This is a genomic window from Ruegeria sp. BC2 (genome assembly GCF_056539245.1).
Map to the genome: position 1 here is coordinate 1 of NZ_JBQFUQ010000003.1, position 114,335 is coordinate 114,335.

General features: G+C 63.1%; 105 protein-coding genes and 2 pseudogenes (1 of these 107 running past the window's edge). 66 read left to right on the plus strand and 41 right to left on the minus strand.

Annotated features, from left to right (window positions below; translation table 11 throughout):
• The 6 genes from ACR0CU_RS13295 to ACR0CU_RS13320 form a co-directional block, all read left to right on the plus strand.
• A partial coding sequence (locus tag ACR0CU_RS13295) for an ABC transporter permease (protein WP_480643210.1) occupies positions 1–680 on the plus strand: 680 nt, incomplete at its 5' end.
• A 12-nt stretch (positions 681–692) separates the two neighbouring features.
• On the plus strand, positions 693–1,622 hold the full coding sequence (locus ACR0CU_RS13300; RefSeq protein WP_170341315.1) for an ABC transporter permease subunit: 930 nt from the start codon (positions 693–695) through the stop codon (positions 1,620–1,622).
• Position 1,623: 1 nt separating this feature from the next.
• A complete protein-coding gene (locus ACR0CU_RS13305; RefSeq protein WP_170448242.1) occupies positions 1,624–3,429 on the plus strand; it encodes an ABC transporter ATP-binding protein in 1,806 nt (601 codons plus the stop codon).
• Positions 3,430–3,647: 218 nt separating this feature from the next.
• On the plus strand, positions 3,648–4,541 hold the full coding sequence (gene galU, locus ACR0CU_RS13310) for a UTP--glucose-1-phosphate uridylyltransferase GalU (RefSeq protein ID WP_093963131.1): 894 nt from the start codon (positions 3,648–3,650) through the stop codon (positions 4,539–4,541).
• 72 nt (positions 4,542–4,613) lie between these two features.
• Positions 4,614–6,050, plus strand: coding sequence for a mannose-1-phosphate guanylyltransferase/mannose-6-phosphate isomerase (locus ACR0CU_RS13315; RefSeq protein ID WP_170448244.1), 1,437 nt, complete (start codon positions 4,614–4,616; stop codon positions 6,048–6,050).
• Between the two features lie 255 nt (positions 6,051–6,305).
• Positions 6,306–7,382: a DUF2793 domain-containing protein gene (locus ACR0CU_RS13320; RefSeq protein WP_170448246.1), complete on the plus strand. Its 1,077-nt coding sequence runs from the start codon at positions 6,306–6,308 to the stop codon at positions 7,380–7,382.
• A gap of 33 nt (positions 7,383–7,415) precedes the next feature.
• On the opposite strand, the gene fcl is transcribed toward ACR0CU_RS13320, so the two are convergent.
• Positions 7,416–8,393, minus strand: coding sequence for a GDP-L-fucose synthase (gene fcl / locus ACR0CU_RS13325; protein ID WP_170448248.1), 978 nt, complete (start codon positions 8,391–8,393; stop codon positions 7,416–7,418).
• Between the two features lie 10 nt (positions 8,394–8,403).
• A complete protein-coding gene (gene gmd, locus ACR0CU_RS13330; protein WP_170421430.1) occupies positions 8,404–9,528 on the minus strand; it encodes a GDP-mannose 4,6-dehydratase in 1,125 nt (374 codons plus the stop codon).
• A gap of 161 nt (positions 9,529–9,689) precedes the next feature.
• Here gmd and ACR0CU_RS13335 point away from each other — a divergent pair, with 161 nt between their 5' ends.
• The gene (locus ACR0CU_RS13335) at positions 9,690–10,994 is read left to right on the plus strand and encodes a UDP-glucose dehydrogenase family protein (RefSeq protein WP_170367380.1); all 1,305 of its coding nucleotides are present in this window, start codon (positions 9,690–9,692) and stop codon (positions 10,992–10,994) included.
• 37 nt (positions 10,995–11,031) lie between these two features.
• Here ACR0CU_RS13335 and ACR0CU_RS13340 read toward each other — a convergent pair whose 3' ends face one another.
• Positions 11,032–11,910, minus strand: a complete 879-nt coding sequence (locus ACR0CU_RS13340) for a phytanoyl-CoA dioxygenase family protein (RefSeq protein WP_170367381.1) — start codon at positions 11,908–11,910, stop codon at positions 11,032–11,034.
• Between the two features lie 106 nt (positions 11,911–12,016).
• Between ACR0CU_RS13340 and ACR0CU_RS13345 the strand changes: the two genes are divergently transcribed.
• Complete coding sequence (locus ACR0CU_RS13345) at positions 12,017–12,907, plus strand: LysR substrate-binding domain-containing protein (RefSeq protein ID WP_170448250.1); 891 nt, start codon at positions 12,017–12,019, stop codon at positions 12,905–12,907.
• On the opposite strand, the gene ACR0CU_RS13350 is transcribed toward ACR0CU_RS13345, so the two are convergent.
• The 4 genes from ACR0CU_RS13350 to ACR0CU_RS13365 form a co-directional block, all read right to left on the minus strand.
• Positions 12,880–13,959 carry a helix-turn-helix domain-containing protein gene (locus ACR0CU_RS13350; protein ID WP_170448252.1) on the minus strand — a complete coding sequence of 360 codons (1,080 nt, stop codon included), beginning with the start codon at positions 13,957–13,959 and terminating at the stop codon, positions 12,880–12,882. The genes ACR0CU_RS13345 and ACR0CU_RS13350 overlap by 28 nt on opposite strands.
• Before the next feature lie 56 nt (positions 13,960–14,015).
• Complete coding sequence (locus ACR0CU_RS13355; protein ID WP_170372758.1) at positions 14,016–14,747, minus strand: hypothetical protein; 732 nt, start codon at positions 14,745–14,747, stop codon at positions 14,016–14,018.
• Positions 14,744–15,313: an RNA polymerase sigma factor gene (locus ACR0CU_RS13360; RefSeq protein WP_170457619.1), complete on the minus strand. Its 570-nt coding sequence runs from the start codon at positions 15,311–15,313 to the stop codon at positions 14,744–14,746. Before ACR0CU_RS13360 ends, ACR0CU_RS13355 begins: the two co-directional genes overlap by 4 nt.
• A gap of 66 nt (positions 15,314–15,379) precedes the next feature.
• A complete protein-coding gene (locus ACR0CU_RS13365) occupies positions 15,380–16,069 on the minus strand; it encodes a GntR family transcriptional regulator (RefSeq protein WP_480643214.1) in 690 nt (229 codons plus the stop codon).
• 132 nt (positions 16,070–16,201) lie between these two features.
• Between ACR0CU_RS13365 and ACR0CU_RS13370 the strand changes: the two genes are divergently transcribed.
• The gene (locus ACR0CU_RS13370) at positions 16,202–17,218 is read left to right on the plus strand and encodes an Ldh family oxidoreductase (RefSeq protein WP_480643216.1); all 1,017 of its coding nucleotides are present in this window, start codon (positions 16,202–16,204) and stop codon (positions 17,216–17,218) included.
• On the opposite strand, the gene ACR0CU_RS13375 is transcribed toward ACR0CU_RS13370, so the two are convergent.
• The 6 genes from ACR0CU_RS13375 to ACR0CU_RS13400 all read right to left on the minus strand — a co-directional run bounded on the left by ACR0CU_RS13375 (position 17,215) and on the right by ACR0CU_RS13400 (position 23,388).
• The gene (locus tag ACR0CU_RS13375) at positions 17,215–18,240 is read right to left on the minus strand and encodes a trans-3-hydroxy-L-proline dehydratase (RefSeq protein WP_170448257.1); all 1,026 of its coding nucleotides are present in this window, start codon (positions 18,238–18,240) and stop codon (positions 17,215–17,217) included. The genes ACR0CU_RS13370 and ACR0CU_RS13375 overlap by 4 nt on opposite strands.
• Positions 18,241–18,247: 7 nt before the next feature.
• Positions 18,248–19,486, minus strand: a complete 1,239-nt coding sequence (locus tag ACR0CU_RS13380) for an NAD(P)/FAD-dependent oxidoreductase (protein WP_170448259.1) — start codon at positions 19,484–19,486, stop codon at positions 18,248–18,250.
• Complete coding sequence (locus ACR0CU_RS13385) at positions 19,483–20,418, minus strand: 4-hydroxyproline epimerase (RefSeq protein WP_170371986.1); 936 nt, start codon at positions 20,416–20,418, stop codon at positions 19,483–19,485. The genes ACR0CU_RS13380 and ACR0CU_RS13385 overlap by 4 nt, the downstream gene beginning before the upstream one ends.
• A complete protein-coding gene (locus ACR0CU_RS13390) occupies positions 20,409–21,368 on the minus strand; it encodes a dihydrodipicolinate synthase family protein (RefSeq protein WP_170448261.1) in 960 nt (319 codons plus the stop codon). Before ACR0CU_RS13390 ends, ACR0CU_RS13385 begins: the two co-directional genes overlap by 10 nt.
• A 170-nt stretch (positions 21,369–21,538) precedes the next feature.
• The gene (locus ACR0CU_RS13395) at positions 21,539–22,597 is read right to left on the minus strand and encodes an ABC transporter ATP-binding protein (protein WP_170448263.1); all 1,059 of its coding nucleotides are present in this window, start codon (positions 22,595–22,597) and stop codon (positions 21,539–21,541) included.
• Positions 22,594–23,388 (minus strand): IclR family transcriptional regulator, encoded by a 795-nt coding sequence (locus ACR0CU_RS13400; protein ID WP_170369408.1) that lies wholly within the window; start codon positions 23,386–23,388, stop codon positions 22,594–22,596. The genes ACR0CU_RS13395 and ACR0CU_RS13400 overlap by 4 nt, the downstream gene beginning before the upstream one ends.
• A gap of 142 nt (positions 23,389–23,530) precedes the next feature.
• Between ACR0CU_RS13400 and ACR0CU_RS13405 the strand changes: the two genes are divergently transcribed.
• From ACR0CU_RS13405 to ACR0CU_RS13450, 10 genes are all read left to right on the plus strand, one after another.
• Positions 23,531–24,790 carry an ABC transporter substrate-binding protein gene (locus tag ACR0CU_RS13405; protein ID WP_093963148.1) on the plus strand — a complete coding sequence of 420 codons (1,260 nt, stop codon included), beginning with the start codon at positions 23,531–23,533 and terminating at the stop codon, positions 24,788–24,790.
• A gap of 91 nt (positions 24,791–24,881) precedes the next feature.
• Positions 24,882–25,805 carry a carbohydrate ABC transporter permease gene (locus ACR0CU_RS13410; RefSeq protein WP_093963149.1) on the plus strand — a complete coding sequence of 308 codons (924 nt, stop codon included), beginning with the start codon at positions 24,882–24,884 and terminating at the stop codon, positions 25,803–25,805.
• 1 nt (position 25,806) lies between these two features.
• Positions 25,807–26,655: a carbohydrate ABC transporter permease gene (locus ACR0CU_RS13415; protein ID WP_093963150.1), complete on the plus strand. Its 849-nt coding sequence runs from the start codon at positions 25,807–25,809 to the stop codon at positions 26,653–26,655.
• Positions 26,656–26,677: 22 nt separating this feature from the next.
• Positions 26,678–28,018: an alpha-glucosidase/alpha-galactosidase gene (gene melA, locus ACR0CU_RS13420; protein ID WP_170448265.1), complete on the plus strand. Its 1,341-nt coding sequence runs from the start codon at positions 26,678–26,680 to the stop codon at positions 28,016–28,018.
• 55 nt (positions 28,019–28,073) lie between these two features.
• Complete coding sequence (locus ACR0CU_RS13425; RefSeq protein WP_170448267.1) at positions 28,074–29,780, plus strand: IlvD/Edd family dehydratase; 1,707 nt, start codon at positions 28,074–28,076, stop codon at positions 29,778–29,780.
• Complete coding sequence (locus ACR0CU_RS13430) at positions 29,780–30,547, plus strand: SDR family NAD(P)-dependent oxidoreductase (RefSeq protein WP_170448269.1); 768 nt, start codon at positions 29,780–29,782, stop codon at positions 30,545–30,547. Before ACR0CU_RS13425 ends, ACR0CU_RS13430 begins: the two co-directional genes overlap by 1 nt.
• A 4-nt stretch (positions 30,548–30,551) precedes the next feature.
• Entirely contained in the window at positions 30,552–31,445 is an 894-nt protein-coding gene (locus tag ACR0CU_RS13435; RefSeq protein WP_170448271.1) for a 2-dehydro-3-deoxygalactonokinase, read from the plus strand.
• Positions 31,442–32,047 carry a 2-dehydro-3-deoxy-6-phosphogalactonate aldolase gene (locus ACR0CU_RS13440; protein ID WP_170448273.1) on the plus strand — a complete coding sequence of 202 codons (606 nt, stop codon included), beginning with the start codon at positions 31,442–31,444 and terminating at the stop codon, positions 32,045–32,047. The genes ACR0CU_RS13435 and ACR0CU_RS13440 overlap by 4 nt, the downstream gene beginning before the upstream one ends.
• A complete protein-coding gene (locus tag ACR0CU_RS13445) occupies positions 32,044–32,904 on the plus strand; it encodes an SMP-30/gluconolactonase/LRE family protein (RefSeq protein WP_480643221.1) in 861 nt (286 codons plus the stop codon). Before ACR0CU_RS13440 ends, ACR0CU_RS13445 begins: the two co-directional genes overlap by 4 nt.
• Positions 32,901–34,820 carry a beta-galactosidase gene (locus tag ACR0CU_RS13450; protein ID WP_170448278.1) on the plus strand — a complete coding sequence of 640 codons (1,920 nt, stop codon included), beginning with the start codon at positions 32,901–32,903 and terminating at the stop codon, positions 34,818–34,820. The genes ACR0CU_RS13445 and ACR0CU_RS13450 overlap by 4 nt, the downstream gene beginning before the upstream one ends.
• Positions 34,821–34,862: 42 nt before the next feature.
• On the opposite strand, the gene ACR0CU_RS13455 is transcribed toward ACR0CU_RS13450, so the two are convergent.
• The 9 genes from ACR0CU_RS13455 to ACR0CU_RS13495 all read right to left on the minus strand — a co-directional run bounded on the left by ACR0CU_RS13455 (position 34,863) and on the right by ACR0CU_RS13495 (position 46,012).
• Positions 34,863–36,119 (minus strand): ABC transporter permease, encoded by a 1,257-nt coding sequence (locus tag ACR0CU_RS13455; protein WP_170448280.1) that lies wholly within the window; start codon positions 36,117–36,119, stop codon positions 34,863–34,865.
• Positions 36,116–37,036 carry an ABC transporter permease gene (locus tag ACR0CU_RS13460; protein ID WP_170391631.1) on the minus strand — a complete coding sequence of 307 codons (921 nt, stop codon included), beginning with the start codon at positions 37,034–37,036 and terminating at the stop codon, positions 36,116–36,118. Before ACR0CU_RS13460 ends, ACR0CU_RS13455 begins: the two co-directional genes overlap by 4 nt.
• Before the next feature lie 12 nt (positions 37,037–37,048).
• Positions 37,049–38,161, minus strand: a complete 1,113-nt coding sequence (locus tag ACR0CU_RS13465; protein WP_170341232.1) for an ABC transporter ATP-binding protein — start codon at positions 38,159–38,161, stop codon at positions 37,049–37,051.
• A gap of 124 nt (positions 38,162–38,285) precedes the next feature.
• Positions 38,286–39,410 carry an extracellular solute-binding protein gene (locus tag ACR0CU_RS13470; protein WP_170341229.1) on the minus strand — a complete coding sequence of 375 codons (1,125 nt, stop codon included), beginning with the start codon at positions 39,408–39,410 and terminating at the stop codon, positions 38,286–38,288.
• A gap of 351 nt (positions 39,411–39,761) precedes the next feature.
• Positions 39,762–40,844, minus strand: a complete 1,083-nt coding sequence (locus ACR0CU_RS13475; RefSeq protein WP_170448282.1) for an ABC transporter ATP-binding protein — start codon at positions 40,842–40,844, stop codon at positions 39,762–39,764.
• Positions 40,845–40,847: 3 nt separating this feature from the next.
• Positions 40,848–42,503: an alpha-glucosidase gene (locus ACR0CU_RS13480; RefSeq protein WP_170448284.1), complete on the minus strand. Its 1,656-nt coding sequence runs from the start codon at positions 42,501–42,503 to the stop codon at positions 40,848–40,850.
• A 9-nt stretch (positions 42,504–42,512) separates the two neighbouring features.
• Positions 42,513–43,661 (minus strand): carbohydrate ABC transporter permease, encoded by a 1,149-nt coding sequence (locus ACR0CU_RS13485; RefSeq protein WP_170525809.1) that lies wholly within the window; start codon positions 43,659–43,661, stop codon positions 42,513–42,515.
• A gap of 11 nt (positions 43,662–43,672) precedes the next feature.
• Entirely contained in the window at positions 43,673–44,680 is a 1,008-nt protein-coding gene (locus tag ACR0CU_RS13490; RefSeq protein WP_170359279.1) for a carbohydrate ABC transporter permease, read from the minus strand.
• A 63-nt stretch (positions 44,681–44,743) separates the two neighbouring features.
• Positions 44,744–46,012: an ABC transporter substrate-binding protein gene (locus ACR0CU_RS13495; protein ID WP_170366000.1), complete on the minus strand. Its 1,269-nt coding sequence runs from the start codon at positions 46,010–46,012 to the stop codon at positions 44,744–44,746.
• A gap of 231 nt (positions 46,013–46,243) precedes the next feature.
• Between ACR0CU_RS13495 and ACR0CU_RS13500 the strand changes: the two genes are divergently transcribed.
• The 5 genes and pseudogenes from ACR0CU_RS13500 (at position 46,244) to ACR0CU_RS13520 (ending at position 51,255) form a co-directional block, all read left to right on the plus strand.
• Positions 46,244–47,275, plus strand: coding sequence for a LacI family DNA-binding transcriptional regulator (locus ACR0CU_RS13500; RefSeq protein WP_170448289.1), 1,032 nt, complete (start codon positions 46,244–46,246; stop codon positions 47,273–47,275).
• A gap of 2 nt (positions 47,276–47,277) precedes the next feature.
• Positions 47,278–48,576, plus strand: a pseudogene (locus ACR0CU_RS13505) (GH1 family beta-glucosidase); the annotation flags it as partial.
• 48 nt (positions 48,577–48,624) lie between these two features.
• Entirely contained in the window at positions 48,625–49,605 is a 981-nt protein-coding gene (locus tag ACR0CU_RS13510) for a glucokinase (RefSeq protein WP_254437619.1), read from the plus strand.
• Positions 49,606–49,644: 39 nt separating this feature from the next.
• Positions 49,645–50,571, plus strand: coding sequence for a carbohydrate kinase family protein (locus tag ACR0CU_RS13515; RefSeq protein WP_170367402.1), 927 nt, complete (start codon positions 49,645–49,647; stop codon positions 50,569–50,571).
• A gap of 18 nt (positions 50,572–50,589) precedes the next feature.
• Positions 50,590–51,255 carry a D-lyxose/D-mannose family sugar isomerase gene (locus ACR0CU_RS13520; protein WP_170359737.1) on the plus strand — a complete coding sequence of 222 codons (666 nt, stop codon included), beginning with the start codon at positions 50,590–50,592 and terminating at the stop codon, positions 51,253–51,255.
• Here the strand turns inward: ACR0CU_RS13520 and ACR0CU_RS13525 are convergent.
• Together ACR0CU_RS13525 and ACR0CU_RS13530 are read right to left on the minus strand one after the other, a co-directional pair.
• Entirely contained in the window at positions 51,249–52,214 is a 966-nt protein-coding gene (locus tag ACR0CU_RS13525; RefSeq protein ID WP_170448293.1) for a cation efflux transmembrane domain-containing protein, read from the minus strand. The genes ACR0CU_RS13520 and ACR0CU_RS13525 overlap by 7 nt on opposite strands.
• Before the next feature lie 41 nt (positions 52,215–52,255).
• Positions 52,256–53,881: a GMC family oxidoreductase gene (locus ACR0CU_RS13530; protein WP_480643226.1), complete on the minus strand. Its 1,626-nt coding sequence runs from the start codon at positions 53,879–53,881 to the stop codon at positions 52,256–52,258.
• 161 nt (positions 53,882–54,042) lie between these two features.
• Between ACR0CU_RS13530 and ACR0CU_RS13535 the strand changes: the two genes are divergently transcribed.
• Positions 54,043–55,593, plus strand: coding sequence for a trimethylamine methyltransferase family protein (locus ACR0CU_RS13535; RefSeq protein WP_480643228.1), 1,551 nt, complete (start codon positions 54,043–54,045; stop codon positions 55,591–55,593).
• A gap of 42 nt (positions 55,594–55,635) precedes the next feature.
• Here ACR0CU_RS13535 and ACR0CU_RS13540 read toward each other — a convergent pair whose 3' ends face one another.
• From ACR0CU_RS13540 to ACR0CU_RS13570, 7 genes are all read right to left on the minus strand, one after another.
• A complete protein-coding gene (locus ACR0CU_RS13540; protein WP_170447854.1) occupies positions 55,636–56,976 on the minus strand; it encodes an NAD(P)/FAD-dependent oxidoreductase in 1,341 nt (446 codons plus the stop codon).
• Positions 56,973–58,469, minus strand: coding sequence for an aldehyde dehydrogenase (locus ACR0CU_RS13545; protein ID WP_170447856.1), 1,497 nt, complete (start codon positions 58,467–58,469; stop codon positions 56,973–56,975). The genes ACR0CU_RS13540 and ACR0CU_RS13545 overlap by 4 nt, the downstream gene beginning before the upstream one ends.
• A 3-nt stretch (positions 58,470–58,472) precedes the next feature.
• The gene (locus tag ACR0CU_RS13550; RefSeq protein WP_170447858.1) at positions 58,473–59,390 is read right to left on the minus strand and encodes a dihydrodipicolinate synthase family protein; all 918 of its coding nucleotides are present in this window, start codon (positions 59,388–59,390) and stop codon (positions 58,473–58,475) included.
• Between the two features lie 151 nt (positions 59,391–59,541).
• The gene (nagA, locus tag ACR0CU_RS13555; RefSeq protein WP_170447860.1) at positions 59,542–60,693 is read right to left on the minus strand and encodes an N-acetylglucosamine-6-phosphate deacetylase; all 1,152 of its coding nucleotides are present in this window, start codon (positions 60,691–60,693) and stop codon (positions 59,542–59,544) included.
• Positions 60,690–61,721: an SIS domain-containing protein gene (locus ACR0CU_RS13560; protein ID WP_170447862.1), complete on the minus strand. Its 1,032-nt coding sequence runs from the start codon at positions 61,719–61,721 to the stop codon at positions 60,690–60,692. The genes nagA and ACR0CU_RS13560 overlap by 4 nt, the downstream gene beginning before the upstream one ends.
• 8 nt (positions 61,722–61,729) lie before the next feature.
• Positions 61,730–62,497, minus strand: a complete 768-nt coding sequence (locus tag ACR0CU_RS13565) for a GntR family transcriptional regulator (protein WP_170341182.1) — start codon at positions 62,495–62,497, stop codon at positions 61,730–61,732.
• On the minus strand, positions 62,494–63,381 hold the full coding sequence (locus tag ACR0CU_RS13570) for a glucosamine kinase nucleotide-binding domain-containing protein (protein WP_170447864.1): 888 nt from the start codon (positions 63,379–63,381) through the stop codon (positions 62,494–62,496). The genes ACR0CU_RS13565 and ACR0CU_RS13570 overlap by 4 nt, the downstream gene beginning before the upstream one ends.
• A 157-nt stretch (positions 63,382–63,538) precedes the next feature.
• Here ACR0CU_RS13570 and ACR0CU_RS13575 point away from each other — a divergent pair, with 157 nt between their 5' ends.
• From ACR0CU_RS13575 to ACR0CU_RS13600, 6 genes are all read left to right on the plus strand, one after another.
• Positions 63,539–64,432: an N-acetylmuramic acid 6-phosphate etherase gene (locus tag ACR0CU_RS13575; RefSeq protein ID WP_254437598.1), complete on the plus strand. Its 894-nt coding sequence runs from the start codon at positions 63,539–63,541 to the stop codon at positions 64,430–64,432.
• Positions 64,433–64,463: 31 nt separating this feature from the next.
• Positions 64,464–65,714 (plus strand): ABC transporter substrate-binding protein, encoded by a 1,251-nt coding sequence (locus tag ACR0CU_RS13580; RefSeq protein WP_170447866.1) that lies wholly within the window; start codon positions 64,464–64,466, stop codon positions 65,712–65,714.
• A 68-nt stretch (positions 65,715–65,782) separates the two neighbouring features.
• Positions 65,783–66,697, plus strand: a complete 915-nt coding sequence (locus ACR0CU_RS13585; protein WP_093963180.1) for a carbohydrate ABC transporter permease — start codon at positions 65,783–65,785, stop codon at positions 66,695–66,697.
• Positions 66,698–66,711: 14 nt separating this feature from the next.
• Positions 66,712–67,551, plus strand: coding sequence for a carbohydrate ABC transporter permease (locus tag ACR0CU_RS13590; protein WP_170341176.1), 840 nt, complete (start codon positions 66,712–66,714; stop codon positions 67,549–67,551).
• Positions 67,548–68,576, plus strand: coding sequence for a Gfo/Idh/MocA family protein (locus ACR0CU_RS13595; protein WP_170447868.1), 1,029 nt, complete (start codon positions 67,548–67,550; stop codon positions 68,574–68,576). The genes ACR0CU_RS13590 and ACR0CU_RS13595 overlap by 4 nt, the downstream gene beginning before the upstream one ends.
• Before the next feature lies 1 nt (position 68,577).
• Entirely contained in the window at positions 68,578–69,573 is a 996-nt protein-coding gene (locus tag ACR0CU_RS13600) for an ABC transporter ATP-binding protein (RefSeq protein ID WP_170447869.1), read from the plus strand.
• 10 nt (positions 69,574–69,583) lie between these two features.
• On the opposite strand, the gene ACR0CU_RS13605 is transcribed toward ACR0CU_RS13600, so the two are convergent.
• A complete protein-coding gene (locus ACR0CU_RS13605; RefSeq protein ID WP_093963736.1) occupies positions 69,584–70,285 on the minus strand; it encodes a Crp/Fnr family transcriptional regulator in 702 nt (233 codons plus the stop codon).
• A 179-nt stretch (positions 70,286–70,464) separates the two neighbouring features.
• On the opposite strand from ACR0CU_RS13605, the gene hemA reads away from it, so the two are divergent.
• Positions 70,465–71,688, plus strand: a complete 1,224-nt coding sequence (hemA, locus tag ACR0CU_RS13610; protein WP_170447871.1) for a 5-aminolevulinate synthase — start codon at positions 70,465–70,467, stop codon at positions 71,686–71,688.
• Positions 71,689–71,747: 59 nt separating this feature from the next.
• Here hemA and ACR0CU_RS13615 read toward each other — a convergent pair whose 3' ends face one another.
• Genes ACR0CU_RS13615 through ACR0CU_RS13640 form a run of 6 tightly spaced genes read right to left on the minus strand, consistent with a single transcriptional unit; the run spans position 71,748 to position 77,151 of the window.
• Entirely contained in the window at positions 71,748–72,023 is a 276-nt protein-coding gene (locus tag ACR0CU_RS13615) for a cytochrome C oxidase subunit IV family protein (protein WP_170366034.1), read from the minus strand.
• A gap of 4 nt (positions 72,024–72,027) precedes the next feature.
• On the minus strand, positions 72,028–72,576 hold the full coding sequence (locus ACR0CU_RS13620) for a cytochrome c oxidase subunit 3 (RefSeq protein ID WP_480643233.1): 549 nt from the start codon (positions 72,574–72,576) through the stop codon (positions 72,028–72,030).
• Positions 72,573–74,495 (minus strand): nitric oxide reductase activation protein NorD, encoded by a 1,923-nt coding sequence (locus ACR0CU_RS13625; protein WP_170447875.1) that lies wholly within the window; start codon positions 74,493–74,495, stop codon positions 72,573–72,575. Before ACR0CU_RS13625 ends, ACR0CU_RS13620 begins: the two co-directional genes overlap by 4 nt.
• Positions 74,496–74,503: 8 nt before the next feature.
• Positions 74,504–75,313 carry a CbbQ/NirQ/NorQ/GpvN family protein gene (locus tag ACR0CU_RS13630; RefSeq protein ID WP_254437599.1) on the minus strand — a complete coding sequence of 270 codons (810 nt, stop codon included), beginning with the start codon at positions 75,311–75,313 and terminating at the stop codon, positions 74,504–74,506.
• Between the two features lie 5 nt (positions 75,314–75,318).
• Positions 75,319–76,686, minus strand: coding sequence for a cbb3-type cytochrome c oxidase subunit I (locus tag ACR0CU_RS13635; protein ID WP_170341159.1), 1,368 nt, complete (start codon positions 76,684–76,686; stop codon positions 75,319–75,321).
• A 15-nt stretch (positions 76,687–76,701) separates the two neighbouring features.
• Positions 76,702–77,151, minus strand: a complete 450-nt coding sequence (locus ACR0CU_RS13640; RefSeq protein ID WP_005977183.1) for a c-type cytochrome — start codon at positions 77,149–77,151, stop codon at positions 76,702–76,704.
• A 244-nt stretch (positions 77,152–77,395) separates the two neighbouring features.
• Here ACR0CU_RS13640 and ACR0CU_RS13645 point away from each other — a divergent pair, with 244 nt between their 5' ends.
• On the plus strand, positions 77,396–78,502 hold the full coding sequence (locus ACR0CU_RS13645; protein ID WP_480643236.1) for a Hint domain-containing protein: 1,107 nt from the start codon (positions 77,396–77,398) through the stop codon (positions 78,500–78,502).
• A gap of 5 nt (positions 78,503–78,507) precedes the next feature.
• On the opposite strand, the gene ACR0CU_RS13650 is transcribed toward ACR0CU_RS13645, so the two are convergent.
• Complete coding sequence (locus ACR0CU_RS13650) at positions 78,508–79,701, minus strand: NnrS family protein (protein ID WP_480643238.1); 1,194 nt, start codon at positions 79,699–79,701, stop codon at positions 78,508–78,510.
• 233 nt (positions 79,702–79,934) lie between these two features.
• Between ACR0CU_RS13650 and ACR0CU_RS13655 the strand changes: the two genes are divergently transcribed.
• The 27 genes from ACR0CU_RS13655 (at position 79,935) to ACR0CU_RS13785 (ending at position 108,044) form a co-directional block, all read left to right on the plus strand.
• Positions 79,935–81,611 (plus strand): cytochrome D1 domain-containing protein, encoded by a 1,677-nt coding sequence (locus ACR0CU_RS13655; RefSeq protein ID WP_480643240.1) that lies wholly within the window; start codon positions 79,935–79,937, stop codon positions 81,609–81,611.
• A 149-nt stretch (positions 81,612–81,760) separates the two neighbouring features.
• Positions 81,761–83,548, plus strand: coding sequence for a NapC/NirT family cytochrome c (locus ACR0CU_RS13660; protein ID WP_480643242.1), 1,788 nt, complete (start codon positions 81,761–81,763; stop codon positions 83,546–83,548).
• A gap of 54 nt (positions 83,549–83,602) precedes the next feature.
• Complete coding sequence (locus ACR0CU_RS13665; RefSeq protein WP_480643244.1) at positions 83,603–84,010, plus strand: cupredoxin domain-containing protein; 408 nt, start codon at positions 83,603–83,605, stop codon at positions 84,008–84,010.
• A 213-nt stretch (positions 84,011–84,223) separates the two neighbouring features.
• Positions 84,224–84,985 (plus strand): uroporphyrinogen-III C-methyltransferase, encoded by a 762-nt coding sequence (cobA, locus tag ACR0CU_RS13670; RefSeq protein ID WP_170372713.1) that lies wholly within the window; start codon positions 84,224–84,226, stop codon positions 84,983–84,985.
• Entirely contained in the window at positions 84,978–85,328 is a 351-nt protein-coding gene (locus ACR0CU_RS13675) for a c-type cytochrome (protein WP_480643246.1), read from the plus strand. Before cobA ends, ACR0CU_RS13675 begins: the two co-directional genes overlap by 8 nt.
• Complete coding sequence (locus ACR0CU_RS13680) at positions 85,325–86,473, plus strand: cytochrome D1 domain-containing protein (protein WP_480643248.1); 1,149 nt, start codon at positions 85,325–85,327, stop codon at positions 86,471–86,473. The genes ACR0CU_RS13675 and ACR0CU_RS13680 overlap by 4 nt, the downstream gene beginning before the upstream one ends.
• Before the next feature lie 3 nt (positions 86,474–86,476).
• Positions 86,477–87,466, plus strand: coding sequence for a siroheme decarboxylase subunit beta (ahbB, locus tag ACR0CU_RS13685; protein ID WP_170447890.1), 990 nt, complete (start codon positions 86,477–86,479; stop codon positions 87,464–87,466).
• Entirely contained in the window at positions 87,463–87,915 is a 453-nt protein-coding gene (locus tag ACR0CU_RS13690) for an Lrp/AsnC family transcriptional regulator (RefSeq protein ID WP_170447892.1), read from the plus strand. The genes ahbB (ACR0CU_RS13685) and ACR0CU_RS13690 overlap by 4 nt, the downstream gene beginning before the upstream one ends.
• Positions 87,912–88,394: a siroheme decarboxylase subunit beta gene (gene ahbB, locus ACR0CU_RS13695; protein ID WP_170447894.1), complete on the plus strand. Its 483-nt coding sequence runs from the start codon at positions 87,912–87,914 to the stop codon at positions 88,392–88,394. The genes ACR0CU_RS13690 and ahbB (ACR0CU_RS13695) overlap by 4 nt, the downstream gene beginning before the upstream one ends.
• 5 nt (positions 88,395–88,399) lie before the next feature.
• Positions 88,400–89,614 (plus strand): heme d1 biosynthesis radical SAM protein NirJ, encoded by a 1,215-nt coding sequence (gene nirJ / locus ACR0CU_RS13700; RefSeq protein WP_170447895.1) that lies wholly within the window; start codon positions 88,400–88,402, stop codon positions 89,612–89,614.
• The gene (locus tag ACR0CU_RS13705; protein WP_170439459.1) at positions 89,589–91,142 is read left to right on the plus strand and encodes a nitrite reductase; all 1,554 of its coding nucleotides are present in this window, start codon (positions 89,589–89,591) and stop codon (positions 91,140–91,142) included. The genes nirJ and ACR0CU_RS13705 overlap by 26 nt, the downstream gene beginning before the upstream one ends.
• The gene (locus ACR0CU_RS13710) at positions 91,099–91,362 is read left to right on the plus strand and encodes a hypothetical protein (RefSeq protein WP_170421601.1); all 264 of its coding nucleotides are present in this window, start codon (positions 91,099–91,101) and stop codon (positions 91,360–91,362) included. The genes ACR0CU_RS13705 and ACR0CU_RS13710 overlap by 44 nt, the downstream gene beginning before the upstream one ends.
• 97 nt (positions 91,363–91,459) lie before the next feature.
• Positions 91,460–91,924 carry a DUF2946 family protein gene (locus tag ACR0CU_RS13715; RefSeq protein WP_254437600.1) on the plus strand — a complete coding sequence of 155 codons (465 nt, stop codon included), beginning with the start codon at positions 91,460–91,462 and terminating at the stop codon, positions 91,922–91,924.
• On the plus strand, positions 91,915–94,095 hold the full coding sequence (locus tag ACR0CU_RS13720; protein ID WP_170447897.1) for a 4Fe-4S binding protein: 2,181 nt from the start codon (positions 91,915–91,917) through the stop codon (positions 94,093–94,095). The genes ACR0CU_RS13715 and ACR0CU_RS13720 overlap by 10 nt, the downstream gene beginning before the upstream one ends.
• A 14-nt stretch (positions 94,096–94,109) precedes the next feature.
• Positions 94,110–96,023 carry a TAT-dependent nitrous-oxide reductase gene (gene nosZ / locus ACR0CU_RS13725; protein ID WP_170447899.1) on the plus strand — a complete coding sequence of 638 codons (1,914 nt, stop codon included), beginning with the start codon at positions 94,110–94,112 and terminating at the stop codon, positions 96,021–96,023.
• A gap of 3 nt (positions 96,024–96,026) precedes the next feature.
• Positions 96,027–97,283: a nitrous oxide reductase family maturation protein NosD gene (locus ACR0CU_RS13730; RefSeq protein ID WP_170447901.1), complete on the plus strand. Its 1,257-nt coding sequence runs from the start codon at positions 96,027–96,029 to the stop codon at positions 97,281–97,283.
• On the plus strand, positions 97,273–98,166 hold the full coding sequence (locus ACR0CU_RS13735; RefSeq protein ID WP_170447903.1) for an ABC transporter ATP-binding protein: 894 nt from the start codon (positions 97,273–97,275) through the stop codon (positions 98,164–98,166). The genes ACR0CU_RS13730 and ACR0CU_RS13735 overlap by 11 nt, the downstream gene beginning before the upstream one ends.
• Positions 98,163–98,984, plus strand: a complete 822-nt coding sequence (locus ACR0CU_RS13740) for an ABC transporter permease (protein ID WP_170341124.1) — start codon at positions 98,163–98,165, stop codon at positions 98,982–98,984. Before ACR0CU_RS13735 ends, ACR0CU_RS13740 begins: the two co-directional genes overlap by 4 nt.
• Entirely contained in the window at positions 98,981–99,499 is a 519-nt protein-coding gene (locus tag ACR0CU_RS13745; RefSeq protein ID WP_170447905.1) for a nitrous oxide reductase accessory protein NosL, read from the plus strand. Before ACR0CU_RS13740 ends, ACR0CU_RS13745 begins: the two co-directional genes overlap by 4 nt.
• Positions 99,496–100,395, plus strand: coding sequence for an FAD:protein FMN transferase (locus ACR0CU_RS13750; RefSeq protein WP_170447907.1), 900 nt, complete (start codon positions 99,496–99,498; stop codon positions 100,393–100,395). The genes ACR0CU_RS13745 and ACR0CU_RS13750 overlap by 4 nt, the downstream gene beginning before the upstream one ends.
• A 112-nt stretch (positions 100,396–100,507) precedes the next feature.
• Positions 100,508–101,539, plus strand: coding sequence for a LacI family DNA-binding transcriptional regulator (locus ACR0CU_RS13755; RefSeq protein ID WP_170447909.1), 1,032 nt, complete (start codon positions 100,508–100,510; stop codon positions 101,537–101,539).
• 98 nt (positions 101,540–101,637) lie between these two features.
• A complete protein-coding gene (locus ACR0CU_RS13760) occupies positions 101,638–102,939 on the plus strand; it encodes an ABC transporter substrate-binding protein (protein WP_170391593.1) in 1,302 nt (433 codons plus the stop codon).
• Between the two features lie 107 nt (positions 102,940–103,046).
• Entirely contained in the window at positions 103,047–103,913 is an 867-nt protein-coding gene (locus ACR0CU_RS13765; RefSeq protein WP_149775359.1) for a carbohydrate ABC transporter permease, read from the plus strand.
• A gap of 13 nt (positions 103,914–103,926) precedes the next feature.
• Positions 103,927–104,757 carry a carbohydrate ABC transporter permease gene (locus ACR0CU_RS13770; RefSeq protein WP_170341115.1) on the plus strand — a complete coding sequence of 277 codons (831 nt, stop codon included), beginning with the start codon at positions 103,927–103,929 and terminating at the stop codon, positions 104,755–104,757.
• Between the two features lie 10 nt (positions 104,758–104,767).
• A complete protein-coding gene (locus tag ACR0CU_RS13775) occupies positions 104,768–105,772 on the plus strand; it encodes an ABC transporter ATP-binding protein (protein ID WP_170367440.1) in 1,005 nt (334 codons plus the stop codon).
• The gene (locus ACR0CU_RS13780) at positions 105,769–106,542 is read left to right on the plus strand and encodes an L-iditol 2-dehydrogenase (RefSeq protein ID WP_170367441.1); all 774 of its coding nucleotides are present in this window, start codon (positions 105,769–105,771) and stop codon (positions 106,540–106,542) included. The genes ACR0CU_RS13775 and ACR0CU_RS13780 overlap by 4 nt, the downstream gene beginning before the upstream one ends.
• Entirely contained in the window at positions 106,542–108,044 is a 1,503-nt protein-coding gene (locus ACR0CU_RS13785; protein WP_480643255.1) for a mannitol dehydrogenase family protein, read from the plus strand. The genes ACR0CU_RS13780 and ACR0CU_RS13785 overlap by 1 nt, the downstream gene beginning before the upstream one ends.
• A 12-nt stretch (positions 108,045–108,056) precedes the next feature.
• Here ACR0CU_RS13785 and ACR0CU_RS13790 read toward each other — a convergent pair whose 3' ends face one another.
• Positions 108,057–108,758, minus strand: coding sequence for a GntR family transcriptional regulator (locus ACR0CU_RS13790; protein WP_480643257.1), 702 nt, complete (start codon positions 108,756–108,758; stop codon positions 108,057–108,059).
• Positions 108,759–108,860: 102 nt separating this feature from the next.
• On the opposite strand from ACR0CU_RS13790, the gene ACR0CU_RS13795 reads away from it, so the two are divergent.
• The 6 genes and pseudogenes from ACR0CU_RS13795 to ACR0CU_RS13820 form a co-directional block, all read left to right on the plus strand.
• Positions 108,861–109,463, plus strand: coding sequence for an amino acid synthesis family protein (locus ACR0CU_RS13795; RefSeq protein ID WP_480643259.1), 603 nt, complete (start codon positions 108,861–108,863; stop codon positions 109,461–109,463).
• On the plus strand, positions 109,435–110,250 hold the full coding sequence (locus tag ACR0CU_RS13800) for an alpha/beta fold hydrolase (protein ID WP_170447913.1): 816 nt from the start codon (positions 109,435–109,437) through the stop codon (positions 110,248–110,250). Before ACR0CU_RS13795 ends, ACR0CU_RS13800 begins: the two co-directional genes overlap by 29 nt.
• Entirely contained in the window at positions 110,247–111,161 is a 915-nt protein-coding gene (locus ACR0CU_RS13805; RefSeq protein WP_170447916.1) for a flavin reductase family protein, read from the plus strand. Before ACR0CU_RS13800 ends, ACR0CU_RS13805 begins: the two co-directional genes overlap by 4 nt.
• Before the next feature lies 1 nt (position 111,162).
• Positions 111,163–112,200, plus strand: a complete 1,038-nt coding sequence (locus ACR0CU_RS13810; protein WP_170447918.1) for an LLM class flavin-dependent oxidoreductase — start codon at positions 111,163–111,165, stop codon at positions 112,198–112,200.
• Between the two features lie 11 nt (positions 112,201–112,211).
• Positions 112,212–113,675, plus strand: a complete 1,464-nt coding sequence (locus ACR0CU_RS13815) for an aldehyde dehydrogenase (RefSeq protein ID WP_480643262.1) — start codon at positions 112,212–112,214, stop codon at positions 113,673–113,675.
• A gap of 168 nt (positions 113,676–113,843) precedes the next feature.
• Positions 113,844–114,184: pseudogene (locus ACR0CU_RS13820) on the plus strand (preQ(1) synthase); the annotation flags it as partial.
• An 86-nt stretch (positions 114,185–114,270) separates the two neighbouring features.
• Here ACR0CU_RS13820 and ACR0CU_RS13825 read toward each other — a convergent pair.
• Positions 114,271–114,335, minus strand: the final stretch of a protein-coding gene (locus ACR0CU_RS13825) for a hypothetical protein (RefSeq protein ID WP_170341765.1). It continues 856 nt past the right edge of the window; 65 of the gene's 921 nt are visible here — the last part of the coding sequence; the start codon falls outside the window, past its right edge — the gene reads right to left on this strand; the stop codon is at positions 114,271–114,273.

The following is a 114,335-nucleotide window of genomic DNA, read 5'->3' on the forward strand; positions in this document are numbered from 1 at the left end:
TCAAGGACCGCGACGTGAACGACATCATCGCGCAGGGCTTTCCGATTTCGCTGACCTACGGGATGCTGTCCTTCCTCGTGGCCACGCTGGTGGGCGTCAGTTTGGGCATCGCCGCCGCGATCCGCCACAACAGCTGGATCGATTATTTCGCCGTGGGTCTGGGCATCGCCGCCCAGGCGCTGCCGAACTTCATAATGGGTCCGATCCTGATCCTGACCTTCACCCTGTGGCTGGGCTGGCTGCCGGGCGGCGGCTGGAACGGGGGCCAGTGGCAATACCTGATCATGCCCGTCATCGCGCTTGCGACCTCGTACATGGGCTCGATCGCGCGGATCACGCGTTCGTCGATGCTCGAAGTACTGAATTCGAACTTCATCCGCACCGCGCGGGCCAAGGGCCTGCCCACCCGCACCGTGATTTGGCGCCATGCGCTGAAACCCACGCTGCTGCCGGTGGTGTCCTATCTGGGGCCGGTTTTCGTCTATGTGCTGACCGGGTCGGTGTTTGTTGACATCTACTTCTCGACCGGTGGGCTGGGGCAGGCCTATGTGGGTTCGGCCTTGTCACGCGACTATGCTGTGCTGCTGGGGGTCACGATCCTCTATGGCGTTCTGACCGTTCTGGTGAACCTGCTGACCGACCTGGCTTATGCCTGGTTCGATCCGAAAATCCGTTACTGAGGGGGCTGGCAAATGCTTGGAAAATCTCAGAAAGCCGCCCATCTGGCCGAAGACATCACCGATTACACGGTCATTCAGGGACGTTCGCTTTGGCAGGACGCGCGGATGCGTTTTGTCCGCAACAAAGCCGCCATGGCCAGCGTGTTCATCCTGGGCCTGATCGTTTTGTTCACGATCATCGGGCCCTACTTTGCCGTCTGGAGCAACGAAGAAATCGACTGGAACGTCATGGGCGACGTGGCCGGCATGGGGATGCCGTCCATCGAGACAGGGCATTATTTCGGCGTCGACGATTTGGGGCGCGACCTGTACAGCCGGGTCATCCAGGCCACCACCACCTCGTTGCTGGTGGGTCTGATCGGGGCGGCCACCGCGCTGATCGTGGGCACGTGCTATGGCATCGCCGCCGGTTACATCGGCGGACGCGTCGACGGCGTGATGATGCGCTTCGTCGACATCCTGCTGGCTATTCCGGCCACGCTGGTCATCATCCTGCTGCTGGTCGTAGCGGGGCGGTCGTTCTTCATGCTGTTCATCGCGCTGGGTGCGGTGGGCTGGCTGACCATGGCGCGGATCGTGCGCGGCCAGACCCTGACCCTGAAAAACCGCGAGTTCATCGAGGCCGCCCGCGCCGCCGGTGTCAGCGAGTTCACCATCATGTACCGCCACATCCTGCCCAACCTGCTGGGCGTGGTGATCGTCTATGCCTCGCTGCTGGTGCCCGAGATGATCCTGACGGAAAGCTTCATCTCGTTCCTGGGGCTGGGGATCTCCGAGCCCTATACCTCGTTGGGTCGTCTGATCGCCGAGGGCGCCGGAACCATGGGTTACGGCACGTTGTGGCAACTGATGTACCCCCTGGCATTTTACGTCACAATCATCATAACGATGTTCTTCATCGGCGATGGCCTGCGTGACGCACTGGATCCGAAGGACCGCTGACATGAGCCTGCTTTCCGTAAAGAACCTGAGCGTTCAGTTCGACACGCCCGACGGGGTGGTCGAGGCCGTCAAGAACATCAGCTTTGACATCGCGCCGGGTGAATGCCTGGGCATCGTCGGCGAAAGCGGGTCGGGCAAAAGCCAGACCTTCATGGCCGCGATGGGGCTGCTGCCGCCGGCGGGCCGGGCCACCGGGTCGGTGCTGCTGAACGGGCAGGAAATTCTGAACCTGCCCGTGGACAAGCTGAACCAGATCCGGGGCGATGACGTGGGCATGATTTTTCAGGACCCGCTGACCGCCCTGACCCCGCATTTGCGGGTCGGCCAGCAGATGCGCGAAGTCTTGCAGGTGCACGAAGGCCTGCAGGGTTCGGCCGCGCGGCAACGGTGTCTGGAATGGCTGGACCGCGTGCGCATCCCCGAGGCCGCGCGCCGTCTGGACCAGTTCCCGCACGAGCTGTCGGGCGGGATGCGCCAGCGGGTGATGATCGCCATGTCGATGCTGTGCAATCCCAAGCTGCTGATCGCCGACGAACCGACCACCGCGCTGGACGTGACCGTTCAGGCCGACATCCTGGACCTGATGGTACGTCTGCAAAAGGACGAGGGCACGGCCATCGCCCTGATCACGCATGACATGGGCGTCGTGGCCCGCATGTGCGACCGGGTGCAGGTCATGCGCCTGGGTGAGTTCGTCGAGGCCGGTGACACGCGCGAGATCTTTCACGCGCCCAAGCACGACTATACCCGCACGCTGATCGAGGCCATGCCCCGCATCGACGCAGGCGACGCGCCCAAGGCGGTGGAGACCGACGCGGCGCCGCTGCTGAAGGTCGATGACGTCAAGGTGCATTTCCCGATCCACGTTCCGGGCGGCATCTTTGGCCGCAAGGTGCCGTTGAAGGCGGTGAACGGCGTCAGCTTTGACATCCGCAAGGGTGAAACCCTGGGCGTGGTCGGTGAATCTGGCTGCGGCAAGTCCACTCTCGCCCGTGCCGTGCTGCAGTTGATCGAGCCGAGCGACGGGAATGTCAGCTGGCTGGGTCATCCGATCGTCGGGTTGAAACGGGCCGAGCTGAACAAGTACCGCAAGGATCTGCAGATCGTGTTCCAGGACCCGCTGGCCAGCCTGGACCCGCGAATGACGATCTCCGCCTCGATCGCGGAACCGCTGAAAACCTATCGCCCCGACCTGACCGAGCGCGAGCGCAAGCAGATGGTCGCCGAGATGATGGAACGGGTCGGCCTGAACGCCAACATGATCAACCGCTACCCGCACGAGCTGTCGGGCGGACAGAACCAGCGGGTGGGCATCGCCCGGGCGATGATCAACAAGCCCAAGCTGATCATCTGCGACGAGGCGGTCTCGGCGCTGGACGTGTCGATTCAGGCGCAGATCGTGCAGCTGCTGAAGGAACTGCAGCAGGAATTCGGCCTGTCGATGATCTTCATCAGCCACGACCTGTCGGTGGTGCGCGCGGTGTCGAACCGGATCATGGTTCTGTATCTGGGTCGCATCGTCGAGCTGGGCGATGGCGAGGTGATCTGCGCGAACCCGGTTCACCCGTACACGCAGTCGCTGATCTCGGCGGTACCGATCCCGGACCCGGATGTCGAGCGCAGCCGCCAAAGGCTGAAACTGCCGGGAGAGTTGCCCTCGCCCATGGACCCCAAGGCGGCGCTGCGGTTCCTGCCCAGCCGTCTGGCGGCGGGTCAGACCGACTATGTTCCCGCGCTCAGCGAGATTGCGCCCGGGCACTTCGTGGCCGAGCATGATCCGCTGGAAGCGATCATGGCAAACGCTTGATCCTGTCCCCGAAGCCGGACAACCGGCTTCGGGGCGCTTGCCCGTTAGGGCAGTGTTATTGGGACTGGGTGTTTTGACTTTGCCATAATCAAATGGCACCCTTCGGTCGTTTTCGGCCTGTTTCTTCGGGCATCATTGATTGATCCGGTTTCGCAGCCTAAGAGGAAGCCCCGGATGCACCACGTCCGCCGGCTAAGTTTTTGAATTTGAGAGGTCACATGTCACGCAAGGTCACCAAGGCGATTTTCCCTGTCGCAGGATTGGGCACCCGGTTTCTTCCGGCAACGAAATCCGTTCCGAAGGAAATCATGACGCTGGTTGACCGGCCTCTCGTTCAATATGCCATCGACGAAGCCCGCGCTGCGGGTATTACCGAGTTCATCTTCGTCACATCACGCGGGAAATCGGCGCTCGAAGACTATTTCGACCATAATCTCGTGCTGGAGCAGGAGCTGAAGGCCAAAGGCAAGGATGATTTGCTGGAGGTTCTCGAGAACACCAACATGGAAAGCGGTGCTATCGCCTATATCCGCCAACACAAGGCTCTGGGGCTGGGACACGCCGTCTGGTGCGCCCGCCGTCTGATCGGCGATGAACCCTTTGCGGTCATGCTGCCGGACGACGTTATTGCGGCCGACAAACCCTGCCTGCAGCAGATGGTCGAGGCTTATGAGGAAACCGGCGGCAACATGGTCGCCGCGATGGAGGTCGCACCCGAAAAAACCAGCTCGTACGGGATACTGGACGCCGCCGACAGTTCCGGCAAGGTGATCCGCGCCCGCGGCATGGTTGAAAAGCCCAAGGCCGACGAGGCTCCGTCGAACATGGCGGTGATCGGTCGATATATTTTGGGGCCGTCGGTGCTGTACAACCTCAATCAGATGAAGAAAGGCAGCGGCGGGGAAATCCAGCTGACCGATGCCATCGCCGAAGACATCGGCAACGGTGTCCCGGTTTTCGGATACCGCTTTGATGGTCAACGCTTCGACTGCGGATCAAAAGCGGGCTTCCTGCAGGCCACCGTGGCCTTTGCCCTGGCCCGGAATGACCTGCGCGACGACCTGAGCGCCTATCTGAATGATATTGTTGCCACAGGTCGGGCTGCCCAATAAGCGGCGGTCCTTCACCCACCCTGTGATGACTGCGATAAAACGTCAGAAAACCAGCCGAAAAGCCCATTCGTCATGACCACCATCTATCCTGTCATTCTGTGCGGCGGCTCCGGAACCCGGCTTTGGCCGCTGTCCCGAAAAAGCTATCCCAAACAGTTCGTGCCTCTGGTCGGCAACAGCAGCCTGCTGCAGGACTGTGCGGACAGGATGCGAGGGCCCAAGGACGCACCGTACGCCAAGCCCCTGATACTCACCAATGAATCGTTCCGCTTCATCGTCACCGAGCAGCTTACCGCCATTGGTGTCGACCCCGGTCCGATCCTCATTGAACCTGAGGGCCGCAACACGGCTCCGGCGGTCTTGGCGGCCGCGCTTTACCTGTCGAAGGTAGACCCGGATGCTTTGATGCTGGTGGCGCCGTCCGATCACGTCGTTCCCGACAAGTCCGCGTTCCACGCGGCGGTTTCGCAAGGTGTGACCGCCATCGCGAGGGACCGCCATCTGGTGACGTTCGGGATCACTCCGGACCGGCCGGAAACCGGATATGGATATCTGAAGCTAAGCGCTGCGCCCGACGCGACAGGTGATGCGGTCGCATTGGACCATTTCGTTGAAAAGCCCGATCTGGATCGGGCCAAGGCCATGATTTCCGATGGCAGTTACCTGTGGAATTCCGGCATTTTCCTGTTTGCGGTGCGCGACATCATCGCTGCGTTCCAGGATCATGCACCCAACTTGTTGCCGCCGGTACAGACTGCCGTCGAGGACGCGAAGGCCGATCTTGGCTTTCTGCGACTGGATGCATTGGCCTGGGGGAAAGTCGAAGACATTTCGATCGACTACGCGGTCATGGAACGGGCCAAAAACCTGAGCGTTGTTCCCTATGCCGCCGGCTGGTCGGATGTCGGCAGCTGGTCGGCCGTCCAGGAGCTGAGCAGCCCCGACGAAAACGGCGTTGCGACCACCGGTGAGGTGACGACGATCGACTGTAACAACGTGTTGATCCGGTCCGAGTCAGCCTCCCAAGAAGTCGTGGCCATGGGGCTCGAGAACATGATCGCTGTGGCCATGCCAGATGCCGTTCTGGTGGCCAGCATGGACAAGGCACAGGATGTCAAACAGGCCGTGGCCTCCCTGAAGGCCAAAGGGGCACCGCAGGCTGAAGCTCTGCCGGTCGACCATCGCCCTTGGGGCTGGTTCGAGAGCCTGGTTGTGGGCGATCGATTCCAGGTCAAACGGATCCACGTAAACCCCGGCGCGGCCCTGAGCCTGCAGTCCCACCACCACAGGTCCGAGCATTGGATCGTCGTGGAAGGTACCGCCAAGGTCACGATCGATGACGAGGTTCGTCTGGTCAGCGAAAACCAGTCTGTCTACATCCCCCTTGGCGCGGTTCACCGCATGGAAAACCCCGGCAAGGTGCCTATGGTCCTGATCGAGGTTCAGACCGGCGCCTACCTCGGAGAGGACGATATTATCCGGTACGAGGATGTCTACGCCCGCAACTGATCGTGGCTGAACATCGCGGCTCTGATCACCAACGGTTCGCTCTTTGGGCGTACTGGATAGAATCAGCTGACCGACCTCCATCGCAAGACTATCCACAGCCGCCCCAAAAGGGCGGCTTTGTTTCGTATTTGGAAATCCACAAGTAACCAAATCCTTTTTGTTCCGTTCGCACGTGAAAGCAGGGATTCACCCCATCCGCGGCAGGGTGGCGCGCAGCGAATTCCGTGAATCGATGGCCCAAGGAGGATCCCGCCCGTGTCCCAAAACACCCCCCGTTTGAATCTGCCGTTTCTGCAACCCTCACAGGCGCAAAAACACGTTACCCACAACGAAGCGCTGCAGCAGCTGGACCTGATCGTGCAGCTGAGTGTTGTGGCTCTGGATGAAACCATTCCACCTGCGGCGCCAGATCAAGGCGCCATCTACGGCTTGGGGGCCAGCCCGACAGGCGCCTGGGCGGGGAAGCCTGGCCAGCTCGCGGCTTGGTTGGACAATGCTTGGGTCTTTGTCACTCCGGCAAACGGATGGCGCGTTTGGGACCAAGCCAACGCCGCACTCAAGGTCTGTGACAACGGGGGGTGGATCGATCCGCCGGTCAATACTGCGAACCTTGCCGGTGTCGGGATCGCAACCGGATACGATCCGACCAACCGCCTTTCGGTTCGGAGTCCCGCCACATTGCTGAGCCATGACGGAAGCGGCCACCAGGTGAAGATCAACAAGGCAAGCGCGACTGACACGGCCTCCCTCCTGTTTCAGTCCAACTGGACCGGCCACGCCGAGATGGGCCTTGCAGGCAGTACCGATTTTTCCATCAAGGTTTCACCGGACGGAGGCTCTTGGACCGAGGCGGTGCGCGTGGATGCCACATCGGGAACGATCAGTGGCGCGGCCGTTCAAGCCACCCCTGAAGATGTAACACCCGGACGGCTGATGCGAGCCGACTACGGATATTGCCCCGGCAACCTCGTGGGTCCGGTGACGCAGTCTGGCGGGACCCCGACCGGCGCAGTGATCGAACGCGGCGCAAATGCTAACGGCGAATTCGTTCGTTTCGCGGATGGAACCCAGATCTGCACCCTCGCGGCGAGTGCGGTGGCCTGTACTGCCGGTATGGGGCCACAGTTTGCAAGCGCCCAGAATACTTGGACTTTCCCCGCGCCTTTTGCTGTGGGCAGCACCGCGGCCTTGAGCGGCAGCGGTAATGCTCTGGGACGGTTCATCAGCTTCGATTTGCCATCCGAAACGCAGGTAGAGTGGCAAGTTCTGTCCGTGGTGTCCGATCCGGCAGCGATAAGCCCGACAGTCGCAGCCATCGGCCGCTGGTTCTGATCACCGAACGCACCCGGTCTTTGGGCCGGGTGCCTATTTGGCCCGCAGGTCGTCTGCCGATTGATCAAGGAACCAAGCATAGGTCTCGCGGATACCATCTTCCAGCTCTATGCGTGCCTTCCAGCCCATCTTGGCCAACCGGGAAACGTCCATCAGCTTGCGCATCGTGCCATCTGGCTTGGTGGTGTCCTGCGTGATCCGGCCGGTATATCCGGTGATTTTGGCGATCAGTGCGGCCAGCTCGGCAATTGAAACGTCCTGCCCGCAGCCCACATTTATGTGGCTCAGCATGGGTTGTGTATTGGCCTGATACACGTCCTGCGGCAAATCCATTACGAACAGCGATGCCTCGGCCATGTCATCGACATGCAGGAACTCACGCCGCGGCTTGCCAGTTCCCCAGATCACCACTTCGTCCAACCCGTCGCGTTTGGCTTCGTGGAAGCGGCGGATCAGTGCTGGCAGAACATGGCTGTTCTCAGGGTGGAAATTGTCTCCCGGCCCATACAGGTTGGTCGGCATGACCGACCGGTAGTCGACCCCGTGCTGGCGGTTGTAGCTTTCGCACAGCTTGATCCCGGCGATCTTGGCAACCGCATAGGGTTCGTTCGTCGGCTCCAAAACTCCCGTCAGCAACGCGTCTTCACGCATCGGCTGCGCTGCCTCACGCGGGTAGATGCAGGAACTGCCCAGCTGCAGAAGACGCCGTACGCCGGCCGCAAAAGCCTGATGGATCACATTGCACTCGATCATCAGGTTTTCGTAAATGAAATCTGCAGGATACGTGTTGTTTGCGTGGATCCCGCCCACCTTGGCAGCGGCCAGGATCACTACGTCTGGGCGCTCGGCCTGCATGAAGGCGCGGACGGCCGTCTGATCCGTCAGATCCAATTCGGAATGGGTTCGGGTCACCAGTTCAAGCGCCTCACCATCAGCCTGGCGCGCCTTGAGCTGGCGCAGGATTGCGCCGCCAACCATACCACGATGTCCGGCGATGTAGATCTTGCGCATTTCTGCCTCCTCAGCCGTTTTCCAGGCTGACCGGCAATTCGAACCCGTGCTCTTTCAACAAGGCGTGTCGCTTGGCGGTTTTGAGGTCTTCCCGCACCATCTCTGCGCACATTTCCTGCACGGTCAGCTCCGGCTCCCAACCCAATTTGGCCTTGGCGTTCGACGGGTCACCCAGCAGCGTCTCCACCTCGGCTGGGCGGAAATACTGCGGGTCGATCCGCATGATCACGTCGCCGGGTTTCAGCGCTGGGGCGTTGTCGCCGTCGATCGCCGTCACCGTTGCAACCTCGTCCACACCGCTGCCCGAAAACTCCAAGGTGAGCCCAAGCTCGGCCGCCGACCATTCGATGAATTGCCGCACGGAATACTGCTTGCCGGTGGCAATAACGAAATCCTCGGGCTTGTCCTGCTGCAGCATCATCCACTGCATCCGCACGTAATCCTTGGCATGGCCCCAATCGCGCAGGCTGTCGATGTTCCCCATGTAAAGGCACTTCTCCAAGCCCTGGGCGATGTTGGCCAGACCACGCGTGATCTTGCGGGTGACAAAGGTTTCGCCGCGGCGCGGGCTTTCGTGATTGAACAGGATTCCGTTGCAGGCATACATCCCGTACGCCTCACGGTAATTGACCGTGATCCAATACGAATACAGCTTGGCCACCGCATAGGGCGAGCGGGGATAGAACGGGGTCGTTTCGCGCTGCGGAGTTTCCTGGACCAGCCCGTAGAGTTCCGAAGTTGACGCCTGATAGAACCGGGTCTTGTTTTCAAGTCCCAGGAACCGGATCGCCTCAAGCAGGCGCAGGGTGCCGATGGCATCGACATCCGCAGTATATTCCGGAGACTCGAAGCTGACGGCCACGTGAGATTGGGCGCCCAGGTTGTAGACTTCGTCGGGCTGAACCTCCTGAATGATGCGGGTCAGGTTCGAGGTATCGCTCAGATCGCCGTAGTGCAGCCGCAGCTTCGGATCAGGCTCGTGGGGGTCCTGATAGATGTGGTCGATCCGCTGGGTGTTGAACGAGGATGCCCGACGCTTGATCCCGTGAACCTCATAGCCCTTTGCCAACAGAAATTCGGCCAGGTAAGACCCGTCCTGTCCGGTAACTCCAGTGATCAGCGCTTTTTTGGTCATCAGTTTGTTCCACCAGTTTCATGGACGCCCATTTGTCGCCCCAAAAACAGCAAGATGTCATGGAATGCAACCCGAGGCCACTGTCAGGCATTGAAACCGGCGGAAGTTTCTCCGAATGTGTGGCCGCCCGAGGTGGCATTGGTAACAAGGGAATTTGAATAATGCGTATTGCGATGATCGGCACCGGATATGTGGGTCTGGTGTCGGGTGTGTGCTTCTCGGATTTCGGTCATGACGTCATTTGCGTCGACAAGGCCGAAGCAAAGATCCAGATGCTGCAGGACGGAAAAGTTCCAATCTACGAACCGGGGCTGGATGTTCTGATGGCCAAGAACGTGGCCGCCGGCCGGCTGAGCTTTACCACCGATCTGGCGAATGCGGTGAAGGGCGCGGATGCCGTCTTTATCGCCGTCGGGACACCAACCCGCCGCGGCGACGGCCATGCGGATCTGACCTATGTGATGGCAGCGGCCGAGGAAATCGCCCATGCGATGGATGGCTACACCGTGGTGGTGACCAAATCCACGGTTCCGGTCGGGACCAACCGCAAGGTTCAGGAAGTTGTCGCGGCGGCAAACCCCAAGGCAGACTTTGATGTCGCCTCGAACCCGGAATTCCTGCGCGAAGGCGCTGCGATCGACGATTTCATGCGTCCTGACCGCGTCGTTGTAGGGGTCGAGAACGACCGCGCCGCCGAGGTGATGGCCGAAATCTACCGCCCACTTTACCTGCGCGATTTTCCGATCCTGACCACGGATCTGGAAAGCGCCGAAATGATCAAATATGCGGCAAATGCCTTTCTCGCCACCAAGATCACGTTCATCAACGAAATCGCAGGTCTGTGCGAGCGGGTCGGTGGCGACGTCAAGGAAGTGGCGCGCGGCATCGGCTTGGATGGGCGCATCGGAAACAAGTTCCTGCATGCCGGCCCCGGTTACGGCGGATCATGCTTTCCCAAGGACACCGCGGCGCTTGCGCGTATCGGACAGGAACATGCCTTTCCAATGCAGATCACCGAAACCGTCATGCGCGTGAATGACGAGGTCAAAAAACGCATGATCGAAAAGATCCGCGAAGCTTGCGACGACAGTTTCAACGGCAAGACCGTGGCGGTTCTTGGGGTGACTTTCAAACCCAACACCGACGACATGCGCGACGCTCCATCACTGACCATCGTGCCCGCCCTGATCGGTGGCGGCGCCAAAGTTCGCGTGGTCGACCCTCAGGGCCGATCCGAGGGTGAGGCTCTGCTGCCGGGTGTAGAGTGGGTCGAAGACCCGTATGCCGCTGCCAAGGACGCGGACGCAGTGGTGCTGTTGACCGAATGGAACGAGTTCCGCGCGCTGAACCTGACGCAGATGGCCGCTGAGATGAAATCTCCACGCATGGTCGACCTGCGGAACATCTATTCACGCGACAAGGTCAAGAAATCTGGTTTCGAAACCTATGTCGGGGTTGGGCGCTAGGCGTCCAATCCCCTGGCCTTTGGGTTTCGAACCCGGCTCAATCATAGAGCGGAACGGTGGCCTTGGCCCCAGCTGCCAGCGCCTTGCCCAGATCGCGGCGCACCTGTTCGTACAGGGCAAGCGACTCGTCGGAAAACAGGGTGGCGGGCGGATCGACATGGATGAAGTTTCCCTGCCGGTCCTCTCCGCGCGCGACCATCGCGTAGTCGCGGTCCGCCACCAACTGCTTCGCATTCGGGCTGATATAGCGGATGGCCATCCCGATACGCCGATCGTCCGACCGGTTCGGACCCGAGCCATGAATGGTCAGCCCGTGGTGCAGTGACATCTGCCCGGGCGCCAGTTCGATATGGGTTTTGTCTTCCTCGGCCACTTCGACCGCAATCTCCTGCCCGCGCGACAGCAGGTTGGTCTCGGAATAGGTATCATTGTGCGGAAGTATTGGGTTCTTGTGGCTGCCCCGGACAAAATCCATGCAGCCGCTTTCCACGGTTGCCGGCGACAGTGCCAGCCAGGCCGTAACCTGATCCGGGGTCTCGCCCATCCCCCAATAGGTCAGGTCCTGATGCATGCCAACTGTCTGGACGGTGCGCGGTTCTTTGATGAAAAACTCGGCCGACCAGATCATGATGTCCGGACCCAAGACGCCTTCGACGGCATCCAGTATACGCGGATCCATGGCCAGTCGCGCCGCCAGAGGCATGACGAGGTGTGAGTTCACGCGCTTGTAGGTATTCAGCGGCAGAGGCAGATCGGCGGCCATCCAGTCGCGTTCAATCTGCTCGAGTTCCGAGCGCACCTGCGCGGGCTCGTCAGCAGACAGAATATCCAGCGGAAACAGGAAGCCGTCTTCCCAGTATTGCGCTGCTTGCGATGGGGTCAGTTTGTGCCGGGCCAGGTCTTGGATGTCGGGCATGGGTGCACCTTTTCGGATCGGTTCACGCACAGCCTAGCCGAACCGGTCTTGCGACGAGAACGCAAAGCCTTGCCTGTCAGGACAAGTTCAGCTTAGCCTGATTGCCATGTCGACCCGCATCCCCTCTCTCAACTGGCTGCGCGTTTTCGAGGCCGCGGCCCGCACCGAAAGCTTTGTCCGTGCTGCCGCCCAGCTAAACATGTCGGCCGCCGCTGTCAGCCAACAGGTCAAGGCGCTGGAAACTCGTCTGGGCACGCCGCTGTTTCATCGCCATGCCCATGCCGTCACTTTGACCGAGGCCGGGCGGGCGTACCTGCCGGTCGTGCAGCAATCGCTGGTGATGCTGGACTCAGCCACTACCGGCCTGTTCGGCCAGACCCGGGACCAACGGCTGTATGTCCAATCCGTGTTGTTGTTCGCGCAAGGGGTGCTTGCGGCGGGCCTGACCCAGTTCCAAAAATCCCATCCTCAGATCAACCTGTCCCTGACGACCGGGAACCGGATGGCCGACTTCGCCAATCGTTTTACCGACCTGCAGATCGTGTTCGGCAACCCGACGCTGTTCGGCGCCGAAGGTGACATGCTGTTGACCGAGACCCTTTTTCCCGTGGCACCACCGGACATTGCCGACCAGATCAGCACTCCGCTGGATCTGGCCCGGTTTCCGTTGATCGAGGTTTCGACCCACAGGGCCAGTTGGCCGCACGTGTTCGAAGCCCTGCGGCTGCCGACCGGGCAGGCTCAGTATTTCTTCGCGGACAACTCAGTGATGGCGGCCGAGCTATCCGCGCAAGGGGTCGGGATCGCCCTGGCCCGCGCGCCCGCGTCTGACCGGATCATGCGGATGTCTGGCCTGGTGCCATGTCTGCCCGAGGTGGCCGTGCCGGGCCGGGATGCCTACCACCTGATCTACCCTTCACGGGCCACATTGCGGCCACCCGCGCGCGCGTTCCGTGAATGGTTGTTGGACTACAGCGCGGCAGCCCAAACCCGATAACGGCCCTGCCCGGTCACTTCGCGGATCAACCCACGTTCGGTGAACCTGTCGAGATTGCGCTGCACGGCTGCACGCGAAGCCTGCGTCAACTCCTCAGCCAATGGCGCAGATACCATGGGCCATGCGGTCAGCACATCGATCAGGACCGGCGGCGTCCGCCCGCTGAGATCCGTGGTGGCCTCGCGCGCCCGGGCCTCCCACGCGCTGACGCGATCCAGATGCAGCAGCGCGGCCAAGGCCGCCTGCCCTGCCCCCCGAACCCAAGCGTTGAGTTTTTCCTCTGGCGTGCCGATGCCGCGCAGCGCCCCGGGGCCCGACAGTGCCAGCGGCATGAACAGCGCCCCTCCCCGACCCATCGTGGCCGCATGCCGCGCAGCGATCACCGCTGCTTCGGTATCCTGTCCATTTCCTTGCGAAAGCGCGCGCCATGCGTGAAAGGCAATGGCCGACTGCGTGACAGGGTGCAGGGCTTGCGCGCTGTCCATCACTTCGGCCAAGTCCGCGACCGCTTCTGGAACTTCGTCTATCCCCTGAGCCATCCGGTCCAGAAAGGCGGCCAGTCCCGATTGCCAGCCGCCGTCCGACGGCCCTGCGCCCGAAGTCAGTCGCCGAACCGCCCAACCCGCCCGAAACAATGCTTGCACATCGTCCCCGGTGGCTCCGATACGCAATCCGGTCCACAGGGCAAGCCGATCAACGCTGATCCGGTCACCGGTCCACCACCCCAGGTCGGATACGTCCATCAGGGCCAGCCGATGGGTCCACCCCTTTGGACCACTGCGCAACCGCTCGTCCAAGGACCCGAAGGTCAAGGTCAGATCCGCCAAGCCCTGCGCCACTTCGGCCTGCGCGGCGCGCCAGTCCCGCGGGTCGAACAAAGCGCCCCGATCGGCACGCGGACCCGGCGGCAACATGTCCTCGGGCGCCGCTGCATCTTCGGGCGGCAGAAACCAAAGGTCTTCGTCGTCCGGCGGATCGACGTCATAGATACTGCGCGGCCCGTCCAGGACATCGTCCTCGTCCGGGTCCGGGTTCGTGGCCTTGGTCGTCATGCCATGCATTGTTCGGCCAATCGCACCGGTTCACAAGAGGTTTCGCGCAAGGCGGCTCAGCCGGCGAATGTCTGGGCCAGGTAATCCAGCTGCAAAGTCAAATCGTTGTCCGGCCGGTTCCCCAACAGCATGTATCCGTATCCGTCGCGCGCCCACCGGGCCGTTGCAAGCCCGCTCAGGACTTCCTGCTTCAACTCTGAATTCGGCGCGCCATCGCCCTGGCGGATCACGCACAGCGCAAAGGGATTGCCATCAGCGTCGGCAAAAACGATCTGAACCAATGGTTTGCCCTTGAAGGACAAAACCTGCGCGGCCTTCAGTTCCAGCCCCGGCAAACCTTCAAGCGAATCCCGGTTCAGCGGGCGGCCCAGTTTCTCTTCGGCCAATGAGATCTGGGCGTCGACGAGCGCCGGCGGGTATTCCAGCGTTGCAATCGAATCCGGCGTGTAAAGCGACTGGTACAAGGCCGCCTGTTCTGCCCATCCCATCGGCTGAGGGCGGGTCAGCCAAAAGGTCAGAGATACGGCCAACACGGCCGCGGCAGCCGCGACGCCCAACAGGCGCCAGGGCCCCGCCGAAGCCGGAATCCTAGGCGGCAGTTCAACTTGTGGCGCCGCGGCGGGAATGTCACGGAACACCTCGCGAACCACCGGCGCGATCGGATCCAGATCCATCAGGCGCTGTTCCAGTTCCGGATCGTTCTCAACAGCGGCCTCGATGGCATCGCTTTCCTCAGACCCCAATGAGCCTTGCAGATAGGCTTTTAGCGTATCGTCGGAAAAGGTCATGAGTCCCTCCGTCGGTCGGACGCACCGGCATCCTGCGGCATCGCAGCTTGCAGTTTCTTGCGGGCATTGGAAAGCCGGCTCATGATCGTACCAATCGGAACCTCCAGCAACGCGGCGGCCTCGCGATAGCTGTAGCCCTCGACAAAGACCAGCATGACCGTTTCGCGTTGCGCCTCAGGCAGTTGCATCACCTGTGTAAACACTTCCCGCGCAAAAATATTCATTTCGGCGTCGGTACCCGGTGCGATCAATTCGGCGTCCGGCGTTGTGGCCAACCCCTGGGACTTGCGCACGGTCCGCGCCCGCAGCTCGTTCAACCAGATCGACCGACAGATCGTCATCAGCCACGAATCCAACCGATCAGTATGCGTAACCTGATGGCTGCGCTCCAACGCGCGCAGGCAAGTGGCCTGGGTCAAGTCGTCGGCAACATCCTGCGCCCCCGACAGAGCCAGCGCAAACCGCCAGACGCGTCTGGAATACGCCCCAATCGCCTGACGCACGGCCTGTTCCGAACTGTTGAGGTCATCACTGGGCACTTGGTCGATCCATGTTTCGGCACGCATCCCGCGACGCCAGAACTGGCACAGACAGAGAAGAATTGAAAACGCTTTCTTTCCGGTCGCTTGGCGTCAGCGTCCGACCGCTTCCTCGGACGCTCGCTTGGCAGCCACCAGTGCCAACAATTGGTCCTTGGTTCGTCCGATATGCGCGGACAGAAGCGCACAAGCCTGCTCGACCTGTCCATCCCGGGCAAGGCGCAGCAATTCGCGATGCTCTTTGCGGGCCGGTTCGCGTTGTTGCATCACACTGAGATGCATTCGGATGTACCGGTCCGACTGCAGGCTCACACGGTGCAGCAGCTCGTTGGTCAGGCTTCGGTTCGCGACCGCATAGAGGGCCGAATGGTACTGGTAGTTCAGCGCGCCCCACCGGCTGACGTCGTTGGCGTCGTACGACGCCTCCATCTGCTCCAGCAGTTGTTCGCAGCGCGCAAAGTCAGATTGGGTCATCTGCGGAATTGCCCGACGGAACAGGTCGGTCTCCAACAGCGACCGCAGGTCGAAGATCTCGCCGATCTCGGACAGGGAATGGCGCGTGACCCGCGCACCGCGATTGTTCGTCAGCTGAACCAGTCCTTCGGCATCAAGCTGTTTCAGCGCCTCGCGCACCGGCATGCGCGACACGTCATAGTCTTCGGCCAATGCCTCCTGACGGATGGTCTCGCCTTCCGCCAGATCACCGCTGAGAATGCGTTCACGCAAGTCGGACGCGATTGCATCGGGAAGGCTTTGACGGGTGATTGCGCGTTTTGCTGCCAAGGGTCTGTCCGCATTTGCATTTTGGATACAAATATCCGCCCCGAGGCGCTTTTCCAACCGCCTATCGGGTTGAACAGGGCTAGGGTTCCCCGCTACCCCTTTGGCAACCGAGATCAAACCCAAGGACGGAACATGAGCGAAACGGTACGGCTGACGCCTGAAGAAATGACCGATCTGAGCCTGAAGGTTCTGTCCCATGTGGGTTATGGCCCCGACCACGCGCAGGCGATCGCGGAACTATTGACCACCTGCCAGATGGACGATTGCCAGTCGCACGGGCTGTTTCGCCTGTTCATGTGCGCCCAGACCATGCAGGCCGGCAAGATCGACGGCCATGCACAGCCCCAGGTCGCCCCCTCGGACAATGCCATCGTTCGCGTCGACGCGCAGGGCGGCATGTCGTTGCTGGCCTTCGAAACTGGCCTGCCGCATCTGATCGACAAGACCCGCACCCACGGGATCTCGGCCATGGCGATCAACCGCTGTTTTCATTTCTCGGCCCTGTGGCCCGAGGTCGAGGCCCTTTCGGCCCAGGGGCTTGCGGCCATGGCGATGGTGCCCAGCCATTCCTGGGTGGCCCCGGCCGGAGGCACGCGCGGCAGCCTGGGCACCAACCCACTGGCCTTCAGCTGGCCCCGCATGGGCAAAGACCCGTTCACCTTCGATTTCGCGACCAGCGCCTTCGCCCGCGGCGAGATCGAGCTGTACAAGCGCGCGGGCAAACCCCTGCCCGAAGGCGTGGCGATCGACAAAGACGGCAACCCCACGACCGACCCGCAAGCGGCGCTGGACGGCGCGATGCTGACCTTCGGCGGCTACAAGGGCTCGGCCCTGTCGATCATGATCGAGCTTCTGGCCGGCCCGCTGATCGACGACCTGACCAGCTTGGAAAGCATGGAGTTCGCCCAAGGCACGGGCGGCGCGCCTTATCACGGCGACATCATCATCGCCTTCGACCCCGACCAGTTCAGCGGCGGGCGGCGACAGGCCAACGACGCGCGGGCCGAGCGCCTGTTCGCCGATATCCTCGATCAGGGCGCGCGCCTGCCGTCACAGCGCCGCTTTGCCGCCCGCGCGCGCAACACCGCCCGGGGATATGCCGAGGTTTCCGCGCAACTGCATCGCGACCTGCTGGCCCTTCTGGACTAGGCACCCCAGGTGTCGCGCAGGCGGTAACCTTGCGGCCAGGGGTCGTCGGGGTCCAGCATGTGCTGGTGGATGCCGGTGATCCAGCCACGGCCCGAGATCTCGGGCAGTATGGCGGCGCGGTCTCCGACCTGGGTCGTGCCCAGTATCCGGCCGGTGAAGCGCGAGCCGATGATCGACACCGCCTCAAAGCTCTGGCCCGGCAGCAACTGCCCCCGCGCGGCCATCAGCGCCATGCGGGCCGAAACGGCAGTACCGGTGGGCGAGCGGTCGACCTTGCCGGGCTGGATCGCCACCGCGGATCGGCCGGTCAGGCCGGTTTCGGTTTCAGTCAACGGTCCGCAGAAGGCGCAGAACGAGATGTGGTCCCAGTCCGGGTTTTCGGGGTGCGCGAAGCCCAGCTGCGCATTGGCGGCGTCGGTGATCGCCACCCCCAGGCGGGCGATGTCGGCGGCCTCGTCCTCGATGATGCGCAGCCCCAGCGCCGCGGCGTCGACCACCACGAAACTGTCCCCGCCATAGGCGGTGTCCACCGTCAGGGTCCCCAGCCCCTCGACCTCGAGCGGCGCGGCGAGTCGGTCGGCAAAGCTGGGCAGGTTCTGCACGAAGATCCGTTCGGCCTTGCCGTTGCGGCACTCGGCCCGCACCCGCACCAGCCCGCCCGGCGCTTCGAGCGTCAGGTGGGTTTCCGGCTCGGTCATCGGCAGGATGCCCCCGTCCAGCAGCACCGTCGCCACGCAGATCGCGTTCGAACCGGACATGGGCGGGGTGTCCTCGGGCTCCATGATGATGAAGGCGGCGTCGGCATCGGGGTGTTTGGGCGGCACCAGCAGATTGACATGGCGGAACACCCCGCCGCGCGGCTCGTTCAGCACGAAGTTGCGCAGGGTCTGGTCGCGGGCGATGAAGCTGCGTTGCTCCCAGATCGTGTCGCCCGGCGGCGGGGCGACACCGCCGACGATCACATCCCCCACCTCACCCTCGGCATGGGCCGAGATCACGTGGATGGTCTTGCTGCTGCGCATCCCCCGCTCAGAACCGGGTGGCGGCGAAGGGGTCGACCGGGATGGCCGGATCGGTGCCGTCGACCAGTGCGCCCACCAGTTCGGCGGTGCCGGCCGACTGGGTCAGGCCCAGATGGCCGTGCCCGAAAGCATAGACGAGGTTCGGCGATTTCGAAGACCGCCCGATCACCGGAATGCTGTCGGGCAGCGAGGGGCGGAACCCCATCCACTGCGTCCCGCCTTCGGTCTTCAACCCCGGCAGGAACTGGCGCGCCTTGTTCAGCAAGGTATCGGCGCGTTTGAAATTGGGCGGCAGGTCAAGCCCGCCCAGTTCGACCGCACCACCGATGCGCACACCACCGTTGATCTTGCTGGCCACGAAGGCATGACGCGAGAACGCCAGGTGCAGCCGCAGGTCGAACGCGCCCGGCGGCAGGGTCGTGTTGTAGCCCCGCTCGGTTTCGAGCGGGATCAGATCGCCCACCGTTCGGGTGAGGTTGTGCGACCACGCGCCCGCGGCCACGACCACCTTGCTGGCATCCGCCGCACCCTGGTCGAAGCGCACCCAGACGCCCGTGTCCGACAGCTCCAGCGCGCGTACGGGGCGCGTTTCGATCACCCCGCCACGGTCGCGAAACACCTGTGCCAGATGCTCGACCCAGCGTTTGGGATCGACGGTATTCCACCAGTGTGGCGTGAACCCGGCATGGGTAAAACGCGGGCTGAGCCCGGGCTGGATCTCGGCGATCGCTTCGGGGCTTTCCAGCAGATCGAAGGCGATGCCATGCCGGCGACGCAACTCCCACGTGGGCAAGGCGGCGCGGAACTCGGCCGCGCTTTCGTACAACTGCAACTGCCCGTCGCGCTGCATCATCGCCTCGCCACCCGTATCGGCGATCTGCCGTTCGGTCGCGGCCTGGCACAGGCGCATCAGGTTGGCCTGCGCGACGACCAGCGCCTGGTACCGGCTGGGGCGGCTGGCCCGCCAGAACCGCCACATCCACGGCGCGATCTGCAGGGCATAGGCGGGCGGGATCGACAGCGGCCCCAACGGATCGAGCAGCCATTTCGGGGCCTTTTTCATGATCCCCGGCGTGGCCAGAGGTTCGACCTCGGGGAAGGCGAACGCCCCGGCATTTCCCGCCGAACTGCCCGCGGCCACGCCTTCGCGGTCCAGTATCTGAACCGTGTAACCCCGACGCTGCAATTCCAGCGCTGCGCTGATACCAACGACGCCGGCACCTATGACGATGACATCTTTCTTCATGTGATCTCTATACCCGAACGGAATGGATCGGCGGGATCAAAAATCAAGCGGCTTTCGGCCATCACGAAAGCCTGACCGGTGATCGAGGGGATCACCCCGCCGTTCGGACCCGGCTGATAGGACAGCCGATAGGGGCTGCCGATGACGCTAGCCTGCACGATTTCTTCACCCGGCGCCAAGCGCCCATCGGCCGCCAGACAGGCCAACCGCGCCGAACTGCCCGTGCCGCAGGGCGAGCGGTCATAGGCGTCATCGGGGCACAGAACGAAGTTTCGGCTGTGGACGCCGGAGGCCGGCGCAGTCTCCTGAAAAATCACATGATCGATCGGCTCGCCCGCTTCGCCGCCCACGCCCTGCGCGACCGAGGCCTGCCGAATGGCGACGCCCAGATCGGTCAGTTGCCGGATGTTCGCGGGCTCGACCGGCACCGGGCTGGGATCGACGATAAAGAACCAATTGCCGCCATAGGCCACATCACCTGTAACCGGCCCGAAATCCGGAACCTCGATCGTCACGGCCTGATGCACCTGCCGGCTTTCGATGTTGGTTACTGTCACTGTGTTGGGATCGTGCAGCTTCACCGTGACCACCCCGGCCGGCGTTTCGATCCGGTGGGTGCCGACACCGATCCGCCCCAGATGGGCCAGCGTCACAGTCAACCCGATCGTGCCATGCCCGCACATGCCAAGCACCGCATCCACGTCGAAATAGATCACCCCGGTCACGCAGGACGGATCGACCGAAGGCACCAGCAGCGCCCCCACCATCGCTGGCTGACCGCGCGGCTCAAGCATGACCGAGCGCCAGAACCGGCGGTGCTGGGTCGCCAAAAGCCCTGCGCGTTCGGACAGAGGACCGCTGCCCAGATCGGGCGCGCCGTCCAGAATCACGCGCGTGGGCTCTCCGCCGGTATGGCTGTCGATCACATGCACGCGGCAATCACCCCGCCTTGCCTTGACCAGTCTGCAAACCAGGCGCGGAACAAGCCGTACTGCTGTTCGCAATAGTGGCGCTGCGCATCGGTCAGCGCGTCAGTTTCGTTGAAGTGCAAGCGGTATTCATCCTCGCCGTTCAGCACCAGAAGGTGCTTGTAGTACAGAACCAGATCGGGGCCTTCATCGAAACTGGACAGCACGTGGATGGCCTCTGTCAACTCCTGCGCGCGCTGGCGAGCCTCGGCGCTGCCAGAAGCCGCTTTTTTCGACAAAGCGGTAAGCAGCAGAACCTCTTTGGGCAGTACGTTGCCGATGCCGGTGATTGCGCCGGTTGCGTCGCAATTGACGATGCCATGATAAACCGCCGTATCGACCCCCACCATCAGCGTCACCTGATCATCGCGGCTGGTAATGCTCTCAGCCGCGTATCGCAGATCGTCCTTGCCACCGAATTCCTTGAAGCCCACCAGATTGGAGTGCTCGGCCCGCAGCGCAAAGAAAAGGTCGGCGCGGGTGGCAAACCCGTAATGCGGACTGTTGTAGATGACCGCCGAAATATCCGGTGCCGCCGCCAGGATGGCCTTGAAATGGTTGCGCTGCGCCATGACCGAACTGCCGCGCGACAGAACCCGGGGGATAACCATCAGCCCCGCTGCACCTACCTTTTGCGCATGCGCTGCGTGCGCCACGGCGGATTGCGTGTTGACCGCCCCGGTGCCCACCACCACGGGCAGGCCCGCGGCGACCAACCGCTCGACCCCTTCCATCCGCTGTTCGTCGGTCAGCAGTGGCCAGTCGCCCATCGACCCGCAGTAGACGACCGCGGACATACCCGCCTCGATCATCTGCCGACCCTTTCGCACCAAGGCGTCAAAGTCGGGCTGACGGTCGGGCGTACAAGGGGTCATAAGCGCCGGCATGGTGCCGGTAAAGACGTCGGGTGACATGTGGCCGATCCTTTCCAAGTTGCCCGCGTCTGTCTCCGGGCGGTCAAATTTCGTGTCTCAGCCCCGCAATATCGGTTTTTGTATCCAAAATCCAACAGATTCGTCTGACAAAAGAAAAACGCGCCAGGCAGATGGCCCGGCGCGTTGACACTTTCCAATTGAACAGCGGTTCAGCGCAACCGCATCCCGCTTTCCGGGTCAAACAGCATGGCCCGTTCGGGCCGAACCGAGATTCCGATCCGTTCTCCCGTTTTGCTGCGCTGGTCGTCCCGCTCTTCGACGATCAGCTTGTCGCCGTTGGGAGTCAGCAAATAACTGTAGGAGACGCCGCCAAGCGCCTCGGTCAGATCGACAGTACAGGTGTCGCCGGATCGATCCACGGCAATATGTTCCGGACGGATTCCCAGGATCACCTTCTTGGCATCGGTCGGCACGCCATTGGTGACGGGGATCGAGTCCGTCAGAGCGGGGTGGCGCACCGTTCCATCGACGACATCGCATTCCAAAAAGTTCATTGCGGGCGAGCCGATGAACCCCGCCACGAACCGGTTGTCGGGGTCGCGATACAGATCCATCGGAGCGCCGACCTGCTCGATCCGGCCATCGCGCAGCACGACGATCTTGTCGGCCATGGTCATCGCTTCGACCTGGTCGTGGGTAACGTAGATCATCGTCGCGCCGATCTCCTGGTGCAGACGGGCGATCTCGACTCGCATTTCCACGCGCAATTCGGCATCGAGGTTTGACAGCGGCTCGTCGAACAGAAAAACCTCGGGGCCGCGCACGATGGCCCGACCGATGGCGACCCGCTGACGCTGACCACCCGACAAGGCCTTGGGCTTGCGCTTGAGATACTGCTCCAGTTTCAGGATTTCCGACGCTTCGGCCACCTTCTTGTCGATCTCGGCCTTGGGCACACCGTTCATGCGCAGACCAAAGCCCATGTTCTCGGCCACGGACATGTGCGGATACAAGGCATAGGTCTGGAACACCATCGCGACACCGCGCTTGGCCGGGTCCATGTGGGTCACATCGCGCTGACCGATACGGATTTCGCCCTCGGTGGTTTCCTCCAGCCCGGCGATCATCCGCAACAGGGTGGATTTGCCACAGCCCGACGGCCCGACGAAAACGCAGAACTCGCCGTCCTCGATTTCCAGATCAATGCCGTGAATGACCTGGGTCTGGCCATAACGCTTGATTGCGCCCTTCAGGGTAACGCCTGTCATGATGCTTGCATCCTGTCCTTGCGGCCCTCGGGGAACCGCCATGCTTCGGCTTCGGCCCCGATCTGGTCGGCCGATCGCCGAACCCGAGGGACCCATTTCTTCAACTGGTCGAAATCCATGCGCTGGGTCGATCCGGTAATCGAGATCGCCCCCAGCACCCGCCCGCCCGATGTCAGGATCGGACAGGCCACGCAGATGATGCCGGGCTCGTGCTCTTCATCATCCATGGCGAACCCCCGTTCGCGGATCCGGGCCAAATCCGCCCGCAGCACCTCCTCCGAGGTCAGCGTCTTGTCGGTAAAGCGGTGAAAGCTTTGCTGCGAGATCGCCTTGTCCAGCCGGTCATCATCCAGAAAGGCGAGCATCGCCTTTCCCACACCGGTGCAATAAGCCGGGCCAACTTTTCCGGCCTCGGAATACATTTCGACCGGGTTCTTGGCATTGCGCTTGTCCACATACAGAACTTGGCTCGAATCCAGCTGCGCGAGGTGCACCGTCTCGCCGGTTTCCAGGCTGAGCGCATCCAGGATCGGCCGCGCGATCGGCGCGAGCGAGCTTTGCGTCCAGGCCGAATGCGCCAGCCGCACCAGCCGCAGGCCGGGCGAATAGGTCTGCCGGTCTGGGTCGTAAGACAACATGCCCTGATTGGTCAGCGACTGCAGAAACCGGTACAGGGACGCCTTGGGAAAGCTGCTGCTTTCCAGCAATTCGGCAAACCGCACAGGCCGGCCGAACGCCGCGACCTGTTCCAGCACGTCACATGCTTTGCCGATGGTTCCGTCACCTGCCACGGGTCTGATTTCTCCTCCACTTCCCCTTGCGGACGGGCCGCGAGGGTATTGACAAGCCTAGCCGATTCGATGTGTAGTTTTCAATATATAAAACTTGGTTTCACTATTTGGAACCACTGAATGGAAGCTAAGGGAGGAAACCATGCATTCCATGTTCAAGCGCACTGCGGCGGCTCTGGCGGCCAGTGTGGCACTTGCAGCGCCCGTTTCGGCAGAACTGACCGGCGAGCTGCGAATCTTCCTCGACACATCGAATCCGGCGCCGCGTGCGACGATGGAAGCGATGATCGAGCGGTTCGCGGCTCAGCACCCGGGTTTGGAGATCGAGACCACGGTCATCGACCGCGAGGCGTACAAGACCCAGATCCGCAACTTCCTGACGGCGGATACGCCCGACGTCGCGACCTGGTACGCGGCCAACCGCATGAAGCCTTATGTCGAAGCCGGACTGTTCGAAGATGTATCGGACCTGTGGGCCGAGCCGGAAATCGCCGAAAACCTTGCCTCGACCAAGGGTGCGATGACCATCGACGGCAAGCAGTGGGGCGTGCCCTACACCTACTATCAGTGGGGCGTCTACTACCGCAAAGACATCTTTGACGAGCTGGGCCTGTCCGAGCCGACCACCTGGGAAGAAGAGCTGGCCAACTGCCAGAAGATCGTCGACTCGGGTCGCGCCTGCTATACCATCGGCACCAAGTTCCTGTGGACGGCTGGCGGCTGGTTCGACTACCTGAACATGCGCACCAACGGCTTCGACTTTCATCAGCAACTGGCCAATGGCGAAGTCAGCTGGGAAGACGACCGGGTCAAGCAGACCTTCGCCAACTGGAAGCAGCTGATCGACATGGGCGCGTTCATCGACAACCACCAGACCTACAGCTGGCAAGAGGCCCTGCCCTTCATGGTTCAGGGTGATGCAGCGGCCTATCTGATGGGCAACTTCGCGGTGGCTCCGCTGCGCGAGGCCGGTCTGACCGACGACCAGCTGGACTTCTACCAGTTCGTCGCGATCAACCCCGATGTCGAGCTGGCCGAAGATGCGCCGACCGACACGTTCCACATCCCGGCGAACGCGTCGAACAAAGAAGCCGCGCGCGAGTTCCTGCGTTTTGTCGTTTCGGCTGACGAGCAGACCGAAATCAACAACGGCAAGAACCTCGGACAACTGCCCGTCAACGCCAAATCCTCGGTGGATGACGACAAGTTCCTGCAGGAAGGCTTCAAGATGCTGTCGACCAACAGCCCCGGCGGCGTCGCCCAGTTCTGGGATCGCGACGCACCGGCGGAAATGGCCAAAGTGTCGATGGAAGGCTTCCAGGAGTTCATGGTCAAGCCGGACAACCTGGACAGCATCCTGGCCAAGCTGGAACGCGCACGTCAGCGCATCTATGACAACTGATCGGGTTGTGGCCGGGGCAACCCCGGCCACGCCGTAGCCAAACGCAGGACGGGCACGATCCCGTCCTGCCCATTCCAAACCGGGATTGACCATGACCGCTGTCGACGTCACCGAACACGAAAGCTGGTTCCACAGAAATCAGCAACGTATCGCACCCTGGCTGTTTCTGGCTCCGGGCGTGCTGTTCTTCATGGTCTACGTGATCATCCCCGTATTCCAGTCCTTCAACCTGTCGCTCTACGAATGGGACGGGCTGGGCGCGGCCGAATATGTCGGAATGCGCAACTATGAAGACCTGTATTGGGAATGGGTCGATCGTGACGCCTTCTATGTCTCGCTGAAGAACAACCTGATCTGGCTGATCATGTACCTGCTGGCGATCCCGGCTGGTCTGTTCATCGCGCTGTTCCTCAACCAGACGGTCTGGGGAATCCGGTTGTACAAATCCCTGTTCTTCTTTCCCTTCGTCATCAGCCAGGTCGTAGTCGGGCTGGTCTTCACCTGGTTCTACGACCCCACTTTCGGACTGCTGAACGAGCTTTTGGGCTTGGTCGGGTTGGGTCCGCTGAACGTACTGGGTGATGAACGCTTCGTAACCTACGGCATCATTTTCGCGGGCCTCTGGCCGCAGACCGCCTATTGCATGATCCTGTATCTGACCGGCCTGAACGCCGTGGACCCCGAACAGATCGAGGCCGGCCGGCTGGACGGCGCCAAGGGCGGGCGGATGCTGTGGCATATCATCCTGCCGCAACTGCGCCCGGCGACCTTCATCGCCTTCGTGGTGACCATTATCGGCGCGCTGCGCTCGTTCGACCTGATCTCGATCATGACGCAGGGCGGGCCGTTCGGGTCAAGCCGCGTGCTGGCCTATTACATGTTCGAAGTCGCCTTGTCGGAGTACGGGTTCCGCATGGGCTATGGCGCGGCCATCGCCGTGATCCTGTTCCTGATCATGCTGTGCTTCATCGCCTACTTCCTGTGGTCGATGTACCGCGAAGAAAAGGGGCACTGAGATGTTTCCCAAACCGATCGAAAAACAACCCCGCGCGGCGCAGATTTCCTATCAGGCAATGCTGCCGGTCGCCCTTCTGCTGTGGCTCGGCCCTCTGCTGGCGGTGGCCCTGTTTTCCATCAAGCCCGAGGCGGATTTCACCAACGCCAACTACTGGGGCCTGCCCTCCAGCTTTGAAGGCGCCAGGAACTATGGCCAGGTCTTCTTCAACTCGGACATGCCGCGCTATCTGCTGAACTCGTTCCTGATCACGGTTCCCACGGTGATCGGCGCGGTGGCGCTCAGCTGCATGACCGGGTTCGCGCTGGGGATTTACAAGTTCAAGTCGAACCTGTGGATTTTCTTCATGTTCGTGGCGGGCAACTTCGTACCCTTCCAGATCCTGATGGTGCCGGTGCGGGACCTGACGCTGGACTTGGGGCTCTACAACACGAAAACCGGGCTGGTGCTGTTCCACATTGCGTTCCAGACGGGGTTCTGCACCCTGTTCATGCGCAACTTCATCCGCGCCCTGCCCTTTGAGTTGATCGAGGCCGCCCGGGTCGAGGGCATCAGCGAATGGCGCATCTTCTGGTACGTGGTCCTGCCGCTGATGAAGCCCGCAATCGCCGCGCTCAGCGTGCTGATCTTCACCTTCATCTGGAATGACTATTTCTGGGCCGTCGTGCTGACCCAGGGGGCCGAGAGCCAACCCGTCACCGCCGGCATCACCAGCTTCAACGCGCAGTTCCGCGCCGCCTATCACTTGATGAGTGCCGGCTCGATCGTCGCGGCCCTGCCGCCGGTGGCCATGTTCTTTCTGATGCAGAAACACTTCATCGCGGGTCTGACCCTCGGTGCCGTAAAATAACGCCTAGTCAAGGTTTACAGTCATGACCAAGATCACCTTCATCGGTGCAGGTTCCACGATTTTCATGCAAAATATCGTGGGCGATGCCCTGCTGACCCCGTCACTGGCCGACAGCCATTTTGCCCTGATGGACATTGACCCCGAGCGTCTGGCCGAAAGCGAAACCGTCGCCCGCGCCATGATCCGCTCGGTCGGGACCGGCGCGACCGTGTCCACCCATACCGACCGCCGCGCGGCGCTGGACGGGGCCGATTTCGTCATCACCGCCTTCCAGATCGGCGGCTACAAACCCTGCACCGTCACCGATTTCGAGATCCCCAAGCAATATGGCCTGCGCCAGACCATCGCCGACACGCTGGGCGTGGGCGGCATCATGCGCGGCCTGCGCACCGTGCCCGTCCTGTGGGATGTGGCCCGCGACATGGCGCAGCTGTGCCCGGATGCCACGCTGCTGCAATACGTCAACCCGATGGCCATCAACACCTGGGCGCTGGCCGAACGGTTCCCGGCACTGAAACATGTGGGTCTGTGCCACTCGGTCCAGAACACGGTCGAGGAACTGGCCCATGACCTGGACCTGCCCAAGGATGAAATCCGCTATCGCGTTGCGGGCGTGAACCATGTGGCGTTTTTCCTGCGGCTGGACCATCAGGGCCGCGACCTGTATCCGGCGCTGCGCCGGGGCTATCACGCGGGCCAGCTGCCCAAGGCGCCGCTGCTGATGCCGCGCTGCCCCAACAAGGTGCGATACGAGGTGATGGATCACCTTGGCTATTTCTGCACCGAAAGCTCGGAACACCTGGCCGAATATGTCCCGTGGTTCATCAAGGACGGGCGTCAGGACCTGATCGACCAGTTCCAGATCCCGCTGGACGAATATCCCACCCGCTGCGAAGAGCAGGTCGCGAACTGGAAGGAACAGGCCAAGACCCTGACCGACGGGCGCGACATCGAAGTGATCCGCAGCCACGAATTCGCCGCCGACCTGATGAACGCCATCGTCACCGACACGCCGTACGTCGCCTATGGCAACCTGCCCAATACCGGGCAGATCCCGCAGCTGCCTCTGGGCGCGGCGGTCGAAACGCCCTGCCTGGTCGACAGCAACGGAGTGCAACCCTCGGTCGTGACCGACATCCCGCCGCAGCTGGTCGCCCTGATGCGCAGCCAGATCAATGTGCAGGAACTGACCGTGCGCGCCTTGGTCGAGGAAAACCCCGAACACATCTACCACGCCGCCATGATGGACCCGCACACCGCCGCCGAACTGGACCTGCGCCAGATCCGCAGCCTGGTCAGTGACCTGCTGACCGCCCATGCCGACTGGCTGCCAGATTGGTGCCGCCCGGCCCGCGCGGCCTGATCATCCAGCAAACACACAAGAAAACCACGACCCAATACGAAAAAGAAACACAGACATGAAGAAACGCCGCTCACAGCACTGGTACGGCAAGCTCGATAAGGACGGGTTCATCCATCGGTCGTGGATGAAGAATCAGGGCTTTCCCGATCATGCTTTCGACGGACGCCCGATCATTGGCATCTGCAACACATGGTCGGAACTGACGCCGTGCAACTCGGGCCTGCGCGACCTCGCCGAAGGCGTCAAGCGCGGCGTGTGGGAGGCCGGCGGCTTTCCCGTCGAATTCCCGGTGATGTCGCTGGGCGAAACCCAGATGAAGCCCACCGCCATGCTGTTCCGCAACCTGCTGGCCATGGATGTCGAGGAATCGATCCGCGCCTATGGCATCGACGGCGTGGTGCTGCTGGGTGGCTGCGACAAGACCACGCCGGGCCAGCTGATGGGCGCGGCCTCGGTCGATCTGCCCACCATCGTGGTCAGCTCGGGGCCGATGCTGAACGGCAAGTATCGCGGCAAGGATATCGGCTCGGGCACCGATGTCTGGAAGTTCTCGGAAGCCGTGCGCGCCGGCGAGATGACCTTGCAGGATTTCATGAACGCAGAATCCGGCATGAGCCGGTCCAAGGGCGTGTGCATGACTATGGGCACGGCCTCGACCATGGCATCGCTGGTCGAGGCGATGGGCATGAGCCTACCCACCAACGCCGCCCTGCCCGCCGTCGATGCCCGCCGGATGGCGCTGGCGCACATGACCGGCAAGCGCATCGTTGAGATGGTGGACGAGGACCTCAAACCCTCGGACATCCTGACCAAAGCGGCGTTTGAGAACGCCATCCTGGCCAATGCCGCGGTGGGCGGGTCCACCAACGCCGTGGTGCACCTGTTGGCACTGGCCGGCCGGGTGGGCGTGGACCTGACCCTGCAGGATTTCGAGATCGGCTCGGACATTCCGCTGCTGGTCAACTGCATGCCCTCGGGCAAGTACCTGATGGAGGATTTCTGCTATGCCGGCGGGATGCCGGTGGTCCTGTCCGAGCTGAAATCGCATCTGCGCCCGGCCAGAACCGTTCTGAACAAGGACATCTCGGCCCACTATGAGGGCGCGGAATGCTTTGACCGCGACGTGATCCATTCCTTCGACGACCCGGTGAAACCGGCCGCCGGGCTGCGCGTTCTGCGCGGCAACCTGGCGCCGAACGGGGCGATCGTGAAACCCTCGGCCGCCACCGACAGCCTGCTGGAAACGGAAGGTGAGGCCTATGTCTTCGACAGCATCGAGGACCTGAAAGCCAATATCGACCGCGACGACCTTCCGGTGACGCCCGAGACCATCCTGGTGCTCAAGGGCTGCGGGCCAAAGGGCTATCCGGGCATGCCCGAGGTCGGCAACATGCCGATCCCCGCCAAGCTGGTGAAACAGGGCGTGCGTGACATGATCCGCATTTCCGACGCACGCATGTCGGGCACCGCCTTCGGCACAGTAATCCTGCATGTCAGCCCCGAGGCGCAGGCGGGCGGCCCCCTGGCGCTGGTGAAAACCGGCGATCGCATCCGCGTGTCCGCCAGCAAGGGCGCGCTGGAACTGCTGGTCGACGAACAGGAGCTGGCTGCCCGCCGCGCGGCCTGGCGGCCCGACGACCCGCATTACACCCGCGGCTATGCCAAGCTGTATATCGACCATGTCCTTCAGGCCGACCGCGGCGCTGACCTTGATTTCCTGGTGGGCAAGGACACCCGCCTTGTGACCAGAGAGAGCCATTGATGACCCACCCAGCCACCTTCCATGACCTGAACGGCGCATCCGTTTTCATCACCGGCGGCGGGTCGGGCGTGGGCGCGGCCCTGACCGACGGGTTCCTGGCCCAGGGCGCCAAGGTCGCCTTTATCGGCCGGTCGGACGCCAGCGCGTTCGTCGAAGAGATGCGCGCCAAACACGGCCGCGCGCCTTTGTTCCTGCAGGGCGACATGACCGACACTGCGCTGCTGCACGAAACCATGACCAAGGCCGCCGAGGCCCACGGTCCGCTGAACGTACTGGTCAACAATGCCGCCAATGACAAGCGCCACAGCCTCGAGGAAACCACGACCGAGTTCTGGGACTGGATGATCGAGGTCAACCTCAAAGCCTATTACTTTGCCTGCCAGCAGGCCGCACGCCAGATGGCTGAAACCGGCGGGTCGATCATCAACTTCAGTTCGATCAGCTACATGATGGGCAATGCGGGCTATCCGATCTATACGACGGCCAACGCCGGAATCACCGGCATGACCCGCTCGCTCGCGCGCGAGCTGGGGCCGAAGAACATCCGCGTCAACGCGCTGGCGCCCGGCTGGGTGCTGACGCAGAAACAACTGGACATGTGGGCCACGCCCGAGGATCTGGCCGCGCATATGGATCGCCAATGCCTGAAGGAACATCTGAGCCCGGACGACATGATCGCGCCGACGCTGTTTCTGGCATCAACGGCCAGCCGCGCCATGACCGGGCAATGTATGGTCGTCGATGGCGGCGTGGTCACAACGGGGTGAGGACATGAACACCGAGTGGATCGCAGTAGACTGGGGCACCTCGCATCTGCGCGCCTGGGCGATGCAGGGCGACACGGTGCTGGACCACGCCCAATGCGACCGGGGCATGGCAACGCTGGGTCGAGATCAGTTCCAGAACGCGTTGCTGACGCTGGTCCAGGGCTGGCTGGGCGCGGCGCCCGTCGACGTGATCGCCTGCGGCATGGTCGGTGCCCGGCAAGGCTGGGTCGAGGCGCCCTATGTGACGGTGCCGGCCAAGCCGATCTCGACCGTTCCGGTCCGCGTGCCCGGCACCGATCCACGCATCCGCGCCTTCGTGGTACCCGGCCTGAAACAGGACGACCCCGCCGACGTGATGCGTGGCGAGGAAACCCAGATCGCCGGCTACCTGTCCACGCGCCCGCATTGGGATGGTGTGATCTGCCTGCCCGGCACCCACACCAAATGGGTGCAGGTCAGCGCCGGCGAGGTCGTCAGCTTCCGCACCTTCATGACGGGTGAACTGTTCGATCTGCTGGGCCAGCACTCGGTGCTGAAACATTCGGTGGGCGACGGCTGGGACGACGACGCCTTTGCCACGGCCGTGGCGGACACGCTGTCCAAGCCCGAGCAACTGGCCGGGCGGCTGTTCGGGCTGCGCGCCGCCGACCTGCTGCACGGGCAGGATCCGGCCACCGCCCGCGCCCGCCTGTCCGGTGCGCTGATCGGTGCCGAGCTGGCCGCCACCCGCCCCTATTGGCTGGGTCAGCAACTGGCCATCATCGGGGCCGAGGCCCTGTCGAACATCTATGCCACCGCGCTGCAGCAACAGGGCGCGTTCGTCGAAACCGCCGACGCGACCCAGGCCACGCTGGCCGGTCTGCTGCTGGCCCGCACCCTCACGAGGCAAACCGCATGAGCCGCCCCATCATCGCCATTCTGCGCGGGCTTGACCCAGCGCAGGCCGAGGCCGTCGGCCAGGCCATTCTGGACGCCGGCATCGACCGGATCGAGGTGCCGCTGAACTCGCCCGACCCGCTGGACAGCATCGGCCGCCTGGCTCGTTCGATCGGCGACCGCGCGCTGGTCGGGGCCGGAACCGTCCTGACCGTGGACGAAGTCGAACAGGTGGCCGCCGTGGGCGGCAAGCTGATCGTATCGCCCAATTGCGATGCCGAGGTGATCGCGCGTACGGTGGATCTGGGCCTGCAAAGCTGGCCCGGTATCTATACCCCGACCGAGGCCTTCGTCGCCCTGCGCGCCGGAGCCACCGGGCTGAAACTGTTTCCCGGGGTGATGGCCGGACCGGTGGGGCTGGCAGCGATGCGCCCGATCCTGCCCAAAGGCACGCAGGTCTATGCCGTGGGCGGCGCGGGGCCCGAGAATTTTGGCGACTGGCTCAAGGCTGGGGCCGACGGTTTCGGCATCGGCTCAGCCCTGTTCAAACCTGGCATGTCCGTGGACCAGATCGCCGAGAACGCCCGCCGGATCGTCTCCGCCTATGACGAGGCCACGCGATGAGCCAGGTCTTCGACGACCGCCCGTGCGAGCTGGGCGAAGGCCCGCTGTGGCATCCAGAACGGCAACAGCTGTTCTGGTTCGACATCGTCAACAAGCGCCTGATGACCCGCGACGCGGATGGCCCGCAAAGCTGGGATTTCGCCGAGCACGTCTCGGCCGCAGGCTGGATCGACCGCGACACGCTGCTGATCGCGTCGGAAACCGGGCTGTGGACGTTCGGGCTTGAGACCGGTCGCAAGGACCGCATCATCGCGCTTGAGACCGACAACCCGGTGACCCGCTCGAATGACGGGCGGGCTGATCCGTGGGGCGGTTTCTGGATCGGCACCATGGGCAAGCGCGCGGAACGGGGCGCGGGGGCGATCTATCGCTTGTGGCGGGGTGAGCTGCGGCAGCTGGTGCCGGACGTGACCATCTCGAACGCGATCAGTTTCGCGCCCGACCGGTCCTGCGCCTATTTCTGCGACACGGCCACAGGGCAGGTGCGGCGCTGGGGCCTGAACCCGGAAACCGGCTGGCCCGAGGGCGACAGCGCGGTGTTTCTGGACCTGCGCGCCGAGGGTCTGAACCCCGATGGCGCGGTCGTCGATGCCGCGGGCAACCTGTGGCTCGCGCAATGGGGCGCGGCGCGGGTTGCGGCTTATGACGCCAGCGGAACCTTTCTGCGCGCGTTGCCTTTCGCGGCGGCCCATACCTCGTGCCCCGCTTTCGGCGGACCGGATCTGACGACGCTGTTCTGCACCTCGGCCCGTGAAGGGCTGGATGCGGACACTATCGCATCGCACCCCACCAACGGAATGACCTTTGCCGCCGAAAACGCGGGCCAAGGTCAGGCGGAACACAGAGTCATCCTATGAACCCCGAACTTGGCGTTTGCTATTACCCCGAACATTGGCCGCAAGAATTGTGGGCCGAAGATGCCGCGCGCATGGTCAAGGCCGGGTTGCGCTGGGTCCGGATCGGCGAATTCGGATGGAGCCGGATGGAGCCGGAACCGGGCCGGCTGACATTCGACTGGCTGGATCAGGCCATCGAAACCCTTGGTGCGGCCGGGCTGAAGGTGGTGCTGGGAACCCCAACCGCCACGCCGCCGCGCTGGATGCTGGACCGGCACCCGGACATGCTGGCGGTGGATGTAAACGGGCAGCCGCGCAAGTTTGGCTCGCGCCGTCACTATTGTTTCAGCCATCCCGGATATATCGACGAGTGCGTCCGCATCGCCCGGATCATGGGCGAACGTTTTGGCCACAACCCGCATGTGGCCGCCTGGCAGATCGACAATGAATATGGTTGCCACGACACCACCGTCAGCTACGGCGAGCCTGCCCGGCAGGCCTTCCGTCGCTGGCTGGCCGAACGCTATGGCTCGGTCGCGGCGCTGAACGCGGCCTGGGGCAACGTGTTCTGGTCGATGGAATACGGCGATTTCGATCAGATCGACCTGCCCAACCTGACCGTGACCGAACCCAACCCCGCGCATGTTCTGGCTTTCCGCCGGTTCAGCTCGGATCAGGTGGCGGCCTTCAACCGGGCCCAGGTTCAGGCGCTGCGGCCCCTGACCGACGCGCCGCTGCTGCACAACTACATGGGCCGGGTTCTGGATTTCGACCATTTCGAGGTGGGCGCCGATCTGGATATCGCCACCTGGGACAGCTACCCGATCGGGTTCCTGTCCGACCGGCTCGAGGCTGACGCGGCGCACAAGACGGCCTTTCTGCAGCAGGGCGACCCGGACATGCAGGCCTTTCACCACGATCTGTACCGCGCCGTCGGGCGCGGCCGCTGGTGGGTGATGGAACAGCAGCCCGGACCGGTGAACTGGGCGCCCTACAACCCGGCCCCCCTGCCGGGCATGGTGCGGCTCTGGTCGCTCGAGGCCGTGGCCCACGGGGCCGAGGTGGTCAGCTATTTCCGCTGGCGGCAGGCGCCTTTTGCGCAGGAACAGATGCACGCGGGCTTGCTGACGCCGAACAACCGCCCCGCCCCAGGTCTGGCCGAGGCGCAGCAGACGGCCGAAGATCTGGCCGCGCTGGGACCGGTCGAACCGGTGCAGGCGCGGGTGGCCATCATGTTCGACTATCCGTCGGACTGGGCCTGGGCGACCCAGCCGCAGGGCGCTGGGTTCAACTATTTTCGGCTGGTGTTTTCCGCTTATCGCGCACTGCGCCGCGCCGGGCTGTCGGTCGATGTCGTGCTGGCCTCGGGCTTGGACGACGCCGACTATGATCTGATCCTCGCCCCCGGACTGGCAACGCTGGACGACGCGCTGGCCGACCGCCTGCGGGCGGCCGCGAAACTGACGGTTCTGGGCCCGCGTACCGGGGCAATCACTGCTGATTTCCAGATCCCGGCCCAGGGCCGCCCTGGCCTGCAAGCGCTGGACTGCGACGTGGCGCTGGTGGAATCCCTGCCGCCCGAGATCACCCGCCCGGTTCAGGGCGGCGGAGCGGCGCAACACTGGGTCGAGCGGCTGACCGGCAACGCGCCCGATCTGTTGACTTTCGAAGACGGGACTCCGGCGCTCAAGGGCGGTGACCAGCTTTGGTATCTGGCCGGGTTCCCGGACGAAGACCTGTGGGACCGGATCGTTGAGATGGCGGCGCAGAAAGTCGGGCTGACCCTGCACCCATTGCCGCCCGGCCTGCGGCGGCGCGAGACCGCGACCCATGACTTCCTGATCAACTACAACGCCACACCGGTGGATTGGAACGGCCACAGCATTGCTGCCTGCGGAGTCGCTATCCTGAAACGCAATCCGCCCGGCCAGGAATGAACCTGAACCGGGCGGATGTGGTGCTCTGGTAGGCGCTTCTTCCTACTCGTCGGTCTTCAGACTGTTTGGATCGAAGACGTTGCCGAACCCACTGTTGCCCGAAGGCTGATCGTCAGGCTCGGCTGAGCTTTCGTCGTCCTGACCACCCAATGTGTTCGGAGCGAACACATTGCCAAAACCGCTGTTGTTCGACGGTTTGGGCGTGGATTGCTGCGCGTCGCCTTGCTCGGCCTCGCGCTGCTTGCGCTGCTCCTCGCGTTGCTTGCGCAATTCCTGAATGCGCTGTTCAGCTTCCAGACGCTTTTCTTCCTTGACGTCCGCGATGCACTGGGCCGGGTTGTAGGCCATGGCCGTCCCGACGACAGTGATCGTTGCCACGGCAAACATGACCAGCAGCACGGCCGCCATGTTCCCCGAGAAAAAGCTGGGCAACTTGATCTTGCCCGCCAGCTCCTCGACCGTGGCTTCCTTGCGCGCGGCGGCGACCAATTCCTGACGCTTCAACTTGGCTTCGTTCAACAGGGCGAAGAACACGGTCAGCGCCACGATGATAAAGGCCAGCGCCGAAATCGCAGGTGTAATGCCGTAGCGCACCTTTTGAGCCAGTTCGATTGTCAGTGTCGGGTATTCGCCGAACGTGAAGGTGGTGGTGTTGTAGTTCTCGAACGAGGCAAGAAACGCAAGCACCGCCGCCGAAGCAATCGCCGGGCGCATGAACGGGAGCAGGATCTTGCGAAACGCCTGTGCATGCGTTGCACCAAGGTCCAGTGCCGCCTCGGTCAGCGCCAGGTCATATCGCTGCAGCCGGGCCACCAGAACCAACATGCAATAGCTGGCGATGAAGGTGGATTGGCCAATCACGGTCAGGAAAACACCGTTCGACAAAAAGCTGTCGGCACCCAGCCCCAGCATCCGGTTGATCCGGTCCCAGAAGACCAGCGTCGAGATACCCAGAACAACGCCCGGGATCAGGATCGGAGCGATGATGATCGTGTAGTAGGTGGCGCGCAGCTTGGGCCAGATCTGGGTCAGCATCAGCGCTCCAGCCAAGCCCATCGCCACCGACAGAACCACGGTTCCCGCGCCGATGATCAACGAGTTCTTGATGCCGTTCAGGATGCGTTGGTCCTGAAACAACTCGCCGAACCACTGGAAGGTCAGGCATTCCCACGGGCTCATGCGCGGGAAACCGGACGAGTTGAAGGCGGTGATCGACATGATCACCAAGGGACCCAGCAGGTAGGCAAAGAAGATCGCCAGATAGACCCAGATGCTGATACGGAGGAAGGACATGTTCATTTCCCGATATCCCCCATGTTCACCTTGAACAGGCGCATCATTGCCAGCACGAACAGGATACAGGTGACCAGCAGAACGATGGCGTAGGCCGCGCCTTGTGGCCAGTCGTTGTTGTCATTGAACTGCTGATAGATCAGTTGCGTGAACCACAGACTGGACGGCCCACCCAGGATTTGCGGTGCGGCCAGCGCACCGGCCGACAGCATGAACACCATCGTACAGCCGGAACTGATGCCAGGCTTGGCATAGGGGATGACCACCCTCCAGTGGATCCGCCACCACGGAGCGCCCAAGTCGCGCGCAGCTTCGATCTGGTTTCCATCCAGGCTTTCGATGACGTTGTACATCGGGAAGATCATCAGCAGGATGTACGCGTAGCCGAGGCCCGCATAGAGCGCGATGTCGTTGCGGATGAAATCGAACGGCGTGTCCCAGATCCCCAATCCGACGAACAGCGTGTTCAAAACACCCGTCTCTCCGAAGATGATGCGCAGCGCAAAGGCACGCAGGATCTCGTTGATCCAATAGGGGATGATCAGCATGATCGCGAAGATACGGATGTGATTGCCCTTGGACTGACCCAGGTAATAAGCAATCGGATAGCAAATGATCAGGTTGAAAACCGTCACGCAGACCGCGGCAATCAACGTCCGGAAGAAAACGCGCAGATCAACGGCGTTGTAGGACTGGCTACCGCCTTCCGGGCCGTAGATCAAATATTTGTAGTTCTCCAGCGTGTACACGTCCTTGGGGCCGCCGATTTCTGGGGGCGGCAGGTTGGGACGGAAGGAAAAGTCCAGCATCGACAGCTGCGGCAGGATGATCAGGCCGATCGTCCAGAACAGGACAAGTCCCAGAATCGCGAGCCCCATGCCGAAACCGTTGCGGTTGAAGAAGTCCCTGAGGAAGCCAGGCATCGTCGGGCCTCCTTATTCCGCAGCCAGCTCACCCGCCGGAACGACAACCGCGTTGCGGGTTTCGTATTCCAGCGTGATGTTCTGCCCGGTGTGATCTTTGAACGACTGCCCGTGGTTCGGGATCGAGACCTTGATCTCCTTGCCGCCCTCTCCTTCGGTGAAGATGTTGAAGACGTTGCCTTCGAATTCCTCGTGGGTTACCCGCGCCGTGACGAAGTGATCGCCGCTCGTCCCCTCGGGCGCAATCGAGAACGCCTCGGGTCGGATGAACATCATGGCGTCGTCACCTTCGGCCAACTTGCCCTGATTGGCGGTCGATATCCGCGCCACCAGATCGCCGGACCGGTTGGTCGAGATCAGGGCCTCTTCGCCCATCACTCTTTTGACCTTGCCGCGGAAGACGTTGTTTTCGCCCACGAACGAGGCGGCAAAAGCGGTTGTCGGGTCGTTGTAGATGGTCTTGCCATCGGCGATCTGGTCGATCACGCCAGCGCGCATCACGGCGATGTTGTCCGACATGGTCAGGGCCTCGCCCTGGTCATGGGTGATGTAGATGAAGGTGATGCCCACACGCTGCTGGATCTCACGCAGTTCGGTGCGCATGTGCTGGCGTAGCTTGAGGTCCAGCGCCGACAGCGGTTCGTCCAACAGCAGCACGTCCGGTTCGGCGCACAGGGCGCGCGCGATGGCGACACGCTGGCGTTGGCCACCCGACAATTCGCTGGGCAGCTTGTCGCCCTGGCCCGGCAGCGCGATCATGTCCAGCAGCTCATCCGCGCGTTTGCGGCGCTCGGCAGCGCTGGCGCCCTTGATCTCCATCGAGAAGGTGATGTTCTCCCACACTTTCATCAGCGGAAACAGTGCGAGGTTCTGAAAGATCAGCGCGGTCGGGCGCTTGTTCGGCCCGATGCCCTTCATGTTCTTTCCACCGATCAGCACATTGCCTTCGCTGGGCTCCAAGAACCCGGACACCGCGCGCAGAATCGTCGTCTTGCCGCAGCCCGAGGGCCCCAGGAACGAAAAGAAATCGCCGCCGTTGATGTTCACGTTCGCATCTCGCACAGCGACAAAATCGCCGAAGCGGATCCACAGGTTTTCCAGATCGACTCCGATCCCTGCACTCATTTTTGGTATCTCCCTGTGATGCAGCTTCAGGCCGCACCGCATCGTTGTCCGTCACGCGGGGCAAACGCGTGCGGGGTCCAAAGGCCCCCCGCGCGACAACGCGAGGGGCGCGATCTCAAGGCGATCAGGCGCTCTTGAACTTGTTGACGAACTCGGTCCGGGTCTCGGCGTACCAAGGTGCTTCGGCAGGCCACGGGTTCAGGTTGGCCAGCGAGTCGCCCGGATAGGCCTCGGCAAAGTTCTTCTTGTAGGTGTCGCCCGAATACTGGTCGGCACCCAGAACCGGCGAGTTATAGCCGTGGCTGTCGATCGCGACACCGGCCGGCTTGGCCTGATAGGCGAAGTCGATGAAGGCGTAGACCTGGTCGATATTGGTTGCGCCGGTCGGCATCGACATGCCGTCGACCCAAGCCATCGCACCCTCGACCGGAGCCTGGTAGTGCACCGGTTCGCCAGCGGATTTCAGTGCCAGCGGCGGACCATCCCAAGTCTGTCCGACGACAACCCCTTCGTTCAGCAGGCCGTTCTTCTGGGTGTCGGCATCGTTCCAGATCAGTTTGATCCGGTCCTTGCGGGCGATACACCAGTCGGTGATCTGACCCCAGACCTTGCGCATGGTGTCTTCGTCGCCATATGCGGCCCAGACCGAGCCGGGCTCCATCTCGCCGATGCGCTCCATGTACAGACCCGCGCCCAGCATCATCGAATGTGCGCGACCCATGGTCTTGCCGGCGTTTTCTTCCGACCAGACATCACCATAGGACGGAGCGTCGCCTTCGGGCAGCCACAGGTCGGTGCGATAGGCTATGCCTTCGGTACCCCAGATATGCGGCAGCCAATGCGCGCCGCTGTCACCGAAGTTCCAAGCATCGGTGCCGATCTTGGCCATCGCCGGGTTGACCTTGTCGATCGGAACCCTGTTCATGTCGAACGGCTGCAGAAGCTCCAGCGGCTCCCACTGCAGCGACCGGTTGTTGGTCGGCGAAACGATGTCAAAGCCCTGGCCCTTGGTGGCCTTCATCTTGTTGATGATCTCTTCGTTCGAGCCGATACCGGTGTAGTTCACCTTGATCCCGGTCAGGGTTTCGAACTCTTCGATGAAGCTGGGCGGCAGGTAATCCGACCACATCAGGATGTTGACTTCGCCCGAAGATGCCAGGGCGCTTTTGCTGTACAGAGGTGCCGCCAGCGCTGCGGCGCCGGCCCCTTTCAACACCGTACGACGGCTGAAGTTTGACGATTTGGTCATTCGTGTTTCTCCCGTGTTTGGACTGAGTTTTGTTTTTTATCCGTGCGTCACGTTAGAGTTTTGCGGTCGCCCCGTCAGTCCAAAAAGTGACAGTTTGCGAAATTCTTAGGTCCAGTTCCCTTGGAAGACCAAGCCCGGAGCCCGCCCAAACAGGGCGCGACTCTGCGGGAATTCGCGCGAGGATCATATATCAAAAGGGCCGACGATACCTAGCGGCGCATCGGAACTGGCCTCATGTCACACAGGGTGATCACGCGAATTTTTTGCGCATCCGCCTAATAGGTGCGCATCATTTCAGCCGCAAAAAACGATTTGCGACAAATTCAGACCAGAATCACGACGCGGTCCGAGCTATTTGCGCATTGACCGGCCGTCATAGAACAGGTGGATCTTCTCCGGCGCGGCAGTCACCGAAACCGTCTGGCCACGCAAGCCACGATGGATGCCCGGCAGTTTGCCGATCACCGACTCGGCGCCGGGGGCTTTCGCGAAATAGAGCAACGTCACCTCGCCCAATGCTTCGGTAAAGTCCACGGTCCCGGTCAGGATGGGGTCACCGTCGGCGACCACCAGATCCTCGGGGCGCACACCCACGTTGACCTTCTTGCCGGTGTCGGCGTCCTGGGTCGGGATGGCCGAAACTGCCGTGCCGCCACAGTCCAGCGCGACGGTCGTGGTGGCACCGGTGCCGGTGATCGTGCCCGGCAGCAGGTTCATGGCGGGCGAGCCGATGAACTGGGCCACGAATTCATTGTCAGGCGTCTCGTACAGTTCCAGCGGCGTGCCGACCTGCGCGATACCCTTGTTGGCCAGAACCACGATCCGGCTGGCCAGGGTCATCGCCTCGACCTGGTCGTGGGTGACATAGATCATCGTGCTGTCAGGCATCGCCTCTTTCAGGCGCGCGATCTCGATCCGCGTGGCCACCCGCAGGGCGGCATCCAGGTTCGACAGCGGCTCGTCGAACAGATAGACCTTGGGGTCGCGCACGATAGCCCGGCCGATGGCGACCCGCTGTCGCTGACCGCCCGACAGGGCCTTGGGCAGCCGGTCCAGAAACGGTTCCAGCTGCAGGATCTGCGCCGCGCGGTTTACCGCCGCGTCGATCTGATCGGCGGGCATCTTGGCGATCTTCAGGGCAAAGGCCATGTTCTCGCGCACGGTCATGTGCGGATACAGCGCGTAGCTTTGGAACACCATGGCGATGCCGCGCTGTGCCGGGGGCACGTCGTTCATCACCTGCCCCTCGATCTCCAGCGTCCCGCCCGAAATGCGTTCCAGCCCCGCGATCATCCGCAGCAGGGTGGACTTGCCGCAGCCCGAAGGGCCGACGAACACGATCAACTCGCCGCGCTCGATTTCGAGGTTGATGCCCTTCAGGACATCGACATTGCCATAGGTCTTGGCGACATCGGTCAGCTTGAGCTCGGACATGGGTTACCCTTTCTCTCGGACCATCAGGCAGAATTGCGACGGCGCCAGCGTGGCGCTGCCCTGCGCCTCGACAGCGCCCAGATCCTGACCGATGCAGCGCCAGTTGCCTTCGGGCAGGTCGATTTCCGCGGCGCCATCTCCCAGGTTGAAGGCGCAGAACACCTGCTGGGTATCATCCTCGCGCAGGAAGCTGAGGATCGGGCCGGTTTCGCGCATGTCGGACTGGGTGCCCGACATCAGCGCCGGATATTCATGGCGCAGAGCGATGGCGCGGCGATAATGGTTCAGCACCGACTGCGGGTCGGCGTCCATCCGGTCCACGGCGCGCTCGGCCTGCGCGATGCTGACGGGCAGCCAGGGCGCACCGGTGGTAAAGCCCGACTGTTCGTCCTGCGCGGCCCAGACCATGGGCGTGCGGCAGCCGTCGCGGCCCTTGTATTCAGGCCAGAACTCGATGCCATAGGGGTCCTGCAGGCGCTCAAAGGGCACGTCGGCCTCGGGCAGGCCCAGCTCTTCGCCCTGATACAGGCAGGCCGAGCCGCGCAGGCACATCATCAGAACCGCGTGCTGCCGGATGCCGGCCTCGTCCAGATCCCAGCGCGAGGCGTGGCGCTGCACGTCGTGGTTGGAGAACGCCCAGCACGGCCAGGCGTCGCCGGCCTTGGACAGAAGCTGGTCGAACACATGCTTGGTGTATTCTGTCGTCAGGCGGCGTTTTTCCAGAAATTCAAAGGCATAGCACATGTGCATGCGCTTGTCGCCACGGGTGTATTCGCCCATGATCTCAAGCCCGCGCTGTGCGTCGCCAACCTCGCCCAGACAGGCGCGACCGTCATATTGATCGGTCAGGGCGCGCAGCCGTTCCAGGAAGGCGATGTTTTCGGGCTGGCTCTTGGAATACAGGTGGTCCTGATGGTTGTAGGGGTTGACCATCGGCGCGATGGTTGCGTTGCGCTGATCCAGCGGCAGCGCCGGGTTGTCGCGCAGTTGCGCGTCGTGGAAGTAGAAGTTGATCGTGTCCAGTCGGAACCCGTCAACGCCCATGTCCAGCCAGAACCGCGCGACGTCCAGCAGCGCGTCCTGCACATCGGGGTTGTGGAAATTCAGGTCCGGCTGCGAGGTCAGGAAGTTGTGCAGGTAATACTGCTGCCGGCGCGTATCCCACTGCCAGGCCGAGCCGCCGAAGATCGACAGCCAGTTGTTGGGCGGGGTCCCGTCAGGCTTGGGGTCGGCCCAGACATACCAGTCGGCCTTGGGGTTTTCGCGGTTGCTGCGGCTTTCGACGAACCACGGATGCTGGTCCGAGGTATGCGACAGAACCAGGTCGATCATCACCCGCAGACCCAGACCATGGGCGCGGTCCAGCAACGTCTGGAAATCCTCCATCGTGCCGAACATCGGATCGATGGCGCGATAGTCGCTGACATCGTACCCGAAATCCTTCATCGGCGACTTGAAGAAGGGAGAGATCCAGATCGCATCGACCCCCAGACCAGCGATGTAATCCAGCCGCTGGGTAATGCCCCGCAGGTCTCCGATGCCGTCGCCGTTGCTGTCCTGAAAGCTGCGCGGGTAGATCTGATAGATCACGCCGCCGCGCCACCAGTCGGACGCCGTCTTGGTTGAGTGCTTGAGGTCCACGTTGTTCTGCACGTTCATCACACGCCCTTATTTGACTGAACCGGCCAGCAATCCGCGGACCAGATATTTCTGCATTGCAAAGAAGACGACCAGCGGCACCGCGATCGACACGAATGCGGCCGTAGCCAGGATTTCCCAGTTGCCGCCACGGGTGCCCAGAAGCTCGACGATACTGTTGGTCATCACGGTAGTCTCGCCGGATGCGTCGATCAGGAACACCTTGGCCACCAGCAGGTCGTTCCATGTCCACAGGAACTGGAAGATGGCGAACGAGGCCAGCGCCGGAAAGCTCAGCGGCAGGATCAGCTTGGTGAAGATTTGAAATTCGGTGGCGCCATCGACCCGCGCATTCTCGATCAGGTCGCGGGGCAGCCCGGCCATGTAGTTGCGCAGAAGATAGATCGCCAGCGGCATGCCAAAGCCGGTATGGGCCAGCCAGACGCCCAGATACCCTTTGCCGATGCCTATGTTCAGGTGAAATTTCAGCAGCGGGATCAGCGCCAACTGCAAGGGAACCACCAGCAGACCGACCACCGCGGCGATCAACAGCGCACGGCCCGGGAAATCCATCCAGGCCAGCGCATAGGCCGCGAAAGCCGCCACCAGGATCGGAATGATCGTGGCCGGAATCGTGACTGTCAACGTGTTGAAGAACGCCTTGGCCATGCTGTCAGTGCTGTCCTCGGCCAGCAGGACCTTGTGGTAGTTGTCCAGCGTGAACTCGGGCGGCAACTCGGCGGTCACGAAGACGCGCGACCCACGGCTGCCGGTGAATTCCTCGATGTTCTCCATCCGGTAGTCGCCATTGGTCTGAACGGTGATCGTACCGCCCTTGCGCAGTTCGGCCGTCTGGCCCGGCTCAAACGCATCGATCTCGCGCGAGCTGATGCCCCATTTCGAGATGCGCGCCTTGGTTCCGGCGTCGAACAGGTTGCCCTCGATCACATACAGGCCGTTTTCCTGCACCTGGGTGTCGGGCGCGGCGCTGCGCAGCGTCAGGTTCTGCTCGGACGGGAAAATCGCCCGCCACCAGCCGCTGGTCGCGATCTGGTCCGCCGTGCGAAACGACGAGATGAACAGGCCCAGCGTGGGCACCACCCACAGCACCACCAGAAACAGAACCGAGGCATGTACGGCCCATCTGAGCGCCGGGCGGGTTCCTGCGATCTCACTCATGACGCGCCCTCCTATTCCATTTCCTTGCGCGCGTTGCGCACGTTCCAGACAAGGATCGGCGTCACCAGCAGCATGATGACCATGGCCGAGGCCGAACCCACGCCCCAGTCATTGGCGCGGAACAGCTTGTCGAACATGTAGTTGGCCAAGACCTGTGTCTCCCACTGGCCGTTGGTCATGGCGAATACGATGTCGAACACCTTCAGCACGACGATGGTGATCGTGGTCCACACCACCAGAATCGTCGTCTTGATCTGCGGCACCTTGATCTTGAAGAAGATCTGGAACGGGCTGGCGCCATCCAGAATGGCGGCCTCGACCGTTTCTTCGGGAATGCCGCGCAGGGCCGCCGACAGGATCACCATGGCAAAGCCCGTCTGAATCCAGACCAGCACGATCATCAGGAAGAAATTGTTCCAGAACGGGATCGTCAGCCAGGTCTGCGGGTCGGTTCCGCCAAAGAAGATGTACAGGGCATTCAGCATGCCGATCTGGTCCTGCTCGACCGGACGGGTGTCATAGACAAGCTTCCAGATCACCGATGCGCCCACGAACGAGATCGCCATCGGCATGAAGATCAGAGATTTGGCGACATTGCCCCATCGGATGCGGTCGGTCAGCTGGGCGACCAACAGGCCAAATGCTGTCGACAGCGCCGGGACCACGATCAGCCACAGCATGTTGTTACGCATCGCTTCCCAGAATTTGGGCTCTCCCATCATTTGGGCGTAGTTGTCCAGACCCACCCACTCGTATCCGCCGCCGGGCACCCGGTCGGTCAGGGACAGGCGTAGCGTTTCCACCACAGGGTAGGCCAGGTACAGCCCCAGCGCGACCAGAGCGGGCAATAGAAACAACCATGGCCGGACCATGTTCGCCCGATTGATGTTGCGTCCGGCGTTCGGGCCGCGCGGCGGAAACAGAATCTTGTCCAGAAACTGGTTGGACAAGTAGAAGTAACCAACACAGCCGGATACGCCGATGGCGATCGTCAGCAGACCTTGCAATGCGGGATGCATGTCACCCTCCCTGGCGACAATGGGTCGGGCAACCCTGAGGTCGGATTGCCCGGTTTCATGGCTTTATTGGATCGCGTCCCAAGACGCCTGGATCTCGTCCGCCACGTCTTGCGCGGGTTTGCCACCGGCATAGTCGACCATGCCCGTCCAGAACGTGCCTGCGCCAACCGCGCCCGGCATCAGGTCAGACCCGTCAAAACGGAAGGTGGTCGCACCCAGAAGAATGTCGTTCATCTTCTTCAGCGTCGGATCCGAGAAGGCCGAGGTATCGACACCCTTGTGCGGGGTCAAAAAGCCGCTGAGCGCCATCCAGGTCTCATGCGCCTCGGGCGTCTGCAGATAGGCGATCAGGTCATGCGCGGCGGGGCTGTCATTGGTGATTGCCCACAGGGTGCCCGCGCCAAGAACTGGGCTGCCCAGATCCTTGCTTTCATAGGCCGGGAAGTAGAAGAAGTCCGCATCTTCACCCACGACCGTGCCTTCGGGGAAGAAGGCCGGGATGAACGAGGCCTGACGGTGCATGTAGCACTGCGGCGGCGAGCTGAACATGCCTTTGGGGCTGTCGCGGAAATCAGTGGTCGCAACCGCACCTGCCCCACCGGCGACGTAGTCGTCATTGCGGGCGAATGCGCCGAATTCCTCGATCGCGGCCACGACCTTGGGATCGTTGAACTTCAGCTCGTTGGCAACCCACGCGTCATAATCCTCGGGGGATTGGGTGCGCAGCATCATGTCCTCGACCCAGTCGGTCGCAGGCCAGCCGGTTGCGCCACCCGACCCCAGACCGATGCACCAGGGCGTGCCGCCATCGGCGACGATCTGGTCGGTCAGGGCCTTGAGCTCTTCCATCGTGGTTGGAACTTCATATCCCGCGTCCTCAAAGTTCTCGGGCACGTACCAGACCAGCGATTTCACATCGACCTTGTAGAAGAAGCCGTACAGGTGGTCCTGACCGTCCGGGCCGGCATAGGTGCCCAGATCGACCCAAGACTGGCCCGCGGCATAGTTGTCCCGGATCCAGTCGGCGGTCCCGTCAGCAAGCGGTGTCAGAAACCCGGCCTTGGCCATATCGGCTGCAAGACCCGGCTGGGGGAACACGGCGATGTTCGGGGCCGACCCGGCCTCGGCGTCGATGCGGATCTGCTGCTCGAAGCTGTCCGACCCGACATAGGCATATTCATGACCGGTGGCCGCGGCAAAGCCGTCCAGCACCTTTTCGACATTCTCCTGGTCCGGGCCAAGCCACGGGCCGAACACGGTGACCTTTTCGGCCTGGGCCGCGCCCGCCATCAGGGCAAACGTGGCCGCACCTGCCAAAAGCGAGTGTTTCATTGATTTTCCTCCCAACTGTATCCGCGCGTGTGAGACTCAGTTTTCAAAGCGCTTTGAATGCGGCCGTTATCCGCTAACATGTTGGCCCTGTCAATGACTAGATTTCGGCGCAGGCAGACTGCGTCCATGTTTTCCTGACGTATCGCGGATAATGGCAAAACAACTTGACGCAAGCCGCAAATCCCCACACAACAGGGCGCACACAAGAATTGAAAGCCTTTTGAAACCGCTATGAACCTCAAACAGCTCTCTCAGATCCTGGGTCTGTCACAGACGACGGTCAGCCGCGCGCTGAACGGTTACCCAGAGGTGAACGAAGAGACACGCATGCGGGTTCAGGCGGCGGCGGCCAAACATGGTTATCGGCCGAACGCGCGGGCCAAGGGGCTGGCGACGGGTCGGTCGATGGTGATTGGCCACGTGATCCCCAGCTCGTCGCGCCACGAGATGGTGAACCCGATCTTCGGCGATTTCGTCGCCGGCGCGGTCAAGAAATATGCCGAGCACGGCTATGACATGATGTTCACCAATGCCGACGACACCTCGATCGAAGCCGCCTATCGCAGCCTGTTCCAACGCGGTGCGGTCGACGGCGTGGTGCTGCAAGGCCCCAAGGTGAACGAGCCGCGGATCGAGGTTTTGACCCGGATGCAGGTGCCGTTCATCGTGCATGGCCGGTCGACCGGCGTCAGCGTGCCCTATGACTGGATCGACGTGAACAACAAAAGCTCGTTCCTGCGCGCGACCCGCTTTCTGATCGACCTGGGCCACCGGAGGATCGCGCTGATCAACGGTCTGGAAGACATGGACTTTGCCCAAAGGCGCCGCGACGGGTATCTTGAGGCGCTGAAACAAGCCGGTCTGTCGCCCGACCCGGCCCTGATGCGCAGCGCCGAGATGACCGAAGTCTATGGCCATCACGAAACCCGCGACATGCTGCGGCTGGACGATCCGCCGACCGCGATCCTGACCTCGTCGATGATCTCGGCGATCGGGGTGCGGCGCGCGCTGGACGAGGCCGGGCTGAAAATGGGCCGCGACGTGTCGGTGATAGCACATGACGACGACCTGTCCTATCTGAAGAACGGGCAGGACGTTCCGATCTTTACCGCCACCCGGTCTTCGGTGCGCCACGCCGGCGAACTGGCCGCCGAGATGCTGATCGAGCGCATCCGCGCGCCCCACGACCCGGCCAAGACTAGATTGCTCGAAGCCGAACTGGTAGTCGGCGGCTCGACTGGTCCCGCCCCCAACAGGTTCTGAACATGAAATACTCCCGCGCTGATTTCCCCAAAGACTTTCTCTTTGGTGTCGCAACCTCGGCCTATCAGATCGAAGGCCACGCACAGGGCGGCGCCGGCCCGACCCATTGGGACAGTTTCGCGGCCACGCCCGGCAACGTTGTGCGTGCCGAAAATGGCGATCTGGCCTGCGACCACCTGCATCGGTTCGAACAGGATTTCGACCTGATCCACGAGGCCGGGTTCGATTGCTATCGCTTTTCCACCAGCTGGGCGCGCGTGCTGCCCGAAGGGCGCGGGCCGGTGAACCAAGCCGGGCTGGACTATTATGACCGGCTGGCCGACGCCCTGCTGGAACGCGGCATCCGCCCCTGCGCCACCCTGTATCATTGGGAGCTACCCTCGGCCCTGGCCGATCTGGGCGGCTGGCGCAACCGCGACATCGCCGACTGGTTCGCCGATTTCACCGAGATCATCATGGGCCGCATCGGCGACCGCATGTACAGCGTCGCCCCGATCAACGAGCCCTGGTGCGTCAGCTGGCTGAGCCATTTCGAAGGCCACCACGCCCCCGGTCTGCGCGACATCCGCGCCACGGCCCGCGCCATGCATCACGTCCTTCTGGCCCACGGCCGCGCGATTCAGGCGATGCGGGGCCTTGGCATGTCCAACCTGGGCGCGGTGTTCAACCTGGAATGGGCCGAACCTGCCGATGATACCCCCGAGGCCCGCGCGGCCGCCGATATGTATGACGGTATCTACAACCGGTTCTTCCTGGGCGGCGTGTTCAACAAGGCCTACCCCGAGAACGTCCTGCAGGGGCTGCAGGCCCACCTGCCCGATGGTTGGCAGGATGATTTCGACACGATCGGCACGCCGGTCGACTGGTGCGGGCTGAACTACTATACCCGCAAGCTGATCGCGCCCGCCGACACGCCCTGGCCCAGTCTGCAAGAGGTCCCCGGCCCCCTGCCCAAGACGCAGATGGGGTGGGAGATCGAGCCAAGCGCGCTGACCCGGTTCCTGACCCGTACGGCCCGGGACTACACGGGCGATCTGCCGATCTATGTCACCGAAAACGGCATGGCCAGCCCCGAGCGGCAGCAGGATGACGACCGCATCGACTATCTGAATCAGCATCTGTCGGCGGTGCAGGACGCGCTGGATCAAGGCGTTCCGGTCAAGGGCTATTTCATATGGTCGCTGCTGGACAATTACGAATGGGCGCTGGGATACGAAAAGCGGTTCGGCCTGGTCGATGTCGATTTCGACACGCTTGAACGGCGCCCCAAGGCCTCGTTCCGCGCGATGCAGACAGCTTTGGCCCAGGGCGATCCGATCTCGGTTCCGATGGCACAGCCCAGGGGCGCGATGCACGACCACTGGAACCTGGTGGCCGATATCGGCGGCACCAACACGCGGCTGGGGGTCGTCACAAATGGCACGCTCACCGATCTGCGCAAATCGCCCACCGGAACCCTGCCCGAGTTTCTGGCCGCCCTGCACGACCTGTGTGCCGAGATCGGAACGCCGCCGCGCGCCGTGGTCGCCGCGGGCGCCGGCCCGGTGCGCAATGGCACGATCCGCCTGACCAATGCCAATCTGGACCTGTCCGAGGCCGACATCGCAACAGCCACCGGCGCGGACCATACCTTTGTCATCAACGACTTCACCGCCGCCGCGTGGTCGGTGGCCGAGATTACCCGCGATGACGTGCAGGCCCTGCAGGGCGACCCGACCCCGCCCAAGGGCACCCGACTGGTGGTCGGCCCCGGCACTGGGCTGGGCGTCGGCGCGCTTTTGTATTCCGAAGGCCACTATCACACCGTCTCGGGCGAGGGCGGCCATGTGGGCCTGTCCCCACGCACCCGCGACGAGGTGGACGTGTTCGAAGCCGCCCGCCGGATCGCGCCCGAGTGCTTCTTTGGCGACAGCCTGACGCTCGAGGCCGAGATGTTCCTCAGCGGTACGGGCCTGCCGATCCTGTACCGCGCCGCGGGCATGGCCGCGGGCCAGCCCGACACGCCCGTCCTGCCCGCCAAGGACATCCTGCAGGCAGCGCAGAACGGATCCGATCCGCTCGCCATGCGCGCCGCGCAGATCTTCACCACCCACTTGGGCGCCGTGATGGGCGACATGGCCGTGACCGTGATGCCCACGGGCGGCGTCTTCCTGGTGGGCGGCGTGGCCGAGAAGAACCGCTGGCTGTTCGGCAACGACTTCCTGGCGGCCTTCAACGCCGGAGGCAGGTTCGACGCGCTGCGGCAGGGCTTTGGCGTTTATGTGTCGGAACAGGCCGAATTTGGCATTGTTGGCGCTAACAACTTCTGCAAAAATGCGCTCGCGCGGTAAACTCACCGCCAGATCTTTGCAGAAGGAAGGAGCCGGGACATGATCCTGTGCTGTGGCGAGGCCCTGATCGACATGATCGCGGAGCCGACGGTTTCGGGCGCGCAAGGTTTCGTGCCGCATTCGGGCGGGGCGGTGTTCAACACCGCCATCGCGTTGGGCCGGCTGGGTGCGCCTGCCGGAATGCTGACCGGGTTGTCGCGCGACATGTTCGGCCAGCAACTGGCGCAGGCCCTGAAAGACAGTCATGTGGATGGCTCGCAGGTTGTTCTTTCGGACCGTCCGACCACGTTGGCCTTCGTACAACTGCAGGACGGGCACGCCACCTATTCCTTCGTCGATGAAAACTCGGCCGGGCGGATGCTGCGCCCCGAGGACATGCCGGACCAGCTGACCGCGACCTCGGCGCTGTATTTCGGCGGCATCAGCCTGGCCTGCGAGCCCTGCGCCGATGCCTATGCCGCCCTGCTGGACCGTCACGGGGCCGAGCGCGCGGTGATGATCGACCCCAACATCCGCCCCGGCTTCATCCAGGACCAGACCCGCTATCGCACCCGGCTGAACCGGATGATCGCGCAGGCCGACATCGTCAAGGTCTCGGACGAAGATCTGGACTGGATCGTCCCCGGCCCTGAAACGCTGGAAGAAAAGGTGCCGCTGCTGCTGCAGGCCGGCCCCGCCGTGGTGATCGTCACGCGCGGCAGCCAGGGCGCGACCGGGTATTTGGCCGATGGCCGCACGGTTTCAGTGCCGGTCACGCCGGTTCAGGTGGTCGACACGGTGGGCGCGGGCGACACGTTCAACGCCGGGGTTCTGGCGCAACTGCACCGCGCCGGGCTGCTGACCAAACAGGCGCTCCGTGCGATCTCGCCCGACGACCTGCGCGCCGCGCTGGAACTGGGCGGCAAGGTTGCTGCCGTCACCGTATCCCGCGCCGGGGCCAACCCGCCCTGGGCACACGAGCTGTAAGTCATCGAAAGCACCGATATGAAACGATCCGAAATCAACCGCATCAAGGCCGAGGCGCAGGCCTTCATCAATTCGTTCGGCTTTGCGCTGCCGCCCTTTGCCGACTGGACGCCCGAGCAGATGCGCAGCCCGCAGGCCGCCGGCATCCGCGCCCGTGGCCTTGGCTGGGACATCACCGATTACGGCCAGGGCAGGTTCGACGAACTGGGCCTGTTCCTGTTCACCCTGCGCAATGGCGACGAAAAGGACCTGAGCGCAGGAAGGGGCATGCTCTATGCCGAGAAGCTGTTGATTTCGCGCGACAAACAGCTGTCGCCGATGCATCGCCACATCGTCAAGGCCGAAGACATCATCAACCGCGGCGGCGGCGATCTGGTGATGGAGATCTACGCCTCGGCCCCCGATGGCAGCATCGACCGCGACACCCCCGTCACCGTACCCAGCGACGCCTGCCCGGTGACCATCCAGCCGGGCGAACATCTGCGCCTGAAACCGGGCGAAAGCGTCACGCTGATGCCCGGCATCTGGCACGCCTTCTGGGCGGAAAAGGGCGATTGTCTGATCGGCGAGGTCTCGACCGTCAATGACGACCGCACCGACAACGTGTTCGAACAGCCGATCCCGCGCTTTGCCACGATCGAGGAAGACACCGCGCCCGAATTCCTGCTGGTTGCCGACTACTGAACGCGCGGGGCCCGACCAAAGGGCGGGTCGGAGGCCAGCGTCAACGCGACCCGGCCCGGGCTTGCGGCTTGGGCCAGCCGGTCGCGGACGGCCTCGAAGGCTTCGATCGTCACGGATTCGGCGGGTTTCAGATAGACAAGATGGAACAGCGCCCGCCCGCTGCGCACCGTCGCCACGTCCAGCACTTGAAACGGGCTGTCTGCACAGATCCGGCGGGCCTGCCCAATGATCTCGGCCCGGGCATCGGCCGGCAGCGCCACACCCACGATATCGCGCAGCGCGCCCAGAAACACCTTGATGGGCTGCGGCAGCAACGCTAGGCACAGCAACAACACCACCAGCGCATCCGACACCGGAACCAGACCGGCAAGCGGCCCGCCCTCAAGCAGGTTGATCACGAAAAACGCCGCCCCGGCCCCAAGGCTCAGCACCCCGTCGACCATCGCGGCCCGGGACTCGACCCGCAGCAGATCGCTGGTTTTGCCGGTGCGGCGCCAGTTCCAGCGATGATAGGCGAAAAGCGTCAGACAGATCGCCGCCATCGAGCCGGCATAGATCAGGATCCATTCCAGAACCACCGGCGCGGCTTCGCCCGTCTTGGCATAGGCCAGCAGACGGTTCACCGCCGAACCGGCTGCCATCAGGATGATCCCGAACAACAGCAGGCTGCGGAACATTACGAAGACGGATTCGTCGATCTCGTATCCAAAGGGGCGGTTCTGGTCCGGAGCGCGCCGGATCGAGGCGGCGACCCATCCCGCCACCACAGCCGTTGCGAAATTGAGCCCCGAGAACAGCCCGTCCAGCAACAGCGCATCGGAGTTTGCCAGAAACCCGGCCACAACCCCGGCGCCCGCCATGAACAGGCTGGCCCATTTTGCCGCGTTCAGCGACCGGCGTTCAAAGATCAATGTGTCCTGCATCGGTTCAGCTTTTCGGTTGATGAGGCTGGCGGTCATTTATGTCCGACGGGCCAAGCCGCAAGCCCCGTGTGCCGTGCTCATGCCCGTCCGCGTATCATGTCGGCAGCCTTTTCCGCGATCATGATCACCGGCGAGGCGGTATTGCCCGACACGATCTTCGGCATGACCGAGGCATCGACCACCCGCAACTTCTCCAGACCCCGAACGCGCAACCGTGGATCGACCACCGCGGCGGCGTCACTGCCCATGCGGCAGGTGCCGACCGGGTGAAAGATCGTGGTGGCGATGTCGCCCACCGCATCCAGCAGGCCCTGTTGGTCGTTGATCTCAGGGCCCGGCAGAACCTCTTGCGGGTGGTAGGGTGCCAGCGCCCGCGCGGCCATCACCCGCCGGGCCTGCTGCACGGATTTGACCGCCACCTGCCGGTCACGCTCGATCGAGAGGTAGTTCAACCTGATCTCGGGCTGGGCCTTCGGATCGGGCGTGGTGATGTGGCAGTGCCCCCGGCTTTCGGGCCGCAGATTGCAGACCGAGACTGTGATCGCGGGGAACGGATGCAGCGGGTCGCCCAGCCGGTCGGTCGACAACGGCTGCACGTGATATTCCAGATCCGGCGTGACCAGCATCGGGTCGGATTTGGTGAACATGCCAAACTGGCTGGGCGCCATCGCCATCGGACCCGACCGGGTCAGGGCGTATTGCGCCGCGATGCGCGCCTTGCCCCACAGGCTGTTGGCCATGGTGTTCAAAGTTTTCGCGTTCTGCACCTTGAACACGGTTCGGATCTGCAGGTGGTCCTGCAGGTTTGCCCCCACGCCCGCGTTTTCATGCTGAACCGCGATCCCCTGCGCCGCCAGCACCTGAGGGTCGCCGATCCCCGACAGTTCCAGCAGCTTGGGCGAGTTGATCGACCCCGCCGCCAGCAGAACCTCGGCCCCGGCCAAGGCCCGGTATTCGGTGCCGCCACGGGCAAAGTGCACGCCACGCACGGTCTTGCCTTCGAGGATCAGGCCCAGCGTCTCGGCCTCGGTCAGGACCCGCAGGTTGGGCCGTTTCCTCGCCGGGCGCAGAAATCCCTTGGCCGTGTTCCAACGCACGCCGTTCTTCTGGTTGACCTCGAAAAACCCCGAGCCTTCGTTGTTGCCGTCATTGAAATCGGCGCGCGGCTGGATGCCGATCTCGCGCGCGCCGTCCTGCACGGCTTTCAGGATCTCCCAACTCAGCCGCTGTTTCTGAACCTTCCACTCGCCGCCGGACCTGTGCATTTCGCTGTCGCCGGCGTGGTGATCTTCGGATTTCAGGAAATAGGGCAGCACATCGTCCCAGCCCCAGCCCGCATTGCCCAGCTGCCGCCAATGGTCATAGTCGGCCGCCTGCCCGCGCATGTAGATCATCCCGTTGACCGAGCTGCACCCGCCCAGCACCTTGCCCCGCGGATAGACCAGCGACCGCCCATTCAGCCCAGGCTCGGGCGCGGTTTTCATCATCCAGTCGGTGCGCGGATTGCCGATGCAGTACAGATACCCCACCGGGATGTGGACCCAGTGGTAGTTGTCCGACTTGCCCGCCTCGAGCAGCAGAACCCGTGTCTTGGGGTCCTCGGTCAGCCGGTTGGCCAGCACGCAGCCCGCGGTACCCGCGCCTATGATGATATAATCGTACTCGCCCTCAAGCCGGGCGGTTTCAGATGTGGCGGAATTCATTCTCGGCCTGCTCTGTGCATTGTTCCTGATCCTGCGGAGCGCAGCTTAGCAGCTGTTGCGGGCAATGCACGGGTCCGATGTCGCATTCCGCAACAGTATTTCGCAATCCTGCAGGTCGCGCCCCCGGTCAGCGGTCAGACTGGTGTCAAAGGAGGCCCAGAATGACCCAGATCGCCACCCGCGTCCGCAGCGGAGGCCGCGCCGCCCGCCGCGCCCTGCGCACCGCACCCAGCTTTGACATGTTGCCGGGCCTGACCCGCAACATCCCGCTGTGCGAGGTGATGGACGGGTCACAGGTCGAGCGGATCGACGCGGCCTCAATGGACATCCTCGAAAACGTTGGCGTGCAGTTCCGCGACCCGATCGCGCTGGCCGCCTGGAAGGCGGCTGGAGCCAAAGTCGACGGCGAGCGGATATATCTTGATCGCGGGCTGGTCCGCGACTTGATCGCGACGATCCCCTCGGATTTCACCTATTACGCCCGTAACCCGCGCAAGAATGTGCGCCTAGGCGGACCGCACGCGATTTTCGTGCCGATGACCGGCGCGCCGTTTCTGCGCGATCTCGACGACGTGCGCCGCAATCCGACGCTGGACGATCTGGCGATGTTCCACAAGCTCAGCCACATGCTGCCCGCGCTGCATTCCTCGGCTCACCACATCGTGGAACCCTATGATCACCCGATCAGCCAGCGCCACCTACGCATCACCTATTCGTCGATGAAGTATTCCGACAAGACCTTCATGGGCATGACCACCTCGCCCAAAAACGCCGAAGACGTGATGGAGATGTGTGCGATCCTGTTCGGCGCAAAGTTCATGGAGGATCACCCGGTCACCACCGGCAACTGCAACGGCAACTCGCCGCTGGTCTGGGACGAGACCATGCTGGGGGCGATGCGCGCCTTCTGCCGCCGCAACCAGCCGGTGCTGTGCTCGCCCTTCGTGCTGGGCGGGGCCAACACACCTGCGAGCGTGCCGGCGACGGTCGCGCAGCTGAACGCCGAGGCGCTGAGCGCGCTGGCCTATACGCAGGTGATCCGGCGCGGCTGTCCCGCGATCTACGGGCACTACCTGTCGACCGTCAGCATGAAATCCGGCGCGCCGATGGCCGGCACGCCCGAGATCAGCTTGATGAACTTCATGATCGGCCAGATGGCCCGGCACTACGGCGTGCCCTGGCGCAGTTCGAACACGCTGGGCGGGGCCAAGACATTCGATGCGCAGGCGGGATATGAATCGGCGACGACGCTGTCGGCGGTGATCCATGCGGGGGCCAACTATATCTGGCATTCGGCGGGCTGGAACGAGGCCGGGATGCATTGTTCGACCGCCAAGTTCGTTGTCGATGCCGAGCAATGCGCCATGGCCTACCGCATGGCCGAGGGCCCGAAGTGGCACGATTTCGACGAGGCCGTTGCGGCCGTATCCGATATCGGCCCCGGCGGGCATTACCTGGGCCATCCGCACACGCAGGACAATTTCCAGGAGGCGTTCTTCATGCCCGAACTGTTCGACAACAACTCGATCGAACAATGGGTGGCCGAGGGCGAAGTCGAGATCACCGAGCGCGCCCTGAACCACGCCCGCAAGCTGCTGGCCGAGTATCAAGAGCCCCGCCTGGACCCGGCCACCGACGAGGCATTGCGCGACTACATCGCCCGGCGGGAGCGGGAGATCCCCGCCGCCGACGAGTTGAACCAGCACTGTTAGGAAACACTCCACTTGCCCGCCTGCCTGTCAGGCGGGCCTTTTTCATTCGTTGCGCGCGCGCCATTCCTTCCAGCGCAGCACCATGTTGGCGCCGACCTCAGACAACGGTCGGGGCGGCAGGCGTTTGGGACGGTCCTCGGCTTCGAAATGCTCGCTGATCCCGGACCGCACGCCACAGGCCATTTCGGCCGCTGCGATCCCGGTCAGGGTGCCGCGCGCTGTGCCCAACCCGTTCTGGACGCAGGCGGAATAAACGCCGGTCTCGATCTCGCGGGTGACCGAGACGCCGTTCAGGCTCAGGCATAGATGGCCGGCCCATTCGTACTCCATCGCGATGCCGCGCAACTGCGGAAAGCGCCGGTCGAACTTGCGCCGCATCACCGCAGCTGCGCGCCGCAGGTCCGCTGCCCGCGCCTCCATGCCCGGGCGCAGCACGGCGCAGGTGCGGGTGATGATCCGGTTGCCGCCCTGCCCGGTGTCGATCCGGCGCATGGTGGCGCCCATCGGATCGGACGGGGTCACGCCCCAGCGCGGCTGGCCACCCAGCCGGGCCAGCGCATCGGCCTCCAGTTCTCGCGTCATCGCCGCGAACAGAAACAGCTGCATCAGCCGGCCACGTTCCACCCCGAAACTTTCCAGATGGCCGTTCACCGACAGGATCAGCCGGCCGGTCGAGACCTGCCCACGCGCGGTCTGCACGCGCCAGCCCGCCCCGTCGCGCTGGAACCCAGTGACCGCGCCGCATTCAAAAATCTGCACCCCATCGGCCGCCAACCCCGCCGCCAAACCGCGCACATAGCCCGCCGGCTGCAGCATGACCGTGCCCGGCGTGTACAGCCCCGAGACATAGTGCCTGGACCCAGTGAGTTCCTGCATCTGCTGCCGGTCCAGCATCTCGGACCGCTCGCCGAGGCTGTCCAGATGGCGGGCATAGCTTTGGTTGTGCGCATGTCCCGCCGGACTGGCCGCGCCGTTCACTTTGCCCGCCGGATCGAAATAGTTGGGGTCAATGCCGTATTCCTCGACCGCCGCACGGGCAAAGGCGATAGCCTGCCGGTTCAGCCTGATCATCGCCCGGTCATCGCCCGCCCCGGCATAGTCGTCCGAGGCCAGATCATGCGGCAGATCGATCATGAAGCCCGAGTTGCGCCCCGCCGCGCCTTCCGCCACACGCCCGGCTTCAAGCACCACGATCCGCGCATCGGGCGCCAGTTGCCGCAAACGCCGCGCAGCAGACAGCCCGGCAAAACCGGCGCCCACGATGGTGAAATCTGCGGTGATTTTGTCCGAAAGCTGACGCGCGGCAGGTTGCGGGTCCAGCAGGGCATTCCACGCCGCCGGGCCGCGCTGCACCGGCAGGCGGCAAGCGGTGAACCGCGTCAATCCACCGCCTCGTCGGCATCATCCGACAGGTCGATCCACAGCGTCTTCAGCTGCGTGTACTGGTCGTGCGCGTGCAGCCCGTTGTCCCGCCCGCCAAAGCCCGACTGCTTGTAGCCGCCGAACGGGGTCGAGATGTCGCCCTCGCCAAAGCTGTTCACCGTCACGGTTCCGGCCCGGATCGCGCGGGCACCGCGCAGGGCACGCTTGGCATTGGCGGTGAATAGCGACGCGCACAGCCCGTATGGCGTGTCATTGGCCATCGCGATGGCCTCATCGAACCCCGCGACCTCGATCACCGACAGGACCGGCCCAAAGATTTCCTCGCGCGCCAGCAGCGCGTCATTGTCCGGAATCTCGACCACGGTTGCTTCGACGAACCCGTTCTCGGCCTTGCCGCCCAGAAGAACTGACGGTGCCTTGTCCAGATAGCCGCAGACCTTGTTGAAATGGTCTTTGCTGACCAGCGCGCCCAGCCGGGTTGCAGGGTCCAGCGGATCGCCCACAGTCCACTGGCGGGCGTGATGGGCGATGCGCTCCAGCAACTCGGGTTTGACCGCGCGGTGCACGATCAGGCGCGACGTGGCCGAGCAATTCTCGCCCATGTTCCAGAACGCCCCGTTCACCACATGGGCGGCAACCCGGTCGAGGTTCTCGGCATCCTCCAGCACGATGGCCGGGTTCTTGCCGCCCATCTCCAGCACCACCTCCTTGGCGTTGCTTTCGGCGGCATAGGACAGGAATTTCTTGCCCGTTACGGTCGAGCCGGTGAAGGACACCATGTCGACATCTATATGCCGCCCGATGGGTTCGCCCACCTCGGCGCCGCCACCCGGAACCACGTTCAGAACCCCGCGCGGCAGCCCGGCCTCGGCCGCCAGTTCGGCCAGACGCAGGGCGGTCAGCGGGGTTTCCGTCGCCGGCTTCACAACAACCGAGCACCCGGCCGCCAGCGCCGGGCCGATCTTCCAGGCCAGCATCAGCAGGGGGAAGTTCCACGGCAGCACCAACCCCACCACCCCGATCGGTTCTCGCAGGATCATCGCGATGTGGTCGTCGCTGGCGGGCGCGACCTGGTCATAGATCTTGTCGATCGCCTCGGCATGCCATTTCAGGCAGTGGATCGCCTCGGGCACATCGACGGTTTCGCAGTCATGGATCGTCTTGCCGCTGTCGACGCTCTCCATCACCGCCAGTTCGCGGGCATTGCGGGTCATCAGCTTGGCCAGCCGGATCAACACATCCTTGCGCGCCGACGGGTGCAGGCGCGACCAGCGGCCGTCATCGAAGGACTCGCGCGCCTTTTCCACGGCCAGGTCCACATCGGCGGCGGCGCAGGCCGCGACCTCGGTCAGCACCGCGCCGGTGGCCGGGTTCACGGTGGGAAACACCGCGCCCAATATCGCCGGGCGATAGCCGCCGTCGATGAATGCGCCGGTGGGCAGGTCCAGCCCGGCGGCGATGGATGCGTATTCGTCCCGTGTCAGCAAGCCCATGCCTCAGCCCTCCGCCATGATGTCTGCGATCTTGCGTTTCAGCACGCGGGTCACCTGTTCCAGCGCGCGCGTGTCATCCTTGTTCAGCCCCTTCAGAGGCGGCCGCACCGCGCCCGCCGGGATGCCGTTCATCGTGACCCCATGCTTGATGGTCTGGATGAACTTGCCGCCCTGTTCGAGCACCCGCATCAACGGCATCAGCGCCGACATGATCCGGCGGCCCTTGGCGAAATCGCCCTTCAGCACGCAGGTCTCATACAGCGCCACATGCTCGCGCGGCAGAAAATTCGACCCGCCACAGACCCAGAACGGCGCGCCCCAGGCGAAGAATTCCAGCGCCTGATCGTCCATGCCGCAGCCCAGCTGGATATGCGGATAGTTCCGCGCCAGCATGTGTACACGGTTGATGTCGCCCGAGCTTTCCTTGATGCCGCAGAAATTGCGGCTGCGCCCCACACGGTCGAGGAACTCAGCCCCCATCATCGTGCCGGTGCGGTGCGGATAATTGTACAGCATCACCGGCAGATCGGCCGCCTTGTCGATGGCCAGCGCATTAAGGGCGTTTTCCCGGTCCGTCGGTACCGAATAGGGCGGGCTGGCCAGCAGGATGGCATCGGCCCCGATCTGGCGCGCGCCTTGGGCCAACGCGATCGAATCCGGCGTCAACATCGCGCCGGTCCCGACCACCAAAGGCAGCCGACCCTTCAGTCGTTGGTGGGTAAAACGCGCCAGTTCCAGCCTTTCATCGACGGTCTGGGCATAGTTTTCGCCGGTGGATCCGCCCGAGATCAGACCGTGCACGCCATTCTCGACCAGGTATTCGATCACCTCGGCCAGCGCATCCCAATCGACGCTGAAATCATCCGCATAGGGCGTCACCACGGGGGTATAGATCCCCTGAAATCTGAACACGGGCGTCATCTCAATCCTCTTGCCGGGCACGCGTGAAGCTTGCGCCCGACACCAAGGCTAAGAAGAATACAAGATGTGCACAATGTAGATTCCCGACATGAACGGCCCAGGGTCCGACATGTCGAAAAAATCAGACGACCAAAAGTCGGCCTGCAAACCGTCAGCTGAGTGGGTGACCTTCCTGCCAGACCTGGAGCAGCCCGTGGTCGGAGACATGCAGCACATTGGCGCTGGCACCGGCCGCCAAACGGCCAAGATCTGTTCTACCGATCAAGTCCGCAGGCAACCGGGTCGCCATGTCGAAAGCAGCTTGCAAAGGCAGTTGCGCAAATGCAACCACGTTGCGAACCGCGTCCAACAGCTCGAGATGCGCACCGGCGAGCGTTCCATCGGCGAGGGTCAACCGGTTGCCGTCGCGCAAGATCTGCCGTCCGTTCAGCAGGAAGCTGTCGATATCCGACCCGGCGGTCGCCATAGCGTCGCTAACAAGGAAGACACTACCCGGCCCATTATTTGCCCGGATGGCATTGCGCACTGAAACCGGGTGGACGTGAATTCCATCAGCGATCAGGCCCGCAGACAGCTCGCCAAGCGCCAGCGCCGCGCCTACGACGCCGGGCTCTCGGTTACCCATCTGGCTCTGAGCATTGAACAAATGTGTGACGCAACGCGCCCCGGCCTGAGCCGCTTTCTGACAGGTTTCAAAACTCGCATCCGTATGGCCCAGCGAGACGACGATCCCCGCTTGGGTCATGGCGTGTATCTGATCATCGGTCACGCTTTCCGGCGCCACCGTAACCTTGAGAACCGGCAACTGCGCGGCTGTGTCCAGCAACAAATCCAAATCAGCCTGCGCCATCGGTCGGATCAGGGCAGCATCATGTGCACCCTTGCGGGCTTGGGACAGGTGCGGACCTTCCAGATGAAGCCCGACAATGCCGGGAACACCCTCGTTCACGGCTGCAATCGTGGCCGCGATGGCCCGGCGCGTGACCTCAGGCGTATCCGTGATCAGCGTTGGCAAGATCGACGTTGCTCCGATACGAGCATGGGCCCGCGACATGGTCCGGAGCGTTTCCAGTTCGGGGGCGTTGTTCAGCATTGCCCCGCCCCCGCCATTCACTTGCAGATCGACGAAGCCCGGAACCAGCAGGCCACCGTCCAGCCGCGACACCCTCGCTGTGCCAGGAGTGTTCGAGACAGGCGTCACGCCCTCGATACGCCCTTCCGCGAACAGAAGGGCATGATCCTGCAGGATACCTGCAGGGGTCAGAATGTCCGCGCCCGCCAGAGCCTGCAGTTCGCTGGTCATACGGTTTCCGTCACCTTGTTCAGATGCCGCGGTGCGTCCGGATCGATCCCGCGCGAGGCGGCAAAGGCCTCGACCATCGCGTAGAAGGAGACGATCAAGCTCAGCGGATCAGTCAGGGCATGCCCCGTGCGGACATGCGGAATGCGCGTCGCGGCAGTAACCCTGTCCGTGGTCGCAAAGACACGGGCACCCTTGGCGCTGATCGCGTCGGCCACCTCCGCCAACGCAGGCTCCGCCGCATCTGCCGCTGCAAAGCTGAGTACCGGAAAACCGTCCTCGACGATGGACACCGGCCCGTGCAGAACCTCGGCCGAGGAATAGCTTTCAGCGTGCAACTGGCAGGTCTCCTTGAACTTCAGCGCAGCTTCGTTCGATACAGCCAGTGCCTGACCTCGGCCAAGCGTGAACAATGACGGGTGAGCACCGATAGCGTCACGCACTTCGGGCCAATCGATCCGGGCCGCCTGATCCAGCTGCTCGGGCAGGTCGCGCAACGCCGCCAGCAACGCCGCATCCTGCCCCCACTCTGCCAACAGCCACAAGCCGGCCACCGCCGACGTGACGAATGTCTTGGTGGCCGCAACACTCAGTTCGGGGCCCGCCTGTATCTCTATGGCGTGATCGCTGACTTCGGCCAACGGTGAAGCCGCGTCGTTGGTCAACGCTACTGTCAATGCGCCGTCGCGTCGGGCATTGCGAGCCATGGCCACGATGTCGGGGCTTTTGCCGGATTGCGACACCGACAGGCACATCGCCTGGCGCATGCGCAGAACCGAGTCGTAGATTGATCCGATCGACGGCCCGACCGAGGCCACCGGCACACCCAACAGGATTTCCGACGCGTATTTGAGGTAGGTGCAGACGTGATCGGAAGACCCGCGTGCGACCGTCACGACAAATGTCGGGTCCAGTTCGCGGGCAACCGAGGCGACCGCCTCAATATCTGCCTGACCGCGGCTCAGAAGCCGCTCTACCGCCACAGGGATTTCATCAATTTCCCGGCGCATCCGGGTGATCTGCTGTTGCATGATGTGTCCTAGCTGTTGGCCAACCGCAATTCGGCGACAAAATCATAGGCGTCGCCGCGATAGATCGACCGAGTGAATTCAACGACCCGCCGATTGGACAGGTATGATGTTCGAACGATGCGCAGTCCGGCCGCACCGGGTTCGACCCCAAGCAAACCCGCGTCGGCGCTGTCCAGATTGATCGCCGATATCCGCTGCAGCGCCCGTACTGGCCGGTTTCCATCCCGCTCCAGGACTTCGTACAATGAGGCTTCGACCTCCTGCGGGCGCGGTAGAATGTCGATCGGCAGCGAGGCCCGTTCGATCGCCATGGGCCGATCATTGGCCATACGCAGGCGCGAGATGCGCGCAACCGCTTCACCCGAGGACAGGGCCAGCGCCATCACCTCCTCGGGCGACGGAGTGTGCACACCGCGCTCAAGCCACTCGCTTGAGGATTCAAGACCGCGCCGGTTCATGTCCTCGGTGAACGAGGTCAGCCGTGACAGAGATTGCTCGACACGAGGCGTGCCGTCGGCCACGAAACTGCCCGAGCCCTGGCGCTGAATGACGATTCCCCGATCTACCAGATCCTGCATCGCCCGACGCACGGTGACGCGGGAAAGGCCCGTGAGATTTGCGATCTCGCGTTCGGCCGGGAGCGGTGCACTTTCCGCCAGCAGACCATTCTCGATGCCCTCTTCGATCCGCTTGCGCAACCGAACGTACCGCGGCCCAACGGCCCGCTGCATCCAGTCACCGGTCCTGAGGAAGGTTTCGATCGTTTCGGCGGTCATGCTGCCCCCAATCTGGCGCGCTCGGCCAGCTGTGCGGCGAGCTGGAGCGCCCCGTCAAGGGCGGTGCCCGCCGGTTCGATCATCACGCTCTGCACCTCGGCGGAAAGATAGGGGATGTAAAGCGATGCCACCCCGCCCACTGCACAGACCGGCTCGGCATCATCGCGACCAAGGGCCTGAAGCCCTGCAGCGACATAATCGGCGCCCTCGCGCATCAGGGCCACGGCCACCACATCGCCTTTTTGAGCCGCCGCAATGATTTCGGGTGCGAAGTCTGCGATTTCGGCCGGCCGTGCCTGCCCCGCAAATCGCACGATCTGCATCGGGTCTTCGTCAAAACGTCTGCGTACGGATCGTGTCAGCGCGCTGTCGGGGGCTATTCCGTCCGCTGCAAGCAACACCCGCCGCAGCAGCTGCTGTCCCAGCCAATACCCGGACGCATCATCACCGATGAGTGCCCCATATCCGCCAATCAACCGGATTTCGCCATTGCTTTGCCGCGCCAGGAACGATCCGGTGCCGATCCCGATCAAACATCCATCGACCGGCCCCAACGCCCCAACCACGGCCGAGCGGCGGTCATCCTCGACCTGCACAATGCGCGATGGCAGGTGCCGTGCGATTTCAGCGCCTGTGTCCGCGTCGGTCACGCCAGCAAGCCCTGCGTAGATCGGAATCCCGGTCAAAGCCGCTTCGGGCATCGCAGCACGCTCGGCCAGTGCCCGCAGCCCGGCATTCAGCGTTGAGATAGCCGCCGCGCGATCCGAATAGACATTGGCGCTTCCCAGAACCAGATCATGCCGCCCGGTGGGGCCGGCCATGGCAAACCGGCAGCGCGTACCGCCACCGTCAATTGCAATGAGATATGGGAGGGACTCATCCATATAGATACCTTTACAATACCTTTTGGATGAAAAAAAGACCTCTTGTGGCCAAGACTCGCTATTTTTTGCGCTTTTTGGTGGGTATTTGGCGATTTGAAACGAATGGTAGACAAAAGGTATTATATAGGTATTATCTTCGGTGCCAAAGGGGAATCACATGACACAGCAAATGCTGCCGCAAACCGAAATGCTGCGCGACGAATCCGAGGGGCTGGATCTGCGCCCGGACACCGAAGTTCTGCGCCTGCTGCTGGATGCGCAGAAAGCCGCGCTGAACGGGCTGGATGCTTGCCTTCCGGATATCTCGAAAGGTGCGGCATTGATGGCAGAAACCATCCGCGCCGGGGGGCGGCTCTATTATGCCGCCGCCGGGTCGTCCGGGCTGATGGGCTTGGCCGATGGGGCGGAAATACCGGGAACATTCGGCCTGTCGCCAGATTCGATCGCCATCTGCATGGCCGGCGGCATACCAACCGGGGCAGAGATGCCGGGCCACACCGAAGATGACACTCGGACGGCCGAAATCGCCGCTGCCGACCTCCGCCCCACGGACACGGTGATCGCGATATCCGCCAGCGGCACCACGCCCTACCCATTGACCTTTGCCGGAATTGCAAAGTCCCGCGGCGCCAAAACCATCTGCATCGCCAACAACGCCGACGCTTCGCTGTTCGAGCACGCCGATTGCGCAATTTGCCTGAACACCCCGCCCGAAGTCATTGCAGGATCGACCCGACTGGGCGCCGCAACCGCGCAGAAGGCGGCGCTCAACATGCTCTCGACCCTCATGGGTGTCAGGTTGGGGCATGTGCATGACGGCATGATGGTCAACGTGGTCGCCGACAATGCCAAGCTGCGTCAGCGTGCAGAAGGAATCATCCGGAACATAACCGGCGCCACACCTCAGCACGCCGCTGATGCCCTCGATCGCGCCGAAGGCAACCTGAAGCTTGCCGTGCTTTTGGCCGCCGGTGCCGCAACTCGGGCGCAGGCCAGTGAACTGCTGGCGGCATCGGGCGGCCATCTGCGCCCTGCGTTGGACCAGATTTGAACCAAGAAGAAGACCAAAGGGAGAATACATCATGAGAATAACCACACTGACCGCCGTGCTACTGGCGTCATCGGCCCTGGCCGGTGCGGCAATGGCCGAAACCACGCTGACCATCGAGAGCTGGCGCAACGACGACCTGGCCCTGTGGCAGGAAAAGATCATCCCGGCCTTTGAAGCCAAGCATCCCGACATCAAGATCAAGTTCACCCCATCAGCCCCCGCGGAATACAACGCCGCCCTGAACGCCAAACTGGATGCCGGTTCGGCCGGAGACCTGATTACCTGCCGTCCCTTCGACACCTCACTTGGCCTGTACGAGGCAGGCAAGCTGGCCGATCTTTCTGATCTGGAGGGCATGGCGAACTTCTCGGACGTCGCCAAATCAGCGTGGCAGACCGATGACGGATCGGCCACCTTCTGCGTGCCGATGGCCTCGGTGATCCATGGGTTCATCTACAACAAGGACGCGTTCGACGAGCTGGGCCTGTCGGTTCCGGAAACCGAAGCCGAGTTCTTTGCCGTTCTGGACAAGATCAAGGAAGACGGCACCTATATCCCCATGGCCATGGGCACCAATGATCAATGGGAAGCGGCCACCATGGGTTACAACAACATCGGGCCGAACTACTGGAAGGGTGAAGAAGGTCGCCTCGCCTTGATCGAAGGTTCTCAGAAGCTGACGGACGAGCCGTGGGTCGCCCCCTACCGCCAGCTGGCCAAATGGGGTGCCTATCTGGGCGACGGGTTCGAAGCGCAGACCTATCCCGACAGCCAGAACCTGTTCACACTGGGCCGCGCCGCCATCTATCCGGCCGGCAGCTGGGAGATCAGCGGCTTCAACAACCTGGCCGATTTCGAGATGGGCGCTTTCAAGCCGCCAGTCCAGAATGCCGGGGACGAGTGCTATATCTCGGATCACACCGACATCGCCATTGGTCTGAACGCGGCGTCGCCCAACGCCGATGCGGCACGCACCTTCCTGAACTGGGTCGGTTCCGAGGAATTCGCGCAGATCTATGCAAACGCGCTGCCCGGCTTCTTTTCTCTCTCCAGCTTCGATGTGGCGATGGAGGACCCATTGGCACAGGAATTCGTCAGCTGGCGGAACGAGTGCAACTCGACCATCCGGTCCACCTATCAGATCCTGTCGCGTGGAACGCCCAACCTTGAGAACGAGACCTGGAACGCATCGGCTCAGGTGATCAAGGGCGAGGAATCGCCCGAGGACGCCGGCAAGCGCCTGCAGGACGGGTTGGCCAGCTGGTACGCCCCGCACCAGTAAACCGTCTTTCGTAACGCAAACGGCTCTGGCCAGACGGCCAGAGCCACCCTGAGCTTTCGAGGAACAACATGGGCAATCGCCGGATCAAATGGCACATCGTGGTGTTTCTGGCACCCGCAGTGCTGGTCTACTCGGCCGTCATGGTCTTTCCGCTGTTCAACACGCTGCGGCTGGCGCTTTACACCGAGGTTGATCAGGCCCGTGTTTTCGTAGGCCTGGACAACTTCCGCACCCTGTTCGGCGACCCGATTTGGTCGGATGCGTTCTGGAACGCACTTGGCAACAATTTCTGGTTCTTCTTCATTCACATGCTGGTGCAGAATCCGATCGGGATCGCACTGGCGGCGATCCTCAGCCACCCTCGCCTGCGCTTTGCGGCGTTTTACCGTTCGGCCATCTTCATCCCGACGATCCTGTCCTTCGTGATCGTTGGCTTCGCCTGGAAGCTGATCCTGTCGCCGATCTGGGGCATCGCCCCCGATATGCTGGCCGCGGTCGGACTCAAATCTCTGTTCGCGCCTTGGCTGGGCAAAGAGGAATACGCGCTGACCACGCTGGCCCTGATTTCGGTCTGGCAGTTCGTGGGCATTCCGATGATGTTGATCTATGCCGCCCTGCTGTCGATCCCCGAAGAGATCCTCGAGGCTGCCGAAGTCGAAGGCATCACCGGCATGTCCGCATTCTGGAAGATCAAGCTGCCGCTGATCCTGCCTTCGATCGGCATCATCTCGATCCTGACGTTTGTCGGTAATTTCAATGCGTTCGACCTGATCTACGCATCCCAAGGTGCTCTGGCGGGGCCGGACTTCTCGACCGACATCCTTGGCACGTTCATGTACCGGACCTTCTTCGGGTTCCAATTGCAGCTCGGTGACCCGCATATGGGATCGGCCATCGCAACGGGCATGTTCGCCATCATCCTGACGGGGGTCTGCATCTATCTGTTCCTGATCCAGACCCGCATCCGCCGGTATCAGTTCTGAGGGGCCCGAGGAGAATGAACAAAGCCCGCAGAAACCGCTTCAACATCGCAGCCATGCATGGCGCGCTGATCCTCTATACGCTGATCGCCCTGTTTCCGGTCTTCGTGATCGTGATCAACAGCTTCAAATCGCGAAAGGCGATCTTCCGTGAACCGTTGGCGCTGCCGGATGCCGACTCGTTCTCGATGATCGGATACCAGACGGTGATGAAACAGGGCGACTTCTTCCTGTATTTCCAGAATTCGATGATTGTCACCGTCGTGTCGCTGTTCCTGATCCTGCTGTTCGGCGCAATGGCGGCTTTCGCGCTCAGCGAATACCGGTTCAAAGGCAACACGCTGATGGGCCTGTACCTTGCATTGGGCATCATGATTCCGATCCGCATCGGCACGGTTGCGATCCTGGACATGATGGTGGCGACCGGTCTGGTCAACACGCTGATGGCGCTGATCCTCGTCTACACCGCACAGGGCCTGCCGCTGGCCGTATTCATCCTGTCCGAGTTCATGCGGCAAGTCAGCGACGACCTCAAGAACGCAGGCCGCATCGACGGGCTGAGCGAATACACCATCTTCTTCCGCCTTGTTCTGCCGCTGGTGCGTCCGGCGATGGCGACCGTGGCCGTGTTCAACATGATCCCGATCTGGAACGACCTGTGGTTCCCGCTGATCCTGGCCCCGGCCGAAGAGACCAAGACCCTGACCCTCGGTAGCCAGGTCTTCATCGGTCAGTTCGTCACCGACTGGAACGCGGTGCTTTCCGCGCTCAGCATGGCGATCCTGCCGGTCATGGTTCTGTATGTCATCTTCTCGCGGCAACTGATCCGCGGGATCACTTCGGGGGCGGTCAAATGATCCGGGTTCTGATCGCAGGTTTGGGAAACATGGGCCTCAGCCACGCGCTGGCGCATCATCACCATCCCGACGCCCAGATCGTGGGTCTGGTGAACCGATCCGGGACAGTGGATCACCCGGATTTGCAGGGGTATCCGGTCTTCACCGATTTCAATACGGCGCTTGCGGACACCAACCCTGATCTGGCCGTGATTGCCACCTATTCCGACAGCCATGCTGACTATGCCTGTGCCGCGATGGATGCCGGTGCGCATGTCTTTGTCGAGAAACCCCTGGCCACCACGGTCGCAGACGCACGCCGTGTGGTAGAAAAGGCCACTGACACCAACCGCAAGTTGGTGGTTGGTTACATCCTTCGGCATCACCCCTCGTGGATGCGGCTGATATCCGAGGCGCGCGACTTGGGCGGCCCCTATGTCTTTCGCCTGAACCTGAACCAGCAGTCCGACGGCCCGACATGGGAGACGCACAAGGCGCTGATGCAAACCACCTCACCCATCGTGGACTGCGGTGTGCATTACGTCGACGTCATGTGCCAGATTACCGATGCCCGGCCCGTCCGGGTCAACGGCATGGGCCTGCGTTTGTCGGATGAGATCGCGCCCGACATGTACAATTACGGCCAGTTCCAGGTGGTGTTCGAAGATGGCTCGGTTGGTTGGTACGAGGCTGGTTGGGGTCCTATGATGTCCGAAACGGCGTTCTTCGTGAAAGATATCGTTTCACCCAATGGCGCGGTTTCCATAACCGAGGGCAACAAGGGCGCATCCGACGATGTGGACGGCCACACGAAGGTAGGCGGCATTCTGGTGCACAAAGCCAGCGGCGACACCCTGATCGAGATGGATGGCGAACCCGGCCACCAGGAACTGTGCGACGCCGAACAAGCCTACATGCTGCAAACCATCGCGCAGGACATCGACCTGACCCGCCATATGAATGACGCGGTGCAATCCCTGCGGATCTGCCTTGCCGCCGACCAAAGCATTCGATCCGGCCAGCCGGTCGACCTGAAGGAGACGTGACGTGACCGCCCTGAAACTGACCAATGTGTGCAAGTCCTTCGGACAGGTAAACGTGCTGAAAAACATCGACCTGACCGTCGAGGAAAACGAATTCGTGGTCTTTGTAGGCCCCTCGGGATGCGGCAAGTCCACCCTGCTGCGCGTGATCGCGGGGCTTGAAGAGGCGACCTCGGGAACGGTCGAAATCGATGGCCAGACCGTCAACGAGGTCCCACCCGCCAAGCGCGGCATCGCAATGGTGTTCCAGTCTTATGCGCTGTATCCGCATCTGACTGTTCGGGGGAACATGGAACTGGGCTTGAAGCAGGCCGGGCATCCCAAGGACGAAATCGCGCGCCGCATCACCGAAGCCAGCCGCATGTTGTCGCTGGATCCCTATCTTGAACGTCGCCCGGCCGAGTTGTCCGGCGGTCAGCGCCAGCGCGTCGCGATCGGCCGCGCGATCGTGCGCAACCCCAAACTGTTCCTGTTCGATGAACCGCTGTCGAACCTGGATGCCGCGTTGCGCCTGAACACCCGGGTCGAAATCGCAAACCTGCACCGCCAGATCGACGCCAGCATGATCTACGTGACCCACGACCAGACCGAGGCGATGACTTTGGCGGACAAGATCGTCGTGTTGCGGGACGGCCGAGTCGAACAGATCGGCAGCCCGATGGAGCTGTACAACAACCCCGCCAACCGGTTCGTGGCCGAGTTCATCGGGTCTCCGGCGATGAATTTCGTGCCCGCCGATCGGATCGGTGGATCTGGCCGGCAACTTATCGGCATTCGCCCTGAATACGCTCGCCTTGGGCAGACGGGTCCGCTGTCAGGCACAGTCGTTCACGTGGAAAACCTTGGCGCAGATACCAACGTGTTGGTCGATATCGGTACCGAAAAGCCTTTTACCGTTCGGGCCTTTGGTCAGCATCAGGTGTCCCCGGGGACACAGGTCGGCATCGACTATGATCCGACAAATGCACTGACCTTCGGAGAGGACGGGTTGCGGGTTTGACCGGGCGCGTTCAGCGCCCCCAATTGTCGGCCGGGTCGCTGTCGGCATAGTCGCGTAGCTGCGGAATATCCGAGATTTCCGCGTGGTTGCGGTTGATCTTCACCCCCACCGCCTTGAGCCGCGAAAACGCACGGCTCAGGCTTTCGGGCTTCATGCCCAGACGCCCGGCGATCAGCATCTTGTCATAAGGCAGCTCGACTTCGCAGGCGCCTTCGTCGCAATCACACAGGTTCAGCAGGAACTCGGCCACCCGCTGCGCCCCGGTCTGGGCCTTGAGCTGTTCCAGCTGGGACACCAGCGAATGCAGATGGGTGAAGGTCGAAGCCAGGATCGAGATCCCGATCTCGGGGTCGGTCTTCATCAAGGAAATCAGCACCGGGCTGGGAATGTGCATGATCTCGCAGGCCGAGACCGCCTCGGCCGAAACCGGATAGGGCACGTTGCGCAGCGCTACCGCTTCGCCAAAGCTTTCGCCGCGGGTAAAGACGCTGACCACGGCCTCAGCCCCGGTGGGCGACATGCGGAACAGCTTGACCCATCCGGCCAGCACCACATGCACGGCCTGGGCGCTTTCTTCCTGCACAAAGATCGTCTCGCCACGGTCATACTGACGCCAGATCGCGTGGCTCAGCAACGTTTCGACATGCTGATCCGGCAGGCTTTTGAGCAGCAGCGACTGCCGCGCAATGGCTTTTTGTGCTTCATGCGCCACGAAGGCATCCCCTTTTGTCCGGCCGAAAACCCGGCCCATCCATCCCTGCGCCAGCCTATGCCAAACCCGCGCGCCGCGCACCACCCTTTTCCCGGCGTCGCTTGACTATTGTCATGTTCCCGGCGTGCGCGCACCCATAGTCTGCCCGCCAACAGCCAGTTTTCCGGGGAGATCGAGACATGGATTACGAGCGTTTTTTCAGCCAGAGCCTCAGCGACCTGAAGGCCGAGGGCAACTATCGTGTCTTCATCGACCTGCAGCGCAAATGCGGCGCCTTTCCCAATGCCCGCCAGACCGATGGCGCGGCGGCACGGGACGTGCGCATCTGGTGTTCGAACGACTATCTGGGCATGGGCCAGCACCCGTCGGTTCTGGCGGCGATGCATGATGCGCTGGACCGCTGCGGCGCCGGTGCGGGCGGCACCCGCAACATTTCCGGCACCACCCATGACCACGTCCTGTTGGAACACGAACTGGCCGACCTGCACGGGAAAGAGGCGGCGCTGCTGTTCACCTCCGGCTACGTCTCGAACTGGGCGGCGCTGGGGACGCTGGCGGCCAGGATCCCCGGCCTGATCGTGTTCTCGGACGCGCTGAACCATGCCTCGATGATCGAGGGCATCCGCCATTCGCGGGCGCAGAAGGTGATCTGGAAGCACAACGATCTGGACGACCTGCGCGCCAAGCTGGCCGCCGCCGACCCCGAGGCGCCCAAGATGATCGCCTTTGAATCGGTCTATTCGATGGACGGCGACATCGCTCCGATCAAGGAAATCTGCGACCTGGCCGATGAATTCGGCGCCATGACCTATCTGGACGAGGTCCATGCCGTCGGCCTCTATGGTCCCCGCGGCGGCGGCATCGCCGAGCGCGAGGGTCTGATGGACCGCCTGACCGTGATCGAGGGTACGCTGGGCAAGGCCTTCGGTGTGGTGGGCGGCTATATCGCCGCGTCGGTCGCGCTGTGCGATTTCGTGCGCAGCTTTGCCAGCGGGTTCATCTTTACCACCGCCCTGCCCCCGGCGGTCGCGGCCGGGGCCGCGGCCTCGATCCGGCATCTGAAGCAGTCGAATGCCGAACGCGACCTGCAGAAGGCGCGCGTGGCCCAGGTGCGCGCCCGGCTCGACGCCGAGGGCATCCCGCATCTGCCCAACCCCAGCCACATCATCCCGGTGATGGTGGGCGACCCGGTCAAGTGCAAGTTCATCTCGGACACGCTGCTGGAAGAGTTCGGCATCTACATCCAGCCGATCAACTATCCCACCGTGCCCAAGGGCACCGAGCGGCTGCGCATCACGCCCTCGCCCGTGCATACCGATGCCGATATCGACCATCTGGTCGGCGCGCTGTCGGCTTTGTGGCAGCGGTGCCAGATCGCCCGGATGCCGATGGCCGCGCAATAGATTTCTGTCCCTGAACTGGCAAGCCGCCGTGCCCCTGTGCGCGGCGGTTCTTTTTTGCCTCAGACCAGGCAGAGCGCGAAGATCAGTGCCGCAAAGGCGCTCAGCACCAGCGTGAAGCCCCGCAGCCAGGCCGGGCTGCATTCAAGGTCGAGATACCGCGCCAGGATGATGCGGGCCTTGAACAAGGCCAGCAGCAGGATGCCGCCCCCGACCAGCCGGGGCTCAATGGGCACAAGGGTCAGCAGGGCCGAGGCCAGGCTGAGCGCGATCAGGCCGGCCCAGGCGCGGGTCAGGCGATCCGCGCGGGTGTATCGGGCAAAGGAAAAACTCGGCACCGCATCACCCCAACAGATAGATCACCGGAAACAGCAGGATCCAGACCAGATCGACCATGTGCCAGAACTGGCCGCCGGCCTCGATATTGCGGGGATCGTCGCGCCAGGCGACAAGCAGCAGAATGGCGACCCCGGCCAGCACATGCGCGGCATGGAACCCGGTGAGAAGGTAGTAGAACAGGAAAAACGGGTGGGTCTCGTAGCTGATGCCCTGTGCCGCCTTTCCCGCATATTCCGCGCCCTTGATGATCAGGAACACCAAGCCCAGCAGGGCCGCGCCGATCAGCGCCAGCCTTGTGGCGGCGCGGCGTGCGGCCTGTCGCCAGCGTAGGGCCCGCGCCGCCAGAAAGCCCGAGGTGACCAGAACCCCCGTATTGAGCGCGGCCCCGGTGCGGTAGAGATGCGATTGCGCCTCGGCAAAGCCTGCCGGGTCGGTCAGGCGGACGCCCATGAAGGCGATCAGTCCGGCCCCGAACACCAGCAGTTCCGAGACGATCAGAACCCACATCAGCAATTCGCCGGGCAGCTCGTCGATCAGGGACGTATCGCTCATGCGCCGACCAGTTGGCGATAGATCTGCGGCAGGGCCATGTTCAGGCGGTTGGGGTCGGGGATCACCGCAAACCCGCCCTGCCCGAACATGCGCGGGAACCAGCTTTTGCCGGTCTTGTCGATGGTGACGCCAAAGACCGACTGCCCCGCCCGGCGCGCCTCGCGCACGGCCATGCAGGTGTCTTCGATGCCGTGACGGCCCTCGTAGTGGTCCAGATCATTGGGCTTGCCATCGGTGATCACCAGCAGCAGCCGGCGTTTGCGCGCCTGCGCCGCCAGATCGGCCGAGGCATGCCGGATCGCCGCCCCCAGCCGCGTGTAATGGCCCGGCCGCAGAGACGCGATGCGCTGCTCCACGGTGGCGGTCATGGGCTCATTGAACTTTTTGCAGCGCTGCACATATACCCGCTGGCGTTTCAGCGAACTGAAGGCGTGGATAGCGAAATCGTCGCCGCAGGCGTTCAGGCCCCAGGCCAGCGCCGCCAGTGCCTCGCGTTCGATGCCGATCACCGCACGCCCCGCGACCGCGCTTTCGGTCGAGCGGCTGACATCCAGCAGGATCGACACCGCCAGGTCGCGCGCCTCGGGGCGGGATTGCATCCAGACGCGCTCGTTGCCCTCGCCATTGGCGTGGCGGTCCACGGCGCTGCGCACGGCGGCTTCGATGTCCAGCTGGTCGCCGTCCAGATGGCCGCGGGTCATCACCCGGCCCGGGCGCAGGGCCTCGAACTGTCGTTTGACGGCGCGGATGCGGCGGGCGGTGGCCGGGTCCTTGCCGAATTCGGCGGCCTCCTCGCGGATCTCGGCATCCGAGGTCAAAACGTTGACGTGATCGGGCAGGTATTGTCCGGTGCGCACGTCCCACTCTGGGTACAGCACACGCCCCGACAGGCGTTCGCGGTTCACGTCCTCGGGCGCCAGATCGAGATGAAGCTTCAGCCGCGTCGGCGGCGCCTTCGATATCTGACCCAGCCCGATTTCGTCCTGATCATCGGCGGCCTTTTTCGCGTTGTCCGGATCGTCATCGTCGATACGACGGTTGAGGTTCAGGAATTCGGCCCAGCTGAGGATCGCTTCGAACTTGTGCAGGATCAGACTGTCCTGCCGCTCGGCCTGGTCGGATTTGCGGCGGCGGGCGCGGTGGGTCTTTTCGCCCGATTCCTCGGGTGGGCCGTCGGTGTCGCGGCTTTCGACCTCGGTGTGTTCGGAAAAGGCGACCGCGCGCAGTTCGGGCCACAGGGGCACCGGGCGAAACGGCTGGTACCCGCGCGGGGCGGCCACGTCGTCGCCCAGGGCGTCGTAGGCCTGGGCGCGGGCGGACAGGGGGGCCGGGTCGCCCAGCATCCGGCGGATCAGGTCTTCGACGGCGGCCTCGGCCGGGGGCAGGCCGGGCAGGTCACGCTGATACAGCACGCCCTTGCACAGTTCGGTGTAAAGCGGGCGCAGGCCCGGCGCGTCCTCGAGCGTGTCGGCGACCATCGCGCGGGCCGCCTGCAGGGCGCGGATGTCGGCGCGCAGAGGATCGTCCTCGTCGATGCGGGTTCCGGCATGGGCCGCCACCGCCGCCAGCCAGACATAAAGCGCGCCGTTGGCTTCGCGCGCGGGAAACACCGCCAGCCGGTCGGGCAGGCGCAGGACCTCGCCGTCGAAACTGGCGCGCGGGATCAGTTCGGCCTCGGTGGCCAGCTTGCGCCGCCAGCCCAGCCGGTGGCGCGAGAGCTCGGGCGAAACCGGGCGCAGCTCGACGCCCGGACTGCCCCCAAGCCCCCGGAAAAGAACGGCCAGCCGCCCCGCGACCTGCGACAGGTCGACCGCGGCTCCTTCGTGCACCTCTGGTGCATCAAGGCGGCTGGCAAGGGTGTGCCACAGTTTCCCGATCGTTTCTTCGGGTTCCCATGGCTCAAAGTCGATCCAGACCATCGCCGGCCTCACCCAAAGACGGCGGTGACAAGATCGAGGAGCCCGCGTTTGATATCCTCGTCATCGGTCAGAGGTTCGATCATGGCGGCAAGGATGGCGCGGTCGGTGGACATGCCCTGCGCGATCAGCGTCGCGGCATAGACGACCAGGCGGGTGGACACGCCTTCCTCGAGGTCCTGACCCTTGAGCCCGCGCAGCTTGCCCGCCAGCCGCACCAGCGGCTTGCAGCGGTCCAGCGGCAGTCCGCTTTCCTGCGCGACCACCTCGGCTTCCATCTGAGGCGAGGGGAAGTCGAATTCCAGCGAGATGAACCGTTGCCGGGTCGAGGGTTTGAGGGTTTTCAGAATGTTCTGATAGCCGGGGTTGTAGGAGGCCACCAGCATGAAGCCGGGCGCGGCCTCAAGCTCTTCCCCGGTGCGGTCGATCGGCAGGATGCGACGATCGTCGGTCAGCGGGTGCAGCACCACGGTCACGTCCTTGCGCGCCTCGACCACCTCGTCCAGGTAACAGATCGCGCCCTCGCGCACCGCGCGGGTCAGGGGGCCGTCGACCCAAACGGTCTCGCCGCCTTTCAGCAGGTAGCGCCCGATCAGGTCGGCCGCGGCCAGGTCGTCGTGGCAGGCCACGGTATAGAGCGGCCGACCCAGACTGGCGGCCATATGGGACACGAAGCGGGTCTTGCCGCAACCTGTCGGCCCTTTCAGCAGGACCGGCAGCTTGTTGGTATAGGCGGCGGCGAACACGTCGCATTCGTCGCCCTGGGGCAGGTAGAAGGGGGCGTCTGCCGCCCCCGTTCCCAGTTTCATGGAGCCGTCCATATCCATCACTCCGCCGGGGTTTCCACGACGCCGGGTTCGATGACCTCTTTGCGCGGAACCCAGATCGAGTAGATGAACAGCAGCGCACCGATGACCACGACCAGACCGGAGCCGAAGCGCATCCAGTAGAAGATCGCGACCTGATCCTGCACATCCATGTAGTAATCACCCACCACGCGCTGCATGTGCGTCTGGACGGTGCCGGCAAAGGTCAGCACGAAGGTCATGAAGACCATGCCGCCGGTCATCAGCCAGAACGAGGCCATGTTCAGCACCTGATTGTACGGATCACGGTTCTTCAGGATCGGCATCGCATAGGTGAAGATCGCCAGGTTGAGGCAGACATAGGCGCCGTAGAAGGCCAGGTGCCCGTGCGCCGCCGTGATCTGCGTACCGTGGGTATAGTAGTTCACCCCGTGCAGCGTGTGCAGGAAGCCCCAGACGCCGGCGCCGAAGAAGGCCAGCGTGGCACAGCCCAGCGACCACAGCAGCGCGGCCTTGTTGGGGTGGTCCCGACGGCCCTTCCAGACCATGACGAACGCAAAGGCCATCATCGCAAAGAACGGGATCACCTCGAGGCTTGAGAAGATCGACCCGATCCACTGCCAGTAACCCGGCGTACCGATCCAGTAGTAGTGGTGGCCGGTGCCCAAAATGCCCGAGAACAACGCGGCGGCGACGATGACATACAGCCATTTCTCGACCACCTCGCGGTCAACTCCGGTCAGCTTGAGCATCAGGTAGGCCAGGATCGAGGCCATGATCAGCTCCCACACGCCTTCGACCCACAGGTGAACGACGTACCACCAGTACTGCTTGTCGAGGCTCAGGTTGCCCGGGTTGTAGAAGGCGAACAGGAACAGCAGCGCCAGACCCCACAGGCCCAGCAGCAGGATGTTTGTGATGGCGGTCTTCTTGCCCTTCAGAACGGTCAACGACACGTTGTAGAGGAAGATCAGCGCTGCCACGACGATGCCGGCCTTGACCCATTTGGGTTGTTCAAGGAACTCGCGCCCCTCTTTGCCCAGCAGCCAGTTGCCTTCGAACAGGTTGAAGACATAGGTCAGCACCACACCCAGCGTGCCCAGAATCAGGATCGCCAGCTGGATATAGGCCAGCTTGGTCGAGTGGATCTCGCGCTCGGCCTCTTCGGGGATCAGGAAATAGGCCGCGCCAAAAAAGCCGGTGATCAACCACACGATCAGCGCGTTGGTGTGCAGCATCCGCACGATATTGAACGGCAGAAGCTCGCTCAGAAAGTTGGGGGATACATAGATCCAGCCGGCCAGCAGACCGCCGATCACCTGGATCGCGAACAGGCCCATTGCGAATGCGAAATAGGCATAGGCCACTTTTTGGGATTCGTATTTCATTGCTCCGTTCCCTTCTCAGCCCGCGTCATTCGGGGGCCAGTCCTGAGCGTCGATATTGTCCGTCCAGATCAGGAAGTTGGCCAGATCACGGATCTCTTCGTCGCTGAGGTTGAACCTTGGCATCTGCCGGCGACCGGGAATGCCGGTGGGTTGCGCCTCCATCCAGCCCTTGAGAGATTCAAAGGCCGATTCCGGGTCGTCCAGAACGCCCCAGCGGGTCATCACGTTGGCGACCTCGGGGGCGAAATAGGCACCCTCACCCATGATCGAGTGACAGTTGATGCAGGCGTGTTTTTCCCAGACGTGTTTGCCCCGGATCACGCTCTCATCCAGCTTCGCCGAGTTCGGCGAATTGACGATGTACAGGTGTGAGTGGGCCGACAGGGCCAGAAAGATTAAGATGAAGAACAGTGACCCGCCATAGAATATGTTGCGGGCCATGCTCTTGGTCATGACTTCTCGCATTGCGCTCTCCTTTGCGCCGCTTTGCTGGTGGGGGGACAATGGCGGGATGGGCGGTTTGCCGCCTTAACGAAAGTCAAGACTCTGTCCTGGCACGCGGCCAATAGGCTACATTCCCTTAAAATAAGCGTGAAATGCCCCGAAATCGCCTTGAACCGCTGTTATCAGGGTGCGAAGTCAGATGGAGTGTCCGGGTCCGTGATGTGCTGTTCCGGTGTCTTTGATTGAGCGAGTGAACGAGTAAGAGATGGCGAACTATTCCTATATCGGCTACGCGCCAGGGGTGATTTCACTTAGTTTTACCGGGTTTAACTCCGGTACCATCACTCTGAGTTCAGGCTATGATCCGAACACCGATCGCCGGGTATTTGACGTAACCGACGCGGCCGGTGGAACGCTCGTGAACGGAGATCCGGACAACGGAACTGATTTCAACGGCGACCGTTTCAACAACGAAGTCGGCGATGACCTGACACAGACAGGCGTCGTCACCAGCCTTGACGGATCAACCACCTTTGATTCCGGCGCTATCTATCTGGAAGAATCCTACTCCCTGACCAAACCGGGCGGCGGTACGATCGATGTTTTCCGGGTCGAGGTTGAAGGGAATCTTGTCGGATACATCACGTCCGAACCTTTGGTACCCGGTACCGCCTATTCCTTCATTCGTTCGAATGTGACCCCTTCAAACGCTCCGGACACCACCGATCCCACAGCCATTGTCGACGTGCCCTGTTTTACCGCCGGTACGCTGATCGAAACACCCACCGGCGCCAAGGCGATAGAAGATCTGGCCGAAGGCGATCTGGTGCTGACGCTCGATCACGGCCCGCAACCGATTCGCTGGATCGGCTCGCGCATCCTAACGTCGGTCGATTTGCAGGCCAACCCACGCCTGCGTCCGATCTGTGTATCAGCCGGAGCGCTGGGGGCGGGTCTACCGCGGCGCGACCTGCGGGTCTCTCCGCAGCACCGGATGCTGGTTCGCTCGGCGATTGCCGTGCGCATGTTCGACGCCCAAGAGGTGCTGATCCCCGCCCACAAGCTGGTCGGCGTTCCCGGCGTTCATGTCGATGAAACCGCCAGCAGCGTGACGTACTACCACATCCTGTTCGACCGCCATGAAATCGTGACCGCCGAGGGGGCTCCGTCGGAAAGCCTGTACACCGGGCCAGAAGCACTCAAAAGCATCGGCCGGGATGCCCGAGACGAGATCTTCGAGATTTTCCCCGAGCTTGACGACCCGGATCATGTCCCGATCGCAGCTCGGCCCATTCCCGAAACCGGCAAGCGTGCGCGGCACATGATCCATCGGCATGTCAAAAACGCGCGACCATTGATCGACCGGGCCTGAGCCGCTCAGGACGGTACCGCACGCGGACCCACCAAGGCCGGCCACATCGCCACCACATACAGCGCCATCGCGCTGATCCACAGCCCGTCGGCGACCAGCATGGAGGTCAGAAAATGCGCGTCCAACCCGGACCCAATCCAGCGCAAAATCGCAGCCAGAGCCATCGCACCGTAGGCGACGACCACCGGCGCGGGGGCGACCAGCCCCCGTCCGCTATGGCCAAGCGCCGCGCGGCTCATGACCGCCAGGGTCATCCCACCCACACAGCCGATGCCCAACACATGCAGCGCACCAAGTTCACTGCCGAAGCCCAAAAGGCTGATACCCCACAGTACCAGCCCAAGGCCCAGCATACCCAAGGCCAGATGCAGCGCGAACAGGATCGGCTGCCGGAGCGCCCAAGCCCCCCGCCAACCTGACAGGCGCAAGCCCTGTATCGCTCCGAGGACCAGCGCCAAAATCGCGACCGGGTACCCGGCCCCGAAGATCAACATCGCAGCGGGCAGCAGCAGGGCCAGCACCATGTTGCTTTTTTCCATCCAATCGCGACTGACAGGCCACTCAGCTTCGGGCACGCCTTCGCGCTTCATTGCGTTGCGCGTAAAGGCCGGAGTGATCCGACCTCCCAGAATGGCGATCATGGAACACAAGGCCAGCAGTCCTGTGCGGAGGCCGACATCGAGGGTTCCGGTCGTCACTCCGATCCAGTCCAGATGGGTCAACAGGTTGGACACCCAGATGTAGGCCAGCAACAGAAGAAAGATCATGTTCTGCGGTTTTGGTCGCCGGATCAGCTGGGTGGCAATCTTGGCCGCAAGAACCGGCAGGAAGGCGAGATCGAGCACCGCGACAATCACCGGGTCGATCACACCCGAAAACCACAGTGCCACGCGCCCGGCCAACCACAGCGCCGCTGCCGCGGCAATAAACAAGCGCCGCGCCTCGGGGGCGCCGGTCCAGTTGGGAACGGCGGTCAGAAAGAACCCGCCCAGTGCGGCACTGGCATAGCCGAAAATCATCTCGTGCGCGTGCCACATCGGCGGGCTCATGGCATAGGGCGTCTCGGTCCATATTTCGATCCCTGCCAGCGTTGCCAGCCACCCTCCCCAGGCCAGACCGGCAAACACGCCGTAAAGACCTGCAAACAGAAAAAAGACCCGGAACCCCTCACCCATAACGCGCGTGATTGCCGATGGCATGCCTGCTCTCCTTGACCAAGCTGTTCGATGGCCAAGCACTAGCAACCGGCGGACCCGCGCCCCTTAACCAAAATCAAGCGTCGGCGAAAACATGACCCCAAAAAGCACTTATTTTCATGGCTTTTTTCCGCGTCATTTCCGTCTGAACACCCCCTCCGTTGACTTTCGTCAAGGAGAAGACGCCCGTCCCGGCGCAGTGTCCGGCCTGCCTCACCAGCAAACGGAGAGTGATCATGTCACTTGGAATCAGCCATTACACCACCGGCCGCGCCTTCAGGGTCGGTCTGGCCATGTTGTTGGGCAGCGTCGCTGCTCCGACATTCGCCGAAGAGCCAACCCTGAGCGACGAAGCCTTCGAGGCTTCGAAACAGCTCTACTTCGAACAATGTGCCGGCTGCCACGGCGTGCTGCGCAAGGGCGCCACCGGCAAGAACCTCGAGCCACACTGGAAGAAAACCGCAGCCGACGGCACCGTGACCGAAGGCGGCACCTTGCAACTGGGCCAGGAGCGCCTTGAAAAAATCATCGCGTGGGGCACCGAAGGCGGTATGAACAACTTCTCGGACATCATGACCGAGGAGCAGATCCGCGACATGGCGACCTACATCATGATGGACCCGCCCAAGCCGCCGGAAATGTCGCTGGAACAGATGAAGGCGACCCGCAAGGTCTATGTCGAAGAGGCAGACTATCCGACCGAGCCGCTGCACGGTCGCAACTGGGAGAACTTCTTCGTCGTCATCGAACGTGACGTGGGCAAGGTGGCCGTAATCGACGGCGACACCAAAGAGGTGCTGACCCACATCCCCACCGGCTATGCCGTGCACGTTCTGAAAGCGTCCGAACACCATAGCCTGACCGAACCGGAACATCCCGGCCGCTTCTGGTACACCATGGGTCGCGACGGCAAGATGACCAAAATCGACCTCTGGCAGACGCCGGACAAGATGTTGGTCTCTGAGGTCAAGATCGCCTATGACGCCCGCGACGTCGCAGTTTCCGGCGATGGCAAATACGTCATCGGTGGTGGTTACTGGCCGCCGCACTTCGCGATCGTTGACGCCAAAACCATGGAACCGCTCAAGGTCGTTTCGACCCGCGGCGTGAACGTGGACGGCGACTATGTCGAAGAAAGCCGCGTGGCCGCGATCTACACGACACCGAACGAACCGACCTGGATCGTCGCCGTGAAAGAGTTGGGCCAGTTGTGGCAGGTCGATTACACGGACCTCGACAACCTGCGCATCGACAAGATCGACAGCGCCAAGTTCCTGCATGACGGGTTCTTTGACCCGACGGGCCGCTATTTCCAGATCGCCGCGAACGCGTCGAACAAAATGGTAGTCGTCGATACCGAAACCCACAAGCTGGAGGCGATGATCGACACCGCCGCCCTGCCGCACCCCGGACCGGGCGCAAACTGGGTCGATCCGAACTGTGGACCGGTTGCCGGCACGACCCACCTGGGTGTGGGTACCGTGACCGTTTGGGGCAACGACCCCGAAGGCCACCCGGATCAGGCTTGGAAGGTCTGCTACGAAGTGGAGACGGACGGCCCCGGCCTGTTTGTCCGCACCCACCCGAACTCGGACTACATCTGGGCTGACCAGACCAAACACCCCGAGCCGGAAATCCAGCAGTCGGTGCAAGTCATCTCGAAAGAGACCGGCGAGATCGTGAAAACGATCCAGATCACCGAAGACGAAGGCAGTGCCGCCGTTCACTTTGAATTCAATGCCGACGGCACCGAGGTCTGGGTCTCCAAGTGGAACCTGTCGGACTCCAAGGAGCCCAACGGTCAAATCGTGATCTTCGACGCCAAGTCGCTGGAAGAGATCGGCCGTATCGACGGGCTCTATGCGCCGACCGGCAAGTTCAACGTCTACAACCGCTCGAACCACGTCACCTGACGGGTTGGCAGCAAGCACAGGAAAGGGCGGGCCCCTCGCCCGCCCTTTCCACGTTTGTCCGCGGCGGGCGCCCTGCCCGGCATCCCAACCACCATTCCAACCGGCCTGAAATCCAAGGCCAGACATGACAGCCAAAACGGAGCCTGGACATGACCCAGTCCGAACCGGAAAAGAAAAAACCGATCTGGCGCCGGTATTTCCTGTGGGGAATGCCCGTGGCCGGCATTGCCGCGGCCTTTGTCGCCGGCATCATCTTCTGGGGCGGGTTCAACACCGCCATGGAAGCCACCAACACCGAGAAATTCTGTGTCTCGTGCCATGAGATGCGCGACTATATCTACACCGAGTACAAGGGCACGATCCATGACGTAAACCGCTCGGGCGTGGGCGCGGTCTGTTCGGACTGCCACGTGCCCAAGGACTGGACACACAAGATCATCCGCAAGATCAAAGCCTCGAGAGAGCTGTACGGCAAGATAGTCGGCTCGATCAGCACGCCCGAGAAATTCGAGGCCAAGCGCATCCATCTGGCCATGAACGAATGGCAGCGGATGAAAAAGACAGACTCGCGCGAATGCCGCAACTGCCACGATTTCGAGTCGATGATGCCCGAGTTCCAAAAGCCACGCGCGCGGCAGCAGCACCTGAACGCGATGGAGGTCGGCCAGACCTGCATCGACTGCCACAAGGGCATCGCGCACTCGAACATCCGTGACCGCGCACCCGAGGATTTCCTGGAAGAGCTCGAAGCCCCGAACCCGGCCTTCGCCCGTCCGATCCCGCCGGAATACCTGGCCAGCCTGGAACGGATCGAAGCCAAGGAGGCCGCCGAGGCCGAAGCCGAGAAAGCCGCCCGCAAAGCCCAGCAGGAGGCGGTGCAGGCACAGATCGCCGCTGCGGTCGACGCTGCCGTGGCCGAGGAACGCGCCAAGGCCGATGGCACCGCAACCGACGCCGCGGCCTCGGGCGGCAGCGACGTTGGTGGCAACATCGACTGGAACGCCGTGGCCAGCACCGATCTGAAACTGTTCTATCCGGGACAGGCTTCGTTCGAATGGGTACAGAATGGCAAGACCCACGGCGGCGCCCGTCCGCTGACCAAAGGTGGCGACCAGTGCTCGACCTGCCACTCCAAGGAGCTGGACGCGATCGGCAACAAAATCGTCGCCGGCGGTGAACTCGAACCGACCCCCATCCCAGGCAAACGCGGGGTGATCGACGCCACGGTTCAGGCCGCGCATGACGACGAAAACCTGTATATCCGGCTGCAATGGGCGGATGCAGGCCACAATCCCGTGCCCTTCGTCGACGGCGGCAAGATGGACCCGGACAACCCGATCAAGGTCGCCATGATGATCACCGGCACCGGGATCGAGCTGGGCGAACAGGTGGGGTGCTGGGCTTCGTGCCACGCCGACAACACCTACATGCCCTTTGCGCCCGATGCCGAAACCATCGCCGCCAACCCGGACGTGGCCGCACGCCTAACGGCCAAGGACACCGTCACCAAGTACATCAGCGAAAGCCGCACCGAGGTCGAAGTCAAAGGCCGGCGCGGCAAGCCGCTGGGCGGTTGGGACAAGCTGCAGGCCGAAGAACAGATCGCGCAGTACCTGCAGGACGGCACTTTCCTTGACCTGATGCGCGTCTATGCCGATGGCAGCGCCACCAACGGCTATCTGCTGGAACAGCGCGTGGTCAACGATGGCGAGATCTCGGCCTCGGCCAGCCTGTCGGGCGGCATGTGGACGGTGGTGTTCTCACGTCCGCTGAACTCGGGCGCGCCGGGCGACGTGCCGCTGGAGCCGGGCAAGTCCTACACGGTGGGCTTTGCCATCCACGATGATCACTCGGCGGCGCGGTTCCACCACGTCACGCTGAACACCAGCCTCGCGCTGGACGACGATAGCGCCGACATCAACGTGGTCAAACAGTAACGAAAAGGGGCCGGCAATCCGGCCCCTTTTCCACGGCCGAGGAGACACGCGACCATGACGACCAAGCCCCTTCTGACCGCAGTCCTGACCCTAGCGATGGTTCTGCCAGCCCTGGCCGATGAAGCCGACCAGATCTGCGCCCAGGCCGAGGAACGCTATGTCGAACTCTTCGGCGAACCCTCCGACGCCGTGCAGGATGCCGAGGTGGTGCTGATGTACAAGTACCACTTCTGCCCGGCCCGGATCACGATCAAGCCCGGCACCACGGTGCGCTGGGTCAACGTGGACAAGCGCACCAGCCACTCGGTGCTGTTGAAGGATGGCAGCCAGCCCGAATCCGACCGCATCTTTCCCGAGGAATCGGTCGAGATGACGTTCCTTGAACCCGGCCCGCAGGACTATCTGTGCGGCCCGCATTGGGAAACGCAGAACATGGTCGGCATGGTCACCGTCGAGCACTGAACGCAGGCAGACATACAGGCAAACTAAAGGAGCGCGGGCGCAAATCCCGCGCTCCTTAACTTATGTCAAGGAGGCCTCTTTGCGAATGCGCCAGTCTGCGGCCATGACACGCCCGGCCATCCCAGCAACGTCCCGATCCGCCGCTCTGTCCGCGCTCGGAACCGACCGGAACACCCGGGTCCCGATGACATTCAGACCAAGCGAGATTGCACCATGAGCGGTAAGGTTTTTCTGATCGGCGCCGGACCCGGAGACCCCGAATTGATGACCCTGCGTGCCTTGCGCATGCTGCGCGAGGCGGATGTGGTGGTCTACGACCGTCTGGTTTCGGAGGAGATCCTGGCCATGCACGCCCCCGGTGCGCGGCTGATCCCCGTGGGCAAGGCGCCCAAATGCCATACCGTGCCGCAGGACCGGATCAACCAGATCCTGCTGGAACAGGCCCGCGCGGGCCACAGGGTTGCCCGCCTCAAGGGGGGCGATCCGATGATCTTTGGCCGCGGCTCGGAAGAGGCGGCGTTTCTGATGGACCATGGCATTGCGGTTGAATACGCGCCCGGCATCACCGCGGCGCAGGGGGCAAGCTGTTCGACCGGCGTGCCGCTGACCCATCGCGGGCTGGCCACCTCGGTTCAATATGTCACTGGCCATCGTCAGGCCGATAAGGTGCTGGACCTCGACTGGAAGCGCCTGGCGGACCCTGACACCACCTTGGTCATCTACATGGGCGTCGCCAATATTGGCCAGATCGCCATGGGCCTGATGACCGAGAACCTGCCGGGATCGACCCCCGTCCTGGCCGTCGGCAAGGCGACCACCCCGGACGAGCGCCGCCTTGTCTCGCGTCTTGACCGTGTCGCCGCCGACGTGCGCGCGGCCGGTCTGGCCGCCCCTACCCTGTTCATCATCGGCAAGGTCGTGTCGCTTTATGCCGAACGGCCGGTTGCCGAGTTGCTGGAGCACGCTCATGGCTAGGACTCTGCCCATTGACCCAGGCCGTCGGGACTGGCCCGGGCGCGCGGTGCTGACCGCCGCCGTGCTGGTGGCCACCTCAGCCTTTGCCGCCGACACGCTGGACCCCAACGCGCTGAAGCGTCTGGTGCATCAGGATTGCGGGTCCTGCCACGGTCTGACCCTGAAAGGCGGGCTGGGCCCCGATCTGCGGGCCGGAAACCTGCAGCACTATGACCCCGAAATCCTGACCGGCGTAATCCTGGACGGCATCCCCGACACGGCCATGCCGCCGTGGCGGCCCCTCATCAGCGAGGAAGAGGCCGAATGGATCGCCCGTTATCTGCTGAAACCGGAGGCGCAATGAAACAGTTTGTCCTTGGCCTGGCGGCCGCGCTGCTGATGACCGCAGCCCATGCCGAACCCACCGCCACCGGAGACCTGGGGCTGGTGATCGAACGGGCCACCGGCTCGGTCCTGCTGATCGATCAGTCCGACCGCGCCGCGCTGGCCCGGATCGAGGGGCTGGGCGATCTGTCCCATGCCTCGCTGGTCTATTCGCCCGACGAACGCTTTGCCTATGTCTTCGGGCGCGACGGCGGGCTGACCAAGGTCGATATCGTGACCCGTCAGATCGCCAAACGGGTCGTGCAGGCCGGCAACGCCATCGGCGGAGCGATCTCTGACGATGGCACGCTGGTGGCGGTGTCGAACTATGAACCCGGCGGGGTGCGCGTCTTTGACGCCGACACGCTGGATCTGGTGGCCGACATCCCTACCGGCAGCAAGACCATCGGCCTTGTCGATGCACCGGGCCGCCGTTTCGTGTTCACCATGTGGGACACGGGCGAGACCTGGATCGCCGATTTCGCGCGCGGCACCGACCCGCAGATCACCAAGATCATTGACATGGGTAAAAATCCTTATGACGCACTGATCACCGCCAATGGCCGCACCTACATCACCGGCCTGTTCGGGCAGGACGGGCTGACCGCTCTGGATTTGTGGGACGACACGCCCGAACCGATCCGGGTGCTGCCCGGTTATGGGCGCGGCCAACAAGAGATGCCCGTCTACAAGATGCCCCATCTGGAAGGCTGGGCGCATACGGGCGCCGAATTCGTATTGCCGGCCGTCGGCCATCACCAAGTGCTCTGGGTCGATGCCGATAAACTCACGGAAACCGGGCGCACCCAGACTTATGGCCAGCCCGTCTTTGCCATGGCGCGGCCCGACGGCCGGCAGGTCTGGGTGAATTTCGCCCACCCGATGAACGACACGATCCAAGTGATCGACACGGTCAGCAAACAGGTCATCCACGAATTCAAACCCGGCCCGGCGGTGCTGCACATGGAGTTCACCCCGCGTGGGCACGAGGTCTGGATCAGCGTGCGCGATGCCAACAAGATCATGGTCTATGACACCCACAGCTTTAAAAAGCTGCGGGAAATCCAGGCCGACAGCCCCTCGGGCATCTTCTTCACCGCGCGTGCGCACAGAACGGGGCTGTAAGCGATGTGCCATATCACCGACCCGATCGACCGCAGGCTGCTGGACGACTGGCAGCGCGATTTTCCCGTTGCTGACCGGCCGTTCCAGGTGCTGGCCGCGGCGCTGGGGCTGGATGAGGCCGAGGTGATCGACCGCCTGGCCCGCATGCGCGCGGCCGGGCGGATCACCCGCGTCGGCGCGACGGTCGCGCCCGGCGTGGCCTCGGCCAGCACACTGGCCGCCGTCGCCGCGCCCGAGGACAAGGTGGAACAGATCGCCGCTCTGATCGACGCCGAGCCGGGCGTGAACCACAATTACCAGCGCGAGGATGACTGGAACCTGTGGTTCGTAGCCACTGGCCCCGACCGGGCGCATGTGGACGCCACTTTGGCCCGGATCAGCGACCGCACCGGGCTGCGCGTGCTGGACCTGCGGCTGGTCCGCCCGTTCAACGTCGATCTGGGTTTTCGCATGTCGGATTGTTCGCGCCGCGTGCCACGGCCGCGGGCGGTCGACCGGAGCGTTCTGCGGCAAGGCGACCGCGACATCCTGCAGGCGCTCAGCGCGGGACTGCCGCTGATGGCCGACCCCTACGCGGCGCTGGCCCGGTCCCTGAACCGCGCCCCCGAGGACGTGATGGACCGCATCCGGGTGCTGCACAGGGCCGGCGTCATCTCGCGCCTGGGGGTCATCGTGCGGCATCGGGCGCTGGGGTGGTCGGCCAACGCCATGGTCGTATGGGACCTGCCCGCCGACCGGATCGACCACGCGGGCCCCGCACTGGCCGCGCATCCCGGCGTGACCCTGTGCTATGAACGCCAACCAGTCGAGGGCGTATGGCCCTACCGGCTCTATTCCATGATCCACGCCCGGTCGCGCTCCGAGGCGCGGGGTATCCTGGCCGGCGCCGCCGCCCTACCCGAACTGTCGGGCGCCGCGCACAAGGTTCTGTTCTCGACCCGCTGCTTCAAGCAGACCGGCGCACTGATCAAACCGAAAGAGGCCGCCGCATGACCCCGCTGGACGACACCGACCGCCGCCTGCTGAACCGATTGCAGGAAGACCTGCCGCTGACCCCCCGCCCCTATGCCGACGTGGCGGCCGAACTGGGGATCGCCGAGCAGGACCTGCTGGACCGGCTGGCGCGGATGAAGGCCGACCGGGTCATCACCCGGTTCGGCCCGTTCTTCGACGCCGCCGCCATGGGCGGGGATTTCTGCCTGTGCGCCATGGCGGTGCCCGAGGCCGAGTTTGAAACCGTCCTGACCAAAGTCAATGCGCACCCCGAGGTGGCGCATAATTATGAGCGTACGCACCGGCTGAACATGTGGTTTGTTCTGGCGACCGAAACGCCCGAGGCGATCACCGCTACGACCGACGCGATCGAACGGGAAACGGGAATCACGGTTCACCGGTTCCCGAAACTGCAGGAATTCTTCATCGGCTTCCGGGTGGCAGCATGATAGACGCAACCGACAGACGGATCATCGAGGCACTGCAGGGTGGGCTGCCCCTGGTGCCCGCGCCTTTTGCGCAGGTCGCCGACGATCTGGGGATCGAGGAAGCCACCCTGCTGCACCGGCTGGCAGCGCTGAAGGCACGCGGGGTGATCCGGCGGATCGCCGCGGCCCCCAACCACTACAAGCTGGGCATGACATCGAACGGCATGACCGTCTGGGATGTGCAGGACGACCTGATCACCGAACTCGGCGCCCGTATCGGAGCACTGCCCTTCGTCACCCATTGCTATGAACGGCCCCGCGCCCTGCCCGACTGGCCCTACAACCTGTTCGCCATGGTTCATGGCAGCTCGCCCGATGAGGTCGAAGACAAACGCGGCCAGATCGCCGCGATCCTGGGATCGGCCTGCCGGGGCAGCAACATCCTCTATTCCACGCGCATCCTGAAAAAAACCGGGCTGCGCCTGAAAGCGAAAGGCTGAGACCGATGTTCCGCCTGACCGAATACATGCAGCAGCTGGTCAACCCGACGCCGGTGCGCAAACGCCGCCCCGGACCGGTAAAACCGGTGGTGATCTGGAACCTGACCCGGCGCTGCAACCTGAAATGCCGCCATTGCTACACCGTGTCTGCGGATGTGGCCTTCCCGGGCGAACTCAGCCACGAGCAAGCCATGGTCACCCTTGAGGATCTGGGCCAGTTTCGCGTCCCGGCCCTGATCCTCTCGGGCGGGGAGCCTTTGGACCGGTTCGATTTTTTCGACATCGCCCGGCGGGCGCGTCAGCTGGTGCCGATGTTGGCGCTGTCAACCAACGGCACGCGGGTCCACGACGAAACGGCCGACATGATCGCCGACGTGGGCTTCAATTATGTCGGCATCTCGCTTGACGGAATCGGGGCGACGAATGACTGGTTCCGCGGGGTCGAGGGCGCCTTTGATGACGCCCTGCGCGGCGTGCGCGAATGCAAAAAGCGTGGCATCAAGGTGGGTCTGCGGTTCTGCCTGACCGAAGGCACCCAGCACCACCTGCCCGACCTGCTGAAACTGTGCGACGACGAGGGGGTGGACAAGTTCTATCTCTCGCATCTGGTCTATGCCGGCCGCGGCGACAAGAACCGGGGCGAGGACGCGGAACATCAGCGCACCCGGCAGGGGCTCGACCTGTTGCTGAACCGCGCATGGGAGGCCGCCTCGGGCGGACGCCCGTTGGACATCGTGACCGGCAACAACGACGCGGATGCCGGGTATTTCCTGAACTGGGCCGCCGCCCGGTTCGACGCCGATACCGTCGCGCATGTGCGCGAACATCTGGCCCATTGGGGCGGCAATTCCAGCGGTCTGGGCGTGGCCAATATCGACAATCTGGGCCGCGTCCATCCCGATACCTACTGGTCGGACTACACGGTCGGCAACGTCAAGCTCACTCCGTTCTCCGAGCTGTGGTCCGGCGATGACCCGATGCTGGCCCTGCTGCGCACGCGGCCGCGCCCGTTGAAGGGGCGGTGCGGCACCTGCCGGTTGCAGGATGTCTGCGGCGGCAATACCCGCATCCGGGCCCTGCAACTGACCGGCGATCCGTGGGCCGAAGACCCGGCCTGCTACCTGACCAATGACGAAATCGGCGTGGACGGCGCGGGCGAGCGCCTGCAGGTCACGCCTTTCCGGGGGAAAAGCCATGATCCGGCGCATCAGTTCTTTTAAGGCACTTAAATTCGGTACTTTGTGCTCGGTGTTGCTAGCTGGAACGGCTTGGGCGGATGCTCAATCAGATTACGCCGAACATTGCGCCAGCTGCCATGGCGAGGCGCGGCTGGGCGGCGTCGGCCCGGCGCTGATCCCCGAAACGCTCAAACGCATGCGCGGCCCCCGCGTAGCCGCCGTCATCGCCGAGGGGCGTCCGGCCACCCAAATGCCCGCCTTCGCACACGAACTCGACGCGCTGCAGATCGAGGAACTGGCGGGCTGGCTGAAATCTCCGCTGGAGGTGGACCCCGAATGGGATGCCGAACAGATCATGGCCAGCCGTACTCTGGATGCCGATTACGCACCGGTCGATGCGCCGGTTTGGGACAGCGACCCGATGAACATCACGCTGGTGGTGGAAACCGGCGATCACCATGTCAGCGTTCTGGACGGCGACACCTTCGAGGTTCTGGACCGGTTCGAGACCCCCTTTGCCGTGCATGGCGGCCCCAAGTTCAGCCCCGACGGGCGCTATGTATTCATCATGTCGCGCGATGGCTGGGTGCAGAAATACGACATCTGGGCGTTGAAACAGGTGGGCCGCATCCGCGCCGGCCTGAACAGCCGCAACATCGCCATGTCGGGCGACGGCAAGTGGCTGGCCGTTGCGAACTATCTGCCCAACAGCCTGACCCTGCTGTCGACCGAGGATCTGTCGGTGGCCAGGGTGGTCGAGGTCAAGGGCAAGAAGGGAAAGCCCAGCCGGGTCTCGGCCGTGTACCAGGCCCCGCCGCGCGAAAGCTTCGTGCTGGCGCTCAAGGACGTGCCCGAGATCTGGGAAGTGTTCTATGGCGACAACCCGCCGCAATTCGGGCTGGGCCATGATTTCCGGATCGAGGGGCAGTTCAAGAACCCCGACCCCTTCCCCGTCCGCAAGATCACCACGCCCGACTATCTGGACGATTTCTTTTTCGACCAGAGCTATGAATACGTCATGGGCGCGTCGCGCGATGGCAAGGGCGGTCAGGTGATCGACCTTGTTATCGGGCAGAAAGTGGCGGATCTGGACCTGCCCGGCATGCCGCATCTGGGCTCGGGCATCACCTGGGAACGGAACGGCACCACGGTGATGGCGACGCCGCACCTGACCGAAGGCACCATCTCGGTCATCGACATGGGCACCTGGGAAACGATCAGGCGGATCGAGACCGAAGGCCCAGGCTTTTTCATGCGCAGCCACGAGAACTCGCCCTATGTCTGGGCCGACGTGTTCTTCGGCCCCAACAAGGACGCGATGCATGTGATCGACAAGCAGAGCCTCGAGATCGTCAAAACCCTGCGGCCTGCGCCGGGCAAGACCGTGGCGCATGTGGAATTCACGCGCGAAGGCGCCCATGCGCTGGTGTCGATCTGGGAGGATGACGGCGCGGTGATCGTCTATGACGCGCAGACGCTCGAGGAAATCAAACGCCTGCCGATGCGCAAACCTTCGGGGAAATACAATGTCTGGAACAAGATCACCTTCTCGGAAGGCACCAGCCACTGACGGGCGCTGGCCGGTCTGGAAACTTGCCATTCTGTTGTATCCGGCGACGGCGCTGACCGTCGCCATCAACCTGTTTCTGGCCGGGTTGATCGCCCATGCGCTGGGGTTCGGCGCCGTGACACCGGTGGCCGCGCTGATCTGGTGTGTGCCCCTTGGGGTTCCGGCCAGCTGGCTGGCGGGGCGCTGGGTGCGGCGGCTGATGGATGAGGCCGAGGGCTGAGCAAGGCCGGAATTTCGCGGCGCCTAACCGAAGTCAAGTAGCCGGTATCCGCGATCCCTTACGACTCGGGCAACATCAAATCCGAGTCGGAGTCTCCATGCCCGCCGCCCGCCAAAACCACAGCCTCCCTGTCCGCGCGACACGCGTGGCAGCCGGGCTGGCGGGCATTTTTCTTTTGATGTTGCAGGTGCTTGGGCCAGCGCTGGCGAGTCCCGGCCAGGGCACCTGGATGGAGATCTGCTCGGAGGCAGGAGCGGTCTGGGTCCAGGTGGACCTGGAAGACGACACCGGCGACCCGACCGCGCCCTGCCCGAAATGTGCCGATTGCGCCCTGTGCGCAATTACGGCTGCGGCGCCGGTCCCGGACCTGCCGCAGCTGCAGCAGCCCGGGTTTGTACAAATCCCACGGTGTGCGTTCACTGATCTGTTGGATCTGTACAACTCCGAACGGCTGTGGCCCGAAACTCGCGGCCCCCCGGCCGCGCCCGAAATCAGAACCGAACGCGCGCCGCGCGCGCCCATGGCGTCAACCCGAACCGAAGGAGGTGCGCCGTGGTCGTGACCCGCGCAGCCCATTTCCTTGTGGCCCTTGTCCTGTCCTGCCTGCTGGCGTTTGACGCGCGGGCCGACAGTCTGGCCAGCTTCCTGCCCGAGATCGAACCCGCCGAACTGGCGCCCGGTGCCGATGCCATTGGCCCGGTCCGCGACGACGTGCCGGTCGCCCCGGTGCTGAAGGGTGGCGAAACAGTCGCTTGGGCCTTTATCACATCCGATTTCGTGGGCACCACCGGCTATTCCGGCAAGCCCATTCACGTCGTCGCCGCCATCGACGGTGATGCGGTGCTGACCGGCGTCAAGCTGGTCAAACATTCCGAACCCATCGTTCTGATCGGCATTCCCAACGCGCGCATGGTCGAGCTGACCGAAGGCTATGCCGGGCTGGACCTCAAGCGCGAGGTCGAGACCGGCGGCGAGGGGCATGATCTGGACATCATCTCGGGTGCGACGGTGACGGTGATGGTCATCGACGACAGCGTCGTGCGCGCCGGGATCAAGGTGGCCCGTGCCATGGGTCTGGGTGGGCTGTCCGAGGTTCAGGCGGACGGACCCAAGCGCGAAGTCGACATGGCCAACGCCGACACCCATGACTGGGCCACGCTCTCGGGCGACGGCTCGATCCGGCGGCTGACGCTGGACGTGGGTCAGGTGAATGCCGCCTTCGAGGCCACCGGCGACCAGCGCGCGATCGAGCGCCCCGAGAAGGGCAACCCCGAGGACACCTTCATCGACATGCATGTGGCGCTGGTCTCGGTGCCTTCGATCGGCAAGTCGCTGCTGGGCGAGGCCGAGTACAAGAACCTGGCCAATTGGCTGGACGAGGGCGAACACGCCATCCTGGTGCTGGGTCGCGGCAAGTACAGCTTCAAGGGCTCGGGCTATGTGCGCGGCGGGATCTTCGACCGGATCCAGCTAATCCAGGGCGACAATTCGGTGCGGTTCTTCGACCGTCAGCATCGCCGCCTGGGCACGGTGGCCGCCGAGGATGCGCCCAGCTTTACCGAGCTGGACATCTTCAAGATCCCTGCCGATGCCGAGTTCGACCCGACCGAACCATTCCGCCTGCAACTGCTGGTGCAGCGGGCCATCGGCGCGGTGGAAAAGACCTTCCTGACCTTCGATCTGGGCTACAAGCTGCCCGAACAGTACCTGTTGCCGGTCGCGGCCGCGCCCAAGGTGGTGAACGATGCCACCGGCGAGGCCGCCGCCAAGTCGGCCCTGTGGCAGCGCATCTGGAAGGACCGCCAGGTCGAGATCGCCGTGCTGGGCGCCATGCTGCTGGTGCTGACGATCACATTCTTCTTCCAGTTCCACGCGACGATGAACGCGCGGGTCTTCTACTGGTTCCGCATCGGGTTCCTGACGATGACGCTTTTCTTCATCGGCTGGTACGCCAATGCGCAGCTGAGCGTGGTGAACATCATGGCGCTGGCCGGCAGCCTGCGCAGCGGCTTCACCTGGGATGCCTTCCTGCTGGACCCGCTGGTGTTCATCCAATGGTTCGCCGTGGCCGCCGCGCTGCTGTTCTGGGGACGCGGGGCCTATTGCGGCTGGCTGTGCCCCTTCGGCGCCCTGCAAGAGCTGACCAACAAGATCGCCCGCGCGTTTAAAGTGCCGCAATGGACCCTGCCCTGGGGCCTGAACGAGCGCCTGTGGCCGATCAAGTACATGATCTTCCTGGCGCTGTTCGGCCTGAGCATGGTGTCGATCCCGCTTGCCGAGAAATACGCCGAGGTCGAGCCGTTCAAGACCGCGATCATCCTGAAATTCATGCGCGACTGGCCCTTCGTAGTCTTTGCGGTGGGTCTGCTGGTGATCGGTCTGTTCATCGAACGGTTCTATTGCCGCTATCTGTGTCCGCTGGGTGCGGCGCTGGCGATCCCCGCCCGTATCCGCATGTTCGACTGGCTGCGCCGCTACAAGGATTGCGGCAACCCCTGTCAGACCTGCGCCAACGAATGCCCCGTTCAGGCCATCCACCCCACCGGTGAGATCAACCCGAACGAGTGCGTCACCTGCCTGCATTGTCAGGTGCTCTACCAGTCCGAGAGCAAATGTCCCGTCGTCATCCGCCAGCTGAAACGGCGGGCCAAGACCGGGTCGGTCAAACTCAAGACCCCCCTCGGACAACCACCGGCGAACCATCCGAACGCCAAACCGCAAACCGTTTCCTAAAAGGAGGAACGATCATGTCGGATCATGACACCAAACTGAACATTACCCGCCGCGGGTTGCTGGGGGCCTCGGCCACCGGGGCCGTGCTGGCCGGAACCGGGCTGGGCGTCGGCAGCACGCTGATGACCGCCAAACAGGCCAGCGCCGCCGCCAAGGTCGAACTGGCCCCCGGCGAGCTGGACGAATATTACGGCTTCTGGTCCTCGGGCCAGACCGGCGAGCTGCGCATCATGGGCTTCCCGTCCATGCGCGAGCTGATGCGGGTGCCGGTGTTCAACCGCTGCTCAGCCACCGGTTGGGGCCAGACCAACGAGTCGCTGAAGATCCTGACCGAGGGCCTGCTGCCGGAAACCAAGGAGTTTTTGGCCAAGCGCGGCATGAAAACCTATGACAACGGCGACCTGCACCACCCGCACATGTCGTTCACCGATGGCACCTATGACGGCCGCTACCTGTTCATGAACGACAAGGCCAACACCCGCGTGGCCCGCGTACGCTGCGACGTGATGAAATGCGACAAGATCATCGAGATCCCCAACGCCAAGGCGATCCACGGTCTGCGCCCGCAGAAATTCCCGCGCACCGGCTATGTCTTTGCCAATGGCGAGGACGAAACCCCGCTGATCAACGACGGCAGCGTGCTGGACGATCCGTCGCAATACGTCAACATCTTCACCGCCATCGACGGTGACACGATGGAGATCGCCTGGCAGGTGATGGTGTCGGGCAACCTCGACAACACCGATTGCGACTATCAGGGCAAATACGCCTTCTCGACCTCGTACAACTCGGAAATGGGCATGAACCTGGCCGAGATGACCGAGAGCGAGATGGACCACGTCGTCGTCTTCAACCTCAAGGAAATCGAGGCCGGCATCGCCGCGGGCGACTATCAGGAGATCAAGGGCGTCAAGGTTCTGGACGGGCGCAAGGGGTCGAACAAGAAATACACCCGCTACATCCCGATCCCGAACTCGCCGCACGGCATCAACACCGCCCCCGACGGCAAGCACGTCTGCATCAACGGCAAGCTGTCGCCGACCGTGTCGATCATGGACGTGACCAAGCTGGATGCCCTGTTCGAAAGCGACGCCGATCCGCGCTCGTGCATCGTGGGCGAGCCGCAGCTGGGCCTTGGCCCGCTTCACACCGCCTATGACGGTCAAGGCAACGCCTTCACCACGCTGTTCCTGGACAGCCAGATCGTCAAATGGAACATCGACAAGGCCATCCGCGCCTACAATGGCGAGGACGTGGACCCGATCATCTCGAAGGTCGACGTGCACTATCAGCCGGGCCACAACTCGACCTCGATGGGTGAAACCAAAGAGGCCGACGGCAAGTGGCTGATCTCGATGAACAAGTTCTCGAAAGACCGGTTCCTGAACACCGGTCCGCTCAAGCCCGAGAACGAGCAGGTGATCGACATCTCGACCGACGAGATGAAGGTTGTTCATGACGGCCCGACCTTCGCCGAGCCGCATGACTCGATCATTGTGCGGCGCGACATCGTGAACCCGGTCAACGTCTGGGACCGCAACGACCCGACCTGGGAAGATGCGCGCAAACAGGCCGAGGCCGATGGCGTCGATCTGGAGGAAGGCGCCGAAGAGCCCATCCGCGACGGCAACAAGGTACGGGTCTACATGGTCTCGCAGGCCCCGACCTTCAGCCTCGAGAAGTTCACCGTCAAACAGGGCGACGAGGTCACGATCTACGTCACCAACCTGGATGACGTGGACGATGTGACCCACGGCTTCTGCCTGGGCAACTACGGCATCGCCTTCGAGGTCGCGCCGCAGGCTACCGCCTCGATCACCTTCACCGCCGACCGTCCGGGCGTGCACTGGTTCTACTGCCAGTGGTTCTGCCACGCGCTGCACATGGAAATGCGCGGCCGGATGCTGGTCGAACCTCAGGGAGCCTGACCCATGCGCTGGCCCCTGCTCATCCCGCTTCTGCTCGGCTCGCCGCTTTGGGCGGCGGACTGGGACGTGCCCAACCGGGCGGGGGCCATCACCGAGACACTGGCGCAGGCGGCGGATGGAGACACCCTCCGCCTGAGCCCCGGCGTTTATGCCGAACGCCTGGTTCTGGACCGGCCCATCACCATCGACGGGCAGGGCCAGGCCACCATCGACGGCCAGGGCACTGGCAGCGTCATAACCGTGACCGGGCCCGGCGTCACTCTGCGCGGCCTGACCGTGATCGGGTCGGGATCGGACCATGGTGAGATCGACAGCGGCATCCAACTGACCAAGACGGCCCGCGTCGCCGTGGTGGAAAACAACGTGCTGCTGGGAAATTTGTACGGCGTGGACATCCACGGCGCCGATGACAGCATCGTGCGCGGCAACCGGATCGAGGGCCGGCAGGACCGCCGGATGAACGACCGCGGCAACGGGGTCTATGTCTGGAACGCACCCGGCGCGGTGGTCGAAGGCAATGACATCAGCTTTGGCCGCGACGGGATCTTCGTGAACTCGTCAAAGAAGAACACCTTCACCGGCAACACTTTCCGCGATCTGCGCTTTGCCGTGCACTACATGTATGCCGACGATTCCATCGTCAGCGACAATGTCTCGATCGGCAACGATCTGGGCTATGCGGTGATGTTCACCTCGAACGTGCAGGTGATCAACAACGTCTCGGTCGGCGACCGCGAACACGGGGTCATGCTGAACTATGCCAATGACAGCGTGATCTCGGGTAACGTTGTGAAAGGCGCCAAGGAGAAGTGCACCTTTCTGTACAATTCCAACAAGAACGAGTTCACCGACAACTGGTTCGAAGGCTGCGGCATCGGGATCCACTTCACCGCCGGCAGCGAACGCAACCGGATCGTCGGAAACGCCTTTGTCGGCAACCGGACACAGGTGAAATACGTCTCGAGCAAATGGGTCGAGTGGTCCGAAGACGGCCGCGGCAACTACTGGTCCGATTTTGCCGCCTATGACGTGAACGGCGACGGCATCGCCGACGCCCCCTATCGCCCCAACGATAGCATGGACCATGTGCTGTGGACCCAACCCGCAGCCAAGCTGCTGCTCGGCTCGCCTGCCGTGCAGCTGGTGCGCTGGTCGCAATCGGCCTTTCCGGCGCTGCTGCCGGGCGGCGTGATCGACAGCCACCCCTTGATGCAAGCCCCTCAACCCCCAGCCATGAAAAAGGTGCCTCATGACGGATAAGGCCCTGACCATCGAAACGGTCTGCAAGGATCGCGGCAAGACCCGCGTTCTGAGCGATATCTCCCTGACGCTCGAGCCCGGACAGCGCGTGGCGCTGCTGGGCCACAACGGCGCCGGAAAATCCACCCTGATCAAGTCGATCCTGGGCCTGACGCCCATCCAGGCCGGCACGATCCGCATCGGCACCGCCGCCCCCGGCAGCGCGCAGGCGCGTCGCGATACGGCCTATCTGCCCGAGGCGGTCTCGTTCCACCCGGCCCTGACCGGGCGCGAGCAGCTGACCCTGTTCGCCAAGCTGTCAGGCACCCGCGCCGACGTGCCCGCCCTGCTGGATCGTGTCGGGCTGGGTGATGCGATGGACCGTCGGATCGGCGCCTATTCCAAGGGGATGCGGCAGCGGCTGGGCCTTGCACAGGTGCTGCTGGGCCAGCCGAAACTGGCGCTGCTGGACGAGCCGACATCGGGGTTGGACCCGATCTCGCGCCAGGACCTGTACGCCATCATCGACGAGTTGGCCGCGCAGGGCACCGCGGTGCTGATCGCCAGCCATGCCCTGACCGAGGTCGAGGCCCGCACCGACCGCATCGCCATCATGCGCGAGGGCCGGATGGTGGCCAATGACACGCTGGCCAAACTGTCGGCGCTGGCCGGGCTGCCGATCCGGCTGCGGGTCCGCGCGCGCGCCAATGCCGACGCGCTGGCCGCCGAACTGGGCGGCAACCGGATCAACGGCGCCTCGGTCGAATTGCTGTGTTCGCCCGCCGACAAGATGCAGGCGCTGCGCCGCATCGCCGGGCTGGGCGATGCGGTGGCCGACGTGGAAATGACCCCGCCCAAGCTGGAAGACCTCTATCGCCACTATGCTCAGGAGGCGCTGCAATGACCCGTTTTCTTGCTATCACCCGCACCGAAATGCTGATCCTGCGCCGCAACCGCTGGCTGCTGGTCGCCACCCTGATCATGGTTCTGTTCGCGCTGGCCCTGACCTTTGCCGGCAGCGCGCCCACCGGCACGCTGGGGGTCGACATGCTGACGGTGTCGGTTGCCTCGATGACCACGCTGTCAGTGTATCTGGCGCCGCTCTTGGCGCTGATGATTTCCTTTGACGCCATCGCCGGCGATGTGGACCGGGGCAGCCTGTCGCTGCTGCTGTCCTATCCGGCGGGGCGCGGAGAAATTCTGCTGGGCAAATTCACCGCCCACCTGGCGGCGCTGGCTTTCGCCATGACCGTCGGTTTCGGCACTGCCGGGGCGGTCGCCGCGTGGTTCGGCGGCGCGGGCGCGGACAGCCTGTTCGCGCTTGGCCGGCTGATCGTCACCTCGATCCTGCTGGGCGCCGTGTTTCTGGCGCTGGGATACCTGCTGTCCGCCCTGGCGAGGGGCGCAACGGCGGCGGCAGGTCTGTCGGCCGGGCTCTGGCTGGTCTTCGTCGTCCTCTATGATCTTGGGCTGTTGGGAGCCGTCGTCATGGACAAAGGCGGCGTCTTCACCCAATCCGTCTTTCCCTGGGTGATGGTGGCCAACCCGGCCGACGCTTTCCGTCTTTGGAACATCGCCGCAACCGAGGGCGTGGCCATTGCGTCCGGCATGACCGGCGCGGCGCAGGCCCTGCCCGCCTGGGCGGCGCCCGCCTCGCTGCTGATCTGGCCGGTTCTGGGCTTTGCCCTGGCCCGGTTGGCCTTCCGGAGGGTCGAACCATGACACGCCTTGCCCTGATCGCGCTGATCGCGCTGGCGGCCTGCAAGGAAGAACAGGCCGCCGCCCCGCCGGATCCGGTCGATCTGACCGAAACCGCGCTCAGCTATTTCTGCCAGATGAACGTGGCCGAACACGGCGGGCCCAAGGGGCAGATCCATCTGGAGGGCTATCCCGCGCCGCTGTTCTTTGCCCAGGTGCGCGACATGGTGGCCTATTTCAAAAGCCCCGAGCGGGATGCCGAGATCACCGCGATCTATGTCAGCGACATGGGCGCGGCCCCCAGCTGGCACGAGCCGGGCATATCGAACTGGATCGCCGCCGATCAGGCCACCTTCGTGGTGGGCGCCGGCGTGGCCGGCGGCATGGGCGCGCCCGAGATCGTGCCATTTGCAACGCCGGACGCCGCCGCGGGGTTCATCGAAACCTATGGCGGCACCGCCCTGCCCTTGACCGACATTCCCGACGACGCGGCGCTTGGCCCCGTCGATCTGACCCAATCCCTGGAGACACCCGCATGACCCGCCTGTCCCGACGCCGTTTTCTGACCATCTCGGCCGCCTGCGCCGCCTTGCCGACCGTGGCGCACGCCGCACCGGTGGCCCGCTGGCGCGGCACCGCGCTGGGGGCACCCGCCAGCCTGCAACTGGTCGGGCTGAGCGACGCGCAGGCCGCGCCGATCATCTCCGCGCTCGAGGCCGAACTGAACCGGCTGGAGAATATCTTCAGCCTGTACCGGCCGGACTCGCAGCTGAGCCGCCTGAACCGGGACGGCACCCTGCCCGCCCCGGCGCCGGAGCTGCTGCAGGTGCTGGCCCAAAGCGCCGCCCTGCACGACGCGACCGGCGGTGCGTTCGACCCGACCGTTCAACCGCTGTGGATGGCGCTGGCGACCGGCGCGACGGATGCCGAAGCGGCGCAGGCCCGGGCGCTGGTCGGCTGGCAGGGCGTTTCGGTCTCGGCCGAGGCGGTTCGCCTGCCCCAACCGGGCCGCTCGGCGCTGACGCTGAACGGGATCGCGCAGGGCGCCGTGACCGACCGCATCGCAGCGCTGTTGCGGGCGCAGGGGCTGACCGATGTGCTGGTCGACATGGGCGAGATCGCCGCCATCGGCACCCGCGCCGACGGGTCGGGCTGGCGCGTCGGCCTGGCCGGCCCCGAGGGCGTGACCCGGCGCATCGAACTGCGCGACCGGGCGGTGGCAACCTCGGCCCCTGATGCGACACAGCTGGCCGGGCGTCATGGCCACATTCTGGGCCCGCAGGGTCAGCCGGTCCGGCATCGGGCGGTTTCTGTCTCGGCCCCTGACGCGGCGCTGGCCGACGGGCTTTCGACCGCGCTGTGCCTGCTGCCCGCCGACCGGATCGCGCCGGTTCTGCAACGCTTCCCCGACGCCCGGCTCGAGATGCTGATCTGACCGGAATGACCGCCCCGGAACTCTGCCGTTGAAATTTGTCGCGCGATAAGAAAAGGTAAAACATCGACAAATTCAGAGCGGCGCGGGCCTGGCCCCGCGCCAGAGGCAAGGCATGGCACCCAGAAAAATCCGGAACATGGAGGAGTTTGCGGCGGTCAGCGGGATTTCGCGCCCGACGGTCTCGAAATACTTCAACGATCCCGACAGCGTGCGCCGGTCGACGCGCGAGCGGATCGAGCAGGCGCTGGAGCGGTTCGACTATCGCCCAAACATCTTTGCCATGAACCAGAACCGCAAGCTGACCAAGAATGTCGGCATCGTGGTGCCCTATCTGGCCGACCCGTTCTTTGCCGAGATCGCCCGCAACATCGAGGAAAAATGCATCGATGCCGGGTTCCGCCCAACGCTCTACAGCGCCTATGGCGACCCCGCGCAGGAGGCCGAGATCCTCGACAGCCTGCGCGCGCTGAAACCTGCGGGCGTGCTGCTGGCGCCGCTGGGGCGCGACTCCGACCGGTCGTTCATCGAGAAATTCTGCAAGGACATCCCCACCATCCTGTTCGACAGCAACCTCGAAGGCATGGGCGCGGCTTTTGTCGGGTCGGACAATGCCAGCTTCATCGAACAGACCGTCGATTACCTGTGCCGCAGCGGCGAGCCGCCCGCGTTCTTCGAGATGCGGCACCCCGCCAACCCCAACGCCAACAAACGCCGCATAGCTTACATCAAAAAAATGGAGAGCCTGGGCTTTGAGCCGCAGGTGATCAAGGTCGACGGTCGCGGCTGGGGGTTCGAGGAAATCGGCCGTCAGGGCGCGTTCAAACTGTTGGAACAGCCCAGCCTGCCCTCTCGCACCATCCTGTGCAGCAATGACCGGCTGGCCATCGGGTTCCTGTCGTCCTGCTATGAAAAGGGCCTGCGGGTCGGGTTGGGCGAGGATTGCGACCTGCGCGTCGCCTCGCATGACGACCATCCGTTTTCCAAGTTCACCTGCCCGTCGCTGACCACCGCGGCGCATGACTACACCGCAGTATCGAATCGCTCCGTCGAGACGCTGACGCAACTGGTCGAATCCGGTGGGCGGCTGAGCGCCCGCACCGAAACCCTGTTTCCCGCACGTCTGATACTGCGGAGTTCGGCCTGATTTTCGACACCTTTTTTACGCGCGTAAAATTTTAGTTGACGCGCGCCAAATAATTCGTGATGCTTTCCTCCAGGTAATTCGACACCAGGGAGGAAAGAATGTACCTGAAATCCGTTCTATGGGCGGCAAGCGCAGCGGCTTTGACCGCCGGCGCCGCAACTGCAGAGACGATCACGATCGCCACGGTAAACAACGGCGACATGATCCGAATGCAGAAATACACCGACAAGTTCACCGAAGCGACCGGCCACGAGGTGGAATGGGTCACTCTGGAAGAGAACGTATTGCGCCAGCGTGTGACCACCGACATCTCGACCAAGGGCGGCCAGTTCGACATCATGACCATCGGCATGTACGAAACGCCGATCTGGGGCGCGAACGGCTGGCTTGTGCCGCTGGACGGAATGTCCGCGGAATATGACGTGGACGACATCCTACCCGCCATGCGCGGCGGCCTCAGCCATGATGGCACGCTGTATGCGGCGCCGTTCTATGGCGAAAGCTCGATGATCATGTACCGCACCGACCTTATGGAGAAGGCCGGTCTGGAGATGCCCGAGGCGCCGACCTGGCAGTTCATCCGCGAAGCGGCGGCTGCGATGACGGACCGCGACAACGACATCAACGGCATCTGCCTGCGCGGCAAGGCCGGTTGGGGTGAGGGCGGCGCCTTCATCACCGTGACCGCCAACTCGTTCGGCGCGCGCTGGTTCGACGAAGACTGGAAACCCCAGTTCGATCAGCCCGAGTGGAAAGAGGCTCTGACCTTCTTCGTCGACATGATGAACGAATCCGGCCCCGCCGGGTATGCCACCAACGGCTTCAACGAGAACCTGTCGCTGTTCCAGCAGGGCAAATGCGGCATGTGGATCGACGCCACCGTTGCGGCATCTTTCGTGACCAACCCCAACGACTCGACTGTCGCCGATCAGGTTGGATTTGCTCTGGCGCCGAACTCGGAAGGCGTTGACAAGCGCGCCAACTGGCTGTGGGCCTGGGCCCTGGCCATTCCGGCCGGCACCCAGAAAGAGGACGCCGCCAAGCAGTTCATCGAATGGGCCACTTCGAAGGAATACATCGAACTGGTCGCCGAGAACGAGGGCTGGGCCAACGTTCCGCCGGGTGCGCGCACCTCGCTGTACGAGAACCCCGACTACAAGGACATCCCCTTCGCGCAGATGACGCTGAAGTCGATCCTTGCGGCCGATCCGGAAAACTGCTGCGTCAAGCCGACGCCGTATACCGGGATCCAGTTCGTCGCCATCCCCGAATTCGCGGGCATCGCCACCCAGGTGAGCCAGGAATTCTCGGCGGTTTATGCCGGACAGCAGTCGGTTGACGAAGCTCTGGCCAAGGCACAGGCCTTCACGGCCGAAGAAATGGAAGCCGCAGGGTACTGAGGCCTCCTCCCGGCGGGTGGGCAGGTTTCTGTCCCCCGCTCTCCCCCTTCCACAACCCGTGTTAGTCTCGCAGGCAACAAGTCGCCTGAACAGAGAGGTCTTGCGTCATGGCAACTCAACACTCCCGATCCGTCGCACGCCTGATGATGGCGCCCGCCGTCGTCCTGCTGCTGGGCTGGATGCTGGTTCCGCTGACGATGACGCTGTATTTTTCCTTCAAGAAATACCTGCCGCTGCGCGGCGGTGATCTGGGTTGGGTCGGGTTCGACAACTACGTCCGGTTCGTGACCTCGAGTTCCTTCTGGCCCGCAGTTCAGGCGACGCTGGTGATCGTGGGCGGCGTGCTGGCCATCACCGTGGTGTTGGGCATCCTGCTGGCGCTGCTGCTGGATCAGCCGATGTGGGGCCAGGGCGTCGTGCGCATTCTGGTGATCGCCCCGTTCTTCGTGATGCCCACCGTTTCGGCGCTGGTCTGGAAGAACATGTTCATGGACCCGGTCAACGGCCTGTTCGCCCATCTGTGGCGGTTCTTCGGGGCCGAGCCGATCTCGTGGCTGTCCGAGGCGTCGATGCCGTCGATCGTGATGATCGTGTCCTGGCAATGGCTGCCCTTTGCCACGCTGATCCTGCTGACCGCGATCCAGTCGCTGGACAGCGAACAGCTGGAGGCCGCCGAAATGGATGGCGCGCCACCGCTGAAACGCTTCTTTTTCATCATCCTGCCGCATCTGAGCCGCGCGATCACGATCGTCATCCTGATCCAGACGATCTTCCTGCTGTCGATCTTCGCCGAGATCTTCGTGACCACCGGCGGCGCCTTCGGCACCCGCACCCTGACCTATCTGATCTACCAGCGCGTGCTGGAAAGCCAGAATGTCGGGCTGGGCTCGGCCGGCGGGGTCTATGCCATCATCCTTGCCAACATCGTCGCCATCTTCCTGATGCGCATCGTCGGCAAAAACCTGGACGCGTGAGGAGGACGAAAACATGGCCCGCACCGTCACCACACCACGCAAGCTGATCAACACCGCCTTTGCCTGGGCTGTCGGCCTGCTGATCTTCTTCCCGATCCTCTGGACGATCCTGACCAGCTTCAAGACCGAGGCCCAGGCCATCGCCAGCCCGCCGATCTTTCTGAACTTCGACTGGACGCTGGAGAACTATGCCGTGGTTCAGGAACGGTCGAACTACATGCGGTATCTGTGGAACTCGATCATAATCGCGGGCGGGTCCACCCTTCTGGGCGTGATCGTAGCGGTGCCGGCCGCCTGGGCCATGGCCTTCGTGCCCTCGGCGCGCACCAAGGATATCCTGTTGTGGATGCTGTCCACCAAGATGCTGCCGGCGGTGGGGGTGTTGTACCCGATCTACCTGTTGTTCATCCAACTGGGCCTGTTGGACAGCCGCGCCGGGCTGGTGGTGGTTCTGATGCTGATCAACCTGCCGATCATCGTCTGGATGCTGTACACCTATTTCCGTGAAATCCCCGGCGACATCCTGGAAGCCGCGCGCATGGACGGCGCCACGCTGAAAGAGGAAATCCTATACATCCTGACGCCGATGGCGGTGCCGGGCATCGCCTCGACCGTGCTGCTGAATTTCATCCTGGCCTGGAACGAGGCGTTCTGGACCCTGAACCTGACCGCCGTCGACGCGGCCCCGCTGACCGCGTTCATCGCCAGCTATTCCAGCCCAGAGGGCCTGTTCTTCGCCAAGCTCAGCGCGGCATCGACAATGGCCATCGCCCCGATCCTGATCCTTGGGTGGTTCAGTCAGAAACAACTGGTCCGCGGCCTGACCTTCGGCGCCGTGAAGTAAGGAAAGACACATGGGACGCATCGTACTTGAGAAAGTCAGCAAGAGCTTTGGCGACGTGGAAGTCATTCCGCCGCTGGATCTGGAAATCAACGACGGCGAATTCGTGGTGTTCGTGGGCCCATCGGGCTGCGGGAAATCCACCCTGCTGCGCCTGATCGCGGGGCTAGAGGACGTTAGCGGCGGCCGCATCCTGATCGACGATCAGGACGCCACCGCGGTGCCACCGGCCAAGCGGGGCCTGGCCATGGTGTTCCAGTCCTACGCACTTTATCCGCACATGACCGTGCGCAAGAACATCGCCTTTCCGCTGCGCATGGCCGGGCTGGACAAGGCCGAGCAGGACCGCCGCGTCGAACAGGCGGCCGAGGTTCTGAACCTGACCGACTATCTGGACCGCCGCCCCGGCCAGCTGTCGGGCGGCCAGCGCCAGCGGGTCGCCATCGGCCGCGCCATCGTGCGCGAACCGGCGGCCTTCCTGTTCGACGAGCCGCTGTCGAACCTGGACGCCGCGCTGCGCGTGGGCATGCGGCTTGAGATCTCCGAGCTGCACAACCGGCTGGAAACCACGATGATCTACGTCACCCATGACCAGGTCGAGGCCATGACCATGGCCGACAAGATCGTGGTCCTGCAGGCAGGCGTGATCGAACAGGTGGGCTCGCCGCTCGAACTGTACCGCGCGCCGCGCAACAAGTTCGTGGCCGGCTTCATCGGCTCGCCCAAGATGAATTTCATCGAAGGCCCCGAGGCCGATAAACATGGCGCCCACACGATCGGCGTCCGCCCCGAGCACATTGCCGCCTCGCCCAGCGAGGGCCTGTGGAAAGGTATGGTCGGGGTGTCCGAACATCTGGGTTCGGACACGTTCTTTCACGTCCATGTGGACGGCTTCGCCGAGCCGATGACCGTGCGCGCCGGCGGCGAGGTCGGCCTGCGTCACGGCGACACGATCCATCTGACGCCGGAGGAGGACAAGATCCACCGGTTCGACGCGGCGGGGCTGCGGATCGCATGAACCGGCTGGTTGGAAAACGGGCCCTGATCACCGGGGCGGCGCGGGGCATCGGGCTGGCCTTTGCCCAGGCCTATGCCGCCGAGGGCGCGCAGGTAGCGCTGGCCGACATCGACGTGCAGCAGGCGCGCAAGGCCGCGCGCGAGATCGGGCCGCAGGCGATTGCGGTCGAAATGGATGTCTCGCAGCAGGACAGCATCGAGGCGGGCGTGGCCGACGCCGCGGCGCGGATGGGCGGGGTCGACATCCTGATCAACAACGCCGCGATCTTCACCGCCGCCCCGATCGTGGAAATCATCCGCGCGGATTACCAGCGCGTGTTCGACATCAACGTCGCCGGCACCCTGTTCACGATGCAGGCAGTCGCGCGCCAGATGATCGAGCAGGGTACCGGCGGCAAGATCATCAACATGGCCAGCCAGGCCGGCCGCCGGGGCGAGCCGCTCGTGGCGGTCTATTGCGCCAGCAAGGCGGCGGTGATCAGCCTGACCCAATCGGCGGGGCTGAACCTGATCAAACACGGGATCAACGTGAATGCCATCGCCCCCGGCGTGGTGGATGGCGAGCACTGGGACGGCGTCGATGCCTTCTTTGCCAAATACGAGGGCAAGGCGCCGGGTCAGAAAAAGAAGGAAGTGGGCGAAGCGGTGCCCTTCGGCCGGATGGGCCGGGCCGAGGACCTGACCGGAATGGCGGTCTTTCTGGCCTCGTCCGAGGCCGACTACATCGTGGCCCAGACATACAACGTGGATGGTGGAAATTGGATGAGCTGATGGTGGAGCGCCCCGCGGATACCCGACCGGTCCGGTTGTGTCAGGCCAATTTGGACGCGTTGCCCAAGGGCGTGCTGCGGCCCGAATACGATCGCGCGGCACTGACGCCGGGGATCGTGCATATCGGGGTGGGCAATTTTCATCGCGCGCATCAGGCTTGGTACCTGCACCGGCTGATGCAACAGGGCGCGGCGCAGGATTGGGCCATCATCGGCGCCGGCGTGCGCGCCTATGACGCCGAGATGCGGCGCAAGCTGCTGGCGCAGGACTGTCTGACCACGCTGGTCGAACTGACCGAGGGCCAGCGTCGTGCCGAGGTGACGGGCGCGATGATCGATTACCTGCCCCCGCAAGAGGACAACGGCCCGCTGATCGCGCAACTGGCCGATCCGGCGATCCGCATCGTCTCGCTGACCGTGACCGAGGGCGGCTATTTCGTGCACCCTGTGACCAAAGGGCTGGACACCGACCACCCCGACATCCGCCACGATGCCGCCAACCCCGACCGTCCGCGCACCGCCTTCGGTGCCATCGTCGCGGGCCTGCGACGGCGGCGCGATGCAGGCGTTGGTCCGCTGACCGGGCTGAGCTGCGACAACCTGATCGGCAACGGGCAGGTTCTGCGTCAGGCGGTGGTGGGGCTGGCGCGACTATCGGACCCGGATCTGGCCGACTGGATCGCCACGCAATGCACCTTTCCCAACTCGATGGTCGATTGCATCGTGCCCGCCACCGGCCCGACCGAACTGGAGCTGGTGCGCGCGCTGGGGATCGACGACGCCGCCCCCGTCACTCATGAAAGCTTCCGCCAATGGGTGATCGAGGATGCCTTCTGCGCCGGTCGCCCGGATTGGGACAAGGTCGGCGCCACATTTACCGACCGCGTTCATGACTATGAGGTCATGAAGCTGCGCATTCTGAACGCGGGCCACCAGGTTCTGGCCAATGTCGGCGAGATCCTGGGCCTGAATACGATCGCAGACTGCATGGCCGATCCACTGGTTTCAGCATTCTTCCGAAAGGTTTTGGTCGAAGAAATCGCGCCTTTCGTGCGTCCGGTGCCCAATCAGTCGGTCGCGGACTACATAACCTTGATCGAGGAGCGGTTCCGCAATCCAGCCATCGTCGACACCACGCGTCGCGTTGCTTTTGACGGATCATCCCGGCATGTGGGATTTGTGCTTCCCACCGTCTATGATGCGTTGACTGCCAGTGCGCCGATCAACGGGCTGGCCCTGGTCGAGGCGCTGTGGGCCCGCATGTGTGCCGGCACTCGCGAGGATGGGAGTATCATCGAACCCAACGATCCCAACTGGTCCGATCTTGTCTCCTCGGCCAACGCGGCCCGCGACGACCCGACCACCTGGCTTGAGCAGACCCAATACTATCAGGACCTGTCACAATCCGGCGCGTTTCGCGACGCGTTTGACCGCTGGCTCAGGGTGACCTGGGATCAGGGAGCGCGTCAGGCCTTGACGACGTATCTGGGCGACCAACCCTGACCGGTGCATGAATTAGCTGTGTGCGGCATTACCCAGGCCCTCTTCTGCATCGAACAGGGTTTCGGCAACCGACGCCGCATCGTCCAGATGCCGTTCGACGGCTCGGCGCGCGGCGGAGGGGTCGCCGGACTGAATAGCAGAACAGATGGCCTCCATATGTTCGATCCCGGGGCGGTCGCGTTCTGTTGCCGCCAAGGTCATCATCCGCAACCGGCTGATCCGACCATTCAGGCGCTGCACCACATCCCAGGCCACATGATGCCCTGCCCCCTCAAAAATTTCTGAGTAGAAATCGGAAGTGGCGCGGAAGATCGAGCCCGGCGTCTTGTCCACGAATCCCTGCTTGAGCCGCTCCAGCGCCCCATGCAGGCTGCTGGCCCTGTCTAATGTGATATTGCGCGCGCAGTTTTCGGCGGCCGCGGTTTCCAGCATGCGGCGGATATCGTAGATCTGCCGTGCCTCGTCCCGTGTGATCGAAGCCACGATCGGCCCGCGCCCGGGCAGAATTTCGACCAGCCCCTCGGCCTCGAGATAGCGGATCGTTTCCCGGATGACTGTCCTGCTGACACCAAGCTGATCACATAGCGGACGTTCCACCAGCCGTTCGCCGGGCTGGAAAACACCTTCGATGATGGCCTCGCGCATGCGCTCCTGCACCATGTCGCGCAGGGTTGCCGGAGGATGATCGATTTTGGTGAGTCTTGGCGTTGTCATGGACGGGAATCTATCGGTCGCGCGTTGCCTCAGCAAGGTATGATTGACATCCTGTCTTATGGTATACCATCATGTCGGAAACGGAATCACAGGACCTTTGCGATGCCCGCCACCATCCGTAAAACACTGCTGCATGTCGAAAACACGCTGATCGAAGGTGGCAAAGCCGCCGAGCGCCCTTTGACCTTGATCGCGGCGGTCGCCGTCGTCACCAACCCCTGGGCCGGCCGCGGCTTTGTCGAAGACCTGCGTCCGGAGATACACGATTGTGCTCCGGGGCTGGGCCAAATGCTGACCGAGATGATTCTCGAGGCAGCCGGCGGCGGTCACCGGGTTGAAGCCTATGGCAAAGCCGCCGTTGTCGGAGTGAATGGCGAGGTCGAGCACGGGTCGGCCCTGATCCATACCCTGAGGTTTGGAAATGCCTATCGCGAGGCGGTCGGCGCAAAATCCTACCTTGCCTTCACCAACACGCGCGGACCGGCGAATGCGGCCATGCAAATTCCCCTGATGGACAAGAATGATGGTGGGCGGCGCAGCCACTATCTGACCATCCACCTGCAGGTCGCCGACGCTCCGGCCCCGGATGAGATCATGATCGCTTTGGGCGCTTCGATCGGAGGGCGCCCGCATCACCGCATCGGGGATCGTTATCAGGATCTGAAGGATTTGGGACATGACGTCGACAATCCGGCAGCTGTCTGAACCATTCGGACGCCTTGGCTTGCGCTTTGCCGGCCCCCCCGATGGCGAACCTCTGGTCCTGTTGCACGGGGTCGGTATGCAGTCGGAGGCCTGGGCGCCGCAGATCGATGCCTTGTCCGACTTGCACGCGGTCTACGCACTGGATCTGCCAGGGCATGGCCAGTCCGGCCCGATCGCTGTGGGGGCGCAGTTACCAGCATTTGTGGAGTGGCTGCGGGCGGCGCTGGACGCTTTGAACCTGGATCACGTGAACCTTGTCGGTCATTCGATGGGCGCACTGATTGCCGGCGGGTTTGCGGTCGAACATCCCGATCGGGTCCGGCGCGTCGCCTTGCTGAACGGAGTGTTTCGTCGGGATGACCAGGCCCGGGACTCTGTGCTGGCGCGCGCCGGCTTGATCAGCGCCGGAACGTTTGATCTGGAAACCCCGCTGCAACGCTGGTTCGCAAACAGTCCGGCCGACCGCACCGCTCGGGACAGGGTCGCCGCATGGTTGGCCGCGGTCGACATAAACGGCTATGCGACGGCCTACGATGCCTTTGCCCGGGGCGACATGGTCTACGCTGATCGCTACCCTCAGATCTCTTGCCCTTTGCTGGCGTTGACGGGTGCTGAGGATCCGAATTCCACACCCGACATGACCCGCGCCATCGCCGCGGCCGCCAAAGGGCAGGCGGTTATCGTCGAGGGTCATCGGCACATGGTGAACCTCACTGATCCAAAGACTGTCAACGCGGCCCTTGTTCAATGGCTGAAGACCCCAACGCACGAAAGGTCGCCCGCATGACCGATTTCGACCCTCGCGCCCTGCGCAGCGCGTTCGGAACCTTTCTCACCGGTGTCACGGTGGTCACGACCCATGACGAATCCGGCCGACCGATCGGCTTTACCGCCAATTCTTTTTCCTCGGTTTCGCTGGACCCTCCGCTGATCTCGGTCTGTCTTGCCAATACTTCCAGCAATTTCAACACATTCTCTGAAGCCGCCGGTTTCGCCGTCAACATCCTGTCGGAGGATCAGATCAGCGTTTCGAACACCTTCGCACGCCCTTCGCAGGACCGGTTTGCCGGTGTCGATTGGAAGCCAGGACCCAACGGCGCACCAATCCTTGACGGGGTTTCAGCCTGGTTTGACTGCTCGGTTTTCAAGACGGTCGAAGCCGGCGACCACCTGATCCTGATCGGTCGGGTCGAGGCCTTCGACCACTCGATCGCACCTGGCCTGGGCTATGCCCGCGGCGCCTATGTGACGCCTGCCGCCGAAGCCCGGGCGCTCAACCGTCGCGCGGGCGTCGTGGTTTCCGCGCTGATCGAGCGGGACGGCCAGATTCTGCTGCTGGACGATGGCAACGGCGGACTGACCATTCCGGCAACCGAGGACATGGCGAACGGCGCCGATACTGCGCTAGCCCAGCTGATCGCGGGATGTGGGATCAAGGCAGAACCGGGCTTCATCTATTCGGTCTACCAAGACAAGTCGCGACGACAGCATATCTCGTTCCTTTGCCAAGCCGAGGACGGCACCCCAGCCAACGGAGCTTTTACGCAAATCGTCAAGTCGACGCTGATGGATGTCGCGGACCCGGCGATCTGTACGATGCTGGAACGTTTCGCCCGGGAAAGCCGCATGGGCAATTTCGGCATATACTACGGAGATGAAACCAACGGACGGGTCAAACCGTTGGTTCGGGGGAGTTGAAATGAAGTTCTCGCTGTTTGCGCATATGGAGCGGATTTCGCCAGAGCAGGACCAGAAGCAGTTGTATGACGAGTTCATCCAACTGTGCAAAATCGCCGACGACGGCGGGATGCATGCCGTCTGGACGGGCGAACACCACGGGATGAATTTTACAATCGCACCCAACCCGTTTCTCAGCCTGATTGACGTGGCTAGGCACACCCGGAATGTCCGGCTGGGCACCGGCACCGTGATCGCGCCGTTCTGGCACCCGATCCGTTTGGCCGGTGAGGCCGCGATGACGGACATCATAGCCGACGGACGGCTGGATCTGGGCATTGCCCGCGGTGCCTACAGTTACGAATACGAACGCATGATGCCTGGCATGGATGCGTGGGAAGCCGGGCAGCGCATGCGCGAACTCATCCCTGCCGTGAAACAGCTCTGGCAGGGAGATTACGCCCATGACGGCGAATTCCACCAATTTCCCAAGACCACCTCGTCGCCCCTGCCCCTGCAACCCGGTGGGCCGCCCATCTGGGTGGCCGCACGCGACCCCAACAGCCACGAATTCGCCGTACGCTCAGGGTGCAACGTACAGGTCACGCCATTGTGGAATGGCGACGACGAGGTCATCGACCTGATGGCCAAGTTCAATGCCGCCTGCGCAAAGTTTCCTGACATGCCGCGCCCCAAGATCATGTTGCTGCGCCACACTTACGTGGCCGAAGATCAGAACGACGTGAAACAGGCCGCCATCGAGTTGAACCGGTTCTACTGCTATTTCGGCGCATGGTTCATGAACAAGCGTGACGTCACACAGGGCCTGATCGCCCCGCTGAGTGACGCCGAAATCGCCGAGCATCCGTTCTATTCGCCCCAGAACATGGAGCGGGACCTTGTCATCGGAACAGCCGATACCGTGATCGACCGGCTTCGGAGATGCGAGGAACTGGGGTATGACGAGTATTCATTCTGGATCGACTCCAGCATGCCGTTTGAACGCAAAAAGGCCTCGTTAAAGCGTTTCATCAAGGATGTGATGCCGGCCTTTCAATAGGGGAATTCTGGATGCAACGGTTTCAGAACTATATCGGCGGCACTTTCCGCGATGGCGACACCTGGTTCGAAAGTGTCGACCCATCCACAGGTGAGGCTTGGGCGCAGATGCCCGCCGCCGGCCCAGTCGATGTGGACCAGGCCGTGATGGCAGCGGACCAGGCTTTCAGATCCCCGGAATGGGCGTCACTGACCGCAACCGCGCGGGGCAAGCTGCTATACCGGTTGGCAGATCTGATTGCTGAAAACGCACCGAGACTGGCCGAGCTGGAAACCCGCGATACAGGTAAAATCATCCGCGAAACCTCGGCGCAGATTGCCTATGTCGCGGATTACTATCGTTATTACGCGGGCCTCGCGGACAAGATCGAAGGCGCCCATTTGCCCATCGACAAGCCAGATATGGAAGTTTGGCTGCGGCGAGAACCCGTGGGGGTTGTCGCGGCGATCGTGCCCTGGAACTCGCAATTGTTCCTGTCGGCGGTCAAGATCGGCCCGGCCCTCGCGGCCGGTTGCACAGTTGTGCTGAAGGCCTCGGAAGACGCCCCTGCCCCAATGCTGGAATTTGCACGGATTTTTCACAAGGCCGGATTTCCCGAAGGTGTTCTGAATGTCCTGACGGGCGGGCCCGATGTCGGCGCTGCCTTGACCCGGCACGAAAGAATTGCCCATGTCGCCTTTACCGGCGGGCCGGAAACGGCGCGGCATATCGTGCGAAACTCGGCAGAGAATCTGGCGTCTACCTCGTTGGAGTTGGGTGGAAAGTCGCCCTTTATCGTGTTCGAGGATGCGGATCTGGACAGCGCGGTCAACGCTCAGGTCTCCGGAATTTTCGCAGCGTCGGGTCAAAGCTGCGTTGCCGGTTCGCGGCTTGTGGTTCAGGCATCGATCAAGGACGCGGTCCTGGACCGTCTGAGGCAAAAGGCCGAAGCGGTCGTGATCGGCGCACCGGATGACATGGCGACCGAAGTCGGGCCCCTGTGCACGCAGCGGCAGCAGAATTGGGCCGCCGAACTTGTCGCCCGGTCGCAGGCCCAAGGCGCGCAATTGATTACTGGCGGCCAGCCACTTGATCGCGCGGGATTCTACTTTCCACCGACCATTCTGGATTGCAGTCGGGCGCGCGATGCTGATTGCATGACGCGCGAATTCTTCGGCCCCGTCCTGTCGGTCGTTTCCTTCGAAACAGAGGATGAGGCCATCGCGATCGCAAACGATACCCGGTTTGGCCTAGCCTCGGGCGTGTTCACGCAAAACCTCACGCGGGCCCATCGGGTGGTTCGGTCAATCCGAGCCGGCATTGTCTGGGTCAACACCTACCGCGCAGTCAGTCCGATCGCTCCGTTTGGGGGGCATGGATTGTCGGGGCATGGGCGCGAGGGCGGGCTGCAGGCTGCATTGGACTACACCAAAATCAAGTCCGTTTGGCTGCGCACCAGCGACGACCCTATTCCTGATCCTTTTGTCATGCGCTGACCCGCCGGCCACCCCGAAATGCGTAAAACTCGGCAGGAAACTCAGAGACCACGAAACAGATCGGCTTGGCAGTAGCTTGCCCACCGTTAAACACTGCGCATCCCGGTTGCAGCGTAAACGAGTTGCAAAACAAGGGTTCAGATTCCACAAGCCGATTTCGAATAGTGCGTGAGGTTCACCGCGCCCGAATTCACTTCGCTCTGCCCGATGAATGGACAGGCTGACTATGGTCATCTGGTGATCGATTGAATTCGGGGGGCTGGCTTGTCAGTTCGAAGTCTCTGAAACTGTTTCTGGGAACGTTCCGAAACCACGGCTCCTTCCAAGAGAACTGCACCGTTTCCATTGCCCGGCGCCGGGTCAGGTTTCCGACGCAGCGGTGGTTCCGGATTGGAAGGCACTGGTATCCACGTGGCGGCATCCCGATCGACCTGTCCTGGCAAACAGGCGCCATGCCTGAAAATGTCTCGATCTCCGATCAGGGTGTGCCGCCTGATCGCGGACGGGGAAATTTTGGGAAACCCTGCGCCTTGATCAGACGAGAAATGTCGCGGCGCAGGGTCCGCGGTATGGTCAAACCGGAACAGAAGTAGCCTTACTTGGTAGCGCTTACATCTCCGGGAATGCATCCACGGGCGCAGAACCTCATGTCGCTGGGCG

Excerpts from the sequence above, each read along its gene's own strand:
- ACR0CU_RS13480 (WP_170448284.1), bottom strand. The coding sequence starts at position 42,503 with ATGAACGTGCAGAACAACGTGGACCTCAAGCACTCAACCAAGACGGCG.
- gmd (WP_170421430.1), bottom strand. The coding sequence starts at position 9,528 with ATGACCAAAAAAGCGCTGATCACTGGAGTTACCGGACAGGACGGGTCT.
- ACR0CU_RS13360 (WP_170457619.1), bottom strand. The coding sequence starts at position 15,313 with ATGCGTGCCGAAACATGGATCGACCAAGTGCCCAGTGATGACCTCAAC.
- ACR0CU_RS13655 (WP_480643240.1), top strand. The coding sequence starts at position 79,935 with ATGTCACTTGGAATCAGCCATTACACCACCGGCCGCGCCTTCAGGGTC.
- ACR0CU_RS13630 (WP_254437599.1), bottom strand. The coding sequence starts at position 75,313 with ATGGACGGCTCCATGAAACTGGGAACGGGGGCGGCAGACGCCCCCTTC.
- ACR0CU_RS13715 (WP_254437600.1), top strand. The coding sequence starts at position 91,460 with ATGCCCGCCGCCCGCCAAAACCACAGCCTCCCTGTCCGCGCGACACGC.
- ACR0CU_RS13530 (WP_480643226.1), bottom strand. The coding sequence starts at position 53,881 with ATGAATTCCGCCACATCTGAAACCGCCCGGCTTGAGGGCGAGTACGAT.
- ACR0CU_RS13745 (WP_170447905.1), top strand. The coding sequence starts at position 98,981 with ATGACACGCCTTGCCCTGATCGCGCTGATCGCGCTGGCGGCCTGCAAG.
- ACR0CU_RS13785 (WP_480643255.1), top strand. The coding sequence starts at position 106,542 with ATGGTGGAGCGCCCCGCGGATACCCGACCGGTCCGGTTGTGTCAGGCC.
- fcl (WP_170448248.1), bottom strand. The coding sequence starts at position 8,393 with ATGCGCAAGATCTACATCGCCGGACATCGTGGTATGGTTGGCGGCGCA.
- ACR0CU_RS13595 (WP_170447868.1), top strand. The coding sequence starts at position 67,548 with ATGATCCGGGTTCTGATCGCAGGTTTGGGAAACATGGGCCTCAGCCAC.
- ACR0CU_RS13445 (WP_480643221.1), top strand. The coding sequence starts at position 32,044 with ATGAGCCAGGTCTTCGACGACCGCCCGTGCGAGCTGGGCGAAGGCCCG.
- nagA (WP_170447860.1), bottom strand. The coding sequence starts at position 60,693 with ATGACCAGCGAACTGCAGGCTCTGGCGGGCGCGGACATTCTGACCCCT.
- cobA (WP_170372713.1), top strand. The coding sequence starts at position 84,224 with ATGAGCGGTAAGGTTTTTCTGATCGGCGCCGGACCCGGAGACCCCGAA.
- ACR0CU_RS13775 (WP_170367440.1), top strand. The coding sequence starts at position 104,768 with ATGGGACGCATCGTACTTGAGAAAGTCAGCAAGAGCTTTGGCGACGTG.
- ACR0CU_RS13495 (WP_170366000.1), bottom strand. The coding sequence starts at position 46,012 with ATGAAACACTCGCTTTTGGCAGGTGCGGCCACGTTTGCCCTGATGGCG.
- ACR0CU_RS13650 (WP_480643238.1), bottom strand. The coding sequence starts at position 79,701 with ATGCCATCGGCAATCACGCGCGTTATGGGTGAGGGGTTCCGGGTCTTT.
- ACR0CU_RS13465 (WP_170341232.1), bottom strand. The coding sequence starts at position 38,161 with ATGAGTGCAGGGATCGGAGTCGATCTGGAAAACCTGTGGATCCGCTTC.
- ACR0CU_RS13585 (WP_093963180.1), top strand. The coding sequence starts at position 65,783 with ATGGGCAATCGCCGGATCAAATGGCACATCGTGGTGTTTCTGGCACCC.
- ACR0CU_RS13690 (WP_170447892.1), top strand. The coding sequence starts at position 87,463 with ATGACCCCGCTGGACGACACCGACCGCCGCCTGCTGAACCGATTGCAG.
- ahbB (WP_170447894.1), top strand. The coding sequence starts at position 87,912 with ATGATAGACGCAACCGACAGACGGATCATCGAGGCACTGCAGGGTGGG.
- ahbB (WP_170447890.1), top strand. The coding sequence starts at position 86,477 with ATGTGCCATATCACCGACCCGATCGACCGCAGGCTGCTGGACGACTGG.
- ACR0CU_RS13470 (WP_170341229.1), bottom strand. The coding sequence starts at position 39,410 with ATGACCAAATCGTCAAACTTCAGCCGTCGTACGGTGTTGAAAGGGGCC.
- ACR0CU_RS13545 (WP_170447856.1), bottom strand. The coding sequence starts at position 58,469 with ATGGGCTTGCTGACACGGGACGAATACGCATCCATCGCCGCCGGGCTG.
- ACR0CU_RS13660 (WP_480643242.1), top strand. The coding sequence starts at position 81,761 with ATGACCCAGTCCGAACCGGAAAAGAAAAAACCGATCTGGCGCCGGTAT.
- ACR0CU_RS13570 (WP_170447864.1), bottom strand. The coding sequence starts at position 63,381 with ATGGATGAGTCCCTCCCATATCTCATTGCAATTGACGGTGGCGGTACG.
- ACR0CU_RS13305 (WP_170448242.1), top strand. The coding sequence starts at position 1,624 with ATGAGCCTGCTTTCCGTAAAGAACCTGAGCGTTCAGTTCGACACGCCC.
- ACR0CU_RS13645 (WP_480643236.1), top strand. The coding sequence starts at position 77,396 with ATGGCGAACTATTCCTATATCGGCTACGCGCCAGGGGTGATTTCACTT.
- ACR0CU_RS13510 (WP_254437619.1), top strand. The coding sequence starts at position 48,625 with ATGCACGACCACTGGAACCTGGTGGCCGATATCGGCGGCACCAACACG.
- ACR0CU_RS13620 (WP_480643233.1), bottom strand. The coding sequence starts at position 72,576 with ATGAGCGATACGTCCCTGATCGACGAGCTGCCCGGCGAATTGCTGATG.
- ACR0CU_RS13375 (WP_170448257.1), bottom strand. The coding sequence starts at position 18,240 with ATGCGCAGCAGCAAGACCATCCACGTGATCTCGGCCCATGCCGAGGGT.
- ACR0CU_RS13805 (WP_170447916.1), top strand. The coding sequence starts at position 110,247 with ATGACCGATTTCGACCCTCGCGCCCTGCGCAGCGCGTTCGGAACCTTT.
- ACR0CU_RS13590 (WP_170341176.1), top strand. The coding sequence starts at position 66,712 with ATGAACAAAGCCCGCAGAAACCGCTTCAACATCGCAGCCATGCATGGC.
- ACR0CU_RS13485 (WP_170525809.1), bottom strand. The coding sequence starts at position 43,661 with ATGAGTGAGATCGCAGGAACCCGCCCGGCGCTCAGATGGGCCGTACAT.
- ACR0CU_RS13435 (WP_170448271.1), top strand. The coding sequence starts at position 30,552 with ATGAACACCGAGTGGATCGCAGTAGACTGGGGCACCTCGCATCTGCGC.
- nosZ (WP_170447899.1), top strand. The coding sequence starts at position 94,110 with ATGTCGGATCATGACACCAAACTGAACATTACCCGCCGCGGGTTGCTG.
- ACR0CU_RS13355 (WP_170372758.1), bottom strand. The coding sequence starts at position 14,747 with ATGACCTTTTCCGACGATACGCTAAAAGCCTATCTGCAAGGCTCATTG.
- ACR0CU_RS13425 (WP_170448267.1), top strand. The coding sequence starts at position 28,074 with ATGAAGAAACGCCGCTCACAGCACTGGTACGGCAAGCTCGATAAGGAC.
- ACR0CU_RS13410 (WP_093963149.1), top strand. The coding sequence starts at position 24,882 with ATGACCGCTGTCGACGTCACCGAACACGAAAGCTGGTTCCACAGAAAT.
- ACR0CU_RS13395 (WP_170448263.1), bottom strand. The coding sequence starts at position 22,597 with ATGACAGGCGTTACCCTGAAGGGCGCAATCAAGCGTTATGGCCAGACC.
- ACR0CU_RS13405 (WP_093963148.1), top strand. The coding sequence starts at position 23,531 with ATGCATTCCATGTTCAAGCGCACTGCGGCGGCTCTGGCGGCCAGTGTG.
- ACR0CU_RS13810 (WP_170447918.1), top strand. The coding sequence starts at position 111,163 with ATGAAGTTCTCGCTGTTTGCGCATATGGAGCGGATTTCGCCAGAGCAG.
- ACR0CU_RS13815 (WP_480643262.1), top strand. The coding sequence starts at position 112,212 with ATGCAACGGTTTCAGAACTATATCGGCGGCACTTTCCGCGATGGCGAC.
- ACR0CU_RS13765 (WP_149775359.1), top strand. The coding sequence starts at position 103,047 with ATGGCAACTCAACACTCCCGATCCGTCGCACGCCTGATGATGGCGCCC.
- ACR0CU_RS13460 (WP_170391631.1), bottom strand. The coding sequence starts at position 37,036 with ATGCCTGGCTTCCTCAGGGACTTCTTCAACCGCAACGGTTTCGGCATG.
- ACR0CU_RS13760 (WP_170391593.1), top strand. The coding sequence starts at position 101,638 with ATGTACCTGAAATCCGTTCTATGGGCGGCAAGCGCAGCGGCTTTGACC.
- nirJ (WP_170447895.1), top strand. The coding sequence starts at position 88,400 with ATGTTCCGCCTGACCGAATACATGCAGCAGCTGGTCAACCCGACGCCG.
- ACR0CU_RS13730 (WP_170447901.1), top strand. The coding sequence starts at position 96,027 with ATGCGCTGGCCCCTGCTCATCCCGCTTCTGCTCGGCTCGCCGCTTTGG.
- ACR0CU_RS13770 (WP_170341115.1), top strand. The coding sequence starts at position 103,927 with ATGGCCCGCACCGTCACCACACCACGCAAGCTGATCAACACCGCCTTT.
- ACR0CU_RS13635 (WP_170341159.1), bottom strand. The coding sequence starts at position 76,686 with ATGAAATACGAATCCCAAAAAGTGGCCTATGCCTATTTCGCATTCGCA.
- ACR0CU_RS13455 (WP_170448280.1), bottom strand. The coding sequence starts at position 36,119 with ATGAACATGTCCTTCCTCCGTATCAGCATCTGGGTCTATCTGGCGATC.
- ACR0CU_RS13675 (WP_480643246.1), top strand. The coding sequence starts at position 84,978 with ATGGCTAGGACTCTGCCCATTGACCCAGGCCGTCGGGACTGGCCCGGG.
- ACR0CU_RS13475 (WP_170448282.1), bottom strand. The coding sequence starts at position 40,844 with ATGTCCGAGCTCAAGCTGACCGATGTCGCCAAGACCTATGGCAATGTC.
- ACR0CU_RS13665 (WP_480643244.1), top strand. The coding sequence starts at position 83,603 with ATGACGACCAAGCCCCTTCTGACCGCAGTCCTGACCCTAGCGATGGTT.
- ACR0CU_RS13515 (WP_170367402.1), top strand. The coding sequence starts at position 49,645 with ATGATCCTGTGCTGTGGCGAGGCCCTGATCGACATGATCGCGGAGCCG.
- ACR0CU_RS13525 (WP_170448293.1), bottom strand. The coding sequence starts at position 52,214 with ATGACCGCCAGCCTCATCAACCGAAAAGCTGAACCGATGCAGGACACA.
- galU (WP_093963131.1), top strand. The coding sequence starts at position 3,648 with ATGTCACGCAAGGTCACCAAGGCGATTTTCCCTGTCGCAGGATTGGGC.
- ACR0CU_RS13500 (WP_170448289.1), top strand. The coding sequence starts at position 46,244 with ATGAACCTCAAACAGCTCTCTCAGATCCTGGGTCTGTCACAGACGACG.
- ACR0CU_RS13625 (WP_170447875.1), bottom strand. The coding sequence starts at position 74,495 with ATGGTCTGGATCGACTTTGAGCCATGGGAACCCGAAGAAACGATCGGG.
- ACR0CU_RS13560 (WP_170447862.1), bottom strand. The coding sequence starts at position 61,721 with ATGCAACAGCAGATCACCCGGATGCGCCGGGAAATTGATGAAATCCCT.
- ACR0CU_RS13315 (WP_170448244.1), top strand. The coding sequence starts at position 4,614 with ATGACCACCATCTATCCTGTCATTCTGTGCGGCGGCTCCGGAACCCGG.
- ACR0CU_RS13440 (WP_170448273.1), top strand. The coding sequence starts at position 31,442 with ATGAGCCGCCCCATCATCGCCATTCTGCGCGGGCTTGACCCAGCGCAG.
- ACR0CU_RS13415 (WP_093963150.1), top strand. The coding sequence starts at position 25,807 with ATGTTTCCCAAACCGATCGAAAAACAACCCCGCGCGGCGCAGATTTCC.
- ACR0CU_RS13740 (WP_170341124.1), top strand. The coding sequence starts at position 98,163 with ATGACCCGTTTTCTTGCTATCACCCGCACCGAAATGCTGATCCTGCGC.
- ACR0CU_RS13335 (WP_170367380.1), top strand. The coding sequence starts at position 9,690 with ATGCGTATTGCGATGATCGGCACCGGATATGTGGGTCTGGTGTCGGGT.
- ACR0CU_RS13575 (WP_254437598.1), top strand. The coding sequence starts at position 63,539 with ATGACACAGCAAATGCTGCCGCAAACCGAAATGCTGCGCGACGAATCC.
- ACR0CU_RS13735 (WP_170447903.1), top strand. The coding sequence starts at position 97,273 with ATGACGGATAAGGCCCTGACCATCGAAACGGTCTGCAAGGATCGCGGC.
- ACR0CU_RS13550 (WP_170447858.1), bottom strand. The coding sequence starts at position 59,390 with ATGACGCCCGTGTTCAGATTTCAGGGGATCTATACCCCCGTGGTGACG.
- ACR0CU_RS13490 (WP_170359279.1), bottom strand. The coding sequence starts at position 44,680 with ATGCATCCCGCATTGCAAGGTCTGCTGACGATCGCCATCGGCGTATCC.
- ACR0CU_RS13350 (WP_170448252.1), bottom strand. The coding sequence starts at position 13,959 with ATGACGACCAAGGCCACGAACCCGGACCCGGACGAGGACGATGTCCTG.
- ACR0CU_RS13640 (WP_005977183.1), bottom strand. The coding sequence starts at position 77,151 with ATGCGAGAAGTCATGACCAAGAGCATGGCCCGCAACATATTCTATGGC.
- ACR0CU_RS13705 (WP_170439459.1), top strand. The coding sequence starts at position 89,589 with ATGATCCGGCGCATCAGTTCTTTTAAGGCACTTAAATTCGGTACTTTG.
- ACR0CU_RS13340 (WP_170367381.1), bottom strand. The coding sequence starts at position 11,910 with ATGCCCGACATCCAAGACCTGGCCCGGCACAAACTGACCCCATCGCAA.
- ACR0CU_RS13565 (WP_170341182.1), bottom strand. The coding sequence starts at position 62,497 with ATGACCGCCGAAACGATCGAAACCTTCCTCAGGACCGGTGACTGGATG.
- ACR0CU_RS13520 (WP_170359737.1), top strand. The coding sequence starts at position 50,590 with ATGAAACGATCCGAAATCAACCGCATCAAGGCCGAGGCGCAGGCCTTC.
- ACR0CU_RS13750 (WP_170447907.1), top strand. The coding sequence starts at position 99,496 with ATGACCCGCCTGTCCCGACGCCGTTTTCTGACCATCTCGGCCGCCTGC.
- ACR0CU_RS13755 (WP_170447909.1), top strand. The coding sequence starts at position 100,508 with ATGGCACCCAGAAAAATCCGGAACATGGAGGAGTTTGCGGCGGTCAGC.
- ACR0CU_RS13390 (WP_170448261.1), bottom strand. The coding sequence starts at position 21,368 with ATGTCACCCGACGTCTTTACCGGCACCATGCCGGCGCTTATGACCCCT.
- ACR0CU_RS13580 (WP_170447866.1), top strand. The coding sequence starts at position 64,464 with ATGAGAATAACCACACTGACCGCCGTGCTACTGGCGTCATCGGCCCTG.
- ACR0CU_RS13795 (WP_480643259.1), top strand. The coding sequence starts at position 108,861 with ATGCCCGCCACCATCCGTAAAACACTGCTGCATGTCGAAAACACGCTG.
- ACR0CU_RS13345 (WP_170448250.1), top strand. The coding sequence starts at position 12,017 with ATGTCGACCCGCATCCCCTCTCTCAACTGGCTGCGCGTTTTCGAGGCC.
- ACR0CU_RS13710 (WP_170421601.1), top strand. The coding sequence starts at position 91,099 with ATGTCTGGAACAAGATCACCTTCTCGGAAGGCACCAGCCACTGACGGG.
- ACR0CU_RS13800 (WP_170447913.1), top strand. The coding sequence starts at position 109,435 with ATGACGTCGACAATCCGGCAGCTGTCTGAACCATTCGGACGCCTTGGC.
- ACR0CU_RS13680 (WP_480643248.1), top strand. The coding sequence starts at position 85,325 with ATGAAACAGTTTGTCCTTGGCCTGGCGGCCGCGCTGCTGATGACCGCA.
- ACR0CU_RS13380 (WP_170448259.1), bottom strand. The coding sequence starts at position 19,486 with ATGAAGAAAGATGTCATCGTCATAGGTGCCGGCGTCGTTGGTATCAGC.
- ACR0CU_RS13535 (WP_480643228.1), top strand. The coding sequence starts at position 54,043 with ATGACCCAGATCGCCACCCGCGTCCGCAGCGGAGGCCGCGCCGCCCGC.
- ACR0CU_RS13370 (WP_480643216.1), top strand. The coding sequence starts at position 16,202 with ATGAGCGAAACGGTACGGCTGACGCCTGAAGAAATGACCGATCTGAGC.
- ACR0CU_RS13450 (WP_170448278.1), top strand. The coding sequence starts at position 32,901 with ATGAACCCCGAACTTGGCGTTTGCTATTACCCCGAACATTGGCCGCAA.
- ACR0CU_RS13790 (WP_480643257.1), bottom strand. The coding sequence starts at position 108,758 with ATGACAACGCCAAGACTCACCAAAATCGATCATCCTCCGGCAACCCTG.
- ACR0CU_RS13300 (WP_170341315.1), top strand. The coding sequence starts at position 693 with ATGCTTGGAAAATCTCAGAAAGCCGCCCATCTGGCCGAAGACATCACC.
- ACR0CU_RS13430 (WP_170448269.1), top strand. The coding sequence starts at position 29,780 with ATGACCCACCCAGCCACCTTCCATGACCTGAACGGCGCATCCGTTTTC.
- ACR0CU_RS13780 (WP_170367441.1), top strand. The coding sequence starts at position 105,769 with ATGAACCGGCTGGTTGGAAAACGGGCCCTGATCACCGGGGCGGCGCGG.
- melA (WP_170448265.1), top strand. The coding sequence starts at position 26,678 with ATGACCAAGATCACCTTCATCGGTGCAGGTTCCACGATTTTCATGCAA.
- hemA (WP_170447871.1), top strand. The coding sequence starts at position 70,465 with ATGGATTACGAGCGTTTTTTCAGCCAGAGCCTCAGCGACCTGAAGGCC.